The organism is Rhizobium sp. G21 (genome assembly GCF_014158035.1).
In the GTDB taxonomy this organism is placed as follows: domain Bacteria; phylum Pseudomonadota; class Alphaproteobacteria; order Rhizobiales; family Rhizobiaceae; genus Rhizobium_E.
Genome location: NZ_JACFXW010000002.1, coordinates 1 through 115,343 on the forward strand (window position 1 = coordinate 1; position 115,343 = coordinate 115,343).

93 protein-coding genes, 3 tRNA genes, 3 rRNA genes, 21 pseudogenes and 2 other annotated features (1 of these 122 running past the window's edge) are annotated in these 115,343 nt (G+C 60.5%); of the genes and pseudogenes, 70 read left to right on the top strand and 50 right to left on the bottom strand.

Features of this window, described 5'->3' with window-relative positions; all coding sequences use genetic code 11:
- The 12 genes and pseudogenes from H2O14_RS21280 to H2O14_RS21325 all read left to right on the top strand — a co-directional run.
- A 16S ribosomal RNA gene (locus H2O14_RS21280) occupies window positions 1–405 on the top strand; the annotation flags it as partial.
- A 221-nt stretch (window positions 406–626) separates the two neighbouring features.
- Window positions 627–703, top strand: a tRNA-Ile gene (locus H2O14_RS21285).
- Window positions 704–769: 66 nt separating this feature from the next.
- Window positions 770–845 (top strand) — tRNA-Ala (locus H2O14_RS21290).
- 433 nt (window positions 846–1,278) lie between these two features.
- A 23S ribosomal RNA gene (locus tag H2O14_RS21295) occupies window positions 1,279–4,075 on the top strand.
- 234 nt (window positions 4,076–4,309) lie between these two features.
- Window positions 4,310–4,424: ribosomal RNA gene (gene rrf, locus H2O14_RS21300) — 5S ribosomal RNA — on the top strand.
- 184 nt (window positions 4,425–4,608) lie between these two features.
- Window positions 4,609–4,685: transfer RNA gene (locus H2O14_RS21305), tRNA-Met, on the top strand.
- 145 nt (window positions 4,686–4,830) lie between these two features.
- Window positions 4,831–6,114 (top strand): annotated as a pseudogene (locus H2O14_RS21310) (IS3 family transposase).
- Window positions 5,168–5,284: a sequence feature (AL1L pseudoknot), on the top strand. (Overlaps the previous pseudogene by 117 nt.)
- A 146-nt stretch (window positions 6,115–6,260) precedes the next feature.
- Window positions 6,261–6,509 carry a hypothetical protein gene (locus H2O14_RS21315; RefSeq protein WP_182829478.1) on the top strand — a complete coding sequence of 83 codons (249 nt, stop codon included), beginning with the start codon at window positions 6,261–6,263 and terminating at the stop codon, window positions 6,507–6,509.
- Entirely contained in the window at window positions 6,509–7,120 is a 612-nt protein-coding gene (locus H2O14_RS21320; RefSeq protein WP_182829479.1) for a bifunctional 2-polyprenyl-6-hydroxyphenol methylase/3-demethylubiquinol 3-O-methyltransferase UbiG, read from the top strand. Before H2O14_RS21315 ends, H2O14_RS21320 begins: the two co-directional genes overlap by 1 nt.
- A gap of 295 nt (window positions 7,121–7,415) precedes the next feature.
- Window positions 7,416–7,644 (top strand): annotated as a pseudogene (locus H2O14_RS27905) (helix-turn-helix domain-containing protein).
- A pseudogene (locus tag H2O14_RS29035) lies at window positions 7,641–7,817 on the top strand (HipA N-terminal domain-containing protein); the annotation flags it as partial. The pseudogenes H2O14_RS27905 and H2O14_RS29035, both read left to right, overlap by 4 nt.
- 83 nt (window positions 7,818–7,900) lie before the next feature.
- Window positions 7,901–8,896, top strand: coding sequence for a HipA domain-containing protein (locus tag H2O14_RS21325; protein ID WP_312858687.1), 996 nt, complete (start codon window positions 7,901–7,903; stop codon window positions 8,894–8,896).
- A gap of 11 nt (window positions 8,897–8,907) precedes the next feature.
- On the opposite strand, the gene H2O14_RS21330 is transcribed toward H2O14_RS21325, so the two are convergent.
- From H2O14_RS21330 to H2O14_RS21360, 7 genes are all read right to left on the bottom strand, one after another.
- Window positions 8,908–10,998 (bottom strand): hypothetical protein, encoded by a 2,091-nt coding sequence (locus H2O14_RS21330; protein WP_246697702.1) that lies wholly within the window; start codon window positions 10,996–10,998, stop codon window positions 8,908–8,910.
- A gap of 468 nt (window positions 10,999–11,466) precedes the next feature.
- Entirely contained in the window at window positions 11,467–12,348 is an 882-nt protein-coding gene (locus tag H2O14_RS21335) for a polysaccharide deacetylase family protein (RefSeq protein ID WP_182829480.1), read from the bottom strand.
- Between the two features lie 24 nt (window positions 12,349–12,372).
- Window positions 12,373–13,896: an amidohydrolase family protein gene (locus H2O14_RS21340; protein ID WP_182829481.1), complete on the bottom strand. Its 1,524-nt coding sequence runs from the start codon at window positions 13,894–13,896 to the stop codon at window positions 12,373–12,375.
- Window positions 13,897–13,922: 26 nt separating this feature from the next.
- Window positions 13,923–14,639, bottom strand: coding sequence for an aspartate/glutamate racemase family protein (locus tag H2O14_RS21345; protein ID WP_182829482.1), 717 nt, complete (start codon window positions 14,637–14,639; stop codon window positions 13,923–13,925).
- Complete coding sequence (locus tag H2O14_RS21350) at window positions 14,636–15,550, bottom strand: carbohydrate kinase family protein (RefSeq protein ID WP_182829483.1); 915 nt, start codon at window positions 15,548–15,550, stop codon at window positions 14,636–14,638. Before H2O14_RS21350 ends, H2O14_RS21345 begins: the two co-directional genes overlap by 4 nt.
- A 5-nt stretch (window positions 15,551–15,555) precedes the next feature.
- Window positions 15,556–16,665: an SIS domain-containing protein gene (locus tag H2O14_RS21355; RefSeq protein WP_182829484.1), complete on the bottom strand. Its 1,110-nt coding sequence runs from the start codon at window positions 16,663–16,665 to the stop codon at window positions 15,556–15,558.
- 99 nt (window positions 16,666–16,764) lie between these two features.
- Window positions 16,765–17,892 carry an SIS domain-containing protein gene (locus H2O14_RS21360; RefSeq protein ID WP_182829485.1) on the bottom strand — a complete coding sequence of 376 codons (1,128 nt, stop codon included), beginning with the start codon at window positions 17,890–17,892 and terminating at the stop codon, window positions 16,765–16,767.
- A gap of 132 nt (window positions 17,893–18,024) precedes the next feature.
- Between H2O14_RS21360 and H2O14_RS21365 the strand changes: the two genes are divergently transcribed.
- The 6 genes from H2O14_RS21365 (at window position 18,025) to H2O14_RS21390 (ending at window position 24,306) form a co-directional block, all read left to right on the top strand.
- Window positions 18,025–18,798, top strand: a complete 774-nt coding sequence (locus tag H2O14_RS21365) for a DeoR/GlpR family DNA-binding transcription regulator (protein ID WP_182829486.1) — start codon at window positions 18,025–18,027, stop codon at window positions 18,796–18,798.
- A 151-nt stretch (window positions 18,799–18,949) separates the two neighbouring features.
- The gene (locus H2O14_RS21370) at window positions 18,950–20,464 is read left to right on the top strand and encodes an ABC transporter substrate-binding protein (RefSeq protein ID WP_182829487.1); all 1,515 of its coding nucleotides are present in this window, start codon (window positions 18,950–18,952) and stop codon (window positions 20,462–20,464) included.
- A gap of 6 nt (window positions 20,465–20,470) precedes the next feature.
- On the top strand, window positions 20,471–21,463 hold the full coding sequence (locus tag H2O14_RS21375) for an ABC transporter permease (protein ID WP_182829488.1): 993 nt from the start codon (window positions 20,471–20,473) through the stop codon (window positions 21,461–21,463).
- Complete coding sequence (locus H2O14_RS21380; RefSeq protein WP_182829489.1) at window positions 21,460–22,251, top strand: ABC transporter permease; 792 nt, start codon at window positions 21,460–21,462, stop codon at window positions 22,249–22,251. The genes H2O14_RS21375 and H2O14_RS21380 overlap by 4 nt, the downstream gene beginning before the upstream one ends.
- 55 nt (window positions 22,252–22,306) lie before the next feature.
- On the top strand, window positions 22,307–23,275 hold the full coding sequence (locus tag H2O14_RS21385; RefSeq protein ID WP_182829490.1) for an ABC transporter ATP-binding protein: 969 nt from the start codon (window positions 22,307–22,309) through the stop codon (window positions 23,273–23,275).
- The gene (locus H2O14_RS21390; RefSeq protein WP_182829491.1) at window positions 23,272–24,306 is read left to right on the top strand and encodes an ABC transporter ATP-binding protein; all 1,035 of its coding nucleotides are present in this window, start codon (window positions 23,272–23,274) and stop codon (window positions 24,304–24,306) included. The genes H2O14_RS21385 and H2O14_RS21390 overlap by 4 nt, the downstream gene beginning before the upstream one ends.
- A 77-nt stretch (window positions 24,307–24,383) precedes the next feature.
- Here the strand turns inward: H2O14_RS21390 and H2O14_RS21395 are convergent, their stop codons facing one another.
- The 12 genes and pseudogenes from H2O14_RS21395 to H2O14_RS21450 form a co-directional block, all read right to left on the bottom strand.
- Window positions 24,384–25,322 (bottom strand): cyclase family protein, encoded by a 939-nt coding sequence (locus H2O14_RS21395; protein ID WP_182829492.1) that lies wholly within the window; start codon window positions 25,320–25,322, stop codon window positions 24,384–24,386.
- Between the two features lie 8 nt (window positions 25,323–25,330).
- The gene (locus H2O14_RS21400) at window positions 25,331–26,299 is read right to left on the bottom strand and encodes an ABC transporter permease (protein WP_246697751.1); all 969 of its coding nucleotides are present in this window, start codon (window positions 26,297–26,299) and stop codon (window positions 25,331–25,333) included.
- Window positions 26,300–26,301: 2 nt separating this feature from the next.
- On the bottom strand, window positions 26,302–26,442 hold the full coding sequence (locus H2O14_RS21405; RefSeq protein ID WP_182829494.1) for a hypothetical protein: 141 nt from the start codon (window positions 26,440–26,442) through the stop codon (window positions 26,302–26,304).
- Complete coding sequence (locus tag H2O14_RS21410) at window positions 26,427–27,218, bottom strand: ABC transporter permease (RefSeq protein WP_182829495.1); 792 nt, start codon at window positions 27,216–27,218, stop codon at window positions 26,427–26,429. The genes H2O14_RS21405 and H2O14_RS21410 overlap by 16 nt, the downstream gene beginning before the upstream one ends.
- A 71-nt stretch (window positions 27,219–27,289) precedes the next feature.
- On the bottom strand, window positions 27,290–28,774 hold the full coding sequence (locus H2O14_RS21415) for a sugar ABC transporter ATP-binding protein (protein WP_182829496.1): 1,485 nt from the start codon (window positions 28,772–28,774) through the stop codon (window positions 27,290–27,292).
- Window positions 28,775–28,828: 54 nt separating this feature from the next.
- Entirely contained in the window at window positions 28,829–29,098 is a 270-nt protein-coding gene (locus H2O14_RS21420; RefSeq protein ID WP_182829497.1) for a hypothetical protein, read from the bottom strand.
- Window positions 29,095–29,883, bottom strand: a complete 789-nt coding sequence (locus H2O14_RS21425; protein ID WP_182829498.1) for a sugar ABC transporter substrate-binding protein — start codon at window positions 29,881–29,883, stop codon at window positions 29,095–29,097. The genes H2O14_RS21420 and H2O14_RS21425 overlap by 4 nt, the downstream gene beginning before the upstream one ends.
- A gap of 134 nt (window positions 29,884–30,017) precedes the next feature.
- A complete protein-coding gene (locus tag H2O14_RS21430; RefSeq protein WP_182829915.1) occupies window positions 30,018–30,878 on the bottom strand; it encodes a shikimate dehydrogenase in 861 nt (286 codons plus the stop codon).
- 192 nt (window positions 30,879–31,070) lie between these two features.
- Window positions 31,071–31,718 (bottom strand): TetR family transcriptional regulator, encoded by a 648-nt coding sequence (locus H2O14_RS21435; protein WP_182829499.1) that lies wholly within the window; start codon window positions 31,716–31,718, stop codon window positions 31,071–31,073.
- A 62-nt stretch (window positions 31,719–31,780) separates the two neighbouring features.
- Window positions 31,781–33,669, bottom strand: a pseudogene (locus tag H2O14_RS21440) (bifunctional sugar phosphate isomerase/epimerase/4-hydroxyphenylpyruvate dioxygenase family protein).
- 499 nt (window positions 33,670–34,168) lie between these two features.
- The gene (locus H2O14_RS21445; protein ID WP_182829500.1) at window positions 34,169–35,062 is read right to left on the bottom strand and encodes an SDR family oxidoreductase; all 894 of its coding nucleotides are present in this window, start codon (window positions 35,060–35,062) and stop codon (window positions 34,169–34,171) included.
- A gap of 55 nt (window positions 35,063–35,117) precedes the next feature.
- Window positions 35,118–35,861, bottom strand: a complete 744-nt coding sequence (locus H2O14_RS21450; protein WP_182829501.1) for an SDR family oxidoreductase — start codon at window positions 35,859–35,861, stop codon at window positions 35,118–35,120.
- Between the two features lie 116 nt (window positions 35,862–35,977).
- Here H2O14_RS21450 and H2O14_RS21455 point away from each other — a divergent pair.
- Window positions 35,978–36,856 (top strand): annotated as a pseudogene (locus H2O14_RS21455) (LysR family transcriptional regulator); the annotation flags it as partial.
- Between the two features lie 51 nt (window positions 36,857–36,907).
- On the opposite strand, the gene H2O14_RS29585 reads toward H2O14_RS21455, so the two are convergent.
- On the bottom strand, window positions 36,908–37,393 hold the full coding sequence (locus H2O14_RS29585; protein WP_182829916.1) for a nuclear transport factor 2 family protein: 486 nt from the start codon (window positions 37,391–37,393) through the stop codon (window positions 36,908–36,910).
- Window positions 37,394–37,489: 96 nt separating this feature from the next.
- Here H2O14_RS29585 and H2O14_RS21465 point away from each other — a divergent pair, with 96 nt between their 5' ends.
- Window positions 37,490–37,927 carry an RrF2 family transcriptional regulator gene (locus tag H2O14_RS21465; protein WP_182829502.1) on the top strand — a complete coding sequence of 146 codons (438 nt, stop codon included), beginning with the start codon at window positions 37,490–37,492 and terminating at the stop codon, window positions 37,925–37,927.
- On the opposite strand, the gene H2O14_RS21470 is transcribed toward H2O14_RS21465, so the two are convergent.
- A complete protein-coding gene (locus tag H2O14_RS21470; protein WP_182829503.1) occupies window positions 37,924–38,829 on the bottom strand; it encodes a LysR family transcriptional regulator in 906 nt (301 codons plus the stop codon). The genes H2O14_RS21465 and H2O14_RS21470 overlap by 4 nt on opposite strands.
- A 135-nt stretch (window positions 38,830–38,964) precedes the next feature.
- Here H2O14_RS21470 and H2O14_RS21475 point away from each other — a divergent pair, with 135 nt between their 5' ends.
- The 5 genes and pseudogenes from H2O14_RS21475 to H2O14_RS21495 form a co-directional block, all read left to right on the top strand.
- The gene (locus H2O14_RS21475) at window positions 38,965–40,311 is read left to right on the top strand and encodes an amidohydrolase family protein (RefSeq protein ID WP_182829504.1); all 1,347 of its coding nucleotides are present in this window, start codon (window positions 38,965–38,967) and stop codon (window positions 40,309–40,311) included.
- A 69-nt stretch (window positions 40,312–40,380) separates the two neighbouring features.
- Window positions 40,381–41,580: an arabinose transporter gene (locus H2O14_RS21480; protein ID WP_182829505.1), complete on the top strand. Its 1,200-nt coding sequence runs from the start codon at window positions 40,381–40,383 to the stop codon at window positions 41,578–41,580.
- A gap of 26 nt (window positions 41,581–41,606) precedes the next feature.
- The gene (locus H2O14_RS21485; protein ID WP_182829506.1) at window positions 41,607–42,380 is read left to right on the top strand and encodes an SDR family NAD(P)-dependent oxidoreductase; all 774 of its coding nucleotides are present in this window, start codon (window positions 41,607–41,609) and stop codon (window positions 42,378–42,380) included.
- 14 nt (window positions 42,381–42,394) lie between these two features.
- Window positions 42,395–43,244, top strand: a pseudogene (locus H2O14_RS21490) (oxidoreductase).
- A gap of 56 nt (window positions 43,245–43,300) precedes the next feature.
- Window positions 43,301–44,227, top strand: a pseudogene (locus tag H2O14_RS21495) (IS481 family transposase); the annotation flags it as partial.
- Window positions 44,228–44,289: 62 nt separating this feature from the next.
- Here H2O14_RS21495 and H2O14_RS21500 read toward each other — a convergent pair.
- Window positions 44,290–45,203, bottom strand: a pseudogene (locus tag H2O14_RS21500) (LysR substrate-binding domain-containing protein).
- Between the two features lie 96 nt (window positions 45,204–45,299).
- Between H2O14_RS21500 and H2O14_RS21505 the strand changes: the two are divergent.
- Window positions 45,300–46,136, top strand: coding sequence for an SDR family oxidoreductase (locus H2O14_RS21505; protein WP_182829508.1), 837 nt, complete (start codon window positions 45,300–45,302; stop codon window positions 46,134–46,136).
- 10 nt (window positions 46,137–46,146) lie between these two features.
- Window positions 46,147–46,986, top strand: coding sequence for an SDR family oxidoreductase (locus H2O14_RS21510; RefSeq protein ID WP_182829509.1), 840 nt, complete (start codon window positions 46,147–46,149; stop codon window positions 46,984–46,986).
- 590 nt (window positions 46,987–47,576) lie between these two features.
- On the opposite strand, the gene H2O14_RS21515 is transcribed toward H2O14_RS21510, so the two are convergent.
- The 3 genes from H2O14_RS21515 to H2O14_RS21525 form a co-directional block, all read right to left on the bottom strand.
- Window positions 47,577–48,155 (bottom strand): PIN domain-containing protein, encoded by a 579-nt coding sequence (locus H2O14_RS21515; RefSeq protein WP_182829510.1) that lies wholly within the window; start codon window positions 48,153–48,155, stop codon window positions 47,577–47,579.
- Entirely contained in the window at window positions 48,145–48,591 is a 447-nt protein-coding gene (locus tag H2O14_RS21520) for a DNA-binding protein (RefSeq protein ID WP_182829511.1), read from the bottom strand. Before H2O14_RS21520 ends, H2O14_RS21515 begins: the two co-directional genes overlap by 11 nt.
- Window positions 48,592–48,804: 213 nt before the next feature.
- Window positions 48,805–49,680: a LysR family transcriptional regulator gene (locus H2O14_RS21525; protein ID WP_182829512.1), complete on the bottom strand. Its 876-nt coding sequence runs from the start codon at window positions 49,678–49,680 to the stop codon at window positions 48,805–48,807.
- A gap of 108 nt (window positions 49,681–49,788) precedes the next feature.
- Between H2O14_RS21525 and H2O14_RS21530 the strand changes: the two genes are divergently transcribed.
- From H2O14_RS21530 to H2O14_RS21545, 4 genes are all read left to right on the top strand, one after another.
- Window positions 49,789–50,409: a glutathione S-transferase family protein gene (locus tag H2O14_RS21530; protein ID WP_182829513.1), complete on the top strand. Its 621-nt coding sequence runs from the start codon at window positions 49,789–49,791 to the stop codon at window positions 50,407–50,409.
- Between the two features lie 40 nt (window positions 50,410–50,449).
- Window positions 50,450–51,088, top strand: coding sequence for an enoyl-CoA hydratase/isomerase family protein (locus H2O14_RS21535; protein ID WP_246697704.1), 639 nt, complete (start codon window positions 50,450–50,452; stop codon window positions 51,086–51,088).
- Between the two features lie 206 nt (window positions 51,089–51,294).
- A complete protein-coding gene (locus H2O14_RS21540) occupies window positions 51,295–51,972 on the top strand; it encodes a peroxiredoxin-like family protein (protein ID WP_182829514.1) in 678 nt (225 codons plus the stop codon).
- A 55-nt stretch (window positions 51,973–52,027) separates the two neighbouring features.
- Window positions 52,028–52,723, top strand: coding sequence for an SDR family oxidoreductase (locus tag H2O14_RS21545; protein WP_182829515.1), 696 nt, complete (start codon window positions 52,028–52,030; stop codon window positions 52,721–52,723).
- Window positions 52,724–53,150: 427 nt separating this feature from the next.
- Here H2O14_RS21545 and H2O14_RS21550 read toward each other — a convergent pair whose 3' ends face one another.
- Window positions 53,151–53,897: an SDR family oxidoreductase gene (locus H2O14_RS21550; RefSeq protein WP_182829516.1), complete on the bottom strand. Its 747-nt coding sequence runs from the start codon at window positions 53,895–53,897 to the stop codon at window positions 53,151–53,153.
- Between the two features lie 95 nt (window positions 53,898–53,992).
- Here H2O14_RS21550 and H2O14_RS21555 point away from each other — a divergent pair, with 95 nt between their 5' ends.
- The 12 genes from H2O14_RS21555 to hydA all read left to right on the top strand — a co-directional run bounded on the left by H2O14_RS21555 (window position 53,993) and on the right by hydA (window position 65,068).
- Window positions 53,993–54,925, top strand: a complete 933-nt coding sequence (locus H2O14_RS21555) for an AraC family transcriptional regulator (RefSeq protein WP_182829517.1) — start codon at window positions 53,993–53,995, stop codon at window positions 54,923–54,925.
- A 679-nt stretch (window positions 54,926–55,604) separates the two neighbouring features.
- Complete coding sequence (locus H2O14_RS21560; protein ID WP_182829518.1) at window positions 55,605–57,233, top strand: ABC transporter substrate-binding protein; 1,629 nt, start codon at window positions 55,605–55,607, stop codon at window positions 57,231–57,233.
- Window positions 57,226–57,660 carry a hypothetical protein gene (locus H2O14_RS27915; RefSeq protein WP_246697705.1) on the top strand — a complete coding sequence of 145 codons (435 nt, stop codon included), beginning with the start codon at window positions 57,226–57,228 and terminating at the stop codon, window positions 57,658–57,660. Before H2O14_RS21560 ends, H2O14_RS27915 begins: the two co-directional genes overlap by 8 nt.
- Window positions 57,645–58,229, top strand: a complete 585-nt coding sequence (locus H2O14_RS27920) for an ABC transporter permease (RefSeq protein ID WP_246697706.1) — start codon at window positions 57,645–57,647, stop codon at window positions 58,227–58,229. The genes H2O14_RS27915 and H2O14_RS27920 overlap by 16 nt, the downstream gene beginning before the upstream one ends.
- Entirely contained in the window at window positions 58,229–59,242 is a 1,014-nt protein-coding gene (locus H2O14_RS21570; protein ID WP_182829520.1) for an ABC transporter permease, read from the top strand. Before H2O14_RS27920 ends, H2O14_RS21570 begins: the two co-directional genes overlap by 1 nt.
- 11 nt (window positions 59,243–59,253) lie before the next feature.
- Window positions 59,254–59,571 (top strand): GlcG/HbpS family heme-binding protein, encoded by a 318-nt coding sequence (locus tag H2O14_RS28565; protein ID WP_210275573.1) that lies wholly within the window; start codon window positions 59,254–59,256, stop codon window positions 59,569–59,571.
- Window positions 59,510–59,749 (top strand): heme-binding protein, encoded by a 240-nt coding sequence (locus H2O14_RS28570; protein ID WP_210275574.1) that lies wholly within the window; start codon window positions 59,510–59,512, stop codon window positions 59,747–59,749. Before H2O14_RS28565 ends, H2O14_RS28570 begins: the two co-directional genes overlap by 62 nt.
- Window positions 59,742–61,034, top strand: a complete 1,293-nt coding sequence (locus tag H2O14_RS21580; RefSeq protein ID WP_281410040.1) for an amidase — start codon at window positions 59,742–59,744, stop codon at window positions 61,032–61,034. The genes H2O14_RS28570 and H2O14_RS21580 overlap by 8 nt, the downstream gene beginning before the upstream one ends.
- Window positions 60,989–61,216: an amidase family protein gene (locus tag H2O14_RS28575; RefSeq protein ID WP_312858688.1), complete on the top strand. Its 228-nt coding sequence runs from the start codon at window positions 60,989–60,991 to the stop codon at window positions 61,214–61,216. The genes H2O14_RS21580 and H2O14_RS28575 overlap by 46 nt, the downstream gene beginning before the upstream one ends.
- A 120-nt stretch (window positions 61,217–61,336) precedes the next feature.
- Entirely contained in the window at window positions 61,337–61,921 is a 585-nt protein-coding gene (locus tag H2O14_RS21585) for a cupin domain-containing protein (RefSeq protein WP_182829521.1), read from the top strand.
- 37 nt (window positions 61,922–61,958) lie between these two features.
- A complete protein-coding gene (locus H2O14_RS21590) occupies window positions 61,959–63,689 on the top strand; it encodes an ABC transporter ATP-binding protein (RefSeq protein WP_182829522.1) in 1,731 nt (576 codons plus the stop codon).
- The gene (hydA, locus tag H2O14_RS21595; protein ID WP_182829523.1) at window positions 63,686–65,068 is read left to right on the top strand and encodes a dihydropyrimidinase; all 1,383 of its coding nucleotides are present in this window, start codon (window positions 63,686–63,688) and stop codon (window positions 65,066–65,068) included. Before H2O14_RS21590 ends, hydA begins: the two co-directional genes overlap by 4 nt.
- Window positions 65,069–65,211: 143 nt before the next feature.
- Here the strand turns inward: hydA and H2O14_RS21600 are convergent, their stop codons facing one another.
- Both H2O14_RS21600 and H2O14_RS21605 read right to left on the bottom strand, forming a co-directional pair.
- Window positions 65,212–65,985, bottom strand: coding sequence for an SDR family oxidoreductase (locus H2O14_RS21600; protein WP_182829524.1), 774 nt, complete (start codon window positions 65,983–65,985; stop codon window positions 65,212–65,214).
- A gap of 66 nt (window positions 65,986–66,051) precedes the next feature.
- Complete coding sequence (locus H2O14_RS21605; protein ID WP_246697707.1) at window positions 66,052–67,239, bottom strand: alkene reductase; 1,188 nt, start codon at window positions 67,237–67,239, stop codon at window positions 66,052–66,054.
- 58 nt (window positions 67,240–67,297) lie between these two features.
- Here H2O14_RS21605 and H2O14_RS21610 point away from each other — a divergent pair, with 58 nt between their 5' ends.
- Window positions 67,298–68,248, top strand: a complete 951-nt coding sequence (locus tag H2O14_RS21610; RefSeq protein WP_182829525.1) for a LysR substrate-binding domain-containing protein — start codon at window positions 67,298–67,300, stop codon at window positions 68,246–68,248.
- 93 nt (window positions 68,249–68,341) lie between these two features.
- Here H2O14_RS21610 and H2O14_RS21615 read toward each other — a convergent pair.
- Window positions 68,342–69,307: pseudogene (locus H2O14_RS21615) on the bottom strand (aldo/keto reductase); the annotation flags it as partial.
- A gap of 128 nt (window positions 69,308–69,435) precedes the next feature.
- On the opposite strand from H2O14_RS21615, the gene H2O14_RS21620 reads away from it, so the two are divergent.
- The 6 genes and pseudogenes from H2O14_RS21620 to H2O14_RS21645 all read left to right on the top strand — a co-directional run bounded on the left by H2O14_RS21620 (window position 69,436) and on the right by H2O14_RS21645 (window position 75,596).
- Window positions 69,436–69,939, top strand: coding sequence for a TetR/AcrR family transcriptional regulator (locus tag H2O14_RS21620; protein WP_182829527.1), 504 nt, complete (start codon window positions 69,436–69,438; stop codon window positions 69,937–69,939).
- Window positions 69,940–70,119: 180 nt separating this feature from the next.
- Entirely contained in the window at window positions 70,120–70,947 is an 828-nt protein-coding gene (locus tag H2O14_RS21625) for an oxidoreductase (RefSeq protein WP_182829528.1), read from the top strand.
- Between the two features lie 66 nt (window positions 70,948–71,013).
- Window positions 71,014–71,916 carry an AraC family transcriptional regulator gene (locus tag H2O14_RS21630; protein WP_182829529.1) on the top strand — a complete coding sequence of 301 codons (903 nt, stop codon included), beginning with the start codon at window positions 71,014–71,016 and terminating at the stop codon, window positions 71,914–71,916.
- Between the two features lie 614 nt (window positions 71,917–72,530).
- Window positions 72,531–74,097: pseudogene (istA, locus tag H2O14_RS21635) on the top strand (IS21 family transposase).
- The gene (gene istB, locus H2O14_RS21640) at window positions 74,030–74,764 is read left to right on the top strand and encodes an IS21-like element helper ATPase IstB (RefSeq protein WP_182829531.1); all 735 of its coding nucleotides are present in this window, start codon (window positions 74,030–74,032) and stop codon (window positions 74,762–74,764) included. The pseudogene istA and the gene istB overlap by 68 nt, the downstream one beginning before the upstream one ends.
- A gap of 25 nt (window positions 74,765–74,789) precedes the next feature.
- Window positions 74,790–75,596 carry a hypothetical protein gene (locus tag H2O14_RS21645; RefSeq protein WP_246697708.1) on the top strand — a complete coding sequence of 269 codons (807 nt, stop codon included), beginning with the start codon at window positions 74,790–74,792 and terminating at the stop codon, window positions 75,594–75,596.
- 44 nt (window positions 75,597–75,640) lie between these two features.
- On the opposite strand, the pseudogene tnpC reads toward H2O14_RS21645, so the two are convergent.
- From tnpC to tnpA, 3 genes and pseudogenes are all read right to left on the bottom strand, one after another.
- Window positions 75,641–77,196 (bottom strand): annotated as a pseudogene (tnpC, locus tag H2O14_RS21650) (IS66 family transposase).
- A 90-nt stretch (window positions 77,197–77,286) separates the two neighbouring features.
- Window positions 77,287–77,639 (bottom strand): annotated as a pseudogene (tnpB, locus tag H2O14_RS29590) (IS66 family insertion sequence element accessory protein TnpB).
- Window positions 77,620–78,078: an IS66-like element accessory protein TnpA gene (tnpA, locus tag H2O14_RS21665; protein WP_182829533.1), complete on the bottom strand. Its 459-nt coding sequence runs from the start codon at window positions 78,076–78,078 to the stop codon at window positions 77,620–77,622. The pseudogene tnpB and the gene tnpA overlap by 20 nt, the downstream one beginning before the upstream one ends.
- Before the next feature lie 65 nt (window positions 78,079–78,143).
- Between tnpA and H2O14_RS28580 the strand changes: the two genes are divergently transcribed.
- Entirely contained in the window at window positions 78,144–78,266 is a 123-nt protein-coding gene (locus tag H2O14_RS28580) for a hypothetical protein (RefSeq protein ID WP_281410041.1), read from the top strand.
- Window positions 78,267–78,427: 161 nt separating this feature from the next.
- Here the strand turns inward: H2O14_RS28580 and H2O14_RS21670 are convergent, their stop codons facing one another.
- From H2O14_RS21670 to H2O14_RS21685, 4 genes and pseudogenes are all read right to left on the bottom strand, one after another.
- Window positions 78,428–78,826: a hypothetical protein gene (locus H2O14_RS21670; protein ID WP_210275575.1), complete on the bottom strand. Its 399-nt coding sequence runs from the start codon at window positions 78,824–78,826 to the stop codon at window positions 78,428–78,430.
- Window positions 78,827–78,932: 106 nt separating this feature from the next.
- Window positions 78,933–79,465, bottom strand: a pseudogene (locus tag H2O14_RS21675) (dihydrofolate reductase family protein).
- 54 nt (window positions 79,466–79,519) lie between these two features.
- Window positions 79,520–80,440 (bottom strand): GNAT family N-acetyltransferase, encoded by a 921-nt coding sequence (locus H2O14_RS21680; RefSeq protein WP_182829535.1) that lies wholly within the window; start codon window positions 80,438–80,440, stop codon window positions 79,520–79,522.
- 28 nt (window positions 80,441–80,468) lie between these two features.
- Window positions 80,469–81,086, bottom strand: a complete 618-nt coding sequence (locus H2O14_RS21685) for a CGNR zinc finger domain-containing protein (RefSeq protein WP_182829536.1) — start codon at window positions 81,084–81,086, stop codon at window positions 80,469–80,471.
- Window positions 81,087–81,372: 286 nt separating this feature from the next.
- Between H2O14_RS21685 and H2O14_RS21690 the strand changes: the two genes are divergently transcribed.
- Entirely contained in the window at window positions 81,373–81,990 is a 618-nt protein-coding gene (locus tag H2O14_RS21690; RefSeq protein WP_312858689.1) for a DUF2066 domain-containing protein, read from the top strand.
- Between the two features lie 385 nt (window positions 81,991–82,375).
- On the opposite strand, the gene H2O14_RS21695 is transcribed toward H2O14_RS21690, so the two are convergent.
- On the bottom strand, window positions 82,376–83,173 hold the full coding sequence (locus tag H2O14_RS21695; protein ID WP_182829919.1) for an NAD-dependent epimerase/dehydratase family protein: 798 nt from the start codon (window positions 83,171–83,173) through the stop codon (window positions 82,376–82,378).
- Between the two features lie 155 nt (window positions 83,174–83,328).
- Between H2O14_RS21695 and H2O14_RS21700 the strand changes: the two are divergent.
- The 13 genes and pseudogenes from H2O14_RS21700 to H2O14_RS21760 all read left to right on the top strand — a co-directional run bounded on the left by H2O14_RS21700 (window position 83,329) and on the right by H2O14_RS21760 (window position 96,603).
- Window positions 83,329–84,075: pseudogene (locus tag H2O14_RS21700) on the top strand (FadR/GntR family transcriptional regulator).
- Window positions 84,076–84,146: 71 nt separating this feature from the next.
- The gene (gene kdgD / locus H2O14_RS21705; protein ID WP_182829537.1) at window positions 84,147–85,052 is read left to right on the top strand and encodes a 5-dehydro-4-deoxyglucarate dehydratase; all 906 of its coding nucleotides are present in this window, start codon (window positions 84,147–84,149) and stop codon (window positions 85,050–85,052) included.
- Window position 85,053: 1 nt separating this feature from the next.
- A pseudogene (locus H2O14_RS21710) lies at window positions 85,054–86,189 on the top strand (mandelate racemase/muconate lactonizing enzyme family protein).
- Between the two features lies 1 nt (window position 86,190).
- Window positions 86,191–87,069 (top strand): amidohydrolase family protein, encoded by an 879-nt coding sequence (locus H2O14_RS21715; protein ID WP_182829538.1) that lies wholly within the window; start codon window positions 86,191–86,193, stop codon window positions 87,067–87,069.
- 74 nt (window positions 87,070–87,143) lie between these two features.
- Complete coding sequence (locus H2O14_RS21720) at window positions 87,144–88,118, top strand: TRAP transporter substrate-binding protein (protein ID WP_182829539.1); 975 nt, start codon at window positions 87,144–87,146, stop codon at window positions 88,116–88,118.
- A 90-nt stretch (window positions 88,119–88,208) separates the two neighbouring features.
- Window positions 88,209–88,730, top strand: coding sequence for a TRAP transporter small permease (locus tag H2O14_RS21725; protein ID WP_182829540.1), 522 nt, complete (start codon window positions 88,209–88,211; stop codon window positions 88,728–88,730).
- Window positions 88,730–90,049 (top strand): TRAP transporter large permease, encoded by a 1,320-nt coding sequence (locus H2O14_RS21730; protein ID WP_182829541.1) that lies wholly within the window; start codon window positions 88,730–88,732, stop codon window positions 90,047–90,049. The genes H2O14_RS21725 and H2O14_RS21730 overlap by 1 nt, the downstream gene beginning before the upstream one ends.
- A 182-nt stretch (window positions 90,050–90,231) precedes the next feature.
- Complete coding sequence (locus tag H2O14_RS21735; RefSeq protein WP_182829542.1) at window positions 90,232–91,221, top strand: sugar phosphate isomerase/epimerase family protein; 990 nt, start codon at window positions 90,232–90,234, stop codon at window positions 91,219–91,221.
- A 28-nt stretch (window positions 91,222–91,249) separates the two neighbouring features.
- The gene (locus H2O14_RS21740; RefSeq protein ID WP_182829543.1) at window positions 91,250–92,290 is read left to right on the top strand and encodes a substrate-binding domain-containing protein; all 1,041 of its coding nucleotides are present in this window, start codon (window positions 91,250–91,252) and stop codon (window positions 92,288–92,290) included.
- A gap of 64 nt (window positions 92,291–92,354) precedes the next feature.
- Window positions 92,355–93,865 (top strand): annotated as a pseudogene (locus H2O14_RS21745) (sugar ABC transporter ATP-binding protein).
- 15 nt (window positions 93,866–93,880) lie between these two features.
- Window positions 93,881–94,854 (top strand): annotated as a pseudogene (locus H2O14_RS21750) (ABC transporter permease).
- A pseudogene (locus H2O14_RS21755) lies at window positions 94,851–95,722 on the top strand (MurR/RpiR family transcriptional regulator). Before H2O14_RS21750 ends, H2O14_RS21755 begins: the two co-directional pseudogenes overlap by 4 nt.
- Complete coding sequence (locus tag H2O14_RS21760) at window positions 95,719–96,603, top strand: ribokinase (protein WP_182829544.1); 885 nt, start codon at window positions 95,719–95,721, stop codon at window positions 96,601–96,603. The pseudogene H2O14_RS21755 and the gene H2O14_RS21760 overlap by 4 nt, the downstream one beginning before the upstream one ends.
- Window positions 96,604–96,895: 292 nt before the next feature.
- Here the strand turns inward: H2O14_RS21760 and H2O14_RS21765 are convergent, their stop codons facing one another.
- Together H2O14_RS21765 and H2O14_RS21770 are read right to left on the bottom strand one after the other, a co-directional pair.
- On the bottom strand, window positions 96,896–97,834 hold the full coding sequence (locus H2O14_RS21765; RefSeq protein ID WP_246697710.1) for an ATP-binding protein: 939 nt from the start codon (window positions 97,832–97,834) through the stop codon (window positions 96,896–96,898).
- A 470-nt stretch (window positions 97,835–98,304) separates the two neighbouring features.
- Complete coding sequence (locus H2O14_RS21770) at window positions 98,305–99,021, bottom strand: response regulator (protein ID WP_182829546.1); 717 nt, start codon at window positions 99,019–99,021, stop codon at window positions 98,305–98,307.
- A gap of 336 nt (window positions 99,022–99,357) precedes the next feature.
- Between H2O14_RS21770 and H2O14_RS29595 the strand changes: the two are divergent.
- The 4 genes and pseudogenes from H2O14_RS29595 to H2O14_RS21785 all read left to right on the top strand — a co-directional run.
- A pseudogene (locus tag H2O14_RS29595) lies at window positions 99,358–100,224 on the top strand (efflux RND transporter periplasmic adaptor subunit); the annotation flags it as partial.
- Between the two features lie 74 nt (window positions 100,225–100,298).
- Window positions 100,299–100,445, top strand: coding sequence for a hypothetical protein (locus H2O14_RS26855; RefSeq protein WP_210275614.1), 147 nt, complete (start codon window positions 100,299–100,301; stop codon window positions 100,443–100,445).
- Between the two features lie 5 nt (window positions 100,446–100,450).
- Window positions 100,451–103,570 (top strand): efflux RND transporter permease subunit, encoded by a 3,120-nt coding sequence (locus H2O14_RS21780; protein WP_182829547.1) that lies wholly within the window; start codon window positions 100,451–100,453, stop codon window positions 103,568–103,570.
- Window positions 103,571–103,793: 223 nt separating this feature from the next.
- Window positions 103,794–105,025 (top strand): IS3 family transposase gene (locus tag H2O14_RS21785; protein WP_182828921.1). Its coding sequence is split into 2 segments (ribosomal slippage): window positions 103,794–104,085 and window positions 104,085–105,025, totalling 1,233 coding nucleotides; the frame shifts between segments, so codons are not numbered across the junction.
- Window positions 104,078–104,194: a sequence feature (AL1L pseudoknot), on the top strand. It overlaps the preceding gene by 117 nt.
- 71 nt (window positions 105,026–105,096) lie before the next feature.
- Here H2O14_RS21785 and H2O14_RS21790 read toward each other — a convergent pair.
- The 10 genes and pseudogenes from H2O14_RS21790 to H2O14_RS21835 form a co-directional block, all read right to left on the bottom strand.
- A complete protein-coding gene (locus tag H2O14_RS21790; protein WP_182829548.1) occupies window positions 105,097–105,279 on the bottom strand; it encodes a hypothetical protein in 183 nt (60 codons plus the stop codon).
- Window positions 105,280–105,291: 12 nt separating this feature from the next.
- The gene (locus tag H2O14_RS21795) at window positions 105,292–106,083 is read right to left on the bottom strand and encodes an ABC transporter ATP-binding protein (RefSeq protein ID WP_182829549.1); all 792 of its coding nucleotides are present in this window, start codon (window positions 106,081–106,083) and stop codon (window positions 105,292–105,294) included.
- A gap of 10 nt (window positions 106,084–106,093) precedes the next feature.
- A complete protein-coding gene (ssuC, locus tag H2O14_RS21800; RefSeq protein ID WP_182829550.1) occupies window positions 106,094–106,927 on the bottom strand; it encodes an aliphatic sulfonate ABC transporter permease SsuC in 834 nt (277 codons plus the stop codon).
- Window positions 106,928–106,992: 65 nt separating this feature from the next.
- Complete coding sequence (gene ssuD, locus H2O14_RS21805; protein WP_182829551.1) at window positions 106,993–108,168, bottom strand: FMNH2-dependent alkanesulfonate monooxygenase; 1,176 nt, start codon at window positions 108,166–108,168, stop codon at window positions 106,993–106,995.
- Window positions 108,169–108,192: 24 nt separating this feature from the next.
- A pseudogene (locus tag H2O14_RS21810) lies at window positions 108,193–109,148 on the bottom strand (aliphatic sulfonate ABC transporter substrate-binding protein).
- Between the two features lie 24 nt (window positions 109,149–109,172).
- A complete protein-coding gene (locus H2O14_RS21815; RefSeq protein ID WP_182829552.1) occupies window positions 109,173–110,144 on the bottom strand; it encodes an aliphatic sulfonate ABC transporter substrate-binding protein in 972 nt (323 codons plus the stop codon).
- A 119-nt stretch (window positions 110,145–110,263) separates the two neighbouring features.
- Window positions 110,264–110,728: an Rrf2 family transcriptional regulator gene (locus H2O14_RS21820; RefSeq protein ID WP_182829553.1), complete on the bottom strand. Its 465-nt coding sequence runs from the start codon at window positions 110,726–110,728 to the stop codon at window positions 110,264–110,266.
- Window positions 110,729–110,786: 58 nt separating this feature from the next.
- Window positions 110,787–111,587 carry an FAD/NAD(P)-binding protein gene (locus H2O14_RS21825; RefSeq protein ID WP_182829554.1) on the bottom strand — a complete coding sequence of 267 codons (801 nt, stop codon included), beginning with the start codon at window positions 111,585–111,587 and terminating at the stop codon, window positions 110,787–110,789.
- A 16-nt stretch (window positions 111,588–111,603) separates the two neighbouring features.
- Window positions 111,604–112,142 (bottom strand): annotated as a pseudogene (locus tag H2O14_RS21830) (FAD/NAD(P)-binding protein).
- Between the two features lie 558 nt (window positions 112,143–112,700).
- Window positions 112,701–113,645: an oxidoreductase gene (locus H2O14_RS21835; protein ID WP_182829556.1), complete on the bottom strand. Its 945-nt coding sequence runs from the start codon at window positions 113,643–113,645 to the stop codon at window positions 112,701–112,703.
- An 84-nt stretch (window positions 113,646–113,729) separates the two neighbouring features.
- Between H2O14_RS21835 and H2O14_RS21840 the strand changes: the two genes are divergently transcribed.
- Complete coding sequence (locus H2O14_RS21840) at window positions 113,730–114,647, top strand: AraC family transcriptional regulator (protein WP_182829557.1); 918 nt, start codon at window positions 113,730–113,732, stop codon at window positions 114,645–114,647.
- Window positions 114,648–114,818: 171 nt separating this feature from the next.
- Here the strand turns inward: H2O14_RS21840 and blaOXA are convergent, their stop codons facing one another.
- Window positions 114,819–115,343, bottom strand: partial view of a class D beta-lactamase gene (blaOXA, locus tag H2O14_RS21845; RefSeq protein WP_182829558.1) — the 3' portion only. Its footprint extends 303 nt past the window's final position; only the last 525 of its 828 coding nucleotides appear in the window; the start codon falls outside the window, past its right edge — the gene reads right to left on this strand; its stop codon occupies window positions 114,819–114,821.

Here is a 115,343-nt window from a genome sequence, read left to right on the forward strand (position 1 = left end):
TTGGGCACTCTAGAGGGACTGCCGGTGATAAGCCGAGAGGAAGGTGGGGATGACGTCAAGTCCTCATGGCCCTTACGGGCTGGGCTACACACGTGCTACAATGGCGGTGACAATGGGCAGCGAACCCGCGAGGGTGAGCTAATCTCCAAAAGCCGTCTCAGTTCGGATTGCACTCTGCAACTCGGGTGCATGAAGTTGGAATCGCTAGTAATCGTGGATCAGAACGCCACGGTGAATACGTTCCCGGGCCTTGTACACACCGCCCGTCACACCATGGGAGTTGGTTTTACCCGAAGGCGCTGCGCCAACCCGCAAGGGAAGCAGGCGACCACGGTAGGGTCAGCGACTGGGGTGAAGTCGTAACAAGGTAGCCGTAGGGGAACCTGCGGCTGGATCACCTCCTTTCTAAGGAAGCTGTGGAATTGGTAAGACGATCGTCTTCGGATGATATGAACCTTCCCGTGCTTTTAGAACAAAGATCGACCAGTCAGGTCGATCGCCAGAACGAAGCCGGGAGATTTAGGTCTCCATGGTTATGCGGACGCCGCCGTTCCACGTTTCTCTTTCTCAAGGATATCAGCCGAACCTGGGCTCTTACGGCTTTGAGCCGGGCTCTGGACCGGTTTGGGCCTGTAGCTCAGTTGGTTAGAGCACACGCTTGATAAGCGTGGGGTCGGAAGTTCAAGTCTTCCCAGGCCCACCATGATTGCGACGCGGCAATCGACGCCATCCTTCTGGTTGGCCGCGAGTGTCAGATGACTGCGATAATGGGGCTGTAGCTCAGCTGGGAGAGCACCTGCTTTGCAAGCAGGGGGTCAGCGGTTCGATCCCGCTCAGCTCCACCATTGCGGTGGACTAGTGGATGACGATATCCTTGGAAGACAAAAGTTTGCGGTTTGCTCGTTGAGCAAAGCGCCTGTTCTTAACCGAAATTGTGAAGAGAAGACATGCGGGGACTGGTTCTTGGAACCTTTGCCTGTCAAGTGTCGCCGGGATGTTTGGGCCTTTGGCCTGATTGTCCAGCGTCATGGTGGATGTTGCTGACCGCACATCCGTCCGCATGTCTCGAGAAGCTGGTCTCGTACGGATCTTTATCCGTACGTAAATCGAATGTTTGATGAGATCTTTGATTTGAGACGCCTGTCGAAGCGTAAGCTTCGCAAGGCCGAACGGCCGTCGCCAATCGTTTGGCGGCCCGTCCGGAGCGCCTTTGGCGCGTCAGGACAAAACAAAGATCTGGATTGCTTTGCAATCCAGGTGATCATCGACAATGAGAACGATCAAGTGAAATAAGGGCAATTGGTGGATGCCTAGGCATGCACAGGCGAAGAAGGACGTGATACGCTGCGATAAGCCGTGGGGAGCTGCGAATAGGCTTTGATCCATGGATCTCCGAATGGGGAACCCACCTCTGATGCTTGGTAATCTGGCCCGTCTTCGGACGGTCTTGGTTCCAAGCATTGAGAAGAGGTATCTGCACCTGAAAAGATAGGGTGTAAGAAGCGAACGCAGGGAACTGAAACATCTAAGTACCTGCAGGAAAGGACATCAACCGAGACTCCGTCAGTAGCGGCGAGCGAACGCGGACCAGGCCAGTGGCATCGAGGAATAAAGTCGAACAGGATGGAAAGCCTGGCAAGAATGGGTGATAGCCCCGTAGACGTAGAACACTCGATGTCCTTGAGTAGGGCGGGGCACGTGAAACCCTGTCTGAACATGGGGAGACCACTCTCCAAGCCTAAGTACTCGTGCATGACCGATAGCGAACCAGTACCGTGAGGGAAAGGTGAAAAGCACCCCGACGAGGGGAGTGAAATAGAACCTGAAACCGGTTGCCTACAAACAGTGGAAGGCCGCAAGGCTGACTGCGTACCTTTTGTATAATGGGTCAACGACTTAGTGTAACTAGCAAGCTTAAGCCGGTAGGTGTAGGCGCAGCGAAAGCGAGTCTGAACAGGGCGTTCAGTTAGTTGCATTAGACCCGAAACCAGGTGATCTAGCCATGAGCAGGTTGAAGGTTGGGTAACACCAACTGGAGGACCGAACCCGCATCTGTTGCAATAGATTGGGATGACTTGTGGCTAGGGGTGAAAGGCCAATCAAACCTGGAGATAGCTGGTTCTCCGCGAAATCTATTTAGGTAGAGCGTCGATCGAATACCCCGGGGGTAGAGCACTGGATGGGCTATGGGGACTCACCGTCTTACTGATCCTAACCAAACTCCGAATACCCGGGAGTACTAATCGGCAGACACACGGCGGGTGCTAACGTCCGTCGTGAAAAGGGCAACAACCCTAACCTCCAGCTAAGGTCCCCAAGTCATGGCTAAGTGGGAAAGGATGTGAGGATCCCAAAACAACCAGGATGTTGGCTTAGAAGCAGCCATCATTTAAAGAAAGCGTAACAGCTCACTGGTCTAGTCAAGGGTCTTTGCGCCGAAAATGTAACGGGGCTCAAGCCATGCACCGAAGCTGAGGCTTAGACATTCTTACGAATATCTGGGGTAGCGGAGCGTTCCGTAAGCCTGTGAAGGGAGACCCGTGAGGGCTCCTGGAGGTATCGGAAGTGCGAATGTTGACATGAGTAACGATAAAGGGAGTGAGAGACTCCCTCGCCGAAAGACCAAGGGTTCCTGCTTAAAGTTAATCTGAGCAGGGTTAGCCGGCCCCTAAGACGAGGCGGAAACGCGTAGTCGATGGGAACCACGTTAATAATCGTGGGCCTGGCGGTAGTGACGGATCGCGTAACTTGTACAGTCTTACTGGATTGATTGTGCAGGGAAGCGGTTCCAGGAAATAGCTCCGCCATTATAGACCGTACCCGAAACCGACACAGGTGGTCAGGTAGAGCATACCAAGGCGCTTGAGAGAACTGCGTTGAAGGAACTCGGCAAATTGCACGCGTAACTTCGGAAGAAGCGTGACCCCTTTATACGCAAGTATTGAGGGGTGGCACAGACCAGGGGTAGCGACTGTTTATCAAAAACACAGGGCTCTGCGAAGTCGCAAGACGACGTATAGGGTCTGACGCCTGCCCGGTGCTGGAAGGTTAAGAGGAGAGGTGCAAGCTTTGAATCGAAGCCCCAGTAAACGGCGGCCGTAACTATAACGGTCCTAAGGTAGCGAAATTCCTTGTCGGGTAAGTTCCGACCTGCACGAATGGCGTAACGACTTCCCCGCTGTCTCCAACGCAGACTCAGTGAAATTGAATTCCCCGTGAAGATGCGGGGTTCCTGCGGTCAGACGGAAAGACCCCGTGCACCTTTACTATAGCTTTACACTGGCATTCGCCAAGGCATGTGTAGGATAGGTGGTAGGCTTTGAAGCAGGGACGCCAGTCTTTGTGGAGCCATCCTTGAAATACCACCCTTATCTTCGTGGATGTCTAACCGCGATCCGTCATCCGGGTCCGGGACAGTGTATGGTGGGTAGTTTGACTGGGGCGGTCGCCTCCGAAAGAGTAACGGAGGCGCGCGATGGTGGGCTCAGACCGGTCGGAAATCGGTCGTCGAGTGCAATGGCATAAGCCCGCCTGACTGCGAGACTGACAAGTCGAGCAGAGACGAAAGTCGGTCATAGTGATCCGGTGGTCCCGCGTGGAAGGGCCATCGCTCAACGGATAAAAGGTACGCCGGGGATAACAGGCTGATGACCCCCAAGAGTCCATATCGACGGGGTTGTTTGGCACCTCGATGTCGACTCATCGCATCCTGGGGCTGGAGCAGGTCCCAAGGGTATGGCTGTTCGCCATTTAAAGCGGTACGTGAGTTGGGTTCAGAACGTCGTGAGACAGTTCGGTCCCTATCTGCCGTGGGTGTAGGAATATTGACAGGATCTGTCCCTAGTACGAGAGGACCGGGATGGACGTATCTCTGGTGGATCTGTTGTCGCGCCAGCGGCATAGCAGAGTAGCTATATACGGAAGGGATAACCGCTGAAGGCATCTAAGCGGGAAACCCACCTGAAAACGAGTGTTCCCTGAGAGCCGTGGAAGACGACCACGTCGATAGGACGGGTGTGGAAGCAAGGCAACTTGTGAAGCTTACCGTTACTAATAGCTCGATAGACTTGATCGTTCCCATTGCCTATGATCATCTTCATGAGCTCAGCTCATGAACATCTTTTGTCCTCACGCTGACGCAGTCTGACGACTGCTACGCTGCGGACGGCGCGCCTGAAAAGTCAGGCGGCAGGCCCAAAGCCTGCAAAACGCCCAAACATTCGATCGAACCAGCAAATACGGACATGCTACTCGCTGATCCCTATTCGCTATTCGCAAAGAACCAGCTTCTCTGTTTGCCTTTCGCCGACCTGGTGGTCATGGCGGGGCGGCCGCACCCGTTCCCATTCCGAACACGGCCGTGAAACGCCCCTGCGCCAATGGTACTTTGTCTCAAGACACGGGAGAGTAGGTCGCCGCCAGGTCTGCAAAATGCAAACATCTCATAACTCTTCACAACACGCAGGCGCTTGCGGTATTTTGGCATAGCCGAAAACCTATCGCGGTTCAGCCTTGCCGGATTAAGCGATATTTTGCCTACGGCAAAATCGGTCGGTATTTTGGCTTCGCCAAAAACAGCGACATTTTGCTAAAGCAAAAGTCGGGTAACGCGGGGTGGAGCAGCCCGGTAGCTCGTCAGGCTCATAACCTGAAGGCCGCAGGTTCAAATCCTGCCCCCGCAACCAAAATCAAAGCACGATCAACCAAGCCCTAAGGCAATCGCCGAGGGGCTGTCTGCGTTTCTATCGCCCTTGATTCCCCCGCTATGCGCTTCTCGGTGTGAACCGCCCCGGGTTTGCCGGAGGCTCCAACTCGTGAGAAAGTGGAGCCATGACAAGCAAGACGACGAACAAATTTTCGCCTGAAGTCCGCGCTCGAGCGGTGCGGCTTGTTTTCGATCATGAAGCCGAGCATCCGTCCCAGTGGGCAGCGGTCTCTTCGATAGCGGCCAAGATCGGCTGCTCGGCGCATACGCTCAATGCATGGGTCAAGAAGGCGGAAGTCAATACCGGCAAGAGAGCCGGGTTGCCGAGTGATGTGGCAGAGAGTGAGGCGCGGTCCCGAAGGGAGCAATCGATCCGGTGAATCGATTGCAGCAACGAACAAAGGCTCTGGAACGCGAGAACCGCGAGCTTCGTCAGGCCAACGAGATTTTGCGCAAAGCCAGCGCTTGTTTCGCCCAGGCGGAGCTCGACCGCCCACTGAAGCGATGATTGCCTTCATCGATGAATATCGAGCGGTGCTAGGGGTCGAGCCGATCTGCAGAATGCTGCCGATCGCCCCGTCCACCTACTATGACGTCGTTACTAAGCGCACGGACGTGGATCGCCAGTCGGCCCGCGCCCGTCGCGACATGGCCATGAAGATCGAGATACGCCGCGTGTTCAATGAGAACTTCCGGGTCTACGGTGTGCGGAAAGTCTGGCGGCAGTTGCAGCGGGAAGGCTTCGATATCGCTCGCTGCACCGTCGCAAGGCTCATGAAGGCCATGGGACTGCAGGGCATCATTCGTGGCAAGCCCATCAAAACCACGGTGTCGGACAAGCCCCTCCCATGCCCGCTCGACCGCGTCAATCGCCAGTTTCGCGCACCGAGACCGAACATGCTCTGGCTTTCCGATATCAGCTATGTCGCCACCTGGCAGGGCTTCGTTTACGTGGCCTTCGTGATCGATGCCTTCGCCCGCCGCATCGTTGGTTGGCGGGCAAGCCGGACCGCTCATGCGGGTTTCGTCCTCGATGCTCTGAACCAGGCGCTCCATGATCGGCGGCCCGCTCATCGCGGAGGCCTCGTTCACCACTCCGATAGAGGCATGCAATACGTGTCGATCAATTATTCCGAGCGGCTGGCGGAGGCAGGCATCGAGCCTTCCGTCGGAAGTGTCGGCGACTCCTATGACAATGCTCTGGCCGAAACGATCAACGGTATTTACAAGGCCCAGGTCATCCATCGGCGAGGGCCGCGGCGCAGCTTCGAAGCTGTGGAGTTCGCCACGCTCGAGTGGGTGGACTGGTTCAACAATAGGCGACTGCTGGAGCCCATCGGGAATATTCCCTAGCCGACGCCGAGGAGCGATATGATGCCATGCTGGATGAACCAGCCATGGCCGCATAACTTAAACCAAACAGCCTCCGGCAAACCCGGCACGGTTCAGTTCGCTCAACGGGTTTCTTTGGCAATCGCCCCTTATCATAATGACGCTCACCGGTGGCCTGTGGTTTGCAGTGGGAAGCTTCGACATCAGTGATCGAGCAAGATCGATGCTGCTTATCTTCGCTGGGACCTCCAACCTCCTGATGATCATCGCGCTCATTAGGCTGCGATACGTGATGCAGAAAGTGCTCGCTGACATCCGCAGCTATGATGGCAAAGGCAAGATCGGAGGAAATTTCATCATCGTCGGCACCTTCTGCACGCTGCTGCTGTTTGCAGCAGTTGGCTCGTTCGTGACGAGTTGCGGGCCGTCAGCGTATTTCACCAAGAACGCCTCTTCAAAGGCCACGCCCTGATGGATGCGGAATGGTCCTCCGATCCTGTCACGTACTACGACCGTCTGGCTGCTGACTTGCGGCCGCGTTACGACGCCGTCTCCTTCGATGCCGTCCACTCGAACCTTCTTAAGCACCTCCCTCAGGAGGGCCGAGCCCTCGATATAGGCGCTGGCAGCGGCCGGGATGCGCGAGAGCTTTCAGCGCGCGGCCTGCAGGTCACCGCGGTCGAACCGTCGGCTGCCTTTCGTCCTTGCGGGGAGGCGAGCAGCCTTGCAGGAATAACCTGGTTAGACGATCGGCTGCCAAAGCTTGCCCGGCTGACCAACGTGGCGCCATTCGACTTTATTCTTTGCTCGGCAGTGTTGATGCTGCTCGATAACCGCGATTTTTGGAGTAGCTTTCAAAGGATGGCGCGTCTTCTCGCCGAGACTGGTCTTCTTGCCGTTGACGTCCGAAACCCAATGCCCAATGAGCCAGTCGAGATCTTTCACGCGCATTCTGACGCACAGGTCTTGGAGGCTGCAGCCGCCGCCGGACTAGAGTGCATTGATTCCGCTGAAAGAATCGATGCCTTGGATCGACCTGAGTACCGATGGCGTAGCTATGTCTTCGCCCATGCAAAGCATTGAATCTGTTTAGTTTCCGGCAGCGATCGACCTTACGGGGCTGGCCACCGGTTCGAATCCCTTCAAGGCGGAAGTTCCCGGCCTTTGAGGCAAGACGCGGAAATTGTTTCTTCTTCATTCTTCTTCAGGCGCTCTGAACGCGAGCTTTTCCGAATCTTCAAGATATTTCGTTCCAGTTTCGTCCCGATCGGGATGGACGGGTGGCCTTTATAGTAACAAGACTGAAATTGGTCCCGATCGGGACGTTTATTTGATTGTTCGTTTCTAGTGTGCTATTTCCGTCCCGAAAGGGATGATAATGAGTGCTGTTGCAGATGCTGAAACCTTTGGTGCGCTGGTTCGCGCCGAGAGAAAAGCCCAGAAACTGACCCAGGAACAACTTCGCGGGCCTTGCTGGCGTGGGCGTGCGATTTTTGCGTGAGTTGGAGGCCGGCAAGGAGAGCTGTCAGCTTGGTCGCGCCTTGCAGGTCGCCCACACGCTTGGCCTCGTCGTCTCCGTCAATACTCGGCGCGAGCTCCGACTGTGACCAGATATCTCGATGTCTATTTCAAAAACACCAAAGCTGGCGTCCTCGGGCAGGATACCGACGGTACTCTTGCCTTCGTATATGACACGAATTACCTTCAGTCTGGTGGCCGTGCGATCTCCTTCTCGATGCCATTGAGGGAAGAACAATATTCCGATCAGGTCGTCCGCCCGTTCTTTTCCGGTCTTCTTCCCGACCAGGGCGCCAGGCAGCGCCTGGCGGGGGCGCTGGATTATCGCCTGGCAATGCCTTCGGGTTGCTCGAGGTTATCGGCGGCGAGTGTGCCGGCGCTTTGTCTTTGTATCGCAGCGGGGAAGCGACGGCTGCGACTGATGAAGACGGTGTCGAGGTACTCACGAGCGAAAGGCTGGCCGAGTTGATCGGCAAATTGCGCGGTCGTCCTCTTCTTGGCGGCGAGGACGGCGTCCGGCTCTCCCTTGCCGGAGCCCAGGACAAGCTCGCTGTCGTTGTTCAAGGCGACGCCATCGGATTGGCCAAGGGCGGGCGGCCGACAACCCATATTCTCAAGCCAGTGATCGAAGGATTGGAAGGAACCGTCGAGAACGAGCTCTTCTGCTTGCGACTTGCTGGCCGTTTGAACCTGCCTGTCCCCGCCGTTGACATGCGGCGGAGTGGAGAGACGGCATTTCTGCTCATCGAGCGCTACGACCGTGCACGGACACATGACGGGCGCATTGACCGATTGCATCAGGAGGATTTCTGCCAGGCTCTGAGCATACCGCCGGAACTCAAATATGAGGAGGAGGGAGGCCCGGGCGCTGAGCGCTCCCTCGACCTCATCAATCGCGTCTGCGGTCGACCCGCCGCCGACCGCCTGCGCTTCATTCGAATGCTGCTCCTGCACTACCTTATAGGGAATGCCGATGCCCATGGCAAAAACTATGCTCTGCTTTATCAGACGACCACGCCGGACCTCGCCCCGCTGTATGACGTGGTCTGCACAGCCGCATATCCAAGGTTATCCAAGAAACTTGCGATGAACATTGGAGGTCGAGGGGTTCCGGACACGATCCAGCTGAAACACTGGTTGAGCCTCGTTCCCGGCACCAAAGCAGCGCAGCGCCTGCTTATCAACGACATCGCTAGCCTGGCCGGCAACATCGAAAGAGAAGCCGATGGCCTGCTGCTGGAGCTATTGGAAGCGGGCATCCAGCATCCAATCCTCAAGACGGTGCGCGCGGTGATCGCCACTCGCGCCGCGCACCTGCTGAGGATTATCGATAAGTTCTGAGCCTTAGGCGCCTACGCCGCCTCCCACACCCGGTTCAGGATCTTGGCTGCCAAGGCAGCTTTGTCTTGTGGCAGGAAGCGCCCATAATGTTGGGCGACCATATCTGGCGTGTCCTGGATTGCGTAGCTCGCCTGTTCATACGATCCAGTTTGCTTCAGAATATGCGTCGCGAGCACATCGCGAACATTATGCGGTCCGTGCGGCAACAAGCCCTTGATCACGCCGCGGCCGGTGTAGGGGTTGAAGATGCCATAGCGTTGGATGGTCAGTTTCCAGGCTTCATAGAAGGTCGTCTGATTGTAGGCGGCGTCTTTGCTGGTCGTCTTCACAGTCTTGATAAATAGGGTGCCCGGGTCTTGGGATCGTCCTAGCAGCAGCCGGCGATGCCGACTGATGTAGGCATCGATATAGTGATAGAGATCCTGTAAATCGGGCAAAATGAGCCTGAAGGGTTTTGAGCCGAAGAATGACGAGTTCGCATTCTTGAATGCGACTGCTGGGATCAGTACTTCCCAGCCGCGATCGCGTTCGCTCCATCGAAGCTCGCCGCGCTTCATGTCCTCCAGTCGGCGTTCTGACGTTGGAAACTGTCCGCGCGGGCACACCATAAGCTGCCGCAGATTTTTCTGGCGTAGGCCGAGGTGTAACCCCAGCCGGAGAAGGAGGAACGATCTAACGGCCTCGGCCGCGGCGCGCGGGTAGCGGCTTTCATCGGGCATGCGCTTGACGATTTCCTCGGTGATTTTTCTGTATTCTCCAAGTGGGCTTTCGGCCTCGAGTACGCACATGATCGGCTCGAACGGATCGCGATGGACGCGGGCTACGCGCTGAATTTCCTTCTGCCGTTGCGTTGCATGCTTGAAAGCGGTTTCGCACGCTCCGCACCAGTCACTCTGGGCGGCGCGGATTTCGGCGGCGGAAATCAATCCAGAAATTGGTTTCAGATTTACGGCGAGCTGGCGATGTTGCCACATCCAGCCCGTTTCCGGTCGGACCATGCCCAAGAGGATCTGAAGCATGTCCTCCTCCCACTTGGTGTAGAAGCCGCGCCGCCGCTCACGCCACTGCAGATACCAATCCCAAACACCTGGGAAGACGAGCAGGCCGAATGTGAGTTGAGCGAGCGGCACACCATAACCCTTGACAGCACTCTGCGGCGACGCTGCCAGCGATCCGAACATTAGTCCGAGATGCTCGATCTTCTGTGAAGTCGTTTCCTCGCCCCATACCCCGCTTCGCTGGAGTCCAACGGCTGTAAGAGTGGCGGTCTTGAAATGCACCAGGTTAGCCATCTCCAATGACAACCTCGGCGGCGCGTCTATCACACCGCCGAGCAGGTCTGGATCTTCGATAGAGGCATGATCGGACTCGATGCCATCGCCGCCAGCAGTAAGTCTAGGGGACAGTGTGCTGCCGTAAGAAATGGCGGGAAATCGGATTGCATAGCGCTGTTTGGATGCGGTGGCCTGGAAACGCCGATAATCCGTAGAGCCAGAAATGATGACGCGGCGCACCCATTCCAGGATTTCCTCGCGTTTGGCGAAGGGGAGGGTATTGAAGTCGTCGGGAAGGTGCCAGGCCAGGCGGCGTCGTTCCGCGGCGCTGACCTCGCTTGCGAGTTCGAAGCCGGATGTCGAGCGTGATTGATGTGGCAGCTTTGCCTTGAAATACCCTGAGCGAAGACGATAGCGCTGTTCGAAGGATGACAGGACCTCCAGGCTATCGACAGTTCGAGGCGATTTCGTTCCCTTCCTCCAACTTGCCAGTGTGGAGCGTTCAAAGCGTGGATGCCGGTCGGCGACCGCCCGATGGAGCCGATAGTCAGAATCTCCATGTCTGCGCATATGGTACATCAGGGCAGAAGCGAATTCGATCGGATCTTCCGATGCCTCGAACAATGGCTCAGGAAACTCCTTGATCGGCTTGGGTGGGACGCCTGTCTTGCCTCTCGGATGACCAACGGCGCCATCTTCCGGTAATCTTGCCCTCTGCTCGACCTTCGTAGGTGAATGGTCATTTCCCGGCCCTGACTGTTCTTTGTCGATCCAGCGTACGATCGCCTCTAGCCCGGATTGAAGGGTTTGTCTCAGGGCGTTGCTCATGACGGTTTCAAGGCCGCATGCTGCCTGAATTGATACCCAATCTGTCCGACCTGATCGCGTTAGCGGATATACGTGATATATAATAAGGCTGAGGAGGTATGGTCGGATGTTGTTCAATTCGCTCGGTCAAACGAGCGGCGCGACGCGAACATCGCAGAAGGAAGAAATTTTTCGCTGAAATTGAATAGATGAAGCAGACGGGTTTCTCATGGCGTTCCTGGTTTGCACTCTCAACCGGAACAGTTTCCGGCGTGGCCTGCTAAGGCGATAGATTAAATGAAACCTGAATCGCCTCGAGTTCGGGCGCCACAGCTGGGACGAACGCATCAGGAGGCGCATTGAGAATTGCCGCTGGCGCTTATGGTTCGATACCGTCCAAGGGGCACCGGACATCAATCCTAACGAGAATGCAGACGCAACTTCCGTGTTCTGCCATTGGCAGACGATCCTAGCCGTCTGCGAAGATCCTCAGACAGTCCGTTGTGGGTCGGCTTTCACAAAAGCCTCGATTTCACCCGGCTGCGCTAGCCAAACCTGGTCTCGTTTTGCGATGATATGGTCAAGCGCCGCCGTCAGGGCCGCCAGTCTGAAGGGTTGGCCGGAGATGAAGCTATGGACGACGATGCTCATGACCAGGGGCTGGGTGCGGGCGGCGAGCAGCATTTCGTCGAATTCGTCGACGATCATCTGCGCAAAATCACGCGCGGTCGTCTGCCGTCCGATCAGTGTTGTGCTGTCATTGAGCTCAAGCGCATAGGGAAGCGCGAGAAGCGGCTTGCTCTTGCCTTTGAGATAGATTGGCTGATCGTCCATCCGCAGATCGAGAAGATAGCTGAAACCGGCTTCGGGAAGGAGATCGATCGTGTTGTCGGTATGCGCAAGCCATGGGCTCGACCAGCCGCGCGCCGGGTAACCCTGCTTCTCGGTGATCTTCGATTGCACCGCCTTAATATAAGCGAGCTCTTCTTCGGGGCCCATGCCGGCCAGCGTGTCGGAATTGGTGAGGCCATGGCCGACCATCTCGATGCCGGCCTCATGCGCGGCATCCATGAGCGCAGGCGCGTGATCATAGACTTCGGTGTTGAGCAGCATGGCGGGCCGGATGCCGCGCGAGGCGAAGCGGTCGATCAGACGAAAGCCGCCGACACGGTTGCCGTAATCGCGCCACGACGTGTTGACCAGATCGGGCTTGCTGGCCCCAGGCATAATGTCTTCGGTCATGCCCTGACCGAAGCGATACTCCTCGACGCCGAGGGCGACATAAAGCGCCAGACCATTGCCATCCGGCCAACGAAAATCCGGACGCTGGGTGATCGGCTTGAAGTCGTAACGGCCATGGGTGGGAAGCATTGTGATCTCCTTTGTCTTAAGCGATCAGGCGCCGCTATAGCCAAGCCAGCGGTTGAAGCCGACGTCGCGCGCGGCGGCCTTGGCGACCATGGCCTCGTAATAGGGCAGCCAACGGGCGGCTTCGCTGCGCGCGCCCTCCAAGGCCGCCTTTCGGCCGGAGAAGATCTCACGCGCCTCTGCGCGTAGCGCGCGCTCATCGACGGTTGTCAGCCGGGCGCCGTCATAGACAATGCGGCCGGCGACCATGGTTGCGCGCACGCCGGCGCCGTTTTCGCAGAACACCAGCTGCCGCCGGATGTCGTTGAGCGGGGTGAACGCCGCCGTATCGAGATCGATCAAAGCGAGGTCGGCGAGCCGGCCGACTTCTATTGCGCCGAGACTGTCCCCGCGTCGCATGGCCTTTGCGCCGCCACGGAACAGGCAATCGAGGATCTCGGAGGCGTCGGGCCACCGCTTGTAGTCCGGATCGCCGATCGTATGGATCAGGGCGGCCTGTTTCGCGACGCCCCACATGTTGACGGCGTCATCTGCGATCGCCTCGTCGGTGCCGAGGCATATGTTGATCTTGCGCTCGCGCAGCGTCCTGAAAGGCATCACGCCGCTGCCGAGGCGTAGATTGCTGATCGGATTGTGAGCCACTGAGGCGCCGGAAGCGGCAATCAGGTCGTAATCGGCGTCGTCCATCCAGATCGCATGAATGATGTTCATGCGGTCTGAGAGCAGGCCGAGATCGTGGGTGTAGCGCACCAGCGAACGGCCGGCGAAGCGTGGCTGTTCATGGGCCAGAACGCGTTGCAGTTTGGTCTCCAGCATATGCACGTAGAAAGGCAGGTCATGCGCGCGGCTGAGGTCATCGAGCGCGCCCATATATTCGGGGGATATCCGTTGCGGCGCCGAGCAGGAGACGGCGGCGGAAAGCCGTCCGCCTTCTGCGCCATGCCACGCGTCGATCAGATGGCGGTAGCTTTCCAATAGCCGCTCGCTCCCGAATGCCGGCGGGTGGGCAAGTTCTTGACGCATCGCATCCGGCAGAAGCTCGGCCAGGAACGGCAGCTTTTCGAGTTCGGCGAGTTCCGGTTGGTCAAGCGCGACCGTGGCGCGGATGCCGACATCGCGATAGGCCTGCATCACGGCGTCGATCACCTCGGGCGTCGGATGCGGCACGAAAAAGGCATCGTCCTGCACCGAGGTGGCGCCGGTCTTCAACATTTCCATCGCCGCCAGCATGGTGCGCACATAGGCCTCGCGCGGGCTCGGTCTCAGCGCCTCGAGGTCGGGCGATTCATAGAGCATGAAGATTTCAAGCGGCAGGTTGGGCAGCATGCCCTTCATATGGTTGACCGGCGAATGGAAATGCGCGTTGATCAGGCCCGGAATGAGCAGATCGCCATTGCCCTCGATCACTTCGGCGTCCGCCGGCGTTGCCGCGGCAAGATCGGCGCCGATCGCGGCGATCGTGTCGCCCATGACCAGCACCGAGGTCGGCGCGGTGACGCCTTCGGCAAGACCGCCATCATAGACCCGGACATTGCGAAACAGCACAGACATTTGGTGATACCCTTTCTGGGCGAAGGCTAGAAAAGCTTCGGCAGGGTGAAGCCAGCCGGCGGATAGTCATAGGTGGAGCGCTTGGAGGTCCTGAGGCCCGCGGCGACGAGAGCTTCGGCGAATTTCAAACCCACCATCACGCCATCGATGACCGGGACGGCAAGCGCTTGGCTCAGGGGTTCGACAAGATCCGAAAGTCCCGCGCAGCCCAGGATGATTGCTTCGGCATGATCCTGATCAATCGCAAGCCGGGCTTCTCTCTCGATGATCGGCGCGCTAGCGGCAACTTCGTCTTCAAGATCCAGCACTGGAACATCGACGGCGCGCACCGTGCAGCGATGCGACAGGCCCGTGTCGGCCAGCACCCGCAACGAATGGGCGCGGGTGCGCGGCGGCAGCGTGACGATGGAGAACCGGTGGGCGATCAGGGATGCAGCCTGCAGCGACGCCTCCGTCATGCCAATCACGGGGCCGAGGGCGATTTCGCGCGCCTGATGCAGTCCGGTATCGCCGAAACAGGCGATGACATAGGCGTCTATGCCGCCTTTCTCGCCCTCAGCCACCGCATGCATCACGCCCAGCGCCCCAAGCGCCTCTTCCGCATGGCTTTCGATCGAGGCTGCTCCGACGCCCGGTTGCACAGCGACCACGTCGGTGCCGGGGGCTGCGATGACCCGGGCGCTGTGCAGCAGGCGGGTGGTGAAGGCGGCAGTGGTGTTGGGATTGACGATGCAGATCTTCATGGATTGCCCTGCCACGTCCGAAGCCGCTGCATGGCTTCTTGAGGCTCGGCGCGGAACATCGGATCGGCGCCATAATCGGATACGGCGAATGCGGCCGCAACTGCTCCGGCGCACGCCGCCTGCTCGAGATCGCAACGATCTTGCAACAACGCCGCCAGAAAGCCGCCACAAAAACTGTCGCCGGCGCCGGTGGTGTCGACAACCGATCCCGGGAAAGGCGGCGTACGGAACATGCGATCCGTCGCGCGCTCATGCACCAAAACGCCTTCGGCTCCCAGCTTGAGCACGACGATCGACGGGCCGAGGCCCGCAAATTCACGGGCGGCAGCCTGCCAATCGGTGTGCCCCAGCAATTGTTGCGCCTCGTCCGCGCTCGGCATGAAGATATCGCAGTCGCCGATCATCCGTCGCAGCCGCTCCTCATTGCCGCAGATGTAATCCTCCTGCATATCGAGCGCGATGAGGCGGTTTGGCCGGTCCTTGAGACCGGCGACGAGGTCGATCTGCGCGTCGAGCGTCATGGCGAGGATCAGGACGATCTCCGCGTCGAGATAGGACGCAGGGATATCGGCGATGGTCGGCGACAGCGTGTGAAACGCGTCGTCGCCATTGTAGAGCGTCCAGACGCGTCCGCCATCGGCGTCATAGGCGACGCGGTTGTGCAACGACGGGATATTCCGCGACGAAAGGCCGGTTTCGGAAAGACCGGCCGCCCGGATCTGGGCGCTGGTGGATGCCGGCCAGTCGCAGCCGACGGGCGCGACCATCTCCGTGCGCGGCTCAAACAGCCGCGCTGCAAGGCAAGCATAGAGCGCATCGCCGCCGGTGCATCCGGGGCGCTCGGTCCCGTCGGGCAGCACGACATCGTCAATCGTCAGATTGCCGAGGCAGACGAGGCGCGGGTTCGTCATGGAGGTCATCCGCGCGCCAGTTCCGCGCGGCGGAATTTTTCCATCGCGACATGGTGGGCGAAGAGCTGCACGGGCACGCTATAGACAAGCGCCGAAAGGCATTCCGGCACAGCCGGCAGCCTGAGAACCGCATCGGAATATTGGTCGAGCATGCTCTGGTTCTCGGTCACGATGGTGTAGATCTTTCCTTTCCAGCGTTTGCCTTCGAAGGCCGTGTCCCGCGCGCGAAAAATCGAGGGGCCATCGGGCGCGATCAGGAACAGCGGATCGCCTTCCTTCTGGGAATTGTAGTGATGGAACTCTTCAAGCGGAATGGCCAGGCCCTGATCCGGCGAACATTCCTTGACCTTGGCGGCGCCGAACATGGCCGACGCGAAAGCTGGGCCGCCGGCCGCATAGAGATAGAAGCTGCGATCGGCCTCAAGGCGCGCGATGTCAATGAGCGCCGCTTCGTGTTGTTCTACAACGTCGGCCACCTGTCCGGGCGCCGCGTCAAGCGCCGCTTGAAGGATATCGATGCGGGCGTCGCCCGGGTTGGCCGCGCGCGCCCAGTCGATCGCAAATTGCGCGAGCAGCACTATGGCCGCCGTGCTGGCCTGGGTTGGCCACCCCTTGCGCTCGGCGCGGATCATCAGGCCGCGATCCGATTCCGTCATCAAGGCGGAGCCTGGCGTGTTGCTGAGCGCCAGCGTCTTGGCGCCCTTGGCCCGCGCAATCAGCATGGCCTCGACGGTGCGCGTGGTCATGCCTGAGGAACTGAGCGTGATCACCAGCGTGTCCGGACCTGTGGTGCGGCTGGCGTAATAGGCGTAATCGAGCGCCTGGATCGGCTCGACCGGAATGCCCAGCAGCATTTCGAAAATGTCTCGCACGCCGAACATCACGGCAAGGGAATCGCCGCAGCCGGTCATGATGATGCGTTTGACGCCCTGGCTTGCGAAATACTGTGCGGTCTCAATGGTCTCGGCACGTGCTTCGCGGATCGTGTTACGGATGGCGTCGGCCTGGCCGAGGATCTCGACCCGGGTCAGTTCGACGCGGCGCTTGCGCTTTTCGTCGAGCGGATCGTCGGTCGGCAGCGCGTCCATCAGGCGCGCTTCCTTCTCGAACAGCATTTCGACGAGCGCGCGCGCTTTGGCGTCGAGCGGCGAGTCGGGGTGGAGGAGGGGGTGACGTATGACTGGCTCATGGCCTCTGTGCTTCTGCTTTGGATTTCAGACGAGTTCGCAGCGCCGGCTGAGAAGCTGGGCGGCGAGGAAACGGCCGGGATCGGCCTTGTCCTGGCTGACATTGGGATCGAAACCACTTTCGACGGCGAGCGCGTAGGACAGCATCTGCAGCGGCGCGGGCGTCAGCAATGGCGAGAGCCAGGCCGGCGTCGCCGGCAAGCTGATCCTGTAGGTGGCGCCCTCCACCGCATGACCCGACGTCTCGATCGCGAGAGTTCGCATGCCGGCATGGGCCAGCGCCCCGGCTGTGTTGGAAGCGAGGCGGGCAACTTCGGGCGTAGAGGCGATCAGAATGACGAGTTCATCCTTGCGGCTCGACCAGAACAGGCTGTGGGCAAATTCTTCGATTTCGCTGGCCCAGACCGGCGCCTGAACCACCTTGACCAGCTTGGCTGCGCCGTACTCAGCCGTTGCCCAATCCGCGCCGGCGCCGAGCACGCGCACGCCGCCGAGACCTTGGCCCAGCACGTCGGCGCAGATACCAGGCAGCAGGCGCTGGCAGATGTCGAGGCTCGCGGGAATGGTCTCACGGAGCAACGTCGTCATCTCCGGGCCTTTGCAACTGACCTGCGGCCGACGATCTGACGCACGCGCTGCGCCTTCGATCAGCATCATCAAGCCGAGGATCGTGCCGCTATAGCGCGTGGTGCCTGTGAGAAAGGGCGCGATGTCGTCGATCTTCAGCGAGGCTATGGCGTTGGCGGCCGCGCCCATCGCCGCGCCGTCTTCATTCGTCAGCGCCACATAGCGGCCGCCGACGGACTTGATGCGCTGGGCTGCGGCAATCGTGCGATCCACCGTTCCGGACATGGAAATGGCGATGGCGCGGTCGGCCGATACGGGTTTGCGGTTTTCCGATAGCAGATAATCGAGGCTGGTTACGCCCTCCATCGGCATGTCGAAGACGGACGCGGATATGGCGGCCACCGCGCGGGCTGCGAACCAGCCGTCGCCGCATCCGAAGGCGGCCAGATGTCCGCCTGCATCTGGCGTTAGATGTTCCGCCCCGATAGCGGCAAAACTGTCGTAGCGGTCGAGAAGCCGGGCAAGAACCTCGCCCTGCCGTAGGATGTCGACCAGCATATGAGGCTGGTCTTTGGATGTCGTTGGCATTGTCGCACTCCTGAATGCCCCTGAGGCTGCCGGTTGTCTGTTTTTTCCGCAAGGAAAAATTTCGAAAATTTGCGATAGCGTTGTGTGAGAAAATTTGGCATTAATTTTGGGCAGGTGGTCTTGGGGGCAGTCGTGACAGCATTGAACGCCATGCAGCGTCATCAGCGGATTCTGGAGGCGCTTGAGGCCGATGGCAAAGTGTCCGTGATGGGCCTGTCCGACAGGCTCAGAGTGTCCGTAGTCACCATCCGCAACGATCTCGAGCAGTTGGAGCGCCAGCAGGTGTTGCGGCGTATTCGCGGCGGCGCGCTGGCGGTGAGGGCGGCGCGGTTCGAACGGCCGCTGCATCTGGCGAGCCAGGCGTTCACCGAGGAAAAGCAACGCATCGCCAAGCTCGCCGCCACTCTGGTGCGCGACGGCGAGACAATCATGATCGACGCTGGCAGCACGGCGCTCGCTTTCGCGCGTGCGCTTTCCAAGTCCTTGAATGATGTGGCTGTTGTGACCAATTCGTTGGATGTGGCGCTGGTTCTGGCCGAGCATCCGGGCATTCGCGTCGTGGTGACGGGCGGCACGCTGCGCGGCGCGCAGCGTTCTCTGACGGCCCCGTTTTCGACGCTTGTGATCGGGCAGTTGAACGCCGATACCGCCTATATCTCCTGCACCGGGATTGATCTCGACAAGGGGTTCACAACCGGCAGCTGGGAGGAGGCGGAGGTGGAGAAGGCGATGATCGCGGCGGCCAGTCGATGCGTCATCCTGGCCGACCACAGCAAATTCGGCCATGTCGGCAGCGCCAGGGTCGCCGATCTCGCCACGGTCGATCTCCTGGTCACCGACAATGATGTCGCGCCGGAGATGGTTGTCTCCTTTGAGGCCAGGGGTCTGCAGGTGCTGACTGCGTAACGGGCACATACAGTCGCCTCGTGATGCATTTTTGCGCAGGATTTGGCGTGGGATTAAATGAATGATCCGGACTTTCGAAAAAATTCCATTGCCAAATTAGCGAAAAGGCGCAAGCTTTTGCCGTCATCAATAAAAAAATGGGAACAGCACGATGAATTCAGGGCCTATTCTCACCAGGCGACAGCTCGGCAAAGGCGCTGCGGCGCTTGCTGCGCTGATGAGCTTGCCGCGGGGCGCTTTCGCGCAGACCTCGCCTGTCGTGATCGCATCGGAAGACGATGTCTCGACGCTCGATCCGCATCTCATCCGCAACAATCACCCGATCGGCAGCGTCATCTGGTCGGTCTTCGACAGTCTCGTGCGCCGCAATGCCGACGGCACGCATGAGCCGCGCTTGGCCTTGAGCTGGGAACAGGCCGAGCCCACCCGCTGGCGCTTCAAGCTGCGCGACGGCGTGACCTTCACCAACGGCGAAAAGTTCGACGCCTCCGCCGTGAAGTTCAATTTCGAGCGCATGAACATCGCGCCGTTCAACGGCGAAAGCCAGCTGTGGCCACAGACAGGTCTGACCGAGATCAAGATCGTTGATCCCTTGACGGTCGACCTCGTCACCAGCGCGCCGACCATCAACATGCTCTATTGGCTGGAAGAGGCCTTCATCGGCGCGCCCGCCTATCTGAAGGACACGCCGGCCGATGTCGTGGGCGCCAAGCCGATTGGTTCCGGCCCTTACGTCGTGACCGAATGGAAACAGGGCGACCGCGTGGTGCTCAAGGCCAATTCCGGCCACTGGAACGGCGAACCGGCGATCAAGGACGTGATCTTCCGCGACGTTCCCGAACTGTCCTCGCGCATCAACGAGCTCAAGGCCGGCAGCGTCGATATCGCCGTGGGACTGACGCCGGACACGGCGGAGGATGCGAATTCCGACAAGTCGAAGGCGGTGTCGGTGGCGGGCCTGCGCAAAATGCATATGGGCATTTCACTCAACGGCATGGAGCCGCTGAAGGACAAGCGCGTCCGACAGGCGCTGAACTATGCGGTGGACGTCAAGACCATGGTGGAAACGCTGCTCGGCGGCCAGACGAAGCCGATCGTCTCCATCGTCAATCCACCCAACAACAATCCGGACCTGAAGCCGTTTGATTACAATCCGGAAAAGGCCAAAGCGCTCTTGGCGGAGGCCGGCTTCACCGACTTCGAGATCCCAATCGCCTATGGTCGTTATCCCGCAGCGAAAGAAGCTGCTGAAACGGTGGCCGCCTTTCTCGAGGCCATTGGCCTCAAGCCGAAGATAGAAGCCTATGAGCCGGGCAAGTTCTCCGACATGATCCGCTCGAAGGCCTTCAAGGGCATCTATTATTATGGCTGGGCGTCCCTGATCAATCCGTCGGTCGAGCTTGTCATCCTGACCTCGGATGCCGTGGACAATTCCAGCGCCTACAACAATCCGGAGTTCGACGCGCTGGTCAAAAAGGCGTCGGTGACGCTTGACGACGCGGAACGCCAGAAGCTGCTGACTGCAGCCGAAACCATGGTGTGGGACGATTGCCCGTGGATTTATCTCTGGTACCTGCCGGCGATCTATGGGGTGAGCAACCGCCTCGACTTCCCGGTCCGCCCGGACGACTATGTCGAGATGTCCCGCGCCAAGCTTAAGGCGTGATCGTATATGCTGATCGGATGGGGCCGCGAAAACAGCCCCATCCTGACAATGCGGCAACCTGCGGCGCTGCTGGAGACAAGTGCATTGAACTATCTGACCAAACGGCTCCTGAGGGCGCTCTTCGTCCTCATTGGCGTCAGCTTTGCGACATTCATGGTGGCCCAATCGACGGGCGACCCGGTCGCCCTGCTGATCAAGCCCAACGCCACAGAGGAGGCGCGCCGCGCGCTCACCGAATATCTTGGCCTCGACAAGCCCATTCTTGCTCAATATGGCCTGTTCCTGTGGCGGGCGTTGCAGGGCGATCTCGGTCAATCCTTCCTCTACAATCAGAGCGTCGTGAGCCTTGTGGCCGATCGCCTGTCCAACACATTCCTGCTGGCGCTCGCCTCCTTCACGATCGCCCTCGTCCTTTCCGTGACGCTTGGGGTGCTGGCGGCGCTTTACCGCAACACCTGGATCGATGCGGTGATCACCATGTTCACGATGATCGGTCTTGCTGTGCCCGCCTTCTGGCTGGGGCTGATGTTGATCCTGATTTTTGCCGTCACCTGGCAATTTTTCCCGGTATCGGGGTCGGACGGCGCCAGTTCGCTGGTCTTGCCGGCGCTGACGTTGTCGATGCAATCAACGGCAAGGCTCTGTCGCCTCGTGCGGTCGGGCATGATCGAGGTGCTGAATGCAGATTTCATCCGCACCGCGCGCGCCAAAGGTCTCTATGAAACGCGGATTGTCTGGGTGCATGCGTTGCGCAACGCCTTGCTGCCGGTCGTGACCATGGCGGGCCTGGAGCTTGGCGATCTCATTTCCTCCGCTGTCGTCATCGAAGCCATTTTCGCCTGGCCGGGCATCGGCCGGCTCGCCATCGGCGCCGTCTCGTCGCGTGATTTCCCGCTTCTGCAGGGCACTGTGCTGGTCTCGGCCTTTTGCTTTGTCGCCATCAATCTGTTCGTCGACTGGCTCTATCACCGGATCGATCCGCGGGTGAGAAACACATGAGCGCTTCCTTCACACGCTTCCTGTCGCGCAACGCTGTCGGGATCATCGGCGGCGCCATCATTCTCTCCGCGGTGGCGATCGCGGTGTTCGCGCCGCTGATCGCGCCGGTCTCTGCTAGCCAAATCGACCTTCGCGCACGGCTGGCGCCGCCCGTCTTCGTCGAGGGCGGTTCGATTAAGCACCTGCTGGGGGCCGACAATCTGGGCCGCGATATTCTTTCGCGCCTGATTTATGGAAGCCGCATCTCGCTGGCCGTGGGCACGGCGGCAGCCCTGCTGGGTGCGGTCATCGGCAGCCTGATGGGCATCCTCGCCGGCTATTTCGGCGGTAAGGTCGATGGCGTGATTTCCTGGTTTGTCGATGTGCAACTCGCCTTTCCCTTCACGCTGTTGGCGATCTTCCTCCTGGGGACATTGGGCGGCGGATTTTACGCAGTCGTGATCGTGCTGGCGCTGGCGACCTGGGTGAACTACGCCCGCGTGGTGCGCGCCCAGGTGCTGACCGTGAAGGTGCAGGACTATGTGCTCGCCGCCCGCGCCGTCGGCGTCGGCACGCCGCGAACGCTATGGCGCTATATCTTCGCCAATTCAACCGCGCCGATCATTGTTGTCGCCAGTTTCTCGACGGCGCAAGCGATCCTGACACAGGCCGCGTTGAGCTTTCTCGGCGTTGGCATCGACCCAACGATTCCGTCTTGGGGGCGATGCTCAATGACGGCCGCGACTATCTACAGAAAGCCTGGTGGATTGCGACATTCCCTGGCCTCGCCATCGCGTTCACCGTGCTAGGCGTCAACCTGTTCGGCGATTGGCTGCGAGATCGCCTTGATCCGAGGAGCGTCCGATGAGCCAGGCACTTCTTGATGTGAAAAACCTCAATGTCCGGTTTGGACCGGTCCATGCTGTCCGCGATGTATCCTTTCAAGTGGCTGCGGGAGAGACCTTGGGTGTGGTGGGCGAATCCGGCTCGGGCAAGAGCACGACCATGCTTGCCATGCTCGGCCTGCATCCAAAGCGCCAGGCGGACGTGACCGCGTCCCAGCTCGATTTCGATGGCGAAGATCTGTTGTCGAAGCCGGATGTCGCCATGCGCGATCTTCGAGGGAGGCGGGTCGGGCTGATCTTTCAGGATCCGCTCGCCGCGCTCAACCCTCTCATGACCGTTGGAAAACAGATCGCAGAAGTTCTCATACGTCATCGCGGCTTTGACAAGAAGGCAGCACTGGCAGAGGCGGTGAATCTTCTCGAACGCACCGGCGTGCCGGATCCGAACAGGCGCGCGGGACAGTTTCCGCATCAGTTTTCGGGCGGCATGCGCCAGCGCGTCATGATCGCCATCGCCCTAGCTGGCCGGCCAGATTTGCTGATTGCGGACGAACCAACCACAGCGCTCGATGTGACCGTGCAGGCAGAGATCGTTCGTCTGATCCGCGACATCCAGCAGGCCAGCGGCATGGGCCTGGTCTGGATCACGCATGATCTGGCGCTGATGGCGCGCGTCGCGGACCGGGTGATGGTGATGTATGCGGGCGCCGTGGTTGAGGAAGCGCCCGTTGATCGCCTGTATGCTGCGCCCCGCCATCCCTACACGGCGGGCCTTTTGGGCAGTATTGCGCGGTTGGACCAGCCACGCGGCAAGCGGGCTCGCGCCATTGCCGGCGCCCCGCCGTCGATGAACCAGCCTTTTGTGGGTTGCGCCTTTGCGCCGCGCTGTCCGCTCCGCTTCGACAAATGCAGCGTCGCGCCGCCGCTGATGGCGCTAGGCGAGGGTGCGCGTGCGGCCTGCTGGAGAGTTTCGGGAAAGCAGTCATGACCGATTCTATAAACGAGGCGCCTCCCGTCTCCGAGGCGATCGCGCTCAAGGTTCAGTACCAGACGCGCCGACGAAATTGGCGAAGTCAACTCAGCATCAGCACCGTGCGCGCTGTTGATGGTGTGGATCTGCGGGTCGAACAGGGAGAGGCGCTCGCGCTGGTGGGAGAATCCGGCTGTGGCAAGTCCACCTTGGGACGCGCGCTGCTGCGTCTTGAACAGGTGAGCGAAGGCGCAGTCCGCTTTTCTGGGAGAGATCTGACCGGGCTCGATCAGTCGCTGCTGCGGCCGCTGAGGCGTAACATGCAGATGGTGTTCCAGGACCCGTTCTCTTCGCTCAATCCGCGTATGAAGATTGGCGAAACGCTCGCTGAACCCCTGCTCGTCCATAGCCTTGCAACAAGAGCGGAGGCGCGCGCGCGTGTGGCGGAGATGCTTGAAATTGTCGGCCTTGACCCTGCGGTCGCCAACCGTCATCCGCACGCCTTTTCGGGCGGGCAGCGACAACGCATCGCCATCGCCCGCGCCGTCATCGCCCGGCCGAGCTTCGTTGTGGCCGACGAACCAATTTCTGCGCTCGACATCTCCGTGCAGGCGCAGATCCTCGACCTCTTCGAAGATCTCAAGGAGCGTTTTGCGCTGACCTATTTGTTCATCAGCCATGACTTGGCCGTGGTACGCCATATCGCCGACAGGGTGGCGGTCATGTATCTCGGTCGGATCGTCGAGGAAGGATCACCGGAAACCGTCTTTGGCAATCCCTTGCACCCCTATACGCAGGCGCTTCTGGCTGCGGTGCCATCGCCAGATCCTGTGCGGGAGCGAAATCGGCCTGAGCCGGTTTTACGCGGAGAGCCGCCTTCGCCGGCCAGCAGGATTGTCGGCTGCCGGTTCCGTGGCCGATGCGCCCACGCGATGCCGATCTGCGCCACCTCCGATCCCGCGTTGGCGCGTGTCGGAGACAACAAACATTCAGCGGCATGCTTCCTTCATCATCACGAAGCCCGTCAACAGCAAGCAGCGCTTCCATGATTGCGGGAGTTGGATGGAACCGCAGGACTCAAGCTTAGTGTGCTGACTCGTTAGCTCACTATCAAAGCCCTGATATCTTAGAGAATAGCAAAAGGCGTGCCAGGAGAACCGGTTGCCCCTTCAATGCGCAGTGGCGCGAAAGCATAAACGAATTCGTACCGTCCAGTTTCTGCGAGCGGATCGAGGTTCATGCCTTCATGCAGGTAAATGCCGTGTCGCATGATCAGGTGCTGATGACAGGGAAGAACCATGTCTGGATCAATAGGGGGAACCACATCGATGGCGAAGTTGTCGGCGCCAACCACAACAGGTTCGCGTTCCGAGAGAAATTCCGCAGCGGTGAGACCGAGACCGGGCTCGCCGTCATACCAGGTCTCAGCCTCTGAGAAGAACCGGGAGCCGTGGCCGGTGCGGATCAAAACGACGTCGCCTGGATTCAACCAAGCGTTCTCGTCGAAACCTTGTCGCTCAATGCAGGCGCGGAGATGATCAGGCGTGATCTCGAACCCGTTCTCAAGCGGCGCGCCGAACAGCGCCTGAACGTCGAGCAGAACGCCGCGGGTGAAGAATATCGGCGCTTTTTCGATGCCGAGTTTCTTCAGCCCGTAGGGCGACCAGATGTCCGAAAGCTTGTTGCCGTTGTAGACGAGGGTCTCGCAGTGACCGCAGGGATAGGAGACCTGGTGGCCGAGATGGCCGAGCGCATCCATATGGGTGCCGATCTGGCCGAGTTCGGTGCAGACAAAATCATCGTTCCACACGGTGCGGCTTGTCCTGCCTTCCGGACCGCCGGTCGGACCGCCGGGCATTTTGAGCCCGAATGTCCGGCCCGGCGACAGCGGCATGCCGACGCGATAGGGAAATCCGAGTGAGATCGTTTCGCCGGTGCGGATCAAACGCGCGGCTTCGAGCACTTTGTGCGGACCCAGCAAATTGCCGGCGCCGATTTCATCCTCGACGCCCCAGCGTGAGGGAAACCAGTGTTGCCCGAGGGCGGGGTTTTCTTGATCGCTCATAGGCGCTCCTATGCCGGAAGGCGGGCGGAATAGGCAAAGCGCCGGCGCCGCAGAACATATCGGATCAGCGCCTCCGATATAATGACGAAAATCATTAGCGCGCCGGTGGCAAGGCTTTGCATCCAGAAGGGTGCGCCCAGAGCGGCGATGCCGCTGACCAGGAAGCGGATGGTGAAGAGCCCGATCAGTATTCCGAGTATTGAGCCGCGACCGCCGGACAGCGCTATGCCGCCGATCAGGCAGGCGGTTACCGCTTCCAGCAGGACGGCCTCGAAGCCGAGCGGGCTGGCGCTTCCATTCTTGATCGATATTAGCGAACCGGCCAGACCCGCAAGCGCTGCGGACATGGCGAAGATCAAGACCATAGGTCGACGCATGGAGACGCCCGCGGCGCGCGCTTCACTTCGTCCGCCGCCAATGGCGAAGATTTCCCGACCGAACAACGTGCGGCGTGCAAACAGATCGACGATGAGAAAAAGCGCGAGCAGGACGAAGGAGGGAACGGAAAAAATAAGATACTTTGCCGAAAGGAAATCAGTTTCAGCAATGTTTTCAAACGGAACCAGCGCTGTTTTCTCATCGGACATAACCAGGGTCAGACCGCGCAATGCGATCAATGTGCCGATGGTGAAAACCATGGAGTTGATATTGAGCTTGTAGATGCAATAGCCCTGCACGGCGCCGATCGCGGCGCAAATGACGATGACCATGATGAAAGCAGGCGTCACTCCAAATGCGAAGAACTTGATCGACAGAATGCCGGCGAAAGCCGCCATGGAGCCGACGGACAGATCCATTTCGCCGGCGATCATCGTCAAGCCAACGCCAATCGCAATAATGCCCGCCAGTACGGCGCCATCGAGCAGAGCCGCCACGCCGGGCGCCGAATAATAGCTGGGTATCCTGGTTGCGAAGATACAATAGACCAACGCCATGAGCGCGACCCGCGCCAGATTGCCTTTCGTCTCGGATGTCATTTTCACCGCGACCTCGTCTGAATGATATGAAACAGGCTAATCGACGCCACGACCAGCAGACCAACGATGGTCATGCGCAGGCCAGCGCTCAGCCCGTTCAGCAACATGAAATTTTGCAGAAGCGCGATCAGAATAGCGCCCATGCCCGCCTGGAGGGGGAGCCATGGCCGCCGCGGAGCGCTATGCCGCCGACGAGCACGGCGGCAATGTAATCGAAGTCATACCCCATGAAGAGATCGGCTTTGGCCTGCGAAAACTGAGACACGTTGAGGATCGCCATCACCGCCGCGCCGATGCAGAGCGCTACGCAGCCGACAGACGTGACGAGTCCGACGCGAAGACCACTGGCGACCGCCGCTTTGGGATTGGCCCCGCAGAGCACGATTTCACGGCCAAGCTTGAAATGGCGGATAATCACCCAGCTGGCGATGGCGAGCAGAAGGAACGCCCAGCTCTGCGTCGGCATGCCGAGCGGACGCGCCGTGCCGAGCCAAAGCGCCGCGTCGCTATCGATGCGCAGGATGGAGTTGCCCGACAGGAGCGCCGCGAAACCTCGAAAAACCGTGCCGAAAGCGAGCGTGGTGATGATGGGGTTGCCGATCAGTGATATCGCGACGCCTTGGGCGATGCCTGACAGGGCCGCCAACAGAAGAGTGGCCGCGATGCCGGCGGCAAAGCCCAGATCCGACGTGGTCAATGCGAAGACGACGGCCAGGAGCGCGCCCAGCGAACTTGCCGACAGCGCGAAGAGATTGCCTGAGATCGTCACATAGCTCATGCCGATCGCGACGATGCCGGTGAGCGACGCCGCCCGGATCACGACGAACAGATTGTCGATCGTGGCGAAGCCGGGCGTCGTGGCGCCGGCAACGGAGATCAGGAACACGATGGCGAACAGCGCGTATATGGACCTCGGCAAGGTCCTGTCTTTCCTCGCGGGCAAGGTTTGACGTGTCATTAGACTGGTCATTTTCTGGTCCGGTTTTGCGTTCAGGCGGCTTCGTGCGCGCGGGTTACATCTCGCGTCAAGCTCTCAGCCGTTGCGGTTTCGGCTTCCACCACTCGCACCAACTCTCCATGGAAGAAGGTGGCGATCCTGTCGGCCAGCCCCAAAACTTCCTGAGTGTCCGACGATGCGAAGATGATCGACATGCCCTCATCCGCCAAGGCGCGCAGATTGCCGTAGATCTCGGCCCGAGCGCCAACGTCGACGCCGCGGGTCGGCTCTTCGACGAGCAGCACCTTCGGATCGAGCCCTATCCATTTGCCGAGCGCCACTTTCTGCTGGTTTCCGCCGCTGAGATTGCCGGCAAGGCGGCTGAAATAGCGTTCGTCGAGGCCGAATTTCGCAGCGATCGACCGGATATGCGATCGTTCCCGACCCGGGGAGAGAATCTGAAAGCGACTGATGGCCCCGAGAGCCGGCGCCGAGAGGTTTTCGGGCACATTTCGCACAGCGAAAATTCCGTCGCGCTTTCTGTCCTCCGAGCAGTAGACAACGCTTTCGGCGATGGCGTCGGCGATGGTCTTGGGCGCATAAGGACGCCCGGCGAGCACGATCTGCCCCGATTGAATCGGAGTCACGCCCGCCAACATTCTGAGAAGGCTGCTTGCGCCGCTGCCCACCTGTCCCGCCAAAGCGAGGATTTCGCCTCTTCTGAGGCTGATGGAAACGGGAGACTTGAGGCCCGGCGCCAGACAGCGGTCAAGCTTCAGGTTCACATCTCCCAGATGTTTGGCGCGCGGTGGAAACATTTGCCCCAGCTGACGGCCGAGCATCGTTTCGATGAGCGCATCGATCGTCAGTGCTGCAGTGTCGAGCGCGGGATAGCTCTTGCCGTTGCGAAGTACGGTGACGCGCTGGGTGAGATCAAACACTTCCGGCATGCGATGGGTAACGTAGATCACCGCGCAACCTTCAGCGGCAATCGCCCGCACGGCCGCTTTGACGCGCAGGATCTCGGTTTCGGACAAAGCTGCGGTCGGTTCGTCGAGAATGGCGATTCTGGCTTTTCGAGACAATAGACGCGCTATTTCCATCAATTGCCGTTCGGCGACGGAATAGTCTTCCGCCAACGCCATGGGATCCACATGGCCCAATCCGACCTGGACGAGGTAGGGGCGCGCCAGTTCGGCCAGTCGTGAAGCAGACCTTATGACTCCGATCGACGCGTCGCCGAGGAAGACATTCTCGGCTACCGACAGGCTGTCGATGATCGACAGTTCCTGCGCTACATAGCCGACCCCCGCGGCGCGCGCCTGCGCCGGGGAGCGGATGGCGACAGCGCGGCCGTCGATCTCGATCTGACCACCGTCGGCCGGTTCGATGCCGGCCAGTATCTTCACGAGCGTCGATTTGCCTGCGCCATTTTCGCCCATCAAGGCCATGACCTGACCTGCCTCGACGGCAAGGTTCACCTTGTCGAGCACAAGCGTCGGTCCATAGCTCTTGATGATGTCGGTCATCTTCAGCATAGCGTCAATCCCGGTCGGAGGAGCGCCGCACGTCGCCGCGCGGCGCCTTTGGCGTCAGAAGTTGCAGAGCTGATCAGCGGTCTTGCCCCAGAGCTTCGCCGCATCATATGCCGCCTGGCTGTTTCCGACAGCCGGATTTGGCAGGAAGTTATACTTGTAGAGCGGATCGGAATCGGAGGGTGTCGCGTCGGGGTTGGCGTCGAGATACTTCTCGCCGTCCAGAACCTTTCCTTGAGCGACGTATTTGCCGAGAGCCTGAACGGCCATCCAGCCCTCCCAGTAGCCCGATTGAACTGCCGTGCCGGCGATTTCGCCGTTCTTCACATGCTTGAGTCGCCATGGCAGGTGCCGCCAACGATGAAGATATCCTTGCCCGGGGTCAGGCCGTTTTCACGCGCGGCTTGGGCGGCGGCTCCGGCGAGCGAGTCGTTTTCGGTATAGAGCCAGGTCAATTCGCCCTTATGGGCCGGAATGATCTGCGCGGCGACCTTGTATCCCTCGTCTTCGAGGAAGCCGGCGGTCGGCACGACGTCGATGACGTTCAGCTTACCCTTCACGGCGTCCTGGAAGCCCGTGGCGCGGTCGTCGCCAGCCGAAACGCCGGCAGGAAAGCGGATGATCGCGCCCTTGTCGCATTTGACCGACGCCTTGGCGCAGGCGTCGAGCAGGATCTCGGCCGCTGTCTTGCCGCTCAGGAAATCGTTGGCGCCAGCATAAGCCGTCCAGTATGCCTCCGTCCCCTTGATAGGATATTGGTTGGAAACTATCACGGGAGCGCCGGATTGTGACAAGGCGCGGAGAGAGGCGACGCCGGCGGCATTTTCGAATGGCCACCAGACATAACCGGCGATCTGTTCGCCGGACGCAAGCTGCTGTTGCACCTGGCTGTCTTGTTCAGCTTGATTGAAGTTGTTCTCCACCACCTTGATCGTGTAGCCGAGTTCCTCGGCCTTGGCCTTCGCACCCGCCTGGAACTGGCCGATATAGGGATTGGTGCTCGACGGCACGAAGGCGACGATGGCTCCTTTGCTCTCGGCTGCATAGGTTGCCGAGCAGAGCAAGTTCGCCGAAAGAGACGCCGCGATGGCGAGTGTAGTTTTCATGTTCATGGTCTTCCTCCCATGGCCATTTGGCCGTTAGCGCCGCAATGCGGCCCTCCTCACAAAGGCCGGAGCCACCCATTCTTTTGGAAAGAGAGGCGATCGGCCATGTCGACTGCGCCGCTGCAACATTGCGGCGCAAACTAGATCCCGCCTCCTTCGCCCAGGGAGCTGAAATGCTCGATCATGCGCTCAGCGTCGGGGACGATCCCGGTAAACAGCTCAAATGCGCCCACTGCCTGGAAGACGGCCATCCCGCCGCCATTGACCACGCGACAGCCGAGATGCGCCGCTTCGGCCAGCAATTGGGTTTCAAGCGGAAAATAGACGATTTCGGCGACCCATTGATTACTGTTCAGCAGGCGGACGTCGAACGGAACGCCAGGATGGGCAGCCATGCCGGTGGGCGTCGCGTGCACGACGCCATCCGCCTGCGCAATTTCCGAGGCCATGTCGACAACGACCGTGAAGACGCAGTCGGGATGGTGTTCCTTCAATTGCTCGACCAGCCGCGCGCTTCTTGCGGGGACGACATCGAAGACGTGCAGCTCATGGCAGCCCATGGACGCGAGCGCATGCGCCACCGCCACGCCCGCGCCCCCGGCGCCGACCAAGAAAACGCTTTCGAGCCGAGCATTCGGCAAGCCGCGCTTAAATCCACGCGCAAAGCCTGACCAATCGGTGTTGTGGCCGGTGCGTCGGCCGTTGGCGAAGGTAATCGTGTTGATCGAGCCCAGTATAGCGCCGTCCTTGGACAGGGAGTCGACGAAATTACTCGCCGCCTGTTTGCAGGGATGGGTCACATTGACGCCAGCGAATCCTTCGCGTTCCGCCTGATCCAACAGGCGGGGCAGGGGGTCCAGGCCGACGTCGAGTTCCGCGAGATCAATCAGGTCATAGCGATAGTCGAGCCCATTGAGCCGGCCTTCGCGGACATGCATGGCGGGAGTGCGCGAGGCGCCGATGCCGCTGCCGATCAGGCCCACGCGAATGGGCCGCGTCATTGTTTCCGCCACTGAATGCACTCCTCCCAAACACTCCCGGCAGGTGGGCAGCGCTTCTGAATGGAAAATGTACGAACTGGTTAGTAAAGTCAATAGGCGCAATCGTTTCGTTGCCGCCGGTTTGACGAAATTGAGCCATGAAGCTGATTTGTGAGAAGTTTTCTTGAGTCAGGCCATCGGCGGCCCACCGCCTTATTCCGCAGACTTCAGAAAGGCGAGGATCATGTCGGAGATGATCTGCCGATGTCGCATCTTGTGTTCTTGCGCCATGAGGTCGCGGTTGAAAATCGCTCCGAACGTGTAGCGGTTTGAAACCCGGAAAAAACACTCGGCGCTAATCATCTGGTGAAGGTCAACGGGGTCTATTTTGCGCTTGAAAATGCCTGCCGCCGCGCCGCGATCCAGGATCGCCGCGATAATGTCGATGACCGCGTAATTTGTTCTTTTCAGGACATCCGAACTCTTGAGATGTTCGGCGCGATGGATGTTCTCGATGCTGACCAACTGAACGAAGTCGGGATTGGCGTCATCATGGTCGAAGGTGTTGCCAATCAGGCTTCTCATCGCCGCTTCAGGATCGAGATCTTCAAGATTGAGCCGGCTCTCGAGAGTTCGGATCTTGGCATAGGCGCGCTCGAGAACGGCGAGATAGAGACCCTCCTTGCTGCCGAAATAGTAATAGATCATCCGCTTGGAGGTCTTCGTCCGGTCTGCGATCTGGTCGACGCGCGCGCCGGAGAACCCGGCGCTGACGAATTCCTCGGTGGCGACCGCGATGATGTTTTCCTTCGTGCCGTCCGGATCGTTCTTTCTCGTTATTCGCGTTTCGGCGCCCTGCATCGTCTATCGCTCTCCCCATCGTCCTGTCTGTGGGCCTAAGCCAATTCCGGCGCGTCGGCAAGTCAGCGTGACGGCATGCCCTCGGGCCGAATCCGCCGCTTCTGCGCAGCAATGCGGAATATCGCATTGGGCGCCCCGTAACCTTGGTAACCACGCCTTTCCACGATTTCAAAGAAGAAGCCTTCGCCGTAAAGCGGACTGTAGAGCTGGAAATACTCGCCATGCTCGTCTCGGTCATACAGAATATTTGCCGCTCTGAGACGTTCTGCAAAATCCGGATCAAGACCGAACCGCGCCTCAACATCATCGTAATAGTTGCGATTAATTTCGAGGGGGCGAAAGCCGTTGCGGGCCAGATTCTCGGCGGTTGCGAATATATCCTTCGTCGCGAAGGCGACATGCTGGACGGCCGCGCCGAAACTCTCCGCGAGAAAATGACCGGCCAGTGTTCTGCGGTTCTCTGCTCCGTTCAGGGTGACTCGAAATGTTCCGCTGGCGTTGGCCACCACCTGACTCCGCACGATTCCGGAGGGTCAATGATATCGACAACAGGGGATTTCGAGACCTGAAGAAGCGAATTGTAGAATAAAACCATGGTCAGGAGGTCTTCATAGCGCACGGTTTGAGCAATGTGGTCGATCTGCTCCAGCCCTGTACTCACCACCTCCGGATCCTCTTCCACGGTCTCGAACTCGCGCTGCCATAGGTCGCTCAGCGGCAAAGAGTGGTCGAGAAAATAGTATATCCCGCCGTCTGGACCTTGGACGGCGGGGACTGTCGCCTCATCATCGGCCACGGGCTGGACGAAAGGCGCCGAGCCCAACGCGACAGCGCGGGCCATCGCCTCCTCGGCGTTACCGACCTCAAGGCCGAACGCGTAGGCCAGGGCGCCGTGAAGGCGGAAGGCGGCGCCGGCAAATCCTTGCTCCTCGGTGTTGATGACGAGCCTGATGTCGCCGAGAGTATAGAGGTCCACCTGTTTTGACTTGTGCCGCGCGCTGTGGCGAAAACCAAGCGTGCGCAGCATATCGACAAGGGCGCCGCTCTCTGCGGCGTCCGCGGCGAATTCGATGAAAGCAATGCGATGAACATCCTGCGGGGCAGGGATGGCCGGCATGCTCAGCCGGATATCCGGCTCAGCCCTTCTGACTTGATCGACAAGGTGAATAAGCGAGCGATGGCCGTCGGTCGCGATGGTCCGCGTTGAGCCACCGCGGAACTGATCATTGAAGATTTCCAGTGAGATGTAACCGTCATAACCCGTAGCGGCGACCGCCCGGGTAAAGCCGGAGACATCGAGATCGCCTTCGCCTGGCATGTTGCGGAAGTGTCGGCTCCAATAGAGAAGGTCCATGTTGAATAGAGGCGCATCAGCTAGTTGGACAATAAAGATTTTTTCCTTCGGGATCGAGCGAATGGAATTGACGTCGATTTTCCGCGCGAGCGTGTGGAAGCTGTCGAGGATGAGGCCGACATTGGGATGATCGGCCCGGCGGACAATTTCCCAGGCGTCCCTGTGGTCGTTGATATGGCGCCCCCAGGCCAGCGCTTCATAGCCGACCCTCACCCCCATTTCGGCTGCAAGCTCTCCAAGCTGATGGAAGTCTGCAGCGGCGCGATCCAGACCGCCGATCGAGATCGGCGACACGTTGGAGCAGACCAGCACGAGTTCGGCGCCGAGTTCCTGCATCACATTGAATTTCCGCTTGGCGCGTTCGAATGTGCGGCTTCGATGCGGCTCGGGCATTCCTTCGAAATCCCGAAAAGGCTGAAACAGAGTTATCTCAAGCCCTTGGTTGTGCACCATCTGGCCGACCTCGCGTGGGGTGCGATCAAAGGCGAGAAGATCGTTTTCAAAAATCTCAACTCCATGAAAGCCTGCCGCAGCGATTGCTCGCAACTTTGCGTCAAGTTCCCCGCTCAATGTTACGGTTGCGATGGACGTTTTCATACCCTCTCCTCCGGCTGGCCGCAGAAACCCTAGCACGAATTACGCCTCAAATAAACGAACTATTTCGTACATATGCTAACTCAAGAAAGATGCCGGTTTATCTAGGCTAGAGAAGGTTAAGATTCACGCAGCAGAGCCGACCGGCCGTCTACAGCTCCGGTCTTTTACCAGATAAACGTCCTTCCCTTCTGTCTCGGGTTGGCTCCGTTGAAATTAATCGAGAAAAAGAAATAGAAGAAGAACCATCTTTTATTACTGTGATAAAATCTCATGACAAATGCTGCGTTCTTTACATATGTATTCGGAGTTTCAGATATTTTGAAAGTATATTCAACAGAGCGCTGGTTCGATTTCCATCAAGAGCGAAGACTCGGTCTCACTTTGGTTGCCTATGATAGCGCCCTGTCTCTCGACCATCCGTCAAGCCAAGGCTAAATCGCCTTGCGTGCGAGAGGGCCGAAGCATTCAAACGCTCCGGCCGTCTCGCGCCACGTCCCGGTCAGCCTATCTCAGCCGGCTTCAAGAGGTCAGAAAGACCGACCCGGTGCAGCATCTCGGCGCGAAGTCGGTCAAGCACGGCGAAACCGACATCTGCCCCATCCTGGGTCGGATCATAATGGACTCTGAAAGGCCGCTGGCCGAACGGAGCGCCGACGACCTCGACGATCTTGTCGGCTACTGGTTCAGGATCGGCATCGTCCGGTACGATCGCCGCAAAGGCCTTCTGAACCTGATCACCCAAGCCGGCATAGGGGCCGGCTTCATACTCGGCCAGGCGCGCCTCGTCGGCGGGACGCCCCGAATGCGCAAAGTGATTGGTGCCACGCGTGAATGCCCCCGGCACGATGATGGAGGTTTCGATGCCCCACCGAGCCAGTTCACGCGCGTATTGCACAGCCAGCGAGTCCATCGCTGCCTTGGCCGCAAAGTAGGGCGAGAGATAGGGCGGTGTGCCCCCGGCCGAACTGGAGCTGGAGACCCAGACCAGAAGCCCCTCGCGGCGTGTCCTCATGTGCGGCAACACCGCGCGATTGACGCGCTGGGTGCCGAGCACGTTGACGTCATACTGCTGGGCGAACTGCTCGGGCGTAAAGGCCTCGGCCGGGCCGAACATCATATGTCCGGCGTTGTGGACGATCACGTCGATGCGCCCGCTCTCGGCGATGATCTGATCGACGGCGGCATTGACCGATTGCTCTGACTGTACGTCGAGTTCGATCGGCCGGAGGTCGCTGCCGGCGATCGCCGCGAGCGTAGCGGCATTCTCGGCGTTGCGGCCAGCGACGTCGCGCATCGAGGCGTAAACGGTGTGACCGGCACGGCCGAGTGCTTCGGCGGTCATTCGGCCGAAGCCACTGGAGGAGCCGGTAACGAGGATGATCTTCTGAGACATGGCAAAATCCTTTGTCAGTCCGCGGCACGGCGGACGCTGTGAGTTGAGAGGGTGATCAGATGATGCCGCCATTGGCGCGGATGACCTGGCCGTTGATCCAGGCGCCGTCCGGCCCAGCGAGGAAGGCGACCGCATTGGCGATGTCCTCGGGCTGGCCGAGGCGCTCCAGCGGGGCGAGCTTCGTCAGGTTGTCGACGACGCTTTGCGGCTTGCCGTCGAGGAAGAGGGCGGTCGCGGTCGGGCCGGGCGCGATGGCGTTGACGGTGATCTTGCGACCGCGCAGCTCCTTCGCCAGCACATGGGTCATGGCTTCGACACCGGCCTTGGTTGCGGCATAGACCCCATAGGTCGGCTGGTAGAGACCGACGACACTGGACGAGAGGTTGATGACCCGCCCACCTTCGCGCAGCCGCGTGGCGGCGACTTTCATCGTGTTGCGAGGCCCTTTGAGGTTGATGGCGATCTGGCTGTCGAACAGCGCGTCGTCACCCTCAGCGATGGTGGCCAGCTTCATGACGCCCGCATTGTTCACCAATACGTCCACTCCGCCAAAGGCAGTCTCGGCGGCGTCCCACATACGGGCGACCGCGGACGGGTCCGCCACGTCCGCCTGCGCCGTCAGAGCATGGCCTCCAGCGTCCTCAATGCTCGCCGCAAGCTTCTCGGCTTCGGCGGTGTTGCCGGCATAATTGATAACGACCGTGAAGCCGTCCTTTGCGAGGCGTGTGGCGATCGCCGCGCCGATGCCGCGGGATGCGCCCGTAACAAGAGCTACCTTGGGTTTCATTTGATCAGTCATTTTGTAATCTCCTTTATTGCCGTGAATGCGATGAACCGAATATGCGCTCTGGTCATGGAGAGATAATCAGTGTAATTTCGCCAATTCTATTCAACCAACGCGAACAATCGGGAAAGATGGACCGGCTGGACTCAATGCGCCTCTTTGTCCGGGTCGTGGAGCGGCGCAGCTTCACCGAGGCAGCGCACGACCTGAACATTCCGCGTTCAACGGCCACGGCCGTGATCAAGGCCATGGAGGATCGCCTTGGCGTCCGGCTTCTCCAGCGCACGACCAGGACGGTGCGGCCGACACTCGACGGCGAGGCGTGGTATCGCCGGTGTCTGGCGATCCTCGAGGATATCGAGGATGCCGAAGGCGCTTTCGTCGGCGCCGAGCCGAAGGGTATGCTGCGGGTCGAGGTGCAGGGCACGCTCGCGCGCCATTTCCTTATGCCGGGCCTGCCCGATTTCTTCGCCCGCTTTCCCGGCATTGAACTGACGATGAGCGAGCGCGACCGCTGGGTCGATCTGGTGCAGGAAGGCGTCGACTGCGCTTTGCGCTATGGCGCTCTGCCTGACAGCGATTTGGCCATGCGACAGGTCGCGCTGCTTGATCGCGTTACCTGCGCAAGCCCTGACTATATCGAGCGCTTCGGGACGCCTGAACGGCTGGAGGATCTTATCGGTCACCGCCTGGTCGGCATCCGACGCTTGAGCACCGGGGTACTGACGCCGGTCGTGTTCCAGACCAAGGACGGACCCCAGGCCGTCGACATGGTTGCACCCTTTTCAGTGACTGGTCCCGAAAGCTATCTGCTCGGCGTACAACTCGGGCTGGGCCTTGCCCAACTTCCGCGGTTTCATGTCGAAAAGGACCTCGCCAGTGGTGCGTTGGTCGAACTGTTGAAGGACACGCCCCCACTGCCGGAGCCGGTCTCGCTGCTTTACCCACGCAGCCGGCAGCTATCGCCGCGTGTCCGTGTCTTCGTGGACTGGGCGGCTCACCAGTTCGCCGCCCGGAAGCGCCCCCGATCACAGGGGCCGCTTGAAGGACGGGCATCCTCATCACTCACTGCGGGGAAACGCCATCGGAAGGTCGTGGAGAATGCGAAGGCGGGTAATGCGCCAGCCTTCTTCGGTCTTGCGCAGTTCGGGCCGGTAGTAGCCGGATTCGATTGGTGTGATCGTGCCTTGCGCCCCAAATGCGTCAGCCGGCCAGCCTGACGATGGCTCCTTCGCTCCCTGCACGGAGAACACGATGAATTGGGCGTCGAGCGTGGCCCGTTCGCCATCGATCTCCACGATGGCGTCGTGGGTCGTGTGATGACTCCAGGCGCGCGGCGCATGAGGCGCCATCATATGGCGGACCGCGTCCGCGATCGCTTCGCGCCCTTCCAGAACCCCGAGCATCGTTTCGCCGCCGTCCTTGTCATACAGGATCTCGACGCGGCCCTCTTCGGTAAAGAGCCCGGCCATCGCCTCCGGGTTCCGATGATCTGCGGCTCGGACATAGCGAGCCATGACTTCGCGCACGGCCAATGCATCAGACATGGTCTTTCTCCTTAATATGTGAGAATAATCGTCACATATATCCTGAAGGACCAATATGCAACTCCTATTGTCTCATATTATCGACATGGTAGACCAATGAACGACGTTCGGTTTCCGACAGCCCTTCAAGCCATGCTAAGCTTGGCCCTGGCCAAGGCGAGCGGGGTAGAGAGATTGAGTTCCGCCAACCTCTCAGCGGGCACGGGTACGCATCCAACCCTTATGCGCCGACTGCTCGGCGACCTGGCAGACGCGGGACTACTGGTCGCCAGCAAGGGTCGCGATGGCGGTGTCGCGCTCGCCCGTCCCGAATCTGACATCACGTTGGCGGATATCCATGCGGCAGTCACGGGCGAGAAAGGGCTGTGGCGGCCGCGCGAGGATATCCCGCATCGCTGCATCGTGAGCAGACACATGATCGAGTATTTCGGGAAGGTGGACGCGGAAGCCGCCGCTGCCGCCCACGCCACTCTTGAGCGCCGTACGCTGGCCATGGCGCTAGCCGAAATCCGGGAGATGGAAATAGCCGATTAGAGGCTGCGGAGTACCTCGTCGCAGAAATCGATGAACGCACGAACCTTGGCCGGCGGATGCTGGCGCGAGGGATGGTAGGCGTAGAGCGGAAAGCGTTCTCCATGCCACTCCGGAAACAGATCGATGAGATCGCCGGCAGCCAGCCGCCCACCCACACCCCAGCCGATCACCTGCGCGATGCCGGTGCCGGCCAGACATTCCTCCAGCATGGATTTGGGGTCCGTAAAGGTCAGCGGGCCGCTCGTCGGCACCTCGATCGTCTCGTTACCGCGGATAAACTCCCAGTCAAACGGCTTCCCCGAAGCCGGATCGAGGAATTGCAGACAGCGATGCCTGCTCAGATCCGAGGGATGCGCGGGACGTCCGTGGCGGTCGAGATACGAAGGCGACGCCAGCGTGAGGATCGGCGCTTCGGCCAGCTTGCGTGTGATGAGCGTCGCGCCGCGCGGCCGGCCGAAGCGGATCGCGAGATCGATGCCGTCCGCGACGAGATCGCCGACATGGTGGCGCGTCAGGAACTCCACCGACAGATCGGGATAGCGCGCGCAAAACACTCCGAGCCGTCCGGCGAGCACCAGCGGCAGGAAGAATGGGTCCATATCGACACGCAGGCGCCCTCGCACGGAGGAAGCCGCTCCGGATGCCGAAAAGGCGGCGCTTTCTATCGCGTCGAGATGGGGCTTGGCTTCCTCGTAGAAACGGCGGCCCTCATCGGTCAGCGTGACCGATCGTGTCGTTCGATCGAGCAGACGAACGCCGAGCCGCGCTTCCAACCGGCCGATCGAACGGCTGACGCCGGAATCGGTAATGCCGATCAGCTCGGCGGCTTTGACGAAACTACCGCCCTCCACGACAGCCGCGAGCACGCTGACCCCGGAGAGGATTCTTCCATCGAATGTCATCCGATTTATACCCCAGTACCAACCGATATCTGATTTTCTGTCAGGAATGATCTGACGCAATCGCACTTATTTCAAGGGCGGAAATGCGCGATATCAGCCGCGAGCCCAAGGTTGGAATTACGAAAGGACTGAATCATGAGCACGCAAGGCAAACTCCGCACCCTCTTCAAGGGCGGCACGATCATCACGATGGACAGGGCCATCTCCGCACCACCGGTCGGCGACGTCCTGGTCGAGAACGGTCGTATCGTCGCCATCGGCGCGAACCTTCAGGTAACGGACGCCGAGGTGGTCGATGCCGCCGGCAGCATCGTCATGCCCGGCCTCATCGATGCGCACCATCACATGTGGCTCGGCGTGATGCGCCGCATGATGCCTGACGTCGACGATCTCTTCGCCTATATCGACGTGGTCGCCGAGACACTGGGTTCGCACTATCGCCCGCTCGACATGTATCTCAGCACCAAGCTGACGGCGCTCGCCTGCCTCGACGCCGGCATCACCACGGTGATCGACGCCTGCCATTCGTCGCGCAGCCCGGAGCATACCGATGCGGCGCTCGACGCGCTCGACGACAGCGGCATCCGCGCCCTGCATATGGTCGGCGCCGCGATGGACAAGAAGGCTTCATCCGCACACATTCCCGGCGATCTCAAGCGCCTCGCCGACAACTGGAACCAGGGCGACGGTCTGGTGCGGGTCGGCCTGTTCGGCCAGTTCAATATCGACTGGTGGCGGGCGGCTCGCGTGCTCGACATGCGCATCCTCACGGAGTTCATCGGCGATCTGGCCAAGCTGGGGCCGGAGTTCGACGAGCCGGGCCTGCTTGGAACCCACAACATCTTCAACCACTGCACGCGCGTGCCGAAAGAGACCTGGAAGCGTCTTGCTGCCGCTGGCGTGAACGTGACCGTCAATCCACGCTCGGACGCCCTGTTCGGCTTCGACGACGAGGGGTTCGCCTGGCAGCGGGCGATCGACCATGGCCTGACGCCGGCCCTCGGTATTGATCTCGACACCGCCTTCGGCAGCGACATGTTCGGCGAGATGCACGCGCTCTTCAGCCAGCAGCGCTCTGCCATGCGCTATCGCCGGTTCCGCGGCGAGGAGAATGTGCCGGCGCCGATCTCGGTCCAGGCCGTGCTCGAGGCCGCGACCATCAACGGCGTCCGCGCCGCTGGCCTTGAGGACCGCATAGGGACGCTGGCGGTCGGGCGCGAGGCGGACCTAATCATGGTGCGCACCGACGATGTCGCCGTCTTCCCGGTCACCGATCCGGTCGGGACCATCGTCCAGGCGGTGGAACGGGCGAATGTCGACACGGTCATGGTCGCAGGCGAGATCCGCAAGCGCGGCGGAAAGCTGGTCGGCGTCGATCTGCCGAAGCTGCAGAGCGAGGTGAATGGTTCGCTCGCCTATCTGCTCCAGGCCAGCGGCTATCAGCCGGAAGGCTCTCGCAAGCGCGCGATGGCAGCCGCCTGAACTGCCATGGGCGCCACCTCGCGACCGGGGCGACGCCCGCTGATCCCAACTCATCTTTTGGAGGCTGTCATGTCAGCACCCGCCGTAAATGGCGCGCGCCGCCCCGATGCCGCGCCGCAATTCCTTTCCCGCCCCGCTCCGGGCATCATCGCAGCACTCTTCTGCGGCTATCTCGCCGTCGGCCTGCCGCTCCCGGTCATTCCGCTCTTCGTCCACGATAAACTCGGCTTCTCGACCTTCGTCGTCGGACTGGTAATCGGGATCCAGTTTCTGGCAACCGTGCTGACACGCGGTTATGCCGGCCGCCTCACCGACCACCATGGGGGCAAGCGCTCGGCGTTGCAGGGCGCGGCGGTTAGCGCGCTTGCAGGCCTGCTCTATCTCGTTGCGGCCATGCGTGGTCTTTCCCCGACGGTCAGCCTGGCGATCATCATCGTGGGCCGGCTCGCAGCCGGTCTCGGCGAGAGCCAGTTTGTCACTGGCTGCGTGTCCTGGTCGATCGCCTCGGTCGGACCGGAGCGCGCAGGCATGTCGATGTCATGGACCGGCATCGCAATGTTCGCCGCGCTCGCCATCGGCGCACCGATCGGCCTGTTCCTCTACCAGAGTTATGGTCTTGAGGTGGCGATGATCGCCTGCGTCGCCGCGCCGCTTGTGGCCGCCACTATCACGCTTCGCGAGACCTCCTATGCCACGCCCGCCGGTCCCCGGCTGCCCTTCTACAAGGTCATCGGCCAGATCTGGCGCGAGGGGCTCGGCCTGATGCTGCAGGGCGTGGGCCTGTCGGGATTGACGGCCTTCGCGTCGCTCTATTTCGCGGCGAGACACTGGGACAATGCCGGGCTGGTCATGACGGCGTTCGGTGTCGGTTTCATCTTCGTCCGGGTCGTGTTCGGTAAGCTGCCTGACCGTATGAGCGGCTATCGCGTCGCGTTGTGGTCTCTGTTGATCGAGGCGGCTGGCCAGGCATTGATCTGGCTCGCTCCGAACGACCTCGTGGCGCTCGCCGGCGCGCTCGTAACCGGTCTCGGCTGCGCGCTGGTCTTCCCGGCACTCGGGGTCGAAGCGCTGAAGCGGGTTCTGGCGGCCAATCGCGGCAGCGCTATGGGGGCCTTTGTCGCCTTCCTCGACATCGCCTACGGCATCTCAGGACCAGTCGCGGGCGTCGTTGCCGGGCAATTCGGCTACGGCGCCGTCTACCTCTTCGGCGCGGGCTGCGCATTGGCGGGTGCGATGCTCGTCCTCACCGCCCGCAGCCCGCAATCCTGAACACTCACTCGAAAAGGAGAAAACTCATGTCACGCATCTTCATTTCCGGCTCCTCCACGGGCCTCGGGCTGATGGCGGCGGAACGATTGACCGAGCAGGGCCATCAGGTTGTCTTGCATGCCCGCAACAGTGATCGCGCCAAGGACGCGCGCAAGGCCTTGCCAGCGGCTGAGGCGATCGTGACGGGCGACGTGGCGACCATTGCTGGCGCCAAGGAGGTGGCCGCACAAGTCAATGCGCTCGGCTCGTTCGATGCCGTGATCCACAACGCCGCCGTCGGCTACCGCGAGGCGCACCGCGTGACCGCCGATGGTCTGCCGCATGTGTTCGCGATCAACACGCTGTCGGCTTACATCCTGACGGCCCTGATCGAACGTCCCAAGCGGCTCGTGTATCTGTCGTCGGGCATGCACCACCATGCTGACGCCAACCTCGATGACACCCTCTGGAAAAAGAGGCGCTGGAACGGCTCTGAAGCCTATGCCGAGAGCAAGTTGCACGACGCGATGCTCGCCTTCGCCATCGCGCGCCGTTGGCCGGATGTCTTTTCCAACTCGCTGGAGCCGGGCTGGGTGCCCACCAGAATGGGCGGTCCCGGCGCGCCCGATGACATGGACCAGGCGCATCTGACACAGGCCTGGCTCGCGGCTGGCGATGACCCAAGGGCTGATGTAACGGGCCAGTATTTTTACCATATGAAGCGCAGGGAGCCGAACCTGCAGGCGCTCGATGCCGGGCTGCAGGATCGATTGATCGAGATCTGCGCCGAGCTCTCGGGCATTACCCTGCCTGAAGCATAAGAAGGAGAATTCTCATGACACGAACCTGGCTTGTTACCGGCGCATCCCGCGGCTTCGGCAGGGCCTTGTGCGACGCCATTCTGGCCTCGGGCGACAATGTGGTGGCCACGGCGCGCAATCCTGATCAGCTAGCAGACCTCGTGCGCGATCACGGGTCACGGGCGCGAACCGCTGCACTCGACGTCACCGATCCCGTTGCGGCCGAGGCTGCGGTGCAGCTTGCCATTTCGGCATTTGGGTAACTCGACGTGCTGGTCAACAATGCCGGTTATGGCGACGTCGGCTCGGTCGAGGATACGTCGCTCGACAGCTTCTGGCGCCAGATCGACGCCAACTTGTTCGGAACGATCATCGTGACCAAAGCCGCGATTCCCCACATGCGCGAACGGCGCAGCGGCCATATCGTACAGTTCTCATCGGTCGGCGGAAGGATCGGCGCGCCGGGGAGGGCTGCCTATTCCGCGGCCAAGTGGGGCGTGGAAGGCTTTTCGAAGCGCTCGCACGCGAGATGGCCTTGATCGGTGTACGCGTCACCATCGTGGAGCCCGGCGGGTTCAGGACCGATTCGCCGGATCCTCCACGACCCTCGATCCTGGCAGGATCGAATATGATGCTGTTGTCGGCGCCACGGCGAGAATGCAGCAGGCCTATGACGGCAACCAGCCGGGAGACCCGCGCAAGGGCGCCCAGGCGATTCTGCAAGCTATCGCGTCAGACGATCCACCTCTTCACCTGGCGCTTGGCAAGGATGCCGTGGTAGCGATCGAACAAGCCGAGCGGGCCCGGCTCGCCGAGCTGGAGAAGTGGAAGGATCTGAGCACGTCGACCGATTTCACCTGCCGAGATGGCCCACAAATCCGCTAGCTGTTTGATCCCGGATTTTGATGGCGCATTCTTCTCGCAGGATTGAGGGATTCGCTATGGGACAGGTTCTACACGGCTGCGCCACGACGACAGAGGCAATCCGTCGAGCAATACAAAATAGTCAAGAGAGCCTGAGGGCGCTTTCCAAGCGCTATGGGATCAATCAGAAGACTGTTGCCAAGTGGCGCAAGCGCGGCTCGACAGCCGATCTTCCAAGCGGCCCAAGGGAGCCGAAATCGACGGTCCTTTCGGTGGAGGAAGAGGCTGTCATCGTTGCCTTCCGACGCTACACTCTCTTGCCGCTCGATGACTGCCTCTATGCATTGCAACCGACGATCCCGCACCTGACACGGTCTTCGTTGCATCGTTGTTTGCAGCGTCATGGCATCGGCCGCCTTCCGGATGTCGAGGGTGACAAGCCTCCAAAGAAGAAGTTCAAAGCCTATCCGATTGGCTACTTCCACATCGACATCGCCGAGGTGCGCACCGAGCAGGGCAAGCTACACATGTTCGTTGCCATTGATCGAACATTCAAATTCGCCTTCGTCGAACTACATGAGAAGGCAACGACGGCGGTCTCTGCCAGCTTCCTACGCAATCTGCTCAAGGCCGTGCCTTACAAGGTCCACCCTGTTCTCACCGACAACTTCATCCAGTTCACCACGCCAGGTGCTGGTGGCTCTGCCGTTCCCCTCAGCAAGGAGGCTATGGCGGCAGGTGAAATCTTCCGGGCGCATGCCTTCGAATACGCCTGCGCCAAGGCAGATATCGAGCACCGCACTACTAAACCGAAGCACCCTTGGACCAACGGCCAGGTCGAGCGCATGAACCGCACCATCAAGGACGCCACTGTCAAGCGCTTCTACTATAAAAGCCACGATCAGCTCCGCCAACATCTCGCAGACTTCGTCTCAGCCTATAACTTCGCCCGAAGATTGAAGACCCTCAAGGGCCTCACCCCATACGAATTCATTTGTCGCTGCTGAACAAAAGAACAAGATCGATTCATCCTCGATCCGACCCATCAATTTCCGGGACTAAACATCTAGGCTGGCGAGGCGGCCTGACGCGCTGCCTTCCATGCTTTCACATAATCGATGAACGCCCTGAATGCCGCTGAGGGATGGCGCTGGCGCGGATAGTAGAGCGCCTCGCCCTCGAAGGGTGGAGTCCAGTCGGCAAGCACCTGCATGAGGCGGCCGTCGGACAGAAAGGGCTCGGCCTCCCGGCGCTCAACATAGGCGAGGCCGAGACCGGCTGCGGCAGCCTTGGCGGCGAGTTCGGTTGTCCCGAGGATGAGGCGGCCGCCCACATCTACTTCCGGCACGCGGCTGCCTTTGCCGAATTCCCAAGCCATGATGGTGCCGCTCGGCAGTCGGGCCCGGATGCATTCATGAGCCAGAAGATCGCCGGGGTCTGTGGGACCCCTCGAACATCAAGATAGGCCGGTGCGCCCACGATCACCAGAGCCTCCTCAATGCCGAGCGGCAATGCGATCATGTCCTGCGGCGTGATTGTCCCTAGGCGCAGGCCGGCGTCGAAGCCTTCGGCGATGATGTCGACCAACCGGCCTTCGGTGACGAGATCGATGCGGATATCCGGATAGTCCGCCATGAAGCCGGTAATGATCGGCAGCAGCCGGTCGGCACCCCAGGTCGAGGCGTTGAGACGAATGAGCCCCGCCGGTCGATCCCGCAGGTCATGGACGCCCTCGATCGCTTCTGTGATCTCGGCCAGCGCCGGGCGCACCCGCGCCAGGAATGCCTCACCGGCCTCGGTCAGCGAAACGCTGCGGGTGTTGCGCGCCAGCAGGCGGATGCCAAGCCGCCTTTCGAGATTGGCGATCAGATGACTGACCGAGGACGGCGACATGTCCAGTTCCCTGGCCGCAGCGCGGAAGCTGCGGTGCGCGGCGACGGTACTGACGACCGTCAAGGCACGGAGCCCCAGATCTTCCATTGTTCGGATTCCTTCATGAGCCTGTCCAGGAGTGGACGGATTATCTCATCAACTGATCTCACATATATGTAGCTCACGTCACCAAAGGAGCTACCCATGTCACAGTCTGTTCTGATAACCGGCACATCGTCCGGCTTTGGCGAGGCCGCCGCCCGTCGCTTCGCCAGCGCGGGCTGGAATGTCATCGCCACCATGCGCAATCCCGAGGCAGGCCAGGGGCTGTCCGGGCTGGAAAACGTTCTGGTAACGCGCCTCGACGTTGAGGATCGCGCCAGCATCGACAGCGCGATCGCGGCCGGCATCGCCCGGTTCGGCAAGATCGATGTCGTCCTGAACAATGCCGGCTACGGCTTGTTCGGCATATTCGAGGGCGTATCGCGCGAAGCGGTCCAGCAGCAGTTCGACGTCAACGTCTTCGGCGCGATGGACGTCGTGCGGGCGGTCCTGCCGCACCTGCGCGCCAACCGTGGCGGCACGATCATCAATGTCAGTTCGGGTGCCGGTGCGATCGGCTTCCCGATGGCCTCGGTTTACAGCGCCTCGAAGTTCGCTCTTGAGGGCTGGTCCGAGGCGCTTTCCTATGAACTGGGTTCGCTCGGCGTCCAAGTGAAGATCATCGAGCCGGGCGGCGCGCCGCAGACCAACTTCATGGCACGCATGGGCGGCGAGACAGAAACGGTTAAACCCATCGGCGACTATGGCCCGTTCCTCGAGCAGATCGGCCAGGTTTATGGCGGCATGGCCCAGGCAGCCGACGCTGACGCGGTCGAGAAGGTGATCGCGGCAATCTATGAGGCCGCTACGGACGGCACGGACCGGCTGCGCTACGCGCCGACCAACGACATCGCTCCGCTGCTGGCGGCCCGGCGCGGCTCTTCGGAAGACGGCTACCGCGCGTTGACGCGTGGCTTGTTTGTCCCGGGTCAGGCTTGAGGAGGCTGTTATGGCCCAACGTACATGGTTCATCACCGGCGTCAGCGGCGGCCTCGGCAGGCTGATGACCGAGCAACTGCTCGCTCGCGGCGAGCGCGTCGCCGGTACGCTCCGCACGCCGGGCGCGCTCGACGACCTCAAGGCCGAGCATGGTAGCCGGCTCTGGCTGGCGCAGCTCGACGTCACCGACACGCCTGCGGTCCGCGCTACCGTGAATCGCGCCTTTGCCGAACTCGGCCGGATCGATGTCGTCGTGAACAACGCCGGCTATGGCGTGCTCGGCGCGGCCGAGGAGGTGACCGACGCCCAGATCGATCATCAGATCGCTACCAATCTGGTCGGCTCGATCCAGGTGGCGCGGGGCGCCATCCCGCATCTGCGCGCGCAGGGCGGCGGCCGGATAATTCAGATCTCGACGATGGGCGGACAGGCGACCTTCCCTGGCGGCAGCCTCTACCACATGTCGAAATGGGGCATCGAAGGCTTCATGGACGCCATCCGTCACGAACTCGCGCCCTTCGGAATCGCGGTTACCATCGTCGAGCCCGGCAGCACCAGCACCGGGTTCGGCAAGGCGTTGGTGATTGCCGACCCGCTTGAGGCCTACGCCGAGACGCCGGTCGGGCAGATCCGCGCCTTCTTCGGGAGCGGGACCTACAAGTCTCCGGGCGACGCACCGATGGTCGCCGCGGCGATCGTCGCCACTGCGGACCAGCCATCCCCGCCTCTGCGCCTGGCGCTCGGCAGCGACGCTTATAGCGCCATGCACCGCGCGCTCAGCGAGCGGCTTGCCGAACTGGAGGGCCAGAAGGACCTAGCAGCATCGACCGACTCGAAGTGGCTGATGTAGCGAATCCTGTTGCGCATGAATGAATGTGCCGCTTGTGTCGGCTTGTCATGCTCAGTTGGCAAGAATTTACTTCGTGCGCCTTGTTTTCCATTGGGCTTCCCATGTCTAATTCCAAGACGCACGACTTTGACAGATTCTAAAGCTGCACAAGAGCGCGATCGTTTTCGTTGTAGTGACGGCAAATGTTCTGGCGGCCGCGCAGTCGCTCGAAAGCGAATCAGGACATGCTTATGCAAGCGTAATGCGGGACTCAAGCTACGGAGTCGGTGAGGCCAAGGTTCGAATCTCTTCAAGGCGGTGTCAACGGCGGAGTAAAAACCGGCCACGCGGCGGCGTAAATGTGGGCCACTCTACGACCCAATCCGGCGCCACGGGTGCAATACGGACATCGCAGTAGGTCAAAATCTTTTTCTGAAAGTGGTGTTTGGAAAGATCTTCGCTTGGCATGTGTCATTCCGCAGTTTCTCGGTGCTTCAGGCCGAGGGCGTGCGGAATTAGGGGCAGACAGTTAAAAGTCCGTAATGTTGGCGATGGAGACGCGGTAACCCACGGAAGTCGTGGGGCGTTCTCGGCAGTTCAAGGGATCCTGCTCACTTCAATCCGGCTATGTTCCGGCGAAGCACACCTGAAAAGTTCTTGAGTCCGCCTTGATGAAGCGCGTCGATGAACGCTTCAACGGATGGTGTTGTCTTGCGCAGATTATGCCTTGCGCTCTTGACACTGGAGATTAGTGCATCAGGAAACGCCGCATGGAGATCGGTAAGGAAATTATCTGGCGACTTGCTGGTCACACCATGGGCGAGAAGGTTCCTCGCGGGGAAGTCCTTCAGGTTCCAGGTGACTATAACGGAGGCCTTCGCTGAAATGGCGGCTGCCAGAACATGTCGATCGTCGGGATCCGGTAATGTGAGCTCGTGCATCAACGGCCGATAGTCCGTCACGACTGCCTCTGGAAGGACAGCGTTCATCCGGTCGCGCGTGGCTTGGAGACGGTCGATGGACAAACCTGGCGTATTAGCGGCGAGATTGCGCATCCACTCATCATGTATATCGTCGGTCCAGCGCGCCTCGACAAGACCGTCGAAGGCGCACTGGATCAGAATGTTGCGCAGGTGGAAGGGGTAGAGGACGCAGGCATCGTACACCGCAACGGGCGGATTAGAGGCCATAGGTTTCGATCAGGTCCTCTGTGTCCTCGGCCAGCGCTTCCATCGCCGTCTGTCGTTTGCCGAGCTTTGACTTCAACGCGAGCACATCTTTCAGGAGGGCGCGGCGGTGTTTGCCGACGTAGCGGAATGGCAGCTCACCCCGGTCCATGCGCAAGACGACGAGCGGGCGTGAGATGCCGAGAATGGCTGAAGCTTCGCTCGGGCTCAGTTCCTGGTCCTCGGCCAGCACAGCGACACCCTCTCCGCGTAGCATGTGGGCCAGAAGGGCTTCAACAGCTGAGGCTGCCGATGGCGGGATCGGGAGCGTCCGCTCCTTGCCATGTGCATCATGAACGTGGAGTTCCAGCCTGTCGCCGGCCACCAGCTTCGGTAATGGCGTTGCAATTTTTCGGTCGCGATCTGACAGTCTGGCAAAATGAACAATCTGGCTGGCCATGGCGATATCTCCCTGGTCGTCAATATAGCGAACAAGACCCCTAACTGCAATAACTGAAAGCTCGGATTGGTGGCGATGGTGGTGATGGTTGCGGTTTGTCGGAACGCTAGTTCGATTCCCATCAAGGCGAAGACGACTGTCAGGCAGTTGGCCCGAAGCTCTCCGCGGTTCACGTTCAACGACGGCTTTTTCGAGCCAACAGGAGACATAGTTTCAGCCGATGATCGTTTTCACAAAGTCGGCAAACGCCCGCGCCTTGGCGCTGGCCAGACGCCCTGTCGGAAACACCGCCCATAGATCGATGTCTGGAAGCGTCCAGTCCTCCAAAACCCGTATCACTTCGCCATTCTGCAGTTCCGGCCAGAACATCCAGTCAGATGTCACCGCCAATCCCATGCCGGCCTTGACCGCCGCACGAATGCCCTCGGCGGCTGTGAAACGAACGCGTCCCGAGACCGCGACCGAGGCCTCGGTCCCGTCTCTTCGGAAGGTCCAGTTATTCCCAAGCTGGGTGTAGACGACGGCCTGATGCGTGGCGATGTCTGCCGGCACGTGCGGGACGCCGTGCTGCTCAAGATAGGCGGGCGTGGCTACAACGGAGCGGCGTCCAATCGCGATCTTTCGTGCGACCGCGGCACTGTCGGCAAGTTCTCCCATGCGCAGCGCGATGTCGATGCCCTCGGAAACAAGATCGATCACCCGGTCGTCGAGAACGACGTCGACCTCCAACTCAGGATGCACCGCCAGAAAATCCGGCAGGCTCGGCACGACCATTAGTCTGGCGAACGTCGTTGCCGCACTGACACGAAGGCGCCCAGATAAGCCCGCACCAGCACCCCTCGCTTCCAGCTCGGCCTCGTCTGCCTCCTGGATCGCGGTCTTCGCCCTTTCGTAGAAACGAACTCCGGCATCGGTCGGCGACAGGCCGTGCGTCGATCTCACGAGCAGGCGGACCTGCAGACGGTCCTCCAACTGCGCGATTGTCTTTGAGATCGCCGGCTGTCCGACGCCGATCTGCCGGGCCGCTTGAGAGAACGACCCCGTTTCCATCACGCGCACGAATGCGGCCATCGCTTGCAATCTGTCCATCGCCTATTCCCCTTGGGAATAAGCATTATCGCCTCAAGCTGCCTGCCGCAAGGTCACAGGAATGGTCATAACTGTCTGCAACGGAACAGAATCCGATGGAGATGAACGATGATTGAAGTCCACGCTTTTGCCACGCCGAACAGCGTCAAGGTGCTGATCGCGCTTGAAGAGATGGGTCTATCCTACGCGCTGAAGCCGGTGAATGTTCGCAAGGGCGAGCAGAAGTTCGAGGCGTTTCTTGCGCTCAACCCGAACGGCAAGGTGCCGGTTCTGGTCGATGAGGGTTTCGTCCTGACCGAGAGTGCCGCCATACTCGTCTACCTCGCCGAGAAGACCGGACGGCTCCTGCCTCAGGATGGTATCGGCCGCGCCCGTGTCTTCGAACAGCTTTTCTTTCATGCCTCGGGTTTGAGCCCGGCCTTCGGAAACGCCGGCTTCTTCAAGCGCTCGTCGACCGAACCGCAACCGATCGCCGAGGCCCGCTTCACCACCGAAGCCGAACGCATCCTAGGCCTGATCGATGCGAAGCTCGGCGGCCAGGCTTTTGTCGCTGGAGAGGAGTTCACGATCGCCGACATCGCCCATTTCGGCTGGATGTGGCGACTGCAGTTCCCCGGCCTGACCCTTTATGGTCGCCCCCACCTTTCCCGCTGGTACGAGACCGTAGCCGCACGCCCGGCCGTCCAGCAGGCCATCGCTCGGGTTGAGGCACTCGTGCCCGCCGCCTGATATTCCCAGACATCAATTCCACCCAGACAGGAGAACCACCATGTCCAAATTCGAATCCTATCAGCACAGTTTCCCGAATGCCCGCCTGACACGCACGCCGAGCGGCGTGCTGGAAGTCGCGCTGCACACCGATGGCGGCAAGCTCGTCTTCAACGGCCACACCCACGAGCAGTTCGTCGAGCTCTTCCACCAGATTGGCGCCGATACCGACAACCGCGTCGTCATCCTCACCGGCTCGGGCGATGCCTTCATGGACGCGATCAGCCCCGAAGGCTTCGATTTCTTCTCGCCGCGCAGCTACGACAAGATCTTTCGCGAGGGCCGCAAGATTCTGATGAACATCCTCGACATCGAGGTGCCGATGATCACGGCGCTGAACGGCCCGGTCCTGCTTCACTCGGAATATGCGCTGTTGACCGACATCATTCTCGCCACGCCGGAAACGGTCTTCCAGGACAAGCCGCATTTCGACTTCGGCATCGTGCCCGGTGATGGCGTGAACCTGCTCTGGCCGGAGGTGATCGGCAGCATCCGCGGTCGCTATTTCATCCTTACCCGTCAGGTGCTCGATGCGGCCACCGCCAGGACTGGGGCGTGGTCAACGAGATCGTTCCCGCGGACCGTCTGCTCGCGCGCGCCCATGAGATCGCCGAGGGTATTGCTGCCCTTCCGCCGCTGACGTCGAGCTACACCCGTATCGCTCTGACCCAGAAGTTGCGCCGGATCATCGATCAGGACGGCGGCTACGGTCTGGCGCTCGAAGGCATCAGCGCCGCGGAAGTTGCCCGCTCGATGGCCGCCAACGGCTGATCACTCTCTCTCTTATCAATCGCTGGGTTCAGGGTTCGCCTTGAAGCGGCACTTCAATGTTCACGGAGAATGAAAATGACACTCCAGTCCAAGCTTGATGCCTTCAAGGCCGACTTCGAAGCCGGCAAGCCGCCTTACAACGTTCCTCATTCGGTGATCGAGACGATGCACCGTGCCACTGCCGAGCTGATCGCCTCGGGAACCGCACAGAGGGCGCTGAAGGCCGGCGATCTCTTGCCGGAATTCACGCTGTCGGATCCAGACGGCAATCCGGTCTCGTCCGCCGATCTTCTGGCCCATGGTCCGCTGGTGATCAGCTTTTATCGCGGCGTCTGGTGCCCCTACTGTAACATGGAGCTGCAGGCTCTGCAGGAAGCGCTGCCGCAGTTCAAGGCGCTTGGCGCAAGGCTTGTCGCCATATCGCCGCAGAACCCGGTCAACAGCCGCAAGTCGGTGCGCCAGAACAACCTGACCTTCCCGATCCTGTCGGACCCGCTCAATGATGTTGCGGCCCGGTTCGGTCTGCGGTTCGAAATGCAGGACTACCTGATCGAGCTCTACAAGTCGCTGAAGAACGACCTTCCGGCTTTCAATGGCGATCCGAGCTGGACGCTTCCGATGCCGGCCCGCTACGTCGTCGGTCAGGATGGCATCATCCTCTATGCTGAGGTCAACCCGGACTACACCCGCCGTCCCGAGCCGGAAGACATGTTGCCCGCGCTTCGTGCAGTAGCAAACCGGACTGCTGCCTGATCCGCTCCACACCAAAAGGCCCTGCTTCCTTGGAAGCGGGGTCGAGGATTTTCCGATGAAGAGAACATTTCTAATCACCGGTGCCAGCAAGGGCATCGGTCTCGCACTGGCAGACCGCCTTGCTGAGCAGGGTCACGAGGTGATTGGCATCGCCCGTAATGCGACCGATGGGTTTCCCGGCTGCCTGCATCACCTCGATCTTTCACACCGGACAGTCGGCGAGGAACTTGCGGCCATCGTCCGCGAGAGTGGCATTGATGGGATCGTCAACAATGTCGGGCTCGTCCGGGCCGAACCACTGGGTAACATCGCAGTCGAGACGCTCGAAGACGTCATGCGGGTTAATCTGCATCCCGCGCTCGTCGCCGTGCAGGCGGCGCTGCCCGGCATGCTAACGCGCGGTTGGGGCCGGGTCGTCAACATCTCGAGCCTGACCGTCCTCGGCAGTGTCCAGCGCACGAGCTATGCCGCAGCCAAGGCAGTCCTCGTCAGCTTTACCCGGAGCTGGGCGCTTGAACTTGCAGCGATCGGCATCACGGTGAACGCCGTGTTCCCGGGACCCACGGAGACGGAACTGTTCAGAGCCAACAATGCGCCCGGTAGTGAGGGAGAGGGACGATACCTGTCTGGAGTTCCAATGGGGCGCTTCGGTAAACCAGAGGAAATCGCAGCCGCAATCGCCTTCCTTCTTTCCAACGATTCCGCGTTCATGACCGGGCAGGTATTGCAGGTCGATGGTGGGGCGTCGTAGGGAAGGCATCGGTTTGAGTGCCGCACCTGGCCAAAAGTCTGTATCGATCCGATAGCGGACTTCAGGCCCAGGTGCCGGCATTTGCAGTGAGGTCAGAAGGGGAGCAGCCGGCCTGCCAGCCCTAGATCCAGTGCCGGTAGCCAAAGTTCCGCCTCCACCAGCGGAATCCGTTACGCCGGGGGTATAGAAAGGCAGGGGTCGTCGGCTCATATCTCATCAAGGCGTAGGCTGCGGCAACTCTGCGCTCCATATCGGTCATTTGAACTCCATTCGCGCGCCTTCCTAAAACTGACATATCGGCACCTGCCAGAACTCCTGCGGTCAGGATGCTGCACCAGGCGGGAGCAGCCAACCATTGGCGCGAGGAGACGGAGGGGCAACAGAAACTTCGCGAATCCAGTCACTGCTGCCCTTGCCGCCATGTCTGTCAGCTCGCCTTAGCAAGCGCGACAGCGTCAGCTCCAGCAGGGAAGCGAAGCTTGTTCTCGGTGTCGTGAACGGCCTGCCAGATTGCTTCTGCAACATCGCTTTCTGCGGTGATCAGGGCCGGGTTCGCGAACGCCTCGAGAATCGGCTTTGCGAAGTCAGCATATCCGCCGGGAAGGAGCTCCGAGACAGGAACGATGGCATTCGCCCCGAACCGGGTGGTTGGCGCATAGCCGGGCTCGACGAGCTTCACACGGACCCCGAAATAGCTGAGTTCATGCGCGAGCGATGCCGAAAAGCCTTCAATGGCCTGTTTGGTGGCGGTGTAGGCTGCCGCGAGTGGGAATTCTCCCAAAGTAACGCTCGACGTGACATTGATGATGGTTCCGGACCGGCGCTCGCGCATCTGCGTGGTGACGGCCTGGCACATCGCCATAACGCCAATCGTATTGGTCTCGAAAAGCTGGCGTATGAGGGACATCGGCATCGCCTCGAACGCACCGACACCGCCAATCCCAGCATTGTTCACCAGCACATCAATCGGACCGGCAGATTCGAAAAGGCTAACGATGCTACTGGGAATGGTGACATCGAGTGGCAGCACGCGCAGCCGGTCGGTTTTACTAAACAGCGACCGGTCCGCGCGCCGCATGGTCGCGATGACATTCCACCCGCGAGAAAGGAAGTGTTCCGCGGTAGCCTTGCCGTAGCCCGATGATGTTCCGGTAATGAGGATAGTCTTGGTCATATCTGTCTCCTTGCTTTGGTCAGGTGACAATAGACGGCGGTTCCAATACGATCTATAATTCAAAGTCCATAAACAGTTACGGATCGTCCAACTTCATGGATCCTCTCAGCGATATCATCACCCTCTTGCGGCCGAGCACCGCGATGGCGAAGCCCATCTCCGGGCGCGGCCAATGGGGTGTTCGGTACAAATCGTATGACGCACCCGGGTTCACAGTCGTCCTGACCGGAGGAGCCTGGGTCACATTGGATGACCGGGAACCATTCCGGATTGCCGAAGGCGATTTTCTTCTTTTTCCGACGACGCCGGCGTTCTCGCTGTGCAGCAAACCAGGCGCACCCTGCATTCCTGCTGAGCCTCTGGCTGAAGCTGTCCGCCATGGCGAGAAAGAAGGACAGCCTGAATTCACGGCGCTGGGCGGAAGCTTCTCGATTGAGAGTGTCAACGCACCGCTACTGCTCGCACTGCTGCCCGATCATATCCATATCTCCGCCTCGGCGGGGCGCGCGACGCGATTTGGCCGCCTGATCGAATTGTTGTCTGAAGAATGCGTTGCCAACTATCCCGGCAAGGAGCTGATCATCCAGCGACTGTTGGAGACGCTGCTGGTAGAGGCGTTGCGGTGGGACATTATCGGCAACAACGCAGCGTCGGCGGGCTTGTTGAACGGTCTGCGCGATCCCGCCATTGCCCGTGTCCTGCGTGCCATCCACAAGGACGTGCGGGTGAGGTGGACGGTAGCCAATCTTGCAGGGATAGCGGGCATGTCGCGATCGGCCTTCGCCGCGAGGTTCCATGAGGTTGTTGGTTGTGCTCCAATTGAATATCTGGCGCGCTGGCGCATCGCTATTGCCAAGGACGCGCTACTGAGCGGCGCAAAGTCGCTCGACCGGATCGCGGATGAAATCGGCTACGAATCCGCCAGCGCGTTTAGCACAGCGTTTAGCAAAAGGCTCGGCTGCTCCCCGGGCAGGTTTGCCACAAGTTACGTCGCCGGTGTCAGTCCTGGTCTGCTTGCCGTCTCATGACGCTATCTGCCGCTCGCCGATGACGCGCGAGAGGCAATTTTTGCCGCCCTCTGCTTTGCGAACGACCCGTCCTGAAGTCGGAGCTGTCCAACGCGAGTTGGCTCTTGTGGCAGCTAAAATCAGAAAGCGCAGATTGGAGTGGTCACTGGCGTTTCCAGAGGTAAGTTGTTGGCATGTTATAGGGGTTGAGGGATGCACGAAGCCCCAAACGACCGGGTCACCGGTTCAAACCTGTTCAGACCTTCAAGTACCAGGTCGATTTAATTGACCGTTCGACGGGTCATCAAGTTCCTTCTCCATCCTACTGGGATATCTCGATAGTCTCCCTTCAGGCGAACCTCTGGGAAGCATTCCAGTCGCACGCCGACGTTTCGGCAACGTCTCAAGGCTTCCCATTGCGAAAGTCTGCACATTTGCCCAAGAATCCGGCAATCCGATCAGAAATCATATATAGTGATGATTAATAATGTGACATGATTATAAATCACCTTATTATCCAGGAATGTGATTGCTGCGCTGCGTCATGTTAAAATAGCAGTGTTTGCACCACGTTAGCTGCTATGGGCTCCGGAGGGTGCGATCTGGCACGATAATTGATTGTAAGTAAAGTAAGCTGACTGGTGGTCTGTCGGCGTTAATCTCGGAGCATTCAATGGCAATGGATTTTAGGGACCTTACAATGATCTCCCGGCGCTCGCTGCTAAAGGCGGGTGTGGTTGGCGGCGCGACTGCGGTGGCGCCAGGTTTCATCGGTTCGGCTTTAGCGCAGGATCGCGCCAAGACGCTGGTCATCGCCGCGCCCGCAACGCCGCTGAGCCTCGATGTGGAGAATTCGCTGTCGCTCGGCACGATCGACACCGTCGCCGCCTTTTATGACTATCTGATCGAATTCGGCAAAGTGCCCGATCCAAAGGTGCCGGGCGTGATGCGCGAGGACCTCGCGCCGAATGCGTCGCTGCCGGGCGGCTACAATCTCAAGGGCAAGCTTGCCGAAAGCTGGGAATTTGCGCCGGATGGGAAGTCGGTGCGCTTCGTACTGCGAAAGGGCGTGGTCAGCAATTGGGGCAACCCGTTTACCGCCAAGGATGTGAAATATACCTTCGACCGCAAGTTTGAGGTTAAGGGCGCCGGCTCATTCATGACCTCCGTCATGGGCCTGCCCAACAAGGACGCCGTCGTGGTCGAAGGCGAGCACGTCGTTTCCTTCAAGCTCGACAGTCCAAATCCGATCCTGATGATCGTTTGCGGCCATCTCGCCAATCCGATCTTCGACTCCGTCAAGTGCCAGGAAATGGCTACAGCGGACGATCCCTGGTCGCGAAAGTTCCTCGACACGAACGTAGCGGGCTTCGGGCCCTACAGTCTCAAGACCATCGTGCGGGGCCAGCAGATGGTCGCGACGGCGCGCCCGGACTACTACGATGAAAAGCCGTTTTTCGAGACGGTCGTATACCGCGAAGTGCCGGCATCCGCCACAAGGCTGCAATTGCTCAATGGTGGCGCGGTGGATATCGCCCAGGCGCTGGCCCCGACGGAGCTGAAGAGCCTGGCCGCCAGCGCCAAGGCACAGGTGACCTCCATCGAGGCATCCCAGATGCTATGGGTGGAGCTCAACATCGCGTTCAAGCCGCTCGACAATCCCAAGGTTCGCCAGGCGCTGAACTATGCGATGCCGAAGGACGAGATCGTCAGCACGATCCTGCAGGGTTTTGGCAAGAAGCAAACTGCTTTCATGCCGGACTTCTATCCCGGCGTGACCAGCGAGTTCTACAACTACGATTTCAACATCGAGAAGGCCAAGGCGCTGCTCGCGGAGGCCGGCTTCGCCGAAGGCTTCTCCACGACGCTCGCCTACAATGCCGGCGATCCGATCGAAGAGCCAATCGCCATCATGTACCAGACGGCACTGAAGAAGATCGGCATAACCGTAGAACTCAAGAAGCTGCCCGCCGGCACCTTCTTCGACAGTCTCGTCAAGCGCACCGAGCCTATGATCTTCAATCTCGACGCACCCTTCACGCCCGATCCGGGCTTCGCGCTCAATCTCTATTTCCACTCGGGCTCCTTCCTCGATTTTTCGAACTACAAGAACGAGAAGGCAGATGCGCTGATCAAGCAATCGCTGTCGACGCTGGACGAAAAGGCCCGGATGGCGGCGACCAAGGAGGCCCAGAAGATCATCAACGACGACGCGCCCTGGGCATTGATCGCCAATCCCGGCTTTCATCTGGCCCATGGAAAAGATGTCGGCGGTATCGTCTACTACACGTCGAACCGGCTGAATTTCCAGGACTACAAGCGTGTCTGAACCGGTTGTCCATCGACAAGTCGAATCTGACGTGGAAGCTGGTGGCGGGCCGATACCCGCCGCTGGCCCCGTGCTGGGCACGACATGGGAATTTCTCAACTTTCTCGGCAGCCGCAAGAGCTTTGCGGCTGGTTATATCATCGTCATTCTCACGGCGGTGAGCGGGCTGATTGCGCCACTGCTGCCGCTGCATTCGCCACTCGACGCCGATGCGACCGCTTACCTGCTGGCACCAAGCTGGACACATCCGATGGGAACCGATGCCGCCGGCCTCGACATCTTCTCCCGTGTCCTGCACGCGCCGAGGATCGATCTGTTCATCGCACTGGTTTCGACGCTCTGGGCAGCGGCGGTGGGGGTGCGCTGGGCGCCATCACCGGCCTCTGGCATGCCAAGCGCGGACCCAAGGGCATGGCTTCACTGGTGATCCTGCGCGTCACCGATGTTCTGCAGGCCTTTCCGGTATTTGCACTGGCTCTGGTTCTGGTGGCGGTGCTGGGGCAGGGCGTCAGCTCCATCGTCATCGCTATCGGCGTGGTCAATATTCCGATCTATCTGCGGCTGATGCGCGGCGAGGTCCTCAATATCCGTAACAAGAGCTATGTCGAAGCGGCCCATATTGCTGGCGCCGGCGATTTCTACCTGCTCAGCCGGCATATCGCCCCCAATGCCGCCGCGCCCATGCTGGCGCAGATGACCATCAATACCGGCGTTGCCGTGCTGCTGGCGGCCGGACTGTCCTTCCTCGGGGCCGGGGTGCGTGCCCCAACGCCGGAATGGGGTTCGATGATCGCCATGGGCTTCCAGAATATCGTCACCGGCCAATGGTGGCCGTCGATCTTTCCAGGTCTCGCCCTGGCGCTGACTGTGTTCGGGCTCGGCCGCATCGGCGCCTCGATCCAGGCATGGTCCAATCCGCGTGAGCGATTGCGGCCCTCGCGCCGGCGCTGGAAGGCATTTCTTGCCGCGCATGCGCCAACCGGGGGCAAAAGCTGATGCAGATCCTGCGCTATCTCGCCGTCCGGCTTCTGTTTGCGGTTCCCCAGTTGCTGGGGATCGCAGCTGTTGCTTTCTTTCTGCTCAAGCTCATTCCCGGCGATCCCGCGCCGATGATGCTCGGCCCGCTTGCCACTGAGGAGGCTGTGACCAAACTGCGCGTCGAAATGGGGCTCGACCAGCCACTGCCCGCGCAGTTTCTGGCCTATCTCGGACGTCTCGCGCATGGCGATCTTGGCACATCGTGGCAGACGACCAACCCCGTCTTCGTCGATATCGCCCAGCGCCTTCCCGCAACGCTGGAACTTGTGACCCTCTCGCTGATCCTTGCACTTGCCATCGGCCTGCCGCTCGGCTTGCTTGCCGGGCGAAAGCCTGAGGGAATATCGGCGCGGTTTGCCGACATTTTCTCGGTTGTCGCGGGCGCGTTGCCCGATTTCTGGCTGGCGCTGGTGCTGATCCTCATTTTCTACAGCATTTTCAACATCGTGCCGCCACCCATCGGACGGCTGGACTTTGCCGTGTTTCCCCCACCCGCAATCACCGGCTCTTATGTCGTCGATGCGCTGCTGTCAGGAGATTTGGAGACGTTCAAGGCTGCGGCCGGACAGCTGATACTGCCGGTGGCGACCCTCGGGCTGATCTATTCGGTGCCGGTCCTGACGATGACGCGCACCACGGTGTCGCGCCTCGACGACAGTGATTTCGTTCGCTTCGCCGATGCCAAGGGCCTTAGCCCGTCCCGGGTCTCGCGCCATGTCCTGCGCAATGCGATGCCTTCGGTCGTGACGGTTATCGGAATTCTCTATGGCACGCTTGTCGGCAGTGTCGTCCTGGTCGAAGTGGTCTTCGCCTGGGGCGGTATTGGGCAATATGCGGTTTCTGCAGTGCTCAACGCAGACATAAACGCCTCGCTGGGCTTCATCCTCGCTGCTGCCGTCGTCTCGCTTCTGGTCCATCTCATCGTCGATTTCATCGCCCTGCTGCTCGATCCGCGGCTGCGATCCCAATAAGGAGTTTTTGCATGACCTATGTCAAGGATACCAAGACGCTGACACTGGCTGGTGGGCTGGCGGTGCTGCAGGCGGCAATCGCCGAAGCCGAGAAGATCGGTCAACCGATGTGCATTTCTGTTGTCGATACCGGCGGCAATCTGCTGGCTTTCGGCAGGATGGACGGGTCCAAGGCGCTGTCTGTCATTTCGACCCGCAATAAGGCCGTAACATCCGCGCTGTCCAACGAACCGACGGGTGGCGCGCATGCCGATCGTCGAGCTGCAGGTGACGCTGGCCCAGGAAAACAAGTGGACCAACCTGATCGGAGGCATCCCGATCCGTGTTGACGGTTTCGTGCTCGGCGCAGTGGCGGCCGGTTCCGGCACCGGCACGCAGGATCTTGCGGTGGCACGCGCTGGTGCTGCGGCCATTCTAGGCGCGGACATGTTTCTCGACTTCAAGCCGATGGGCGCCGAGGACACCGGCATCATCAGGGGATCGCATCCGGAGAAGGTTCATGAATGACGCCATCCGTTCGATGTCGGTGCGGACCGCCCCCTTGCCCTCGGCGGTCGAGCTGGCGAGGGAGATCGCTGTCGGCGAGATATCGGCACTTTCTGCGGTAGAGACTTCGCTTGCCGGGATCGCAGCGCTGGACGACGCGCTCTGCGCATTCTGTACCGTCACGGCCGACCAGGCACGCCGTGAAGCTGAAGCCATTGATCGTCGTATTGCGGCCGGTGAAGCTGTCGGGCCGCTGGCAGGCGTGCCGTTCGCCGTCAAGGACCTTATCTCGACTGCAGGCGTGCGTACGACATTCGGTTCGCCGCTATATGCCGAGAATGTACCCGACGAGGACGATATCGTCGTCGAACGCCTCCGCGCGGCCGGCGCGATCATGGTGGGCAAGACCAATACCTCGGAATTCGGCTATGGTCCTGTCGGTCGCAACCCGCTCTTCCCGCCGACCCGCAATCCCTGGAATACCGAGCTAACGCCGGGTGGTTCGAGCGCTGGTTCGTCGGTGGCCGTAGCGACCGGTATGGTACCGCTTGCACTCGGCAGCGACGGCGGCGGCTCGATCCGCATTCCGGCCTCTCTCAATGGCATATTCGGCATCAAGGCGAGCTGGGGCAGGGTGCCCGTCTATCCCGGTTGCCGCGACGAGAAGGCACCCGGTGCATCGGGCTGGGAAGCGCTTGAGCATATCGGCCCGCTGACCCGTACGGTTGCGGACGCTGCACTCGCATTGTCGGTGCTCTCCGGGCCATCGCCGAAAGACAGGCATTCGCTGCCGAATGAACAGATCGACTGGATGGACATTTCGGCGCCCTTGGCTCCTGGTCTCAGGATCGCGTTTTCCGCCGATCTAGGCTTCGCGCCTGTGGATCCGGAGGTTGCTGCGATCGCAGCCGGAGCCGCGGAGGTGTTCGCCACCCAACTCGGGTGCGTTGTGGACGAGGCGTTTCCGGAGGTCGGCGATACGCAGGCTACCTTCGAAGCGCTGGTGGCGCTGGATACCGATCGCGTGGGGCTTCGGACGATGGCCGGTCAGCAGGGTTTCGCTTTTGGCGGAGTGCTTGGCAGCCTTCTCAAAAGGCAATGGACCGCCGACGAGTTCACCAATGCCATCATGGATCGCAAGCGAATCGCCAATGTGATGTGGCGTTTCATGGATCGCTACGACCTGTTGCTGACGCCGACATCGGCCGTCTCGGCTTTTCCGCTCGACCTCGATGGGCCGCCCCTGATCGGGGGCACCCCGTGTTGCCGTCCGCCTGGACACCGTTTTCGGCTCTCGCCAACCTGACGGGTCAGCCGGCTGCGAGCCTGCCTGCCGGGTTTACGCGCGACGGCCGACCTGTCGGATTGCAGATCATCGGCCGCCACCAGGACGACATCGGCGTCCTGCGTGCTTCGGCTGCTTTCGAACGCGTCCGGCCCTGGCAGCATGTGTGGCCGCTGTCGCGTGATCGGAGGCAATCGGCATGAGACGTTTCAACAGGCATTTCGCGCAGGTTTACTTTGGCTATTGCAACTTTACTGTCGCTCAAGCAAATAATCCGGGGAGTGAAGTCGTGCGACCGTTACCCACAGTTGGAAAGAATGAACATGGACGAACCCGGCGCCAAGAGGGACGAACTGCAGATTGGAGCGAGGCTGAAACATGCACGCCTCCTCGAGGGCATTCGCATCCGGGAGCTGGCCGAACGCGTGGGCTGTGCCGAAAGCATGATTTCCAAGATCGAAAACGGCAAGGTGGCGCCGTCTCTGGCCATGCTGCAGCGGCTGGTGGAAGCGCTGAACCGCGACCTTTCCTCCTTCTTCGGCGCGGATATCAATTCGCCCGGACTGGTACAGAAGGCCGGCGAGCGGCCGATCTCGACCACCGATGCGATCCGGGGCGGCGAGGGCGTCAGCTACGAGCGGTTGGTGCCGTTTGCGGCGGGCAATCTGCTGGAGGGCAATATTCATCGCATCGAGCCGGGTGCAGAGAAGATCGACCAGATCACGCATCAGGGAGAGACCGTCGGCTATGTGATCGACGGCGAGTTGGAACTGACCATCGAAAACAGCACCTACAAGCTGGCAGCCGGCGATTCCTTCTTCTTCAAGAACCATCTCACCAATCGCTACCGCAACACCGGCACGGTCCTGACGCGCGTCATCTGGGTAAATACGCCGCAAGTGCATTGATCGGTCAGGGATCGATTGCGACGGTGGAGCAGGCCGCATGAGCACGGATCAGCCACTGCTTTCCGTCCGCGGACTGACCACAAAAATACTGACCGCCGCAGGCCCGCGGACGGTCGTCGATGGGCTCAGCTTCGACGTCAAAGACAACGAGATCCTGGCAATCATTGGCGAATCGGGCTCCGGCAAGAGTGTAGCCACGCAATCGATCATGGGGCTGATGCCGAGCCCGCCGGCAAAGGTCGTCGGCGGCCAGGCGCTGTTCGAGGGCCGAGATCTGTTGGCGATGCCACCAATTGAGCTGCGTGCCCTCAGGGGAAACCGTATCGGCATGATCTTCCAGGAGCCGATGGCGGCACTGAACCCGATGATGGCGGTCGGCGACCAGATCGCGGAGGCCTTGGTAACTCATCGTGGCCTTGCCTGGAATGCCGCGCGGGCGGAGACACTGCGGCTGCTCGACCGGGTGCGGATTCCCGACGCCGCGGGCCGGGCAAAGTTGCATCCGAGTTCGCTTTCCGGCGGCATGTGCCAGAGAGTGGTGATCGCCGCCGCCCTTGCCTGCAAGCCGTCGCTGGTCATTGCCGACGAGCCGACCACCGCACTCGATGCCACGGTACAGGCAGAGATCATCGCTCTCATCCGCGACTTGCAGCAGGAAGTGGGCTGCGGCGTCATCTTCATCACCCATGACATGGGCGTCGTGCGCCAGATTGCCGACCGTATCCTGGTGATGCAGACAGGACGTGCAATCGAGACGGGGAGCCGGATCGACATACTGGACCGGCCGACGCAGGACTATACAAGGCTATTGATCAAGGCAACTTCGCCGGCGACGCCCAAGCCACCGGCGTCGGCCGTAGCGACCGTGTCCGCTCCACCGCTGGTGATCGAGGATCTGATCGTCTCGTTTGCGCGCACGCGATCGATGACATCGTTCAAATCGCAGGATCGGCTCTTTGCCATGGATGGCGCCAGTCTGACCGTTTCAGAGGGAGAGACCGTGGCGCTGGTCGGCGAGAGCGGTAGTGGCAAGACCACCATCGCCCGCGCTATTCTGGGGCTTGTCGAGCCGGACAATGGCCGGGTGCTGCTCAAGGGCCAGGATGTCAACACGTCAGGAGGCCGGACGCGAGGCCGTGTCCAGTTCATCTTCCAGGATCCGCAATCGTCACTCGATCCACGATATCGCGCCTGGCGTTCGGTCATCGAGCCGCTGATGCTTGGCGGAGAGAGGGACAAGGTTTTACTGCGCCGCAAGGCCGAGAACCTGATGGCAAAGGTCGGGTTGGATGGGCGCTATCTCGATCGCTATCCGCATGAGCTGTCGGGCGGCCAGCGCCAGCGGCTGGGTATCGCCCGCGCGCTCAGTGTCAAGCCTGATCTTGTTATCGCCGACGAGGCCGTCTCTGCGCTCGATGCGACGACTAGGCTGCAGGTGCTCGAACTGTTCGAACAGATTCAGGCCGAGACGAGGTTGCCCATCCTGTTCATCACGCATGATTTTGCCGTCGTCACCCGTATCGCTCATCGTGTCGCTGTCATGCGCTTCGGTCGGATGGTGGAAATTGGCCCGACGGCCTCGGTTCTGGCTGAGCCGCGTCATGCCTATACACGCGCGTTGATTGCCGCGGCGCAAGGTGGCCAGGTAGGAGCACTTCCGGCGTCGCGCGGCCACAGGATAGGCCTGAAAAACTCCCAGCGTGACTGGCGGCCGCTGGTCGAGGTCGCGCCGGGACATTTCGTGGAAGAAGAGGGAATGGTGGTATGAGGTTCGACACGATCGTCAAGGGCGGCACAGTCGTCACCGCAGCCGACACATTCCGTGCGGATATTGGCATCCTGGATGGCAGGATTGCTATGTTGGCGGGAGATCTCGATGATGCCGACGAGATGATCGATGCAACCGGACTGCTGGTGATGCCAGGTGGGATCGACAGCCATGTCCATCTCGAACAGCCCGGTTCTCCTGGCATCGTCATGGCCGACACGTTTGAGACAGGCGCGCGTTCGGCCGCGGTCGGTGGCAATACGACGGTTCTGCCCTTCTGTTTGCAGCAGAAGGGTCAGACGCTGCGCGAGGCGGTCAAGGACTACACCGAGCGCGCTCAAGATCATTGCTATGTCGATGTTGCATTCCATCTGATCGTCACCGATCCGACGCCCCAGGTGCTTGGCCAGGAATTGCCGGCGCTGATCGCGGAGGGGTTTACCTCGATCAAGATCTTCATGACCTATGACGATATGAAGCTCGCCGATCGGGAAATCCTCGAGGTTCTTGACGTTGCCCGCCAGCACAAGGCGCTGGTTATGGTGCATGCAGAGGGCTACGATTCGATCCGCTTTCTGTCCGAACGGCTCGAACGCCAGGGCAAGACGGCGCCGGTCTATCATGGCGCGTCACGCCCGGTCGCTGTCGAGCGCGAAGCTACCCATCGCGCGATCAGCCTCGCGGAAATTGTCGAAACCCCTGTCATGATTGTGCATGTCTCCAACCGCCACGCGATGGAAGAGATCCGCCGGGCGCAGATGCGCGGCCTGCCTATCTATGGTGAGACCTGTCCGCAATATCTGGTGCTGACAGAAGCGGATATGGATCGCGAAGGCATGGAAGGCGCCAAATATGTCTGCAGCCCGCCGCCGCGCGACTTCGACAGTCAGGCGGCGTGCTGGGAGGGCCTGCAACAGGGTGTGTTCGAAGTCTTCTCCTCGGATCATTGCCCCTATCGCTACGAAGACGCGGCCGGAAAAATGGCGCCGAAGGGCCAAACCAATTTCCGTTACGTTCCGAATGGCGTTCCCGGCATTGCCACGCGGATGCCGATCCTGTTCTCCGAAGGCGTGGTCAAGGGCCGCATCGATCTCAATCGCTTCGTGGCGCTGACATCGACGAACCACGCCAAGCGCTACGGCCTCTACCCACACAAGGGCACCATCGCTGTTGGAGCGGATGCCGATATCGTGCTTTGGGATCCGGCGCGCGAAGTCACGATCCATCACAAAATCCTGCAGGACGGTTGCGACTACACGCCCTACGAGGGTCTTGAGATAACGGGTTGGCCAGTCCTTACGATGTTGCGTGGAAGTGTGGTTGTCAGAGAGAACGAACTGAAAGGAGCTTTCAGTGGAAATATACTTTCCCGTCGTTGATCGGCACAACGCAGTTGACCGTTCGATTCAGTTCAAGGCGTTCTGAGATTGAACGCTTATCTCTTGGCGCAATGACGCCGTTGATGTCCGCGACGGTGGAGAGATAATTCCCGTCGCGTACATCGGTTTCGATGGGAATGTATTTACTGGATCGAATAGCCGCCATCGACCATCAGGATCTGACCCAGCACGAATGACGATGCGTTTGAGCATAGCCAAAGTACCGCTTCGGCGACCTCTTCAGGGCGCCCCGTACGGCCGATGGGATGGGCGGCGCGGATCGGCTCCATCACCTTGTCCGTTCCGGCCAGTTTGATGAAGCGTTCGATCATCGGGGTATCGATCGTGCCAGGGCCGACGGCGTTGATGCGGATACCTTGTTTCGCGTAGTCGAGGGCTGCTCCACGCGTTAGTCCCAGCACGGCATGCTTTGTGGCGGTGTAGGTAGTCAGGCCTGCAATGCCGTTGACGGCCGACATCGAACCCATGTTGACGATGTTGCCATGGCCCTGCTTGAGCATCTGGTCGATTTCGGCCCGCATGGAAAGCCAGACGCCGCGAACGCTGACGTCGAACAGTTTGTCATAGGTGTCGGATGGCTGCTCCGCCAACGGTTGGGAATTCTGCGTCAGGCCCGCATTGTTGAAGGCGAAATCAAGCCGCCCATAATGCTCGACAGCCTGGGCCACCATGGCCTTGACCTGGCCTTCGTCACTGACATCGGTCGCGATGAATATTGCTTCACCGCCCGCACCTCGGATTTGTCCGACCGTTTCTTCCCCGGAATGACGATTGACATCGGACACGACGACTTTCGCGCCTTGGCTGGCAAAGGCCAGAGCGGTCGCGCGCCCGATGCCCAAGCCTGCGCCGGTGATGAGCGCGATCCCGTCCTTAAATTCATCGTAATGTGGCATGTGATACATCCTTCTCGTTTTTGATGTTGCTCGCCCCGTTTGTGGGGCAAATCCGAACGCTGGCTTTCAAGCGATGTGCGTTCGTGTTTCCGGGCGGTGCGGCGGGTAATCGACATATCCCTTCGCCCCGCCGGTGTAGTAGGTGGCCCGGTCGGGGGTGTTGAGCGGCCAATCGTTGCGCAATCGCGCGACAAGATCGGGATTGGCGATATAGGCCTGGCCAAAGCCTGCCATATCGATCACGCCATTGGTGATCAGCTCGTTTGCCCGTGCCCTGGTCATCCCGCCGTCAAGGAGGATGGCCGTCTCGGGCGCCACCGAGCGCCACTTGATGAGCAACTCCTTGATGGCATCGCTCGTCGGCTTTTGACCTACCGGCGTGTTGAAGAAGCCCGTCTGGTCCATCACATGGAAGTATGCGGTCCCGCGATCGCCCAGCGCCTTGCCGAGAGCGACATAGGTCTCCTCGGCGTCATCGAACAGCGGCACGGCCCCGATCGTACCATAGGGCGTCAGGCGAATGCCGACACGGTCCGAACCGATGGCCGATCCAACGGCGTCCACGACCTCCAGCGTGAAACGAAGGCGCCCTTCCATCGTCGCGGCAGAGTAGCAGTCCGTGCGGTCGTTGATGAGCGGATTGAGGAACTGGTCGAACAGATAGCCGTTGGCGGCATGCAGTTCGACACCATCGAACCCGGCGTCCATTGCGTTGCGCGCGGCTTGCACGAAATCATCGACGACGCGGGGTATTTCACTGGTTTCGAGCGCACGTGGCCTGGAGGATGGCACAAAACCGACATTGCCGGCGTCATCGCGGCCGAAGGCCATGGCTCCTTCCGCAGCACGATCGGTCGAACTGACGGGAGAGGCGCCATCTGCTTGGATCGATGTGTGCGATATGCGACCGACATGCCAGAGCTGGATGAACATCCGGCCCCCGACGGCGTGGACGGAATCCGTGACGAGTTTCCAGCCTGCAATCTGCTCTCTTGAGAATATGCCGGGATTGTAAAAGTACCCCTGACCTTCCCGCGAGATTGGAGAACCCTCCGAAATGATCAATCCCGCTGTTGCGCGCTGGGTATAATAGAGAGCCACCTGTTCGGTGGCCGCATCCTTGGGGCCGCGAGACCGGGTGAGCGGTGGCATGAAGATGCGGTTGGGAAGCTGCAGCCCCGCGAGGCTGAAGGGTGAAAACAAGTCTGTCGTGGGTGCCTGCCTTTGGATTTGGAACAGGCTCTTGACTATCAACTCCAGATCAATGAAGAAACTTTCTTAAATTCGTTTCACTGCGGAATATAATTCGTTCATGGTTCTGGCTGTCGAAAGCATAGGGGCGATGCAAGCCTTCGTTCAGGCCGCCGACAAGCGGAGCTTCAAGCTGGCTGGCCAGGTGGTTGGCCTCACCCCGTCTGCGGTGGGAAAGGCAATTCAGAAGCTGGAGGATCAACTCGGTGTTCGCCTGTTTCACCGCTCGACCCGGTCCGTCACCATTACCGACGAAGGGTTGATGTTTCTCGATCGATGCCGGCGTATCCTTGCCGAAGTGGAAGCTGCGCAAGCTGAACTCGCCAACGCTGGCGCGGCGCCGCAGGGACGGCTCAAGATTAGTCTGCCTGTTGAGCCGACATTGATCCTGCCCATCGTTGCGGAATTCAACGAAGCCTATCCCGATATTGAGCTTGATCTCGACATCAACGATCGCTTCGTCGATGTGATCGAAGAGGGCTTTGATGCCGTCATCCGATCAGGGGCTCCGAAAGACAGCCGCCTGCTTCATCGCAAGCTTGGGGAATTCGTCTGGCGGTTCGTTGCATCCCCCGACTATGTTGCAAGATGCGGCGCTCCGGCCGCCGTCAGTGAGCTGGTCAACCATCGTTGCCTTCGCCACCGCTATCCCGAAACCGGAAGACTTTTACCGTGGCCCGTTGAACCCGACTTGGAAACGGCTGGGGTGCCGGTCACCATCACCGCCAGCATGATGGGGCCGTTGCTGGAACTGGCTGTGCGTGGGCGCGGCATTGCCTTCCTCCCACATTTTGCCGTCGACCAACAGATTGCTTCCGGTTCACTGGTGGAGGTCCTGCCTGGTCAAAGCCAGAATTCCGGTTCTCTGCACCTGCTCTGGCCGGCAAGCCGCTATCCGCTTCCCAAGGTGCGGGTCTTTGTCGATTTCCTGACGACGCGCATGATGCGCGCCTTGGCGGAGCGGCGGACCGGGGACACCGGCAAGCAACGCTCCGACGGCGTCTGCCGGTGACGGGCCTCAGGTTGAGGGCGGCGAAAAGCCCGGTATCCGCGCCATGATACGCTGCAATTCGCGGTCATCCGAGATCCCTTGGAAGTCGTATCGCGGCGTATAGGGCGTCTCCAGAAGGCGCACCTCCTCGTCGGTGAGCGTGATGGCGAGTGATGCGATCGCATCGTCGATCTGGCTCGGCTTGCTGGCGCCGACAAGCGGAGCGGTCACCACCGGGTTGCGGCGCAACCATGCAAGCGCGATTTGCGCGCGCGAGACACCACGTCCTTCGGCGATCTGTCCAACGGCATCGACGATGGCGCTGTCGCTTTCGGCCGTCAACTGTGTGTAGAGCATGTCGGCGAAGGGGTCGCTGCCGGATCGCGCGGTGGCTTTCGCGCCGCTCCACGGACGGGCAAGGCGGCCACGCGCCAGCGGGCTCCAGACGATCGTCCCGATGCCTTCATCCCGGCACAGCGGCAGCATCTCGCGCTCCTCCTCGCGGGCGAGGAGATTGTAGTGATCCTGCATGGACACGAAGCGCGTCCAGCCGTTTGTCTTCTGCAGATGTAAAGCCTTCGAGAATTCCCAGGCATGCATAGAGGACGCGCCGAGATAACGGACCTTGCCGGCCTTCACGGTATCATGGAGCGCTTCCAACGTTTCTTCGAGCGACGTGTCGGGATCATTGCGATGGATCTGATAGAGGTCGACATAGTCGGTTCCGAGACGGCGTAGGCTGTGGTCGATCTCCGTCATGATGGCCTTGCGCGACAACCCCTTGCCGTTCGGGCCGGGACGCATCGGGTGACGCAGCTTGGTGGCGATGACGACATCGTCGCGGTTGGCGAAATCTTTCAAGGCCCGGCCAAGAATCTCCTCGCTCGATCCTTGTGAATACATGTTGGCGGTGTCGAAGAAATTGATGCCCTGCTCAATGGCATGCTTGATCAGGGGGCGGCTCTCCTCCTCAGGAAGCGACCAGACGGGATGACCGCGTTTGGGATCGCCATAGGTCATGGCGCCGATTGCAATGGGGGAAACGTCCAGACCTGTTTTGCCGAGCTTGATATAGTTCATGATGCCTCCTATGGTGGCCTTAGTGGAGAGTTCTCCGGTTTGACTATGAGTTAACGGAGAATTCTCCGCTTAGCAAGTGGGCCTGTAGCGAGTAGGATGGTTGCAAGGTGAGAGAACAAACTCGTTCGATGACGAGGGCCGATGCGCTGAAGAACCGGGAGCACATCCTGCAAATCGCACACGATGCCTTTGTGGAGTCGGGTGCGACGTCGCTCAATGAGATCGCCAAGCGCGCCGGTGTCGGTGCGGGTACGCTGTATCGGCATTTTCCAACCCGCGAAGCGCTTATTCTTGCGGTCTACCGCCATGACATTGAGCGACTGGTCACGTCGGTGCCTGAATTGCTCGCGCGACATACGGCCGTTCAGGCCTTCCGGCAGTGGTTTGCCACGCTCGCGGGCTACATCCGGGTGAAACATGGACTTGGCGATGCCCTGCACAGCCCGGCCGCGCAGGAGGCAATCCAGGGAACCTATGCTCCGGTCATTGCTGCGTTGGATGAGTTGATCCGGGCCTGTGTTGCCGAGGGCAGCATGCGTGAAGGCTTGCGGGCCGCCGATATTCTTCTGCTCATGGGATTTTACTGGCGCGCTCCAGCGGATGCGGAGGGCGCCAGCAGGCGGAGAGGCTGATGGAAGTTGTGCTGGATGGGTTGGCGCCGAAGAGGTGACGTCGCTGCCTCAGGCTGCTGATCGACAGGATCAGGCAAGAAATAGACAGGACCGTTTCTAGCCGGTGTGGGGCTTCGGTCATAGATTGCATCGAACGGGCGCCAGATGCGCCTCAGTCAGATCAACAGCGGAAGTTATTCTATGAGAACCTGGTTCATTACCGGCGCCAATCGTGGTCTCGGCCTGGAAATCGCACGTGCAGCACTTGAGGCTGGCGACACTGTCATTGCGACGGCGCGCAACCCGCAGCGGATCGTTGAGTCCTTGGATGCCTTTGCCGAAAGGCTCCACACGATCCCTCTCGATGTTACCGATCACGCAGCGGTCGATAAATCGGTCAATGCGGCGAAGGAGCGGTTCGGACGGATCGACGTTCTGGTCAACAATGCGGGCTACGGCCAGCTCGGCGCCTTCGAAGAAATCGCCCCGGAAACCGTGTCGCGGCAGTTCGCCACGAACGTCTTCGGCGTATTCGATATCACACGCGCCGTCCTTCCGATCATGCGGGCTCAGCGCTTCGGCCATATCATAACGATATCGTCGATTGCGGGTATGCAGGGATTTGAAGGCTCGTCGATCTATTGCGCCACTAAACATGCCGTATCCGGCTGGTCGGAAGGGCTCGCCCGCGAGGTGGCGCCGTTCGGCATCAAGGTGACATGCGTCTATCCCGGCCGTTTCCGCACCGACTTTCTTGATGGCAGTTCTGTTCGCTACGGCGATTTTGCAATCGAGGACTATGCGGCGGCCTCCGCCCGGCGTCGGCAGGCGCTCGATGCCGACAACCACCAGCAGATCGGCGACCCTCGGAAATTCGCCGCAGCAATGCTTGCGCTGGTCAAGACGCAGAACCCGCCCGTTTGGCTCGCGACAGGCTCGGATGCCCATGCGGTTTTCGGCAATAAATCCGCAGCACTTACCGAAAATCTAGAACACTGGAAGGATCTGGTTCTGTCAACGGACTTCTAAGCGGCGGTCCGAGAGGCTAGGGTAGCGAGGGCGCTGAGGTGGGTCATTCTGCAAACGAAGGCCGTCATGGCAATAGAGGAGATGGAATTCGCGCGTCGTCGGATGCGCGAACGCGTCGAAATGCGCCTTCCCAACGAAGGTTCCCTCGCCACTGCCATTCCCGGCCTCTCCCTGTATCGGCGCGCGTGCCCGATGGCGCCCGACTCCTCCCTCTATGAGCCGTCCTTCGCGTTCATCATCAGCGGTGCAAAGCGTGTCATTCTGGGAGGTGAGACCTATCTCTACGATCAGGACCATTTCCTGCTGACGGCGGTTGGCCTGCCGACCATTGTTCAGGTGCTCGACGCGAGCATTACGGCCCCTTATGTGTCGTTCAAACTGGACATTGACCTCGACCTCGCGCGAGAGTTGATCGCCGAAGTCGATCAGCACGGAGGGTTTACGGAAGGAAGGGGCCCGGGAATCGCAATCGGACCCGTAACGCCGGAACTGACGAGTGCTGCGATGCGGCTGCTCGACCTTCTGGATCGGCCCGCTGAGATACCCATACTGGCGAGGTCGATCCAGAGGGAAATCCTGTACCGCGTCATGACGGGGCCGGTCGGCAGCCGGTTGCGGCATTCTGTTCAGGTCGGCACCCAAACAAATCGGGTTTCGACCGCGATCCGTTGGCTGCGCGATCACTTCGATCAGCCCGTCCGCATTGAAACCCTGGCGGATATTGCAGGCATGGGCGAATCCACCTTGCACCATCACTTCCGCGCTCTGACGGCGATGAGCCCGCTGCAATACCAGAAGCATTTACGCCTTCATGAGGCGCGCAGGATAATGATTGCCGATCGCGTCGACGCGAGCAGCGCAGCCCTTCGCGTCGGCTATGAAAGCGTCACGCAGTTCAATCGCGAGTATCGACGGCTTTTTGGCACGCCGCCAAAGACCGACGTGAGGACTATCCTTGCGCTCGGATAATTCGAATAGCTCCGATTATCTCAAGCTTGTCCGGGACGTATGCCTACAAATGCCGGCAAATACTATTCTCGTAATTCTCCAGGACCATCTAGGACGGGGCTGAAGGTTCAGATCTCTTCAAGGCGAGGCTATGGCCGCTATGCGCCTTCATCTAGGTCATCAACATGTTGATAACCCGCGCCCGAAAGCAGACATTGCCGTGCAGAGCATCACCTGACCAGCTTGTCAGGCGCTATGGCCTCAGCCGACGATCGTCTACACGAGATCCGCGAGCGCCAGAGCCTGCCGCTTGACAAAATATACATCCGGAAAAACTGACGACGGGTCGGATTGTGGGAAGTTCCAGTCCGCTAAGGGGGGTACCATTCCCGGTTTTGACGTTCAGCTTGAACCTTCACTCAGATGTCGCGACCAAGTTATGAAGGCTATAAAAGCTGCCGGGATGCTCCCGGCGATCGTGAAAGAAGTCGTTTCGAAGGCGACCGAGACAAATGTCTCCATGCTGTGTTTCGGCGTGGAATATTGACCCCTCTGGCGGGGTGACCGGCGTCCAATTTTGACCCCTCTCAGGATTCGTCTGACCATCCGTCTTTTGACGGCGGATGGAGAGGGAGTTGAAGCGAGTGGATACGATTGCGCGTGTTCGCCGGGCCTTCCATGTGCAGGGCTGGTCGGTGAAGAAGATCGTCCGGGAACTGCATGTGTCGCGCAACACAGTCCGCAAGATATTGCGTTCCGATGAGACCGATTTCTCTTACGAGCGCGAACGGCAACCACTGCCGAAGACAGGAGCCTGGAAGGCCGAGATCGAGCGGTTTCTCGCGACGAACGAGAGCAAGCCATCGCGCGAACGGCTGACGCTGATCCGGATTTACGAGGAACTGCGGGCGCTCGGCTATGACGGCAGCTACGATGCGATCCGCCGTTACGCCAAGACCTGGTCGAAGAACCGGGGAGCAGCGACGGCGGAAGCCTATGTGCCGCTCTACTATGCTCCCGGCGAGGCCTACCAGTTCGACTGGAGCCATGAGATCGTGCTGATCAATGGGGTGACGACGACCGTCAAGGTCGCCCATGTCCGGCTCTGCCACAGCCGGATGATGTTTGCGCGAGCCTACATGCGCGAGAGCCAGGAGATGGTGTTCGACGCCCATGACAAGGCCTTCGCCTTCTTCCGTGGCACCTGCACGCGTGGCATCTACGACAATATGAAGACGGCGGTGGACGCAGTCTTCGTCGGCAAGGAGCGGCTCTACAATCGCCGTTTCCTGCAGATGTGCAGCCACTACCTCGTTCATCCCGTCGCCTGCACGCCCGCCTCCGGCTGGGAGAAGGGCCAGGTCGAGAACCAGGTCGGTCTCGTGCGCGAACGCTTCTTCACGCCGCGTCTGAGGGTCAAGAGCCTCGAGGAATTGAACGTCTGGCTGCTCGACAAATGCGCGGCCTATGCCAAGGCCCACAGCCATCCGGAGCAGACCGACCAGACGATCTGGCAGATGTTCGAAGCCGAACGCGGCGGCCTCGTGCACTATGTCGGTCCGTTCGATGGCTTCCATTGCGTGCCGGCTTCGGTGTCGAAGACCTGCACGGTCCGCTTCGACAACAACAAATACTCGGTCCTGTCGACCGCCGTCGGCCGCCCTGTCGAAGTCCATGCCTATGCCGACCGGATCGTCGTCAAGCAAGATGGTGCCGTCGTCGCTGAGCACCGCCGCAGCTTCGGCCGGGGCGACACCGTCTATGATCCTTGGCACTATGTCCCTGTCCTGGCACGCAAACCCGGCGCTTTGCGCAACGGCGCTCCGTTCCGTGAATGGGTGCTGCCCGCCGCTATGGAGAAGGTCCGCAAAGGACTGAAGAGTGCCGACGACGGCGACCGACAGATGGTCACCATTCTCGGATGCGTTCCCTCAGACGGTCTCACGGCCGTGGAAGCAGCCTGTCAGGAGGCACTCGATCACGGCGTCTGCTCGGCTTCGGTGATCGTCAACATCCTGGCTCGGCGTCGCGATCCGGCTCCAGCCGCAATCCTGCAAACACCGGATGCGCTGCGGCTCACCCATGAGCCGGTCGCCGATTGCGCACGCTATGACAGCCTCAGGAGGGCAAGCTGATGGAACGCACGCAGGTTCTCGATCTGATGAGCACCTTGAAGCTCTATGGCATGCGCAGCGCCTATGACGAGGTCATGGGCAACGGCATCAAACGGCAGCACGAACCGCCGCGCATCGTCGGTGATCTCCTGCAATCCGAGATCGCCGAGAAGCAGGCACGGTCGATCCGCTACCAGCTCAGCATCGCCAAACTACCGCTCGCCAAGGACATCGACGACTTCGAGTTCACCAACACGCCGGTCAACGAGGGTCTTGTCCGCGAACTCGCCGCCGGCACCTTCGTCGCCAATCAGCACAATGTCGTCCTTGTCGGCGGCACCGGAACGGGAAAGAGCCATCTTGCCATCGCCATTGCCCGGGCACTCATCCGCAACGGCACACGCGGCCGCTTCTTCAACGTCGTCGATCTCGTCAATCGGCTGGAAGTGGAGGCACGGAGCGGCAAGCAGGGACGCACAGCCGACTATCTCACCCGCCTCGACTTCATCATCCTCGATGAGCTCGGCTACCTGCCATTCGCCCAGTCCGGAGGGCAATTGCTGTTCCACCTGATCAGCAGGCTCTACGAGCGCACCTCGATCATCGTCACCACAAACCTGGCGTTCGGTGAATGGCCGTCCGTCTTCGGCGACGCCAAGATGACGACCGCACTGCTGGACCGGCTCACTCATCACTGCGAGATCATCGAGACCGGAAACGAATCCTGGCGCTTCAAGAACCGCTCGCAAAGCTAAAGCCGATAACCCCAACCATCCGCACTTGGCCCGCCCTCTGCAACCCCGGCCAGCGCCGGGCAGGCCAAGCGCTCGCCGCCAACAAGGGGGTCAAGATTGGACGCCGATAGGGGGTCAGTTTTGCGCGCCGATTGACAGGATTCACGACAACAACCATTTTCAGGGAGTCTATTCATGCCAACACCCCCATTCCGCGCCGATCACGTCGGCAGCCTCCTGCGTCGACGCAGATCCCGCCGATGTTCGCCCACCGGAATACATGGATCCGGACCTGCTCTTCACGGACATTGCCCGAACCTACAAGCAAGCGGTTGCAGCCTACTACGCCGCAGGCTGCCGCTATCTGCAGCTCGACGACATCTTCTTCGCCTATCTCGGAGATCCCAAGCAGCGCGAACAGCGCAGGGCAATGGGCCAGGATCCCGACTGGCTGATCGATCGTTATGCCTGGATGCTGGAGGAAGCGATCAAGGATCGCCCTGAAAACATGGTGATCGGCATGCACATGTGCCGGGGCAATTTCCGCTCCACGCATGCCGCTTCCGGCGGATATGATGCGGCAGCTGACGCCATCTTCAACACGACCAGCGTCGATGTCTATTTCATGGAATATGACACGGATCGCGCTGGCGGCCTGGAGCCGCTGAAGCTTCTGCCGAAGGGCAGGAAACGGATCATGGCTGGCTTCATAACCACCAAGACAGGCGGAGTTGGAAAGTCTGGATTCACTGCGCCGGCATTGCAACGATGCGTCAAAATTTGTCGATATGGATCAGCTCGGCAGCGCCCCGCAATGCGGTTTCGCGTAAGCGCTCATTTCCATGCGCGTTGACGCGGCCCGTTTGACCAGGGTGTCTGTCGGTTGGTCGCCTGGGATCAGGCAGCGGCGGCCTTGTTGAAGTTGAAGGGCAGCAGATCGCTGACGTCGGCGTTGTCGCCGCGCTGAGATAGTTCCGTGAGGACGTGGCGCAGGTAGGCCAAGGGTTCGATACCGCAGGCTCGGCAGGTCAGCATCAGGCTGTAGACTACGGCACTGGCCCTTGCTCCGTCCATCGTGTCGCTGAACAACCAGGATTTTCTTCCAGTGGCAAAAATCCTGATGTCGCGCTCGAGGAGATTGTTGTCGATCGGCATCCTGCCGTCTTCGGTGTAGCGCGTCAGATACTCCCACTGGTTCAGGGTGTAGGACACGGCATCGCCAAGATTGGTGTCCGGCACGACCTTCGGCGCGATGTTGTCAAGCCATGCCTTGAGAGCGGTCAGGATGGGAACGCTGTGCTGCTGGCGGAAACGGCGAATGCATTGATCTGGAGTTTCGCCCTTGTCCGGCTTTTCGTTTCGCGCCTGGCCTTCAATCCGATAGAGCTGCTCGAAGAACTTCAGCGCCTGCTCCGGTGGGCCGCCGCCTTTCTTCCTTGTCTTCAGGGCCTCGACGAAGCGACGCCGTGAATGGGCCATGCATCCCAGATGGGTCGCTCTCTCCAGGGTGCGCCATGCGCTGTAGCCGTCGCTCATCAGGATGCCGCGGTAATCGCCGAGGAAGGTCTGCGGGTGTATCTGCCGCGGCCTGGCTGATAATCGAGCAGCACGATCGGCTCATTGCTGTCCTCTCCGCTCCGATAGGCCCACATGAAGGATGTGCTGGTGGCCTCGCGATCCTTTTCCTTCAGCACCTGGACCGTCGTCTCGTCGCCAAGGATGAGCGGCTGCGATCTGAGCCGCAGCTTCAGTGCGTCATAGATGCGGGAGAGGTGCCTTTCGCTCGAGCCGATCACCCAATGCCCCAGAGCGCCGCGGCTGATGGGAACGCCAGCGCGCCCGAACGCCTGGGCCAGGCGGTAAAGCGGCGTGCCGTCGACATATTTGTGGACGAGCGCGAAGGCCAGCGTCGAGGCCGTGGCGATGCTGCCCGGCAAGGGCTGCGCGGGCATCGGCGCGATGACGACAGGCGTGTTGATGCCGGTCCGGTCGCAATGACGGCAGGTATATTTGAACCGCACATTCTGCAGGACCTTGGCCTTCACCTCGATATGGAGCTGCTCGGTAACGGCCTCACCCATGCGATGCATTTGGCGGCGGCAGCAAGGGCAGGTCTTCTGGTCGTCGGCAAGATCATACTCGACGCGCTCGCGCGGCAGGTGTTCCGGCAATGGCTTGCGGCCGCGCTTCTTTCCCGGACCGCTTTCGGCGGGTGGCAAACCGGTGTCCGGCAGGTCGATCACCTTGCCATCCTCGCGGTCGCCGTCGTCTTCATCGACAACCTGTTCGGCTTCATTGAAGAGGCGATCGATGTGCTTTTCGCTCTTGGGCGCAAAACGATGGAGCCGCGCCAGCGTCAACTCTTCCTCGAGCTTGACCACGCGGGCGCTGAGCGCTTCCTTCTCGGCTTTCAGCGCGGCGATTTCGGCAGCATTGGCCGTCAATTGCGCCATCAGTTCCGCAATGCTGGGTTCGCCGGGTCAGATCATCAGATCCTTGAATCTGAGCCGCGCCGGCGCGTCAACAGAAGACGTCGGGAGCCGTCAGCCGGTGATCTGGTATTGTCGCATCGGATGACGCACCATCGCATCGATATCGATGCAGTCGAGAATCCAATGGAGCTGCTCGGTCGAAAGCGCCACCACCGCAGTCTCCCGGCGCGGCCATCGGAACCTGTCTTCCGTCAGTCGCTTCAGGACCATCACAAAACCCGACCGATCGAAGAACAGCAACTTCATCCGGTCGCGGCGGCGATTGCAAAGGCAAAGACCGCAGGCGCAAACGGGTCGAGCGCCATCGTCTCCTGCACCAGGACAGCAAGGCTGTTGATGCCCGCGCGAAAGTCGATCGGCTCGCCGTGCAGGTAGACTTTCAGCTCAGCGCCCAGTCTGAACATGAGCCAACGCTCCGATGATCGCCGTCAAGGCATCTGAATCACCGCACTCCAGTGTCAGCTTCACACCGTTCGGCAGCACCGCGCTGATCTTGGACGAGCCTGCCAGAGGGGCCGTCTTCTCTCGTGATGCCGGTTGATCTCCACCGCATGCGATCGGCAGACCGAGCGAGCAGGGCCCCACAGGCGAGCGGTAGTCGGCTGCGACGACGGGGATGAACGCCGATTTTGCAGATGCGCCCGACAAGCCAGCCTCCCTGGCATCTTTGACCCACTTGCGCAAAAGGTTGGCGTTGACACCATGCGAAAGCGCAAGGCCCGATATCGACACGCCAGGCTCAAGGCAAGCCGCCAACAGCCGCGCCTTTGATTCCGGATCGTAGCGGCGGCGACCGTCGCGCCCCACACACCGCACACGCAGCTTCTGATCATCATCACTCATATTTGGTGTCCACCTATTTTAAGTGGACATCTTCATGCCGCAGAGGCATCACCGAGAAAAGGCGCATGGAAATGAGCGCTTACGGTTTCGCCTCGACCGAACACGGCAATTCGATTACCGAGGACGATCAGAAGCGGAAGCTGGAATTGGTCATGCAGACGGCGCAGGCGATCTGGGGCGAAGCCTGACTCTGGGGACCGGCCGCTCTTGCAGGAATGACGGGGCAGCAATCCGCGTCTGAGGGACATCAGCATTGCCATTGCCCCTGTCCGAATCTGCTATGATTGCTGATAAAATCCATCAAAGCGCCTCGACCCTCTGACGGCATCAGACACTTTCTATCCGCAAGTTAATTTGGGCCTTGAAAGCAGACGCCCTTTTCACCCGGAAACAGTTCAGGAAACACGCCGATAGCGAAGTCCCGCGCGAGCTTGTCGACGCGGACATAGGCGACCGCGTTGCATTCCTGAAAGTTATCGGTTGTCGCCGCGACATATTTGCCGGCAGCAAGCGCTTGCACGGTCTTGTATTGCGGGTCGGTTGCGACGACCTGCCCGGAATCGAGCCAATAGAGGAAGACGAAGCTTGTGTTCTGCAGGCGGCCAAGTGCCTCCTCCATGTCATAAGGGCGTCCGTTGGGCTGGTCGTTGTTCTCCGCGAGAGAGTTCTTGTAGCCCATCAGCGAGAGGATCTGTCCATTGAGCGTCTTGTCGGAGTCGAACTCGATTTTCGGAAGCGGCCAAATCATCCCGCAGAATCAGACGTCCCAAACTTCCATGACTGCGTTAAAAGGACCGTCTTCGATCTGACTCGACCGGTCGCAGGAGTGCTAATCAGGTCTACGGACTATTCAGTCACGGCACATAGGTCAGCCTTACAACGTCGCCGTCGAAGCGCTGCGTTTCGACGAGCCGAAGCAGCGGTACGGGCGCGGCAAAGAACGGCGTCCCATGTCCGAGTACGACGGCATGGAGATAGATGCGATATTCATCGATCAATCCCCAATCGCTCATGCTGCGGGCGAGCTCAGGCCCCCGACTTCGATTTCGCCATCAACCTCGGTTTTGATGCGCCGGATCTCGGCTTGGACATCGGCCCCTAGAAGTGTCGCGTTTGGTCCGACGGTCTCGAGCGTCCGGGATACGACCCATTTCGGGTTCTTGCGCCAGGCGCGTGCGAACGCATGCATGTCTTCCGTCCAGTCTGGCTGGTCGCTGTCCCAGTAGCGCATGCTCTCATAGAGACGGCGACCATAGAGACTTCCTGACAGCTTCTCCGTCTGGTCGATGAATTGCCGAAACAGCTCCGGGCTGGGCGCCGAGGGGAAGCGTTGATGATCGATATAGCCGTCGAGCGACTGGTTCATTCCGAATACGAATTTGGCCATTGGAGATCCCTTTCGCATAAGAGCCTGTGCTAAAATCGCCAGCCCGGTTTATCGTCAGATCCACTTTCGAAGTTCAAGCCGGACGGTGCGTGCGCTCAGCCCGAGCTTGTCGTTGATGCGCAGCGCGGCGGCATTGTCCTCGCGGTTGTCGATCGATACGCGTCGGCAGCCGGCCAGCGACGCCTTTCGGATCAGTTCCTGCATCAGAGCCTGCCCGATGTTGCGGCCGCGGAATGCCGGCGTCACCCCGACGAAATAGAGATAGGCGTCGCTTGCATGCTGATGCATGACGCCGACGCCGACCGGGTCGCCCTCACAGAGAGCGAGGATGATCCAGTCGGGGCGGACGTTCGCGCTTCGCCTGAAGATTTCATCGATCCTGTCTATCGTCCAAGGCGGCATGTCCTGCAGATCCGGGGTCTCCGACAGCCTGTTCTGCAGGAACTGGAAGAGCAGCTCCCAGTCGAGGCCACTGCCGGAGAAATCTACCAGGCTGATGCCGACCGGCGGCATGGTCGGGGGTGGACGATTGGGCTCTTCCAAGTCCAGGCAGCTTTCCCGGCGGCGGACAGCCACTTCAAACCCCCGCCGGCGAAGCCACCCCACGGCCTCTTCATTCCCGTGATCTTGCTCGCAATAGATTCCGAGGAAGCCATTTGCGACAACCTGTCTTTCCAGCGCCGAAAGCAATTTTCCGCCCAAGCCGATCTTGCGGTGTCTTTCGTCGACGATGAGGTCGAGGCGAAGAAATTCCTTGGCGACGTATGGCGAAGAACTCAGCTGTCCGATCGCAACGACAGTGTCGCCAAGACGCAGAACAAGCCGTGACTGGACGTCCTGTGGTGACCGCGAACCCTCTCGTTCCAGAAACGCCTCGACCCCCAGCGGGTTTCTTCTCACGATGTTCAGAAGAGCGACCCACGCATGCGCGTCGCTCGGTCTATAAGCGTCAATGACGCCGCGGCCGCCTTGCATTTCGATCTCCTCCCGTCGGGTGCAAAGCTCAACTCGCCTTTCCGGCCGGCTCGCAGGTGAAGGCTTGTGCTGCCCGCTTGAGCCGCTCTCGATGGCCGCGGACCTTGGCTCGATTGCCACAACTGTCCATCGAGCACCAACGCCGCGGCTTGGTTCGACTTGAATCGATGAAATATCCGCCGCAGGGATCTCCCTCACAGCGTCCGATCCTGCGTCCGGCGGGGATCATCGCCAGGCTCGCGACAGCGATGCCGATGCGGACCAAGGGCAGCTCCAGGAAATCTGCAGTCATATGGTTGCCGTCTTGCTCAACCCGCAGCAGGCTCTCGGAGATCGCAAAAATCGGAGCGAGTTCGCGACGAAGCACATCACTCTCCATGGGGCTGCCGGGATTGCCGCCGGCGTTCAGATCCAGTGAGCTGCGCCATGTTGCTCGGAGATTGATCGCCTGCCGATGAACTTCATCAGCTCTGTCAGGGGAGGCGGATGCGCAGTTGAGCAGGTCTTGGCATGCCCCCGCCGACAGCAGCGCTGCAGGCACAGACCATTCCACCAATGCGCGATAGTCAGGCAGGAAGTCGACCTCGCGGTCTTCGCGCCAGTGCAACGTGTTGACGAAATCGAGGGCCGGATCGCCGGCCAACATGCGTATCCGCCCGATCGAGGAATGATAGGCCGGCGTCTCAGGTGTTGCTGTTTTTTTATCTCTCATGTAACTATATAAACAGTTACAGGCTCTTTCTGCAAGGTCGGCTCGTCATGCGGCGTTACAAACTTGCGCTCTGCCTCTTCGCTTTCTTCCTCGGCGCTTCATCTGAAGCCCGGGCAAAGGAGCTCGGCTCGCTCTACGTCTCACAGGCGATCGTGACCGGGCAGGGGAGGCCAACAGGGAGTTCGGCTTTCGGGATTGCCTCGAAAGGGTTTTGGTTCGTGTGTCCGGTGATCAGCGTCTGGTCGCCCATCCGCGACTGGCTGACCTTCGACAACGAGCCGCCTCCTTCATCAGCGGGTTCAGCTATCGGGATCGACTGGCGGGAAAACCTATTCACGACGAGCAGGGGACTTACGATCGACCGCACGATCTCACCTGCCATTATGATCCCGTCGTTGTCGATCACCTGCTGGCTGACCTTGGCGCCCGGCCATGGCTGGCCCCGAGGCCGACCCTCATGGTGTTCTTGGAGGTGAAGCGCAATGGTCAGGACTACTGGATCGACACAGTCGCAGCGCGTGACGAGGCTATGCGGCAAGCCTTTCAACAGGCCGCCTCGCCAATGGCGATGAGCGTCGTCTTCTCGTCTCCAGCCGACGCAGACACCGTTCCCGATGACATTGTGTCGAGCAGGGACCGCGAAGCTCCCGGAGCCTCTCTTCCCATCTCGGGGACGCTGGTCTGGAGCGATTCCGATCTCGGCTGGGTCGCGACCTGGCGCTTCCGCCATGACGGCAGGCGCTATCAGTGGCAGGTGAAAGGTGTCAATTTCGACGAGGCTTTTCGTGTCGCTATCCGCGGCGCCGTGCAGATCCTGTCCAGCAACGGGGTGCCCTAACCCTTAAGGCGCTTCAGGCTCCTCATACTTTGAGCGGTACCGATCTTGCGGCGACGTCAAGCCCTTAAGGAACTTGAGGGGATCTAGGGTCCCCAGCATGTGCTCCACTCCGCTTTCAATATGCGAAGTGAATCAGCAATTTGACCAGTAGGCAACACCTGAATTTTTCGCCAGAAACTGCCCATAGCGATCATCATCCACTTTGGGGGACAATCATGAGGCGGATCACCTCACAGTGAATCCAATCTGTGTTTGTAAGGTCGGTATTCTCGGATGATCCTCATTGACTTTTAGAGGCGCAACTTAGTGGCAGAATCTGATAAGTCGCGGCACCGCAAAGCATTCGAGGCGGCTATTTGCTCTGAGAAAGGATCTTATGCCTCCTTCAGCTCTCCTGATGGATCGGCTCCCGCACGAAGTGGCCTCCCTGATAAAGGGAGGCGGCGTCGTCAGCGGGCGGAGTTGGCATGGCGGCGTCAAGCTCGGCGCGATAGTCCTCTGCATTGTCTTTTGGCCGCCAGCCGAGATAGGCGGCGGCGCTGTTGTCCCACCAGCTCCGATCATTGTTGGAAGAACCCCAAATGATAGGGCAGCCGAGACGGGGCGCGGTAAAGACTCGCTCGATCAAGGACTGAAAATCGCCATAGGACATCCATGTGGCCAGCATGCGATGGTTTCTAGGCTTCTCAAAGCAACTGCCAATACGGACAAGCGCAGTTTCCTGGCCAAATTTTTCGAAATACATCGTCGCCAACGCCTCGCCAAAACATTTCGAGACGCCGTAGAGCCCATCAGGCCGCATCGGATCGGTCGTCGTCAAATATTGATCCTGGCGATAATAGCCGATCGTGTGATTAGAGCTCGCAAACAGGATGCGCGGACGGCCATGCGCCCGCGCGGCCTCGTAAAGATTGTAAACGCCCGCGATATTGGCGTTGAGGATCTTCGAAAATCTATCTTCCACTGACACGCCGCCCAAGTGAAGAATGCCGTCGCATCCCTCCACCAGGCGCATGACGCTCGCCGCATCGCCCAGGTCGCAAGGCATAAGCTCCTCGTTTGCTTCCGCTGCGCCAAGATCGGCGATGTCCGACAACCGCAGACGCTCGGCCAGGCCGCCCAACCGGCTGCGCATTGCATGTCCCAGTCCGCCGGCGGCGCCGGTGATCAGCAATCTTTTCAACATATTTCCTCCAATATAGGCGTTGATACGCCAGCCTTGCCGCTACTTATCATACAGGTTGCTGGATTTGCGTCAACAAGTGGGCTATAACCGCAAGAGACATTCATATTGGCGGCGACGGGATCACGAAGCTGGGCAAGGGAGGGACGTGGCGGATGGGTCTGGATATGCGCACTGAGAAAGCTTCGGGCAGCTTGACGGCTCGGCTTGGCGACTCTCTTCGGCGGCAGATCCTGGCTGGTCAGTATCCGCCCGGCGCAAAATTGCCAAGCGAGGCGCAACTGAGCGAGGCCCACGGGGTGAGCCGCACCGTGGTGCGCGAAAGCGATCGCCAGCCTGCGCGCTGATCGGCTGGTGGAGACTCGCCAGGGTGCGGGCGTCTTCGTGCTGGAGCCGCCCCAGACGCCCGCGTCGCCGTTGCTTTCACTGCAAAATATTGATCCAGAACGTGTTTCTTCAATGATTGAAGTGCTGGAACTCAGAACCGCTGTCGAAGTCGAGGCCGCGGGACTTGCGGCTTTACGCCGATCGCCGGCGCAGGAGGAGGCCATACTGGAGCGCCACTACGCTGTCCGCGCATGTCTTGAAGCCGGCGTGCCGAGCGCCGAGGCTGATTTTGCGTTGCATCTCGCCATCGCGGAAGCAGCCAACAATCCCCGCTTCCGCGATTTCCTTGCGATGATCGGGCGCAATGTTATTCCGCGCGCGGCGCTGAGGACGGATGATTCCGAGGTCGATCAGGCTGCCTATATCAAACTGATCGACGAAGAGCATCGCGCCATTGTCTTTGCGATCTCCAATGGCGATGAGGACGCTGCGCGCGCGCAGCCATGCGCCGTCATCTGCGCGGCAGTCAGATGCGGTATCGCAATCTTCTGCGCGAAGAACGTAAACCTGTATGACAAATTATTGACATCTGTCGGGTAAACATGTAGGACAACCTTGCCGGAGGAGGCAAATAAAGGATACCTGCATGACGCCGCAAGAAATCAAGGTCGCGCTGGGCGCAGGCCTTCTGTCATTCCCTGTGACGCATTTCGACAGCGAGGGCGCGTTCAACGCCGAGAGCTATCGTCGCCATATCGAGTGGCTGTCGAGTTTTCCGGCGCCCGTCCTGTTCGCCGCCGGCGGCACCGGCGAGTTTTTTTCGCTCGCCCCGGGTGAAATTCCAGGGATCGTCCGCGCCGCCAAGGAAGCGGCAGGCGATACTGCGATCGTTTCTGGCTGCGGCTATGGAACGGAGATAGCGGTTGAAATCGCCCGCTCCGCCGAAAAGGCGGGCGCCGACGGTATTCTGCTTCTGCCGCATTACTTGATCGATGCGCCGCAGGAAGGCCTGTTTCATCATGTCCGCCGCGTTTGCCAGTCGGTCGGCATCGGCGTGATGGTCTATAACCGCGATAATTCGGTGCTCTCTGTCGATACGTTGAAGCGTCTCTGCGACGAATGCCCCAATCTGGTGGGCTTCAAGGACGGGACAGGCGATATCGGTCTCGTGCGCCAGGTGACCGCCACCATGGGCGACCGACTGACCTATCTCGGCGGCATGCCGACGGCGGAGCTGTTTGCCGAAGCCTATCTGGGTGTTGGCTTCACCACCTATTCGTCGGCCGTCTTCAACTTCGTTCCGCATCTGGCAGTGGAATTCTATGCGGCGCTGAGGGGTGGCGATCGCGCCCGCTGCGAACAGATCCTTCGCGACTTTTTCTATCCCTTCATGGCGCTGCGCAGCCGCCGCAAGGGGTATGCGGTTGCGGCCATCAAGGCGGGCGTCCGCCTGCAGGGTTTTGAGGCTGGCCGGGTTCGCGCGCCGCTCGATGACCTGACAGCCGAGGAAGAAGGCATTCTTGCGCGCATGATCGAGCCGTGGAAGCGCTGAGATGAAGATTGTCGCAGTCAAGACCCATCTGCTCGATTATAAGCTGGCGACGCCGTTTGAAAGCGCCTCCATGCGTTTTGACCGTCGCGCCCATGTGTTGGTGGAAATTGTCTGCGACAATGGCCTGATTGGCTGGGGAGAGTGCCTCGGACCTGCGCGGCCGAACGCCGCGGTGGTTGCCGCCTACACGCCTTGGCTCCTGGGCGCAGATCCTCTTCAGACCGAGAAGATCTGGGCTATGCTTTACAATGCGCTTCGCGATCAAGGTCAGCGGGGGCTAACAATCACGGCGCTGTCGGGCATCGACATCGCGCTCTGGGATATCAAGGGCAAGCATTTTAGCGTCCCTGTCTCAACCCTGCTGGGCGGTCGTTTCAGAGAAAGCGTCAGCGCCTACGCCACCGGCAGCTTCAAGCGCGATGGCGTCGACCGGGTCGAGGATAAGTCGCCGAAGTTCGCCGCTATCAATCCGAAGGCTTCTGCGCCAGCAAGATCAAGATTGGTTTTGGCGTCGAACAGGATCTCCGCGTGGTGCGCGCCGTCCGCGATGCGGTTGGTCCCGATTTCCGACTGATGGTGGACGCCAATCACGGCTATGACGCGCTGGAAGCCATCCGGTTTGGTCGCGCGGCGGCCGAGCTCGATATCGATTGGTTCGAGGAACCGGTGGTTCCCGAGCAATTGGCGGCCTATCGCGAGGTCAAGGCAAAGCAGCCGATTCCTGTCGCCGGCGGCGAGACCTGGCAGGGGCGTTTTGCGATGAAAGAGCCGCTGAAGACCCGCGCCGTCGACATTCTCCAACCCGATCTTGCCGGAACGGGCGGGTTCAGCGAGGCCAGGCGCATCGTCGATATGGCCGCTTTACATGGCGTTCGTGTCGTGCCGCATGTCTGGGGAACAGCGGTTCATATCGCGGCTGCGCTGCAATTCATGGCGGCGATGGCTCCAATTCCGGTGCGGGTCAATCCCATCGAGCCCATCCTTGAATTCGACCGCACAGACAATCCCTATCGTCAGGCGGTGGTGATGCAGCCGATCGAACACGAGGCGGGCGTGGTGCAAGTTCCCAATGGTCCCGGCCTTGGCATCGAGATCAACCGCGACGCGCTCGCCGAGTTCAAGATGGCGGAGGCCTGACATGCTGACGCGTCCCATTTCCGGCCGCAAACCGAACGTTCAATTTCCTAAAGGCGCTGTCGATGCGCAGATGCACATGTATCTTCCGGGCTTCCCCGCGCAGCCGGGCGGTCCCGACCTGCCGGTCGGCGCGTTACCGGATGCCGGGCAATATCGACAGTTCATGGCCTGGCTCGGAATTGACCGCGTCATCATCACCCAGGGCAACGCCCATCAGCGCGACAACGGCAATCTGATCGCCTGCCTGAAAGAAATGGGCGACGTGGCCCGCGGCGTGGCCGCCATCGGGGGCGATGCGGATGATCGTGACCTAGATGCGTTGTCGGCCGTAGGCGTGGTCGGCGCCCGGATCATGAACTTGCCCGGCGGCGCCGTCCGGCTTTCCGCGCTTGAGGCGGTGGATGCCCGCGCTGCGGCGCGCGACTGGATGCTCGCCGTGCAGTTCGACGGCAACCGGATAGTTGAGCATGTCGGCAGATTGCTGAAGCTCAAGTCTCGCTTCGTGATCGATCATCACGGCAAGTTTTTCGCGGGCGTTAATGTGGACGGCCCTGAAATAGCGGCCGTCAAGCGTCTCATCGACGCTGGCAATTGCTGGTTCAAATTCGCCGGCGTTTATGAATCATCCAAATCAGGCGCCCCTGATTATGCCGATGTCGCAGCCTTCTCGCTAGACATTGCCGCGCATGCGCCGGAGCGCATCGTCTGGGGCAGCAACTGGCCGCACAATCTCGCCAATACCCAGGCGGACTACCCTGACGATGCTGACCTTACTGACACCGTGCTGGGCTGGCTGCCGGACGCGGCGGCGATCAGGCTCGCCCTTGTCAATAATCCCCAGGAACTGTTCGGCCTACCGCCTTGGCAGGAGGAAGACTGACGACTCAAGCGCCTTCAGCGGAGGATCTGCGGGCGTGGACACGCCAATATTGATAGTCATAAGGAGGAGAGACCATGAATATCGCCAGAATGCTCGCACTCGCCGTCGGCGTCGCCCTCGGCTCCACACTCGCCCAGGCGCAGGAGGTCACCCTCCGCTCGGCCGATATTCATCCCGATGGATATCCAACCGTCGAGGCCGTGAAATATATGGGCGAACTCCTAAAGGAGCGCACAAACGGCCGCATCGCCATCCAGGTGATGAACAATTCCGTACTCGGCAATGAGAAGGACACGATTGAGCAGACCCGGTTCGGCGTCATCGACATGAACCGCGTAAATGCTGCGCCGTTCAACAATCTCGTGCCGGAGACTGTTGTGTTGGGCATGCCCTTCCTGTTTCGCGACACCGAGCACATGCACCATGTGGTTGATGGTCCGATCGGCGACGAAGTCCTGGCCGCCTTCGAGCCGCATGGCCTTGTCGGGCTAGCGTTCTACGATTCCGGCGCGCGCTCTTTCTACACGACAAAGAAGCCGATCAAGTCGCTGGCCGACCTCAAGGGACTGAAAATTCGCGTGCAGCAATCCGATCTATGGATCGCGATGATGCAAGCTTTCGGCGCCAATCCGACGCCCATGCCCATGGGCGAAGTCTATTCGTCGCTGGAGACCGGCGTGGTCGATGGCGCGGAAAACAACTGGCCGTCCTACGAGTCCGCCCGCCACTACGAAGTCGCCAAATATTACACGCTGACCCAGCATTCTCTGAACCCGGAAATCCTGGTGATGTCGAAGATCACCTGGGACAAGTTCTCGCCCGAAGACCAGAAGCTGATCCGCCAGGCAGCCAAGGATTCGGTCGGCAAAATGCGCGAACTTTGGACCGCGCGTGAAAAGGAATCCGAAGCCAAGGTCCGTGCGGCGGGCAACACCATCATCGAGGTCGACAAGCAGGAATTCCGCGACGCGATGAAGCCGGTCTACGACCGCTTTGTCACCGATCCAAAGATGAAGGATCTGCTCGATCGGGTTGCAGCGGTGAACTGACGCTTTGAGGATCGAGAGCCGGCGCTTCAGTTTGCGCCGGTTCTCCAGTCATGCCGGTCTTATTGAGCCTGGCTCCCCGGAGGAATTTCAATGCGGCATTTCATGTCAACCATCCGACCCCTGCTGGCCGGCCTCAGCCGCGCAGCCCTTTATCTCGCCGGCCTCGGCATCGTGGTGATGACCGTCATCATTGGCTGGCAGGTGTTTGCCCGCTACATACTCAATGACACGCCTAGCTGGTCGGAACCCTTGTCGCTACACCTGATGTCCTGGTTCATTCTGCTGGGCGCTGCCGTGGGTGTCCGCGAAAGTGTCCATCTGGGCCTCGACATCGTGCGCCATATAGCGCCGCCGATGATCCAGCGGCTGATGGATCTGGTCAGCCTGGGACTGATCGTCATATTCGGCTTCGGCATGACCTATTACGCCGTCACGCTGGCGATCGGCACCTGGAGCGCTTCCATTCCAGTGCTCGGATGGCCCGGCGGCGTTGATTTCTTTCCAATGATCGTTGGCGGCTTGCTGATCGCGATTTTCGCTCTCGAGCGGTTCATCGATGCGGCGCTCGGCCTTGAAGCAACTCCCGTTGTCGTCATGCAGGAGGTGTCTTGATGGCCTATGCAATTCTCTTCGGCTCCTTCATGCTCTTGATGACGATCGGCATGCCGATCGCCTTCTGCCTCGGCATCGCCTCGCTGGCCACAGTCTTCTATATGGGCCTTCCACCGATCGTGGTGTTCCAGCAGTTGAATTCCGGCATGAACGTCTTTGCCATGATGGCTATACCGTTCTTCATTTTCGCGGGCGATCTGATGGTGCGCGGCGGCATCGCAAGCCGTCTGATCCGCTTCGCCGCTGGCCTTGTCGGCCACCTCAGGGGCGGGCTCGGCCAGGTCAACATCGTTGCCTCGACACTGTTCGGCGGCATTTCCGGCTCGGCAGTGGCCGATGCGTCTGCGGTTGGCGGATTGATGATCCCGCAAATGGCCGCGCGGGGCTATGATCGGGGCTATGCGGTCAATGTCACAGTCAACGCCGCGATCATTGCGCTGATGATCCCGCCGTCGCACAATATGATCCTTTACTCGATCGCCGCCGGCGGCAATGTGTCCGTTGCCGATCTGTTCACCGCAGGCGTCGTTCCCGGAATTCTCCTCGCGGCGGCCCTCATGGTCACCGCCTATATCGTGGCGCGGCGGCGCGGCTATCCGTCTGAGCCATTTCCCGGCTTCTCGAAACTGGCGTTCTATCTCCTGGCTTCGTTCCCGGGACTGCTGTTGATCGCCATTATCTTTGGCGGTGTGCGCTCCGGCATTTTCACAGCCACCGAAAGCTCCTGCATCGCTGTCATCTATGCCTTTCTCGTTGCCATGCTGGTTTATCGCGAGCTGAACTGGGAAGGCTTTGTCGAGGCGGTGCTCGGCGCGGCCCGCACCACGTCCATGGTCCTGCTGGTGATCGGCACGGCCGCGTCTTTTGCCTGGCTGATGGCTTTTCTGCAGGTGCAGACGCTGATGATCGGCGCCATCGGCGCGATCTCGGATAATCCAATCATCGTGCTTCTGGTGATCAACCTACTGCTACTGTTTCTCGGCACCTTCATGGACATGGCCCCACTGGTCATCATCTCCACGCCAGTGCTCTTGCCTGTCGTCAAGGCGTTCGGCGTCGATCCCGTCCATTTCGGCGTGGTCATGATCCTCAACGCCGGCATCGGGCTTAATACGCCGCCTGTCGGAACCGTGCTGTTCGTCGGCTGCGCCGTTGGCGGCATATCGATCCGGGAGGCGATGCGAACCATCTGGCCGTTTTTCGGCGCAAGCGTTTTCGTGCTTATGCTGGTGACCTATGTTCCGACCCTGTCGCTGTGGTTACCGGCTGTTCAAATAGTGCACATCCATGCATCACACAGCTTGTGCTTCAGCCCATGACTAAGTAACGACCTTACGCTTGACGCCCCAGTGGCGATCAGAAAACCCTATCAGTCCAGCTTCTGAGGAATTAGAGGGACCGATAAACGGCTTACCCTTGTGCGCCGCAGCACATTTTTACCCTTTACAAGTACGTCCAAAATTGTGAAGTAGTGCATAACTTCACAAATGGGACGATTGCCTTGAACCCGACACGTTTCGCCACCCGCCTCAATTCCTTCGCCTCAGGCGCGCATCTGACCTGGCCAGGACAGTCCGGCAAGCCGTCCGTGCTGCAGATGGCGGAGCGGGCTGCGCGGGTTGATGGTCTGACCGACCTCGATTTGAACTTTCCGGACCATGTCGGTGAAAATCCAGCGGAACTTGCTCGAAAGCTCGGAGATCTCGGCCTTTCGATCAATGGCTTCGCCATGCGCTACTATACCAATCCCGCCTTCAAGCTCGGCGCCTTCACACATCCGGACGAGGCGGTGCGTCGCGACGCCATCGACCTCACCAAGCGCGGCATCGATGCAACCCGGGAAGCCGGCGCCAATCTGATGACCATCTGGCTCGGCCAGGATGGCTTCGATTACGCCTTCCAGGCCGACTATTCGACAATGTGGCAACACGAAGTAGACGGAATTCGTGAAGTTTGTGAACATGATCCGGACTGCCTGATTTCGATCGAATACAAGCCCAACGAGCCGCGCTCCTACAGTCTCATGCCCGATGCTGCAACGACCCTGCTCGCGATTAAGGACGTCGGCGCCGAAAATCTGGGGGTTACGCTGGATTTCGCCCATGTGCTCTATGCCGACGAGCAGCCGGCCTTTGCGGCCGCGCTGATTGCGCGTCACAGCCGCGTCCTCGGCGTTCACCTGAACGATGGTTACGCCAAGCGCGACGACGGCTTGATGGTGGGTGCCGTCCATACGCTTCAGACCATCGAACTTCTGCGCCAGATCCGCCGCGACGGCTACGACGGCGCGATCTATTTCGACACGTTCCCAGATCTTACCGGTCTCGATCCGGTCCATGAATGCGAGGTCAACATCAAGACCGTCCAGCGGATGTTGAAGGTCGTCGACCGCCTCGAGCAGGACAATCGCCTTTCCAGCGCGATTGACCGACAGGACGCCGTTTCCACGCAGGCCATCATCCAGGAGCTGATGTTCGGCGCGGACCACTGAACCAACCCAACGACCCGGGAGGAAACCCATGAAGAGATTTTTCGCCGCGGCTCTCGCCGCCACCCTTTGTGCTGGCATCGCGACGGCTCAAGACCTCAAGCCGCTGAATTCAGACTCCGAGCCCGACCGCATGGACTGGTCCGATCTCGAAGCCAAGTTCGGCGCCCTGCCGAAGCTGCCGGAAGGTCTCAAGGTCGGAGGCGTCTCCAAGACGCTGACCAACGAGTATTGGCGTTCCCTCGGTGAAGGCTACAAGCGCTTCGCCGACAAGGTCGGCGTCGACGTCGCCTATCAGGCTGCGCAGAGCGAGGGCGATCAGCTCGGCCAGCTGACGATCGCCGAAGGCATGGTGACCCAGGGTTACAAGGTGCTGCTCGTCTCGCCGCAGACCGACGCCAACCTTCAGCCGGTCATGGAGCAGGCCAAGGCCGCCAATATTCCGGTCGTGAACGTCAACGACGCAGTGATCCCGCAGGCCGAGCATTATGTCGGCAACGTCCAGCGCGACAACGGCGTCCGCGTCGCCAAGTGGTTCCTCGAGAACCGTCCCAATGGCGGCAAAGTGGCGATCATCGAAGGCCAGGCCGGCGTCTATGCGGCCGTGCAGCGCACCGACGGGTTCAAGAGCACGATCACCGAAGGCGGCAAGTTCAACGTCGTCGCCAGCGTGCCGGGCAACTGGGACCGCCAGATGTCCTATGACGCCGCCACCAACATCCTGCAGCAGCATCCGGACCTCGTGGGCTTCTATTGCAACAATGACGGCATGGCGCTCGGCGTGGTCGAAGCCGTCAAGGCGGCGGGCCTGCAGGACAAGGTGGTCGTGTTCGGCACCGACGGCATCTCGGACGCCTACAAGTCCATCGAGGCCGGCGAACTGACCGGCACCGTCGACAGCTTCCCGGTTCTGACCGGCGAGGTCGCCATGGAAGTCGCCTTGCGGCTGGTGTCCGGCCAGACGCTGCCGCGTGTTGTCGCCACGCCCCAGGCCCTGATCACCAAGGACAACATCAAGGACTATCAGGGCGGCGACGTCCGCTCCGTCCTCATGAAGGCCGCAGGCAAGTAAGGCCTCACACATGGGACGGTCGGCGTGTCAGCCGACCGTCCAAACACTGGGAGGATTGAGTTTCATGGTTGCTGCAAGACTGGCGTTTGAAGGCATTTCGAAAGCGTTTCCAGGCGTCAGGGCGCTATCGGACGTCTCTTTCGAAGTCCGCCCGGGTGAAATCCATGCCTTGCTGGGTGAGAATGGCGCGGGCAAGTCCACGCTGCTCCGCATCCTCTCGGGCGTCTTCCGCCCGACGGAAGGCGATGTGAAGGTCGATGGCGTGGTGCAGACGCTCCGCAAGCCCGAAGACGCCCGGCGGGCGGGCATCGCCATGATCCATCAGGAACTGCAACAGGTGCCGCATCTGACGGTGGCCCAGAACATGTTCCTCGGTCACTCCCTGAAGCGCCTCGGCGGTCTGTTGGTCGATCGCCGCGAGCAGGAACGCCGCGCCGCCGAAGCGCTGGCCATGATCGATCCGACGATCGATCCAGCCGCCCCCATTTCGACGTTGAAGGTTGCGCAGCGCCAGGTCGTCGAGATCGCCCGCGCGCTGCTCGACAAGGCCAAGATCATCGCGATGGACGAGCCGACATCGAGCCTGACGCCCAGCGAGTTCGACCGGCTCGCCGAGGTCATCGTGCGGCTTGCTGCGAGCGGCGTCTCGATCATCTACGTCTCGCATAAGATGGACGAAGTTTTCCGGGTGTGCGAGCGCGCGACCGTGATGCGCGACGGCAAGGTCGTCGGCATGGGCGTCGATCTCAGGACGACCGCGCAGCGCGATGTCATCGCCATGATGGTGGGCCGCGAACTGCTATTGGAAGAACATCACTCGCACGCCACCGCCGCAGTCTGCCTGGAGGCGCGAAACCTCACCACGCACCGTGTTCGGGATGTGTCCTTCACCCTACGCAAGGGGAAGTCCTGGGGGTGGCGGGCCTGGTCGGCTCCGGCCGCACCGAACTCCTGCGGGCGATCTCCGGGGCCGACAGGGTGACATCGGGGTCAGTGACGGTCGACGGAGCGCCGCTGACGCTTTCCAATCCACGCGCGGCCATCGCCGCGGGGATCGGCCTGCTTCCCGAGGAGCGCAAGCGCGAAGGCATTATTCCCGGCCGGTCGGTGACGTCGAACATGGCGCTGCCGTCGATGGCGCGCTTCTCACGGGCGGGCATCATCAATCACCGCAAACTCAACCGGACGGCCGAGAACCTTCTCAAGCGCGTCAACCTCAGGCCGTTCCTGCTCGATCGGCAGATCAAGCTGTTCAGCGGCGGCAATCAGCAGAAGGCGATCATCGCCCGCTGGCTCGCGGCCGGCTCGCGCATCCTGCTGTTCGACGAACCGACCCGCGGCATCGATGTCGGCGCGAAGTCCGAAATCTACCATCTGATCGAAGATCTCGCGAAGGAAGGACATTCGATGATCGTGGTGTCGTCGGAACTTCCGGAAGTGATGAGGGTGGCGGACCGCGTGCTCGTGATGCGCGACGGGGCGATCGTGGCGGAACTCGGCCGCGATCAACTCAGCGAAGAAACAATCGTCTCCCATGCCGTCGGCAACACCGGCAGCCGCGTCGGCGCGGCATAACAGGAACTTTACATCATGTCAGACATATCCCAGAACGCTGCAGCGTCATCATCCCGGTTCCTCGGATCGCTGTCGTTGCGCGACGCCGGCACGCTGATCGGATTGGTCGCCATCGTGGTGATCTTCGGGTTTCTGGCGCCGGATTTCCTGTCGCAACGCAATCTGCTGAATATTCTCCAGCAATCCAGCATCAACGCCTGCCTGGCGCTGGGAATGACCCTGGTGATCATATCCGGGGCATCGACCTTTCGGTCGGGCCGACCGCGGCCATCGCCGCCGTCGTCACGGCCACGCTGCTGGTTGCGGGCGTTCCGATCCCGCTCGCGATCCTCGCCGGCCTCGGCATCGGCGTGTTGTGCGGGCTGGTCAATGGGGTGCTCGTCGCCTATGCCGGTCTCCAGCCGTTCATTGTGACGCTCGGCACGCTCTCGACCTACCGCGCCATCGCGCTGATCTATACGGGCGGCAATCCTGTGCTCGGCGTTCCCCAGGGATTCCGCACGCTGTTCAACGGGTCGGTTGCCGGGATTCCGAACTCGGTCATCATGGTGGCCATCGTCGCGCTCCTCGCCTGGATCCTGCTGAAGAAGACGCCGCTCGGTGAATATCTGCTCGCCGTCGGCGGCAATGAGGAGGCGGCTTATGTCGCCGGCGTGCCGATCGCGATCACCAAGATCACCGCCTATGTCATTTCAGGCGTTCTCGCCGCGCTCGCCTCGATGGTCCTGATCGGCCGTCTCGGCGCCGCCGAACCGATCCTCGGAAATCTCTGGGAACTCGATGCGATCGCCGCAGCGGCCATAGGCGGCGCGTCCCTCATGGGAGGCAAGGGCAGCGTGATCGGCACGCTGCTGGGCGCGATCATTCTCGGCGCGATGCGCAACGGATTGACGTTGATGAACGTCCAGGCCTTCTATCAACTTCTCGCCACCGGCCTTATTATCCTTGTCGCGATGATGATCGATCGCGTCACAAGGGGACGGGGATGAATTCAGCAGATGACCTCAAGGCGGTGGGCCCGCGCATCCGAATGATGATGCCGAAGCTCACCCCCTCGAGGCGCGGGTGGTGGAGACGGTGTTCGGCTTGAGAGACTTCTCGGAGGACACCGCTCTCAAGGATCTGGCGGCGGAGGCCGGCGTGTCCGAAGCGATGGTGGTCAAGATCACCAAGAAACTGGGCTTCAGCGGCTATCGTGAATTTCGCACCGCCGTGTCCAGCTATATCAGGCTGCCGACGGCGGAAATGCATCAGGAGCTCTCGGCGGAGGACAGCACCCGGGAAATCATCCAGAAGGTTTTCCGCACCTCAATCAACGCGCTGGAGGAGACGCTTTCCATTCTCGACGTCGAGGGCTTCGATCGGGCCGCCGACCTCCTGGCGAAGGCTCGGCAGATTGACTTTTACGGCGTGGGCGGATCCGCCCAGATCGCGCGCGACGTGGCGCACAAATTCCTGAGGATCGGGGTTCGCGCCAATGTCCAGGATGACTCGCATATGATGCTGATGTCGGCCTCGCTTTTAGGAACGGACGACGTGGCTATCGGATTTTCCCATTCCGGCAACACCACGGCGGTGATCGATGCGATCCAACTCGCGCGGAAAAGCAGCGCGCGGACAATCGCCATCACCAATTACGGCGGTTCGGCGCTGGCCCAGATCGCCGATATCGTGCTCTGTTCGACGGCGCAGGGATCTCCCCTGATGGGCGAAAACGCTGCCGCGCGCATTGCGCAACTCAACATTCTCGACGCGCTGTTCATGGCGGTCGCGCAAAGAAATTATGAAGCGGCGGAGCGAAATCTCGAAAAGACGATGTCCGCCGTCGCATCCAAACGCAAGGACAAGTTTCCATGACCACGCACACGCCCTCCGTCGTCGTTTTCGGCAGCCTGCATTACGACATCATGGTGCACGGCCCGGCGCGCCCGCGCAAAGGCGAGACGGTCACGGGCAGCAGCTGGCGGCCGAAATGCGGCGGCAAGGGCGGAAACCAGGCGGTTTCCGCTGCAAAGGCTGGCGTGCGTTCGCACATGATCGGCGCCGTCGCCGATGACGATTTCGGCCGCGCCCTCATCGACAACCTCGCTGAGCGCAATGTCGACCACCGTTTCGTGAAGCGGGCCCACGGCGTCGGAAGCGGCATGAGCGTCGCGATCTTCGACAGCGAGGGCGACTACGGCGCGGTGATCGTCTCGGGCAGCAATCTGACGCTCGGCCAGGCAGACGTCGATGCGGCGCGTGAAGTCTTCACTCCGGGCGCCGTTCTCGTCTTGCAGAACGAGGTGCCCGATCACGCAAACGTTTCTGCCGCGCGGGCAATGAAGGCTGTGGGTGGTCGTGTCATCCTCAATGCGGCGCCTGCGCGCCCGCTGTCTCAAGACCTTGAGCAGCTGGTGGACGTGCTGGTCGTCAACGCCATCGAAGCCGAACAACTGGCCGAGACGCCGGTGGTCGACACATTGGCGGGCGCGCTGGGCGCCGCAAGGTTGTTGGCGCAGACTTTTCCGATCGTCGTCGTCACAGCGGGCGGCGAAGGCGTCGCCTGCGCGACCGGGGCAGGGGAGGAGTTTTCCCTTGAGGCCATGAATGTCAAAGTAGTGAGCACGCATGGAGCGGGCGACGAGTTCACCGGGGTTCTCGCCGCTGAGCTCTCTCGTGGAAGCGATATTCGCGTCGCGTTGGAAGCCGCTAATCAGGCGGCGGCGATTCTTGTAAGTACACCGACGTCCGACTGAAGGTCCGCCGGCATTTGACGCAAACGCCGCCTGAATTCGCCAATACCGTTTAAGTCATGCTACTCCAATATGGAGCGGTTGTGGCGATGGGTTTTGATGCACCCGTAGATTAGCTCGCCATTCCCTCCGCTTTCAGCGCCATCCATCCTTATCTCAGGCTCAAGACTGGCCTATCGATTGATACTTTTGTGCTCTTTTCGCAATGGCGCCGCACAATGAGCGAGCAGGCAATTATAGCGAGGGCGCGTCAGCTTATCTACCTGACTAGGATAATGGTCTCACCAACAATCGTTCAGGCGGAAGCTGAGTGGGATCGAGGCAAAACTATCTTGGCGGTTAGTCCGCGCTTTTTCGCCGCTATGAGAACATCTCCGCCATGTTGACGTGCGATCGTGCGCGCAATGGATAATCCCAGACCCACGCCGCCAGTCCCCGCGTTTCGCGAGCTTTCAAGGCGATAGAACGGCAGGAAGACCTGCTCGATCTGATCATGGGGTATTCCCGGGCCGTCATCGTCGACGATGATCTCGATCAGCGTCTCGGGAGCGTGCAGGCTCACTCGAGCATGCCCCGCATAGCGCACCGCATTTTCGACAAGGTTGCGGACCGCGCGTTTCAATCCGTCGGGGCGGCATCGGCATGTCAACTTGCCGTCGTCCTCGAAGGTCACGTCATGGCCGAGTTCGGCGAGATCCTCGCAAAGACTGCCCACGAGCGCGCCGAGATCCATGAGACGCGTCGCTTCGCCGCTCGCGTCGCTCTTGGCGAAATCCAGCGTTGCGGCGGTCATGGCCTCCATCTCGGAAATGGTGACCAGGATCTTCTCCCGCGCCTCGTCGTCGGGAAGGAATTCCGCCCGCAGTCTCAGGGTGGTCAGAGGTGTCCGCAAATCATGCCCGATGGCGGCGAGCATCCGGGTGCGGTCTTCGATGTAGCGGGTTAGGCGCAGTTGCATGCTGTTGAAAGCCTGCTTCAGCCGCCTGATCTCTGTGGGGCCGGCCCCCTCGCTGAGTTGGACCGCTTCCCCGCGCCCGATCGCCTCCGCAGACGTTGCAAGCTCATTCAACGGCCTTGCAACTTCGCGCGCTAGAATGACGCCGATGATGCAGAGCGCAAGCGCCGTGGCCACTGTCGGCAAAATCGAATCGCGGCGCCAGAAGCCACCTTTCAAAGGCTTGAAATAGAACGCGTTCAGCCAGCGCCCGTCGGCCAGTTGGGTGACGATCGCCATTCCGTCCTTCTGGGCGAATTCGATGTAACTGGCCGCGGGCTGCTTTCCCCAGGCTTCCGACGTCAAGACGCTCCAGCGAAGATCGGAAGCGTCAAGGTTCGCGGCGATATGCAAAAGAAGGCGCTTGTCGTTTTCCCGGTCGCCATTGGCGTCACTCGCCCCCAAGCCCATATAGAAACGCTTCTGGGCCTCATTCATCCAGGCTGCGGCGTCCATTGGCGAGTGGTCGGATGACCAGAAGCGAGTGGAATTGGTCGCGCTTGCGGCAAGGATACTGTCTCGGAGTTCAGGCGCCTTGTCGACAAGGCGGGACAAGGCGGCGGCCCGGCCGATAAACTCCGTCAGCGAGGTTTCCCGAATGACAACTTTCCGCTCCTGCCAGGAAAGAGCGAAGGGGATGACCTGCCCGAGGATCAGCGCCATCAACAGCAAGGAGATCAGCTGCCGGGTCAGGCTGGCCGTAAACCATCTCATTTCAGGACCTCGACATCCACCGCCAGGCTATAGCCGCCGCCCCAATTGGTCTTGATAATCACCGGGTTCTTCGGGTCAATCTCGATTTTCTTCCTCAGTCGGCTCACCTGATTATCGATGCTGCGGTCGAACGGGTCGGCGCTGCGCCCGATGGTGAGATCCAGCAGCTTTTCCCGGCTGAGCACGATCATCGCATGTTCGGTGAGAACCTTGAGCAATCGAAATTCGGCGGTGCTCAACGGCACACTTACCCCGTCGTCGCCGAGAAGTTCCTGACGCCCCATGTCGAGCTGCCAATGGGCGAAGCGGAGAAGCTTGGCGCGATTGGTCGAGCTCTGGGCCTGGGCGCCCCCGCGGCGGAGCACGGCGCGAATTCGGGCGAGGAGTTCACGGGGATTGAATGGCTTGACCAGATAGTCGTCGGCGCCGAGTTCGAGGCCGATGATCCGGTCTGCATCTTCCGCCATGGCCGTCAGGAAGATCACGGGCACCTGAGAGGACGTCCGCAATTGCCGACAGATGCTCAAGCCGTCCTCGCCGGGCATCATTATGTCGAGGACAATGAGATCCGGTTGGGCGCGGTCCATCATCCTGCGGAACTCGACGCCATTCGCGAGCGGCGTGACCCGATAATCGTGATCGGTCAGGTATCGGGCGACCAGATCCCTGATGTCCCGGTTGTCGTCGACCACGAAGATGTGAGGACTGGACATAAAACTTCTCTCGTCTTTGACCCGTAGATACAAGCGCTTGCGACTGAAGACACGCGGAAAAGTGTAAAAAAATGTCGTCGCATTCATCCTGAGACGACGCCAGCATACACTTTGATACAATTTGGCCGGAAGGCTGGCAAACTTCTGCGACAGGGTCTGTCTAGGGATGAAAGCATGCTGCGTCGCAACAATCCTGCAGACGCAAGACGAAAGGCAACCATGACCCGCTCCATCCTCTGCCTCGCGATCGCGCCTTTGCTGCTAGTCGGCTGCACCGAAGACAAAAAGCCGGAATCCGCTGCGGCAAGCAAACCAACCGTCGTATCTGTTGTCGCAATGCAGCCGCAGACCGTGACGATCACATCAGAATTCGGAGGGCGCATTGCTGCATTCAACGCCGCTGAAATCAGACCGCAGGTCACCGGCCTTATTGTCAAGCGCGAGTTCACCGAGGGTTCCGACGTCAAGGCAGGCGATCTTCTCTACCGGATTGATCCCGACACATATCAGACGGCGCTCGCGAGCGCAGAAGCGACCTTGGCGCGGGCCCAGGCCGCTGAACGCAATGCTGCGGCCAAAACCGAGAGGCTGAAGCGCCTCAACAACGAGCGAGCGGTCTCCAGCCAGGATTATGAAGACGCGCTTCTGGCCTTGGCGCAGGCCAAAGCGGATGTGGGCTCCGCAGAAGCGGCGATCAAATCCGCCCGCATCAATCTCGGCTACACCGAAATACGCGCGCCGATCGATGGCCGGACCGACGCTTCCACCGTCAATGCCGGCGCCTTGGTGACATCGGCTCAGACGACGGCTTTGACGACGATCCGCCAACTGGATCCGATTTATGTCGAAATCAGCCAGCCGAGCGAGAACCTGCTCCGTTGGCGGCAAGCCGTTCGCGGCGGCAAGCTGAAGCACGCCGACGAAACCTCTGTTCGCCTGACGCTCGAGGACGGATCGAGCTACCAGCTGAAGGGAAAACTGCAATTCGCAGAGGCTGCGATCAGCGAAACGGCCGGCTCGGTGACCGTTCGGGCCGTATTTCCCAACCCGGATCATCTTTTGTTGCCGGGCATGTATGTGCGCGCCATCATAGAAGACGGACAAATCGACAGCGCTTATCTCGCGCCCCAGCGCGCCATCGATCGCAATGTGGCCGGCGACGCGATTGCCAAAATCGTTGGCGCGGACGGCAAGATCGTCGAACGCAAGCTCGGCGTGGCCCGGTCGCAGGGCAATGCCTGGATCGTCACCGGAGGCCTTTCCCCGGCGACAGGCTGGTGGTCGAAGGAGGTCAGAGGGCGAGGTCCGGAGATGCGGTCGAGGTCAAAGAGGTCAAGCTCGACCCGGCCACCGGTGATCTCTCCGCCGCTGCAGGTTCTGCGGCCAAATCCGAAACCGGCTCCGTCGCCGTCACGCAGCGCTGAATGCCATGTCCAGATTTTTTGTAGATCGGCCTGTCTTCGCCTGGGTTCTCGCTATTTCCGTCATGCTCGCCGGCGCGCTGGCGATAACAACTTTGGCGGTCGCCCAATATCCCCAAGTCGCCCCGACAACGATCCGGATCACCGCGACCTATCCCGGCGCCGATGCGCAGACGGTAGAGAACTCCGTCACCAAGGTGATCGAGCAAGGTCTCACCGGCATCGACAATCTTGATTATATAACTGCGACCTCGACATCCACGGGTCAGGCTTCGGTGTCGGTGGTCTTCACGTCTGACGCCAGCCCCGACATCGCCCAGGTGCAGGTTCAGAACAAGGTGCAGCTGATCACCAGCCAATTGCCGCAGGCGGTGCAGTCGAACGGGCTGACGGTGACGAAAGCCGGCACCGGCTTCTTCATGGTCGTGTCCTTCGTTTCCGAAGACAATGCGCTGAGGCCTGTGGATCTCGCGGATTTCATCGACAGCAATGTCAACGATCCCATCCGTCGCATCGAAGGCGTGGGCGACACCCAGATTTTCGGTTCCGGCTATGCGATGCGGATCTGGGTGGAGCCGGACAAGCTCGACAAATATCAGCTCATGGTCGGCGACGTGAAGAGCGCGATCGAAGACCAGAATGTCCAGGTCTCTGCAGGACAATTGGGCGCGCTGCCGCAGGTCGACGGGCAGCAGCTCAACGCCACTGTCACCGCCCGCAGCCAGTTGCAGACGCCCGAGCAATTCGGAAACATCATCGTCAAGAGCGATAAGGAAGGCGCGATCGTCCGGCTGAGAGATGTCGCGCGCGTCGAGATCGGGGCCGAGAGCTATGTGACGTCAGGGGTCTACAACAAGAACAATGCGGCCGGCCTCGGCATACAGTTGACCAGCGACGCCAATGCTCTGCAAACCGCCGCCGATGTTCGCGCCGCCCTGACGAAGCTCGAATCCAGCCTGCCGGCGAATGTGAAGATTTACTACCCCTACGACACGACGCCCTTCGTGCGACTGTCCCTTGAGGATGTCGGCAAGACCCTGGTGGAAGCGGTCATTCTCGTCTTCATCGTCATGCTGGTTTTCCTGCACAATTTTCGCGCCACGCTGGTGCCGACGCTCGCTGTCCCCGTGGTGCTGCTGGGCACGTTTGGGGTTCTGGCGCTGTTCGGCTACACCATCAACACGCTGACGCTATTCGCCATGGTGCTGGCGATCGGCCTTCTGGTCGACGATGCTATCGTCGTGGTGGAGAATGTCGAGCGCATCATGGATGAAGAAGGACTTGACCCCCGCTCAGCGACCATCAAGTCCATGGGGCAGATCAGCGGCGCGCTGATCGGCATCGCCACCGTCTTGTCGGCGGTCTTCGTGCCCATGGCGTTTTTCCCCGGGTCCGTAGGCGTCATCTATCGGCAGTTCTCGGTGACCATCGTGTCAGCGATGGTTCTATCCGTCGCCGTGGCGCTCGTCTTCACGCCCGCTCTTTGCGCGACGCTTCTCAAGCCGCGCGCACATGCGACGAAGCGGGGCCTGGCTGGTTGGTTCGAACGGATCATGGAGAGGACGACCCGCGGTTATGGCGCAGCGACCGGCGCGATCCTGAAGCGGGCGCTGGAGTTCTGCGTCTTGTTCGTGATCATCAGCGCGGCAGCCGGCTGGCTGTTCGTCAAGCTGCCGACATCGTTCCTGCCGCAGGAAGATCAGGGCCGCCTGCTTGTCAGCATCCAGCTGCCGCCGGGCGCAACAGTCAACCGGACGCGCAAGGTGCTGGATCAGACGATCGATTATTTCCTGACCAAGGAAAAGGACAATGTCGTCGGCGCGTTCGGCAGTATCGGTTTCAATTTTGCCGGACAAGGCCAGAATGTCGCGCAGATTTTCCTAAACCTGAAGGACTTCAAGGAGCGGATCGCTCCCGGCTCCGACGCGCAATCGATCGCCAAACGCGCCATGAGCGCCTTGTCGGGCATCAGCGACGGCAGCGTGTTCGTCGTGGCTCCGCCGGCGATCCAGGGCTTCGGCAACTCGGCAGGTTTCGAATTCTATCTTCAGGACACCGAAAACCGTCCCCGCAGCGAATTGCTCGCCGCTCGAGATGAAGTCCTCCGGCAAGCGAGGGGCAATCCGAAGCTCAGCAATACGCGACAGAACGGTCTTGAGGACGCCGCGGCCTTCGTGGTCGATATAGACCAAGAGAAAGCAAGCGCGCTGAACATTAATCTGTCCGATATCGACAGCACGCTGTCCGCCGCATGGGGCAGCAGCTATATCAACGACTTCAACTATAATGGGCGGATCAAGCCGGTTTACATCCAGGGCGACGCGCGGGCGCGCATGCAGCCGGAAGACCTCGAAAAGTGGTATGTCCGCAATTCTGACGATGAAATGGTGTCCTTCTCCGCCTTTGCAAAGGGACGCTGGACGAAGGGATCTCCAAGACTGGAGCGGTATAACGGCTTCTCCGCCGTCCAGATCCAGGGAGCGGCGAACAATGCCAGCTCCGGCGAGGCGATGCAGGAAGTCGTTAAGATCGTCGACGGGCTTCCCGCCGGCTACCAGATCGCCTGGACCGGCCTTTCTGCGCAGGAGGAAACGTCCGGCAATTCGGCGCTTGAACTCTATCTCATCTCGGTGCTGGTCGTGTTTCTTGCGCTCGCCGCGCTTTACGAAAGCTGGACTATTCCTTTTGCGGTTCTTCTGTCGGTTCCGATCGGGGTGTTTGGCGCGCTTGCTGCAGCAACGCTGTTCGGACAGTCCAACGACGTCTATTTCAAGGTCGGCCTGCTGACCACCATCGGACTGGCGGCGAAGAATGCAATCCTGATCATCGAATTCGCCGTCGAGCGCATCCGGGACGGAGACAAACTTCTCCATGCGGCTGCCGAGGCAGCGAAGCAGCGGCTGCGGCCGATCCTGATGACGTCGTTTGCTTTCATCCTCGGCGTACTGCCGCTCGCGATCGCCAGCGGTCCAGGGTCGAAGGCGCAGAACTCAATCGGCATTGGGGTTATGGGCGGCACCATCGCCTCCACACTTCTCGGTGTCTTCTTCATTCCATTGTTGTTCGTGGTGACTTGGCGTCTGTTTAAGCGAAATCGAACGCCGTCCGGGCGGGCAACGGCAGGCTGATTTTGGTTGTTGTTGCCCGTCAAGTTGGAGAGGCGGTACAAAATCTAACCCGAAATTTCAACAAACCGTGGATCTTCTTTCCGAAACAATAGGTCGCGCCCGCATCAAGCGGGCGGTCGGCCAACTTTAACGCATCGACCTTCGCAGTGCTGCAGCCTTCAACTGATCGGTTATGAACCGGCCCGGGTTTGCCGGAGACCCCAACTCGTGAGAAGTAGGGTCTATGACAAGCAAGACGACAAACAAATTCTCCCCTGAAGTCCGTGCCCGCGCCGTTCGAATGGTGGCGGAGCATGAAGCCGAACATCCCTCCCGTTGGGCGGTGGTCTGCTCGATAGCCGCCAAGATCGGCTGCTCTGCGCACACGCTGAATGAGTGGGTGAAGAAGTCCGAGGTGGACAGCGGTCAGCGAGCGGGTCTGCCGAGCGATGTCTCAGAGAAGATGAAGGCTTTGGAACGGGAGAACCGCGAGCTTCGTCAGGCGAACGAGATTTTGCGCAAAGCGTCTGCGTATTTTGCCCAGGCGGAGCTCGACCGCCCACTGAAGCGATGATTTCCTTCATCGACGAACACCGCGCAGTGCTCGGGGTCGAGCCGATCTGCAGGCTGCTGCCGATTGCCCCGTCTACCTACTATGAGGCCATTGCCAAGCGCACGGATGTGGACCGCCTGTCGGTCCGCACCCGGCGCGACATGGCCCTGAAGATCGAGATACGCCGGGTGTTCAATGAGAACTTTCAGGTCTATGGCGTGCGGAAAGTCTGGCGACAGTTGCAACGAGAAGGCTTCGATGTCGCTCGCTGCACCGTGGCAAGGCTCATGAAAATGATGGGTCTTCAAGGCATAATTCGCGGCAAACCCGTCAAAACCACCGTGTCGGACAGGTCTGCCCCATGTCCGCTCGACCGCGTCAATCGCCACTTCAAGGCTCCAGCGCCGAACATGCTGTGGTTGTCCGATTTCACCTATGTCGCGACCTGGCAAGGCTTCGTTTACGTGGCCTTCGTCATTGACGCCTTCGCTCGCCGCATCGTCGGTTGGCGGGCAAGTCGAACCGCTCATGCGGGCTTTGTGCTCGATGCCCTCGAGCAGGCGCTTCACGACAGACGGCCCGTCAAACTTGGCGGGCTGGTTCATCATTCCGACCGCGGCTCGCAATATGTGTCCATTCGCTATTCCGAACGACTGGCAGAGGCGGGCATCGAGCCGTCTGTCGGAAGTGTTGGCGACAGTTACGACAATGCTCTCGCCGAAACGATAAATGGTCTTTACAAGGCCGAGGTCATCCATCGGCGAGGACCATGGCGCAACTTCGAAGCCGTGGAGTTCGCTACGCTCGAATGGGTCGATTGGTTCAACCACCGACGCCTTCTGGAACCCATCGGGAATATCCCGCCAGCCGAGGCCGAAGAACGATACCATGCCATGCTGGACGCGCCAGCCGTGGCGGCATAACTTAAACCAAACGGTCTCCGGCGAACCCGGGGCGGTTCATTGCGAGAAGGCAGAGTAGGGGCGTCAGGGTCTCAGAAACGCCGGTGGATATGCAGAAGCGGAGAATATTCGATTTCAGGGTTGCTCGGTGTGATTTCGACCTCGCGTCGCGTCTCCTCCTTCGTCCCATGCTTTTGCGCCGCCGCGGGATCGTTGACGAGCCGCGCTTGTTTGGGAAAGAAGAAGCCCAAGGTGAATCCGTTCATCATGATCATGCCTGTTCTCCTTCAGTTGTGTCCGAGAATGGCGGCCAGAAGCTCGCTTTCGATTTCGGCCAGATCCCGCGAGCCATGCGCGCGCGGATGCGGAAAAGGAACCTTGACGTCCCTCTTGATGTACCCGTCCTCGAGAACGATGACGCGATCGGCGAGATAGACGGCCTCGGCGACATCATGCGTGACGAGGACGGCGGTGAAACCCTGTTCGCGCCAGACGCGACCGAGCAACTGCTGCATGGAGATGCGGGTCAGCGCGTCGAGGGCGCCGAGCGGTTCGTCGAGCGCAAGAAAGCCGGGATGACTGACCAGGGCGCGGGCGAGCGCCACGCGCTGACGCTGGCCGCCGGACAGTCGAGACGGCCAGTCACCGGCCTTTTCCGATAATTGCACCGCCTTGAGCGCCTGAAGCGCCATGAGTTCGGCGCCGTCGGCGCCGGTGTTTGCGCCGAGGCCGACGATCACATTTTCCAGCACCGTCCGCCACGGAAGAAGACGCGGCTCCTGGAAGACGATGCGCGCGTTTGGCGAAACCGTTTCGCCGGCATGGTCGACGAACTCCATCCGGCCGGCGCTCGGCTCCTCCAGCCCCATCAGGATGCGCAGCAGCGTGCTCTTGCCGCAGCCGCTCTTGCCTATGATCGCGACGAAGGAACCCGGATCGATGTCGAGATCGACGCCGCGCAGGACACGGTTGGATCCGAAGGTCTTCTCGACGCCGTTCAGCCTCAGGCTGGCCGCCGTAGAGGCTGCAAGCGACGTCGGTTGGTCCGGTATGCGACTATTGGAATGAAGGGCGATCATCTCCGCCTCCTTATCGTTGATAGGCCGGGTTCCACGACAGAACCGTCCGTTCGAGAAAGCGCACTGCGATATCGGCGAGTTTGCCCAGCAGCGCATAGATGACGAGGGCGAGCACGACGATATCCGTCATCATGAACTCCCGCGCCTCATTGGCCATATGTCCGATGCCGGAAGACGCGGCGATGGTCTCGGACACGATCAGCGTCAGCCACATGATGCCGAGCGCGTAGCGTAACCCGACGAAGATCGACGGCAGGGCGCCCGGAAAGATGACGTTGCGGAACAATGTGAAACCGCGCATCCCGTAGACGCGGCCCATTTCGATCAGATCCCGATCGACGTTGCGTACGCCATGATAGGTGTTGAGATAGACGGGGAAGAGCACGCCCAGCGAGGTGAGGAAGAGCTTCGATTCCTCGCCGATGCCGAACCACAGGATCACCAGCGGGATCATGGCGAGATGGGGAATGGTCCTCAGCATCTGCAATGTCGTATCGGTCAATTGCTCGGAGAGCTTGGACACGCCGTTGAGAATGCCCAGCAGAAAGCCGATCGATCCGCCGACGAGGAGGCCGGCGACGGCGCGTGCGGCGCTGACGGCGATGTCATGCGGCAGGTCGCCCGAAAGCGTCGTCGCCCAGAACGCCTTCACGACATCCACGGGCGAGGGCATGATTCTGGTCGATATCACGCCCATGGAGGACAGAATTTGCCAGACAGCCACCACGGCCACAGGCAGGAGATAGGGCAGGAACGCCGAAAACGTGGGCAGAGCGGCTGCAGGCTTCGGTGATGTCTCGACCACCGCGCGGCGCGGGGAAGCCAGGGTTTCCGTCAGGGCCATCTTCTCTCTCCTTCTCGTCAGAGGGGACGGGCGCAAGAGTTGCGTCTTGCGCCGCGTCTTCGGAATTAAGAACCGGATGCGAGGCGGATATTGCCGCCATGACCGCCGCCGCCGAAGACCTGCGCCTGGCCGAAGGATGTCTTCAGCCGATGATGCGGCGTGTCGATCCCGATCTCGGGGAAAAGCAGCTCCGACACCCGATAGGCCTCTTCCAGATGCGGATAGCCCGAAGCGATCACCGTATCGATGCCGATATCCTGATATTCGCGAAGGCGGGCGGCCACCGTCTGCGGAGAACCGACCAGCGCGGTGCCGGCGCCCGAGCGCACCAGACCGATGCCGGCCCAGAGATTGGGGGAGACTTCCAGCTTGTCGCGACGGCCGCCATGCAGCTCCCACATCCGGGTCTGGCCGACGGAATCGGACTGTTTGGTGAAGCGTTCGCGCGCTTCGTTGACGGCGTCGTCAGGCAGGCGCGAGATCAGCCGATCGGCCGCGGCCCAGGCTTCCTCATCGGTTTCGCGAACGATGAAATGCAGGCGAATGCCGAACGTCACCTTGCGGCCGCGCCGGGCCGCGGCCTTGCGCACACGCTCGATCTTCTCGCCGACCTGCGCCGGGGTTTCGCCCCAGGTCAGATATTTGTCGGTATGCTCGGCGGAGAAGTCGATCGCCGCATCCGATGAACCGCCGAAATAGAGGGGCGGACGCGGATCCTGGATCGGTGGAAAGCCGAGCTGGGCGTCGATCGCCTTGATATATTTCCCGTCCAGCGTCGAGCGGCCCGTGGCGAGCAGTTCGTTGAACACCTTGAAGAATTCGACGGCGTGGTCATAGCGTTCGTCATGCGGCAGGAAGATGCCGTCGCCGGCCAGTTCCTGCGCGCTGCCGCCCACGACGATATTGAGCAGCAAACGACCGTTGGATACCCGGTCGAGCGTCGAGGCGAGCCGCGCGTAATAGGCCGGAGAGGCGACGCCCGGACGTATCGCGACCAGGAATTTCAGCCGTTCGGTGACCGGGGCGAGGGCTGCCGCCACGATGAAGGATTCTTCACAGGCGACTCCGGTGGGGATCAGCACGCCGGAATAGCCGAGCCGGTCTGCGGCCACCGCGATCTCCTTGAGATAGGCGGGATCGGCGGGGCGGGCGAGATCGTTGGAGCCGAGATAAGCGCCGTCGCCCGACGTCGGTATGAACCAGAGAAAATCGAGCGGTTTACGGTGGGATTGGGAGGACATGGTCTATCTCCTTGAAAATACGGGTCAGCTGGCCTTCGGTCGCCAGACGATGTCGCTGATGTCGAGTTTGCGCGGCAGCACGCCGATGTCGTGGAATTCGTCGGCGAGCGCCTGTTGATAGGCCTCCGCCTCCTTGGGGAGCAGATAGACCTTGCCGAGATCGAAGCCGGGACGGGTGAGCGCCTTGCGGGTGACAGCCTCCGGCACGCCGGTGATGGCCGACAGAGCCGGGACGGTTCTATCTATATCCGCCTGTGCGGCGACGCCGACCTTCTTCAGCTCGTCGATGATTTCGAGCACGATTCCCGGATGACTCTCGGTGAAGGCGCGATTGCCGAGAAAGAAGCTCCAGCTCTCGGCGATGCCTTCGGCCGTCGTCAACACGCGCGCTTGCGGATCTTCTTCCGCCACAGCGAAATAGGGGTCCCAGATCGCCCAGGCGTCGATGGCCCCGGTCTTGAAAGCCGCCGCCGCGTCGGGGGTGGAAGGTCGACCGGCGTAACGTCGTCGGTGGTCAATCCGCCCTTGCGCAGGGCCTTGACGGCGAAGTTATGCGCTGAGGAGCCGCGCTTGAAAGCCAGTTTTCTACCCCTGAGACCGGCCAGGTTCGTGATGTCGCTGTCTTTGTGAACGAGGATCGCCGAACCGGACGCCGCGCCCTGATAGGCGCCGACATAGAGAAGATTGCCGCCCGCCGCCTGGGCGAAAAGCGGCGTAACATCGCCGGTCGGCCCGAAGTCGAGCGCGTCGGCGCCGAGCGCTTCGAGAAGCGGCGGGCCTGACGAGAATTCGGACCAGGCGATATCGACGCCTTTGCCCGCCAGACGCTTCTCCAGAGCGCCTTGCGCCTTGGCGAGGGCAAGCACGCCATTTTTCTGCCAGCCCAACCGGATCTTCAGCGCCGGGGCCGCTCTGAGGACGCCGGGCAGGGGAAGGGTTGCGGCGGCCGCCAATGAAATGAGGTGTCTTCGCCGGATCATGACATTCTCCTGTTGAGGCTGATATCAGGACTGCTTGGGCCGCCAGACGATGTCGCTTACCGTCAATTGTCGCGGCAGGACCTTGTAGGCATAGAAGTCGTCCGCGAGCTGCTGCTGGTACTGTATGGCCGCATCCGACACCGTCGCCACCGCCGCAAGATCGGAACCGGCGCGGGTCAGCGTCGCTTTCGTGATATCCTCCTTGACGCCGGTGATATCGGACAGAGCCTTGGCGGTGCCGTCGATATCCGACTGGGCCGCCTTGCCCAGTTTCGCGAGTTCGTCGAGGATCTCGACCACCAGTTCGGGGTGGGCCGCGACAAAGTCGCCGTTGCCGAGGAAATAACCCCAAGCGTCGACGATGCCTTCGGATGTCGCCAGCAGTCGGGTTTCCGGATCGGACTGAGCGACCGCGAAGAACGGATCCCAGATCGCCCAAGCGTCGACCGAGCCATTCTTGAATGCTGCTGCGGCGTCGGGCGGGGGCAGGTCGACACTCTCGATGTCTTGAGGCGTCAGGCCGACTTTGCCGAGCGCTTTGAAGGCGAAGTTATGGGCTGACGAGCCCCTCTTGTAAGCGACTTTCCTGCCCTTCAAATCCTCGATTTTCTGAATCGGGGAATCCTTCTTGACGAGAAGGCCATGAAACGCCGCCGGCGGCTTATAGGTGCCGACATAGAGGAGATTGCCGCCCGCAGCCTGGGCGAAAAGCGGCGGCACGTCGCCGGTGGGGCCGAAGTCGACGGCATTGGCGCCCAATGCCTCGAGCAGCGGCGGCCCCGAATTGAACTCGGACCATTCGATCGAGACGTTCCGATCTCTGAGCCGCGTTTCGAGCACGCCGCGGCTCTTGGCGAGCGCGAGAATGCCGAATTTCTGCCATCCGATGCGGAGCCTGACTTCTTCCGCTGCTCGGACGGCTGCGCCCGAGCCCATGAACAATGTCGAAGCGCCGGCTGCTGCGGCGAGTTTCAATGTGTGGCGGCGGTTGATCATTTCAGGTCGGCTCCCATTGTCTGTGATTCAAATCTATATAATCTACCGAATTAGTCTATAATATATTTTTGCGAATTTTGCCTTAAGATGAGATTTCCGTTCCAACCGTTCCGGGACCTTTAATCCGAAACAGGCAAATGCGGACGTCGAAGCGTCGAAAGCCCATTCTTCTCCAGTCTGGACAGATCGGCCAGCGTCTGGGCATCGAGAATATCCGAAATGGCGTCGCGGACTTCCGTCATGGCCCTGCGCACCAGGCATCCCGCCACGTCGCTGCAATCTTGGCAGGGAGCGAAGGCGGTCCGGCTCGCGCAGCTGATCGGAGCGAGCGGCCCGTCCAGCACCCGCATGCAGGCTCCGATGGAAATATCCTCGGCGCGACGCGCCAGAGCATAGCCGCCGGCGGGACCCTTGCGCGACCTGACCAGACCGCTTCGTCGCAGTTCCAACAGAATAGTGTCGAGAAACTTCTTGGGAATGCGCTCGGCCAGAGCGATCTCGGCGGCGAACGCCATTTCGCCGTCCGGCAGGGAGGCGAGGGCGAGCATCGCCTTCAAACCATATTTTCCCTTTTTGGTGAGCATCGCGCGTGCTTCCTTCTGTCTGTGTCGGTCGCGGATTGCTCCGGCGGCGATGAGCGCGTCAGGACAAGTCTTGCGCGATCCGCTCGGCGACAGCCGCGGCCTGCACCCGGATGTCGGGCACGGCGAAAATTTCGAAGAACTGGCCGACCGTCATCGGCCCGAGCGCAAAGGCCGATCGGGACACGACGCCCGCCGCGTCGATCAGTCGGGAGTCCCGGTCTACCGCCAGACCGAGACCCATCACATCGCTGCTGATCATTCCGCGCGAGGACATTTTCTTCAGAAGCGGCGTCTTGGAAATCGAACAACGCTCCATCCCGGTGCAATTGACCAGCCAGTCTGAGCTGATCTGCCGTAGTGTTCTGGAATGGCGGTCGAGATAGGCGGAACGCACCTTGCCGCCGGCATGGTAGATTTCTTTGAGCCAGCCGGCCGTCACGGTGACCTGGCCGGACTGGCGCATCCGTGAGAAGCTCTCCCACATATCTGGCGCGAGGCGATGGCGGTGAATGCTCCACCAGGCATTGGCGTGCCTGAGAAAGCGGGCGCGTTCGGCCGTCGATAGTTGCTGCCAGAGCGCCTGTGTGACGGGCCGAAGTCCGTCGACGACGGCGCGCCAATCCTCGGTTTTGGAAGCCGCCTCACGCAGCGCCTTCATCATGCCGCTCAGCGGCGTCGTGCCCGGCTCGAAAGTCGGGGCAACAGGATGGCTGCGGGGTACCCGGTGCGGCAAAGGCGTGAGGCCATGGCGCGAAATCACCTGGATGCGACCGCGGTGACGACGAGCCTCGAGGGACAGGACCTGATCGATCATGGTCAGTCCAGAGCCGAGCATGACGATGTCGTCATCTGGATCCACCCTTTCCATCCACGGATCAGACCACACGTTCAGGCATATGTGAGATCGCGCATCCGGCGCCAGTTTCTCCGGGGAATCGGCAGACCCGCAGGTGTGCCGCCGATGCAGAAAATGCTCTTTTGGCCTGTAGCAACTGTCCGTCCGTCAAATGATACACTTGCTGCTGGTCCGTCATCTGCTCACAGTCGATCACGTCGGCGTCGACGAGCCATACTTGGGCGCTGTTGTCGGCGCGCAGCAGTCTGTCCGCCAGCGTTTCCTGCAGATAGCGACCATATAGCTGCCGGGGATGAAGTCCTCCGGGCCGAACTCCGTCGCTTCTTCGGCGAGCCATTGACAGAGATGATCCGCTTTGTCGGCCAAGAGGCTCATCCGGCCAGCGGGAACGTTCAGACGATGCTTGGCCTCGGTGGTCGAATAGGCCACGCCGCGCCCCAGACCGCTTGATCGCGACACCAGCGCGATCGATTTGTCCTGACCGAGACGATCGAGGACGTTGATGACGGTCGCCACCGCCGAGAACCCTCCGCCGATCACGGCGATATCAACCTGCATAGGAAGCTCCTTTGTATATAGAAATGGTAGATTTATGAGGAGCCAGTGTCAACGCCGAAATTTTTCGTCTGGTCGCAGCCGGCGACGCGGAGAATGCTGACGCAACAGGTTCAGGGGCCCGGACTCCCAGCCAGTCACGCCCATCGCACCCCGGATTCGACAATCGGCGCCGCCCCACCAGCTAGGGCGACGTCGGTTTATGCGCGATCGCTTGTCCCGTCTGCGGATTGAATGCTGATCGATCACGAATGAATTCCCGAGCGCAGGGCGGCGCCCGGGAACCGAGTGTCGAGCCGATCCGCAGGCGAGCGCTTCCACCGCCGGACGCGTGTCCGCGGCCGGAGATCGTGAGCCTTGGTCGATGTCATTCTCCCCGGTTTGGAATTGTCGTCGGAGGGCACTCAACGTCGATTGAGGCGGGCGCCGAAACAAAGGCTTCCGGGCGGCTTGGAGGGTGCTGCGTCGCCCACAGCCTTCAGGCTATGGCCAGATCGCTGAGGCGCGAAAGCTCAAGGATGAATCGTCAACGTTGGGCTCAGCATATTGCCGGCGCTCCCGTCAAAGCCGCTCCGACAGGTCCCATAGTCGCGCCGCCAGGTCGGGATCGATGGCGTAGGGCGCCACGCCCTTGCGTGCGGCGTCTCCGGAGTATAGCGGCGCTATGTTGCAATCCTCCAGATAGAGGCCGCCCTTGTCGTTCAGGAGCGGGGTCGTCGCCGCCCAGACGCTGGTCGCAGCCCCCTGCTCGGGTGATTTCATGCCTTTGTCGGGATCGACGATCGGGTTGCCATGCTCGTCCAGCGCATCGAACCCGGCGATATCCTCATCCGACAGATGTCGCGCGAGATTCGTCAGGATCTGGCCGGGATGCAGTGAAAAGGCGCGGATGCCGTCGTCTGCGCCCCGCCTGTCCAATTCCACCGAGAACAGGATATTGGCGGTCTTGGACTGGCCATAGGCGATCCAGCGATCATAGGGCCGCACGTGAAAATCGATGTCGTCGAAATCCACGCCCGCAATCTGGTGGCCGCGCGACGACACGCTGATCACGCGCGCGCCCTCCGCTTTGGCGAGCGCCGGCCACAGGCCTTTCACCAGCCGGAAATGACCGAGATGGTTCGTCGCGAATTGCCCCTCATGCCCATTCCCGTCTCGAAACAGCGGCGAAGCCATGACGCCGGCGCTGTTGATCAGGATCGGCAGCGCCAGATCACGCTGCAGAAAGGATGCGGCGAAGGTCTCGACCGATCGCCGATCCATCAGGTCCATCGATACGATTTCGACGCCCGTCAGTCCGTGCAATGCGTCTTCCGCTTTGCTCACATCACGCGCCGGGACGATGACGGTCGCGCCGGTAGCGATGAGCGCGCGCGTCGTCTCCAACCCCAATCCTGAATAACCGCCGGTGACGATGGCGGTTTTTCCGGACAGATCGATCTCCCGCGCGACCTCGGACGCCGTGCTGTGAGCATTGTGAGGGGAAGCGATGGGTTGCTGGCGCATGTCGAACTCCTGGTTGGTCTTTCAAGAGAGTGAGATAGGGCCTATATGGAGGACGAGCCAGCGCCAGACGTCCAGGATTTCGTCGTGATCGTCCAAAACCAGACTGCCGATGTATTGTCGGATGTCCTCGCGACCATTCAGGCGCAGGCGCGCTGCTCGATCAGCCTCAAAGCCGGAGGCCGTTGGGGAGTCGATTTCCCCATGCCGTCCCATCTCAAGTTCAACGCCGTGCGAAAGGGCCGTTGCTGGCTCAGGCTCGACGGACAGCCGCCGATCGAGCTTCAGGCCGGCGATTGCGTCGTCGTCGCAGGTGCGCCGTTCATCCTGTCGAGCGAGCCCGAGGGGCCGACCATTTCAGCGCGACAGGTCTTTGCATCCGATAGCCTCGCCGGATCGATCGGCGACGGCGACGATTTTGTCATTCTCGGAGGAAGTGTGGTGGTCGACGGGACGGACGGCGCCCTGCTCACCCAGGCGCTGCCGCCGGTGATGATTATACGTGGCGAACGCGCCGCGTCGATGGGTTGGCTGCTCACCGAGCTCGACAGCGAATGGAGCAGCGCCGCGCCGGGCGCGCGCCAGATCAGCAATGATCTGCTCAGGATGATTTTCATCCGTGTCCTGCGTATTCACCTGGCTTCGGACAATGCTCATGCGCAAAACTGGCTCGCCGGCCTGACCGATATCAATATCGCCCGCGCGCTTCAGGCCATTCACAGCAAGCCTGCCGAGAATTGGACCGTCGAGAGCCTCGCGCATGAGGCCGGGCAATCACGATCCGCATTTGCGGCCCGCTTCAAAGCCCTTCTCGGCGAGGCGCCGATGGAATATCTCACGGGTTGGCGGATGCGCCTCGCGGCGACCAAGCTTCGCTCCACGCAGGCCTCCATTTCCGACATCGCCATCGCGGTGGGATACAAGTCCGACACGTCCCTGAGCGCGACATTCCGCCGGCTGCATCAAATGTCGCCGGCCCAATATCGTCGCGCCCATCAGCGGTGACAGGAGGTCGACGGCGGCGGAGAGGCTCGCCGTCCATCTGGATCTCAGGGCCGACGGGCGGGTCAAGATCCCGGGCCCCAACGGGCCAGGACGCTTTACTCAAAACCCGCTCCGGTGCGCGCCCACACATGCCCTGTTCGCACTGAGCAATTCATGCGGGCGCATTGCGGTTCAATGATTGGCGGCGATGACCGGAATGTCCGTCAAAAGCGTGTCGCGCGCTTCGAGGCCGCCGGGTGTGTCGGACTTTTTCTTGCCGATGACGTGTCGGGCGAATACGATTTCCCGATCCCCTTTGCGGGCCCAGCCGACGAACCAGCCCTGCGGCTTCCTCCGGTTGATCCCGCCTCTGTCTGTATCGCGAAGCGAGCCGCTTCCGGTCTTGCCATGAACCTCCCATCCATCCTTGCCCTGGAAGGTCGCTATCGTCGCTTCGGTCAGCGTGTAAGCCTGTTCGCTCACGGGCAGTTTGCGCCCCTTGAAGCGCAGCAGGAAATCGATCTGCTCGTCCGGGGATATCGTGAGCGAGGACATCAGCCAGGCATGCGTCAGCCCGTTTCCTTTTCCCCGGTCGCCCGAAACGTCCATATTGCCGTATTTAAATTTGGCCACATAGTCGGCGAACTTTTCCTGCCCCATCTTCCTGGTCAGTTGCTGGGAGAACCAGACGATGGAGTCCTTCTCCCAGATCGTCGG

Excerpts from the sequence above, each read along its gene's own strand:
- H2O14_RS21525 (WP_182829512.1), bottom strand. The coding sequence starts at position 49,680 with ATGGACAGATTGCAAGCGATGGCCGCATTCGTGCGCGTGATGGAAACG.
- H2O14_RS21685 (WP_182829536.1), bottom strand. The coding sequence starts at position 81,086 with ATGTTGGCCGGCGATCCGGCCCTCGATTTCGTCAACACGTTGCACTGG.
- H2O14_RS21380 (WP_182829489.1), top strand. The coding sequence starts at position 21,460 with ATGAGCGCTTCCTTCACACGCTTCCTGTCGCGCAACGCTGTCGGGATC.
- H2O14_RS21435 (WP_182829499.1), bottom strand. The coding sequence starts at position 31,718 with ATGCAGGGCGCCGAAACGCGAATAACGAGAAAGAACGATCCGGACGGC.
- H2O14_RS21720 (WP_182829539.1), top strand. The coding sequence starts at position 87,144 with ATGAATATCGCCAGAATGCTCGCACTCGCCGTCGGCGTCGCCCTCGGC.
- H2O14_RS21345 (WP_182829482.1), bottom strand. The coding sequence starts at position 14,639 with ATGAAGATCTGCATCGTCAATCCCAACACCACTGCCGCCTTCACCACC.
- H2O14_RS21505 (WP_182829508.1), top strand. The coding sequence starts at position 45,300 with ATGTCACAGTCTGTTCTGATAACCGGCACATCGTCCGGCTTTGGCGAG.
- H2O14_RS21730 (WP_182829541.1), top strand. The coding sequence starts at position 88,730 with ATGGCCTATGCAATTCTCTTCGGCTCCTTCATGCTCTTGATGACGATC.
- H2O14_RS27920 (WP_246697706.1), top strand. The coding sequence starts at position 57,645 with ATGGCTTCACTGGTGATCCTGCGCGTCACCGATGTTCTGCAGGCCTTT.
- H2O14_RS21395 (WP_182829492.1), bottom strand. The coding sequence starts at position 25,322 with ATGAGCGATCAAGAAAACCCCGCCCTCGGGCAACACTGGTTTCCCTCA.
- H2O14_RS21530 (WP_182829513.1), top strand. The coding sequence starts at position 49,789 with ATGATTGAAGTCCACGCTTTTGCCACGCCGAACAGCGTCAAGGTGCTG.
- H2O14_RS21350 (WP_182829483.1), bottom strand. The coding sequence starts at position 15,550 with ATGACGAACCCGCGCCTCGTCTGCCTCGGCAATCTGACGATTGACGAT.
- ssuC (WP_182829550.1), bottom strand. The coding sequence starts at position 106,927 with ATGGCCCTGACGGAAACCCTGGCTTCCCCGCGCCGCGCGGTGGTCGAG.
- H2O14_RS21620 (WP_182829527.1), top strand. The coding sequence starts at position 69,436 with ATGACGAGGGCCGATGCGCTGAAGAACCGGGAGCACATCCTGCAAATC.
- istB (WP_182829531.1), top strand. The coding sequence starts at position 74,030 with ATGGAACGCACGCAGGTTCTCGATCTGATGAGCACCTTGAAGCTCTAT.
- H2O14_RS21390 (WP_182829491.1), top strand. The coding sequence starts at position 23,272 with ATGACCGATTCTATAAACGAGGCGCCTCCCGTCTCCGAGGCGATCGCG.
- H2O14_RS21580 (WP_281410040.1), top strand. The coding sequence starts at position 59,742 with ATGAATGACGCCATCCGTTCGATGTCGGTGCGGACCGCCCCCTTGCCC.
- H2O14_RS21540 (WP_182829514.1), top strand. The coding sequence starts at position 51,295 with ATGACACTCCAGTCCAAGCTTGATGCCTTCAAGGCCGACTTCGAAGCC.
- H2O14_RS21765 (WP_246697710.1), bottom strand. The coding sequence starts at position 97,834 with ATGGCGATCGTCACCCAACTGGCCGACGGGCGCTGGCTGAACGCGTTC.
- H2O14_RS21680 (WP_182829535.1), bottom strand. The coding sequence starts at position 80,440 with ATGCAAGGCGGCCGCGGCGTCATTGACGCTTATAGACCGAGCGACGCG.
- H2O14_RS21550 (WP_182829516.1), bottom strand. The coding sequence starts at position 53,897 with ATGACCAAGACTATCCTCATTACCGGAACATCATCGGGCTACGGCAAG.
- H2O14_RS21815 (WP_182829552.1), bottom strand. The coding sequence starts at position 110,144 with ATGATCAACCGCCGCCACACATTGAAACTCGCCGCAGCAGCCGGCGCT.
- H2O14_RS21520 (WP_182829511.1), bottom strand. The coding sequence starts at position 48,591 with ATGGCCAGCCAGATTGTTCATTTTGCCAGACTGTCAGATCGCGACCGA.
- tnpA (WP_182829533.1), bottom strand. The coding sequence starts at position 78,078 with ATGAGTGATGATGATCAGAAGCTGCGTGTGCGGTGTGTGGGGCGCGAC.
- H2O14_RS21425 (WP_182829498.1), bottom strand. The coding sequence starts at position 29,883 with ATGAACATGAAAACTACACTCGCCATCGCGGCGTCTCTTTCGGCGAAC.
- H2O14_RS21340 (WP_182829481.1), bottom strand. The coding sequence starts at position 13,896 with ATGTCTGTGCTGTTTCGCAATGTCCGGGTCTATGATGGCGGTCTTGCC.
- H2O14_RS21590 (WP_182829522.1), top strand. The coding sequence starts at position 61,959 with ATGAGCACGGATCAGCCACTGCTTTCCGTCCGCGGACTGACCACAAAA.
- H2O14_RS21405 (WP_182829494.1), bottom strand. The coding sequence starts at position 26,442 with ATGGGCGCTATTCTGATCGCGCTTCTGCAAAATTTCATGTTGCTGAAC.
- H2O14_RS21795 (WP_182829549.1), bottom strand. The coding sequence starts at position 106,083 with ATGATCGCCCTTCATTCCAATAGTCGCATACCGGACCAACCGACGTCG.
- H2O14_RS21360 (WP_182829485.1), bottom strand. The coding sequence starts at position 17,892 with ATGCCAACGACATCCAAAGACCAGCCTCATATGCTGGTCGACATCCTA.
- H2O14_RS21600 (WP_182829524.1), bottom strand. The coding sequence starts at position 65,985 with ATGCCACATTACGATGAATTTAAGGACGGGATCGCGCTCATCACCGGC.
- H2O14_RS21355 (WP_182829484.1), bottom strand. The coding sequence starts at position 16,665 with ATGCTGTTCGAGAAGGAAGCGCGCCTGATGGACGCGCTGCCGACCGAC.
- H2O14_RS21670 (WP_210275575.1), bottom strand. The coding sequence starts at position 78,826 with ATGATTTGGCCGCTTCCGAAAATCGAGTTCGACTCCGACAAGACGCTC.
- H2O14_RS21545 (WP_182829515.1), top strand. The coding sequence starts at position 52,028 with ATGAAGAGAACATTTCTAATCACCGGTGCCAGCAAGGGCATCGGTCTC.
- H2O14_RS21610 (WP_182829525.1), top strand. The coding sequence starts at position 67,298 with ATGGTTCTGGCTGTCGAAAGCATAGGGGCGATGCAAGCCTTCGTTCAG.
- kdgD (WP_182829537.1), top strand. The coding sequence starts at position 84,147 with ATGACGCCGCAAGAAATCAAGGTCGCGCTGGGCGCAGGCCTTCTGTCA.
- H2O14_RS21820 (WP_182829553.1), bottom strand. The coding sequence starts at position 110,728 with ATGCTCACCAAAAAGGGAAAATATGGTTTGAAGGCGATGCTCGCCCTC.
- H2O14_RS21430 (WP_182829915.1), bottom strand. The coding sequence starts at position 30,878 with ATGACGCGGCCCATTCGCGTGGGCCTGATCGGCAGCGGCATCGGCGCC.
- H2O14_RS21320 (WP_182829479.1), top strand. The coding sequence starts at position 6,509 with ATGGATGCGGAATGGTCCTCCGATCCTGTCACGTACTACGACCGTCTG.
- H2O14_RS21760 (WP_182829544.1), top strand. The coding sequence starts at position 95,719 with ATGACCACGCACACGCCCTCCGTCGTCGTTTTCGGCAGCCTGCATTAC.
- H2O14_RS21450 (WP_182829501.1), bottom strand. The coding sequence starts at position 35,861 with ATGACTGATCAAATGAAACCCAAGGTAGCTCTTGTTACGGGCGCATCC.
- H2O14_RS21335 (WP_182829480.1), bottom strand. The coding sequence starts at position 12,348 with ATGCTTCCCACCCATGGCCGTTACGACTTCAAGCCGATCACCCAGCGT.
- H2O14_RS21740 (WP_182829543.1), top strand. The coding sequence starts at position 91,250 with ATGAAGAGATTTTTCGCCGCGGCTCTCGCCGCCACCCTTTGTGCTGGC.
- H2O14_RS21375 (WP_182829488.1), top strand. The coding sequence starts at position 20,471 with ATGCTGATCGGATGGGGCCGCGAAAACAGCCCCATCCTGACAATGCGG.
- H2O14_RS21480 (WP_182829505.1), top strand. The coding sequence starts at position 40,381 with ATGTCAGCACCCGCCGTAAATGGCGCGCGCCGCCCCGATGCCGCGCCG.
- ssuD (WP_182829551.1), bottom strand. The coding sequence starts at position 108,168 with ATGTCCTCCCAATCCCACCGTAAACCGCTCGATTTTCTCTGGTTCATA.
- H2O14_RS28565 (WP_210275573.1), top strand. The coding sequence starts at position 59,254 with ATGACCTATGTCAAGGATACCAAGACGCTGACACTGGCTGGTGGGCTG.
- H2O14_RS21625 (WP_182829528.1), top strand. The coding sequence starts at position 70,120 with ATGAGAACCTGGTTCATTACCGGCGCCAATCGTGGTCTCGGCCTGGAA.
- H2O14_RS21555 (WP_182829517.1), top strand. The coding sequence starts at position 53,993 with ATGGATCCTCTCAGCGATATCATCACCCTCTTGCGGCCGAGCACCGCG.
- H2O14_RS21370 (WP_182829487.1), top strand. The coding sequence starts at position 18,950 with ATGAATTCAGGGCCTATTCTCACCAGGCGACAGCTCGGCAAAGGCGCT.
- H2O14_RS21790 (WP_182829548.1), bottom strand. The coding sequence starts at position 105,279 with ATGATCATGATGAACGGATTCACCTTGGGCTTCTTCTTTCCCAAACAA.
- H2O14_RS21585 (WP_182829521.1), top strand. The coding sequence starts at position 61,337 with ATGGACGAACCCGGCGCCAAGAGGGACGAACTGCAGATTGGAGCGAGG.
- H2O14_RS21330 (WP_246697702.1), bottom strand. The coding sequence starts at position 10,998 with ATGAGCAACGCCCTGAGACAAACCCTTCAATCCGGGCTAGAGGCGATC.
- H2O14_RS21770 (WP_182829546.1), bottom strand. The coding sequence starts at position 99,021 with ATGTCCAGTCCTCACATCTTCGTGGTCGACGACAACCGGGACATCAGG.
- H2O14_RS21515 (WP_182829510.1), bottom strand. The coding sequence starts at position 48,155 with ATGGCCTCTAATCCGCCCGTTGCGGTGTACGATGCCTGCGTCCTCTAC.
- H2O14_RS29585 (WP_182829916.1), bottom strand. The coding sequence starts at position 37,393 with ATGTCTGATGCATTGGCCGTGCGCGAAGTCATGGCTCGCTATGTCCGA.
- H2O14_RS21415 (WP_182829496.1), bottom strand. The coding sequence starts at position 28,774 with ATGCTGAAGATGACCGACATCATCAAGAGCTATGGACCGACGCTTGTG.
- H2O14_RS21475 (WP_182829504.1), top strand. The coding sequence starts at position 38,965 with ATGAGCACGCAAGGCAAACTCCGCACCCTCTTCAAGGGCGGCACGATC.
- H2O14_RS21510 (WP_182829509.1), top strand. The coding sequence starts at position 46,147 with ATGGCCCAACGTACATGGTTCATCACCGGCGTCAGCGGCGGCCTCGGC.
- H2O14_RS21570 (WP_182829520.1), top strand. The coding sequence starts at position 58,229 with ATGCAGATCCTGCGCTATCTCGCCGTCCGGCTTCTGTTTGCGGTTCCC.
- H2O14_RS21630 (WP_182829529.1), top strand. The coding sequence starts at position 71,014 with ATGGCAATAGAGGAGATGGAATTCGCGCGTCGTCGGATGCGCGAACGC.
- H2O14_RS21535 (WP_246697704.1), top strand. The coding sequence starts at position 50,450 with ATGTCCAAATTCGAATCCTATCAGCACAGTTTCCCGAATGCCCGCCTG.
- H2O14_RS21400 (WP_246697751.1), bottom strand. The coding sequence starts at position 26,299 with ATGACATCCGAGACGAAAGGCAATCTGGCGCGGGTCGCGCTCATGGCG.
- H2O14_RS21385 (WP_182829490.1), top strand. The coding sequence starts at position 22,307 with ATGAGCCAGGCACTTCTTGATGTGAAAAACCTCAATGTCCGGTTTGGA.
- H2O14_RS21315 (WP_182829478.1), top strand. The coding sequence starts at position 6,261 with ATGCTGCTTATCTTCGCTGGGACCTCCAACCTCCTGATGATCATCGCG.
- H2O14_RS21560 (WP_182829518.1), top strand. The coding sequence starts at position 55,605 with ATGATCTCCCGGCGCTCGCTGCTAAAGGCGGGTGTGGTTGGCGGCGCG.
- H2O14_RS21465 (WP_182829502.1), top strand. The coding sequence starts at position 37,490 with ATGAACGACGTTCGGTTTCCGACAGCCCTTCAAGCCATGCTAAGCTTG.
- H2O14_RS21725 (WP_182829540.1), top strand. The coding sequence starts at position 88,209 with ATGCGGCATTTCATGTCAACCATCCGACCCCTGCTGGCCGGCCTCAGC.
- H2O14_RS21485 (WP_182829506.1), top strand. The coding sequence starts at position 41,607 with ATGTCACGCATCTTCATTTCCGGCTCCTCCACGGGCCTCGGGCTGATG.
- H2O14_RS21715 (WP_182829538.1), top strand. The coding sequence starts at position 86,191 with ATGCTGACGCGTCCCATTTCCGGCCGCAAACCGAACGTTCAATTTCCT.
- H2O14_RS21835 (WP_182829556.1), bottom strand. The coding sequence starts at position 113,645 with ATGCGCCAGCAACCCATCGCTTCCCCTCACAATGCTCACAGCACGGCG.
- H2O14_RS28580 (WP_281410041.1), top strand. The coding sequence starts at position 78,144 with ATGGAAATGAGCGCTTACGGTTTCGCCTCGACCGAACACGGCAATTCG.
- H2O14_RS21445 (WP_182829500.1), bottom strand. The coding sequence starts at position 35,062 with ATGTCTCAGAAGATCATCCTCGTTACCGGCTCCTCCAGTGGCTTCGGC.
- H2O14_RS21470 (WP_182829503.1), bottom strand. The coding sequence starts at position 38,829 with ATGACATTCGATGGAAGAATCCTCTCCGGGGTCAGCGTGCTCGCGGCT.
- H2O14_RS21780 (WP_182829547.1), top strand. The coding sequence starts at position 100,451 with ATGTCCAGATTTTTTGTAGATCGGCCTGTCTTCGCCTGGGTTCTCGCT.
- hydA (WP_182829523.1), top strand. The coding sequence starts at position 63,686 with ATGAGGTTCGACACGATCGTCAAGGGCGGCACAGTCGTCACCGCAGCC.